The organism is Amycolatopsis sp. NPDC031561 (assembly GCF_055580625.1).
In genome coordinates this window covers 110,963-223,513 of record NZ_JBVILA010000008.1, presented here as the reverse complement: position 1 = coordinate 223,513, position 112,551 = coordinate 110,963, and the positions used below count along the sequence as shown (strand labels likewise).

Below are 112,551 nucleotides of genomic sequence, written 5' to 3'. Positions count from 1 at the left end.
CCCGCCCTCGACGAGTTGTGCAGCCTGCTGCGCGAGGCGCCGGAAGTCGCCGAGGTGGTCGCTGCCGGTGACGCACTCAACGCGCTCAAGATGTTGCAGGGCAGCCATTTCGACGCCGTCTTCCTCGACATCTCCATGCCCGGCCTCGACGGGCTCGAGCTCGCCTCGTTGCTGGCGCGGCTGAACGAGCCGCCGGTAATCGTGTTCGTCACCGCGCACGACGGCCACGCCGTCGCCGCGTACGGCATCGGCGCTGTCGATTACCTGCTCAAACCGGTCCGCGCGGAGCGGCTGTCCGCCGCACTGTCCAAAGTGGTCCGGATGGTGGGGAACCAGGCCGACGAACCGAAACCCGCGCCGGACGCGATGTCCGCGCTACCGGTGGAATCCGGCGGGCGCACGCGCTACGTCCGGCGCGACGACGTCCAGTTCGTCGAGGCACACGGCGACTACGTCCGGCTGCACACGAAGTCCGGTGTCCATGTCACGCGGATGCCCATCTCCCGGCTCGAAGAGTATTGGGAGGGAACGGGATTCACCCGCGTGCACCGGGGGTTCCTGCTCGCCGTGGACGCGGTGCTCGAACTGCGTAGCGACACCACCGGAGGGCTCCTGGCGCATACCGAAGCGGGCGACGTCCCGGTGAGCCGCCGCCACGCGCGCGACCTGCGCGACAGGCTGCTCGCCGCCGCGCAACGCGGTGAACTCGGCCGAGGGGGCCGTCCGTGAGCCGCGTCAAACGGGTCGCCGTCACCAGCCCGCAGACCCGGCTCGCGCATTCGCGGCGCCGGGCACGCGGGCGCTGGCGTGTCCCCCGGCTGGCGGCGGGCGACGCCGAACGCGCGAACCTGCTCTACCGGGCCCAGCGCCGTCGCGGGCTCCCCGCGCTGGCCGGGATGTTCGGCCTGGTGTTCGGGCTCCCGCTGGTGTTCGCGCTGTTCCCCGGCCTGGATTCGGTGCGGCTGCTGGGGATCCCGCTGTCCTGGCTGATGATCGCGGTCCTCCCGTACCCGGCCATGGCGCTGCTGTCGTGGTGGCAGTTGCGCCGGGCGGAAAAGATCGAGGACGACTAGTGGTCACGGCGCTCTCGGTGGCCCCCGTCGTGCTGATCACCCTGTTGATCGGGTTGCGCGGCGTCGCCGCCATGCGCACGACGTCGGACTTCCTCGTCGCGTCACGCCGGATCTCGCCGCTGGTCAACTCGGCCGCCGTCTCCGGCGAGTACCTGTCCGCGGCGTCGTTCCTCGGTGTCGCCGGGCTGGTGGTGAAGGACGGCATCGGCGCGCTCTGGTACCCGGTCGGGTTCACCGCCGGGTACATCGCGATGCTGGTGCTCGTCGCGGCGCCGATGCGACGTTCCGGCGCGCTCACCGTCCCGGACTTCGCCGAGGCCCGGCTGGCCTCCCCCGCGCTGCGCCGACTCGCCGCGTTCGTCGTCCTCGTGATCGGAACCCTTTACCTGGTACCGCAGTTCCGGACCGCCGGGCTCGTGCTGACCGCCGTCGGCGGGACGCCGTACTGGGTGGGCGTCGTCATCGCGGGCACCGCCGTCAGCGCGACACTGGCGCTCGGTGGGATGCGCGCGGCGACCTACGTCCAGGCGTTCCAGTTCGTGCTGAAACTGCTGCTGTTCATCGTCCCCGCGATCTGGCTGGTCTCCCAGGTCTCCCCGGAGGAACGGGCGGCTTCGGTGCACCCGGTGGAATTCACCCACTTCGCCCGTGACACCCAGCTGTCCTTCGAGATCGACGTGACGCTGACCCTGCGCGAACCGACCACCCTGCTCAGCCCGGAGAAGCACGTCGTGCCGCCGGGAGAACTGATCGCCAGGAGTGGCGAGAAGCTGGAATTCGCGGCGGGCACACCGGTTCCCGCCGTCCGGGGCGGCGCCCCGCTGGGCGGGCCGGACTGGCAGCGGCCGTTGCTCGACCTCGGCGATCACGGTTATCCACTGCTCGGCACCTGGGCGATCCTGATCGCGACCATGCTCGGCACGATGGGCCTGCCGCACGTCCTGATGCGCTTCCACACCAGCCCGGACGGCCGCGCCGCCCGCCGGACCGCGGCGATCACCGTCGCCCTGCTCGGCGTTTTCTACCTGTTCCCAGGGGTTTACGGCGTCCTCGGCCGGGTGCTGGTGCCCGAACTGTACGTCTCCGGCGCGACGGACACCGTCGTCGTCGCGCTGCCGGCGCAGGTCGACGACGGCTGGGCGGGGTCGCTGTTCACCGGGCTGCTGACGGCGGGCGCGTTCGCCGCGTTCCTGGCGACGTCACTCGGCCTGCTGCTGGTGATCTCCGGCGCGATCGCGCACGACCTGGCGCCCGGCGGCCTGCGGAGACTGCGGTGGTCGGTGCTCGGCGCCGCGGCGGTGATGGTCCTGCTCGCCCTGCCGTCGGCCAGACTGGACGCGGGCGTCCTCGTCACCTGGGGTTTCACCGTGGCCGCGTCGACCTTCTGCCCCTTGCTGGTCCTCGGCATCTGGTGGAACCGGCTCACCGCGGCGGGCGCGATCAGCGGTGTCCTCACCGGACTCGTCGCTTCTTCGGGCTCGATCCTCGTGGCCTTGTTCGCCCCGACGCTGAGCGGCCTGCCCGCCATCCTCGTGTCCCAGCCCGCGCCGTGGTCGGTTCCGCTGGCATTCGGAGTAATGATCGTGGTTTCCTTGCGGGGCAGGCCTCCCGCCTGGTCGACGGCCGCCATGCTGCGGCTGCATCTGGACGATCGCACAGCCGAGACCCCTTCGTCGTGGTCCGAGTACCGTTCGTCGACCGTTCGTCGTCTCGGCAGGCGTTTGAACCGCTGAAGGTTCCGGTCCTCATGACCCCTCCCTAACGTGTCGCGGAACACATTCGCGGCGCAAGGAGAGCACGATGAGCACCGAAACGGACGCTCCCAGTCCGCCTGAAACGGACTGGGACAAAGCCCACGACAGCCCCGAGTTCCAAGAGCTGCGTTCGCGGCTGCGCCGGTTCGTGTTCCCCGTTTCGGTGCTGTTCCTCGTCTGGTACCTGCTTTACGTGCTGCTCGCCGACTACGCGCACGGCTTCATGAGCACGAAGCTGTTCGGCAACATCACCGTCGGACTCGTCTTCGGCCTGCTGCAGTTCGTTTCGACCTTCGTGATCACCGGGCTCTACGTCCGCTACGCGAACAAGAAACTCGACCCCCTCGCGGAGAAGATCCGCACGGACATCGAGAGTGAGACCAAATGACCCTCGCCGCCGGAGTCGAGGGCAGCAGCCCCACACTCAACATCACCATCTTCGGTCTCTTCGTGCTGGTCACGCTGTTCGTCGTGTTCCGGGCCAGCCGCAACACGAAGACGGCTTCCGACTACTACGCCGCGGGCCGCGCGTTCACCGGTCCGCAGAACGGCGTCGCCATCGCGGGCGACTACCTCTCCGCCGCGTCGTTCCTCGGGATCGCGGGCGCGATCGCCGTCTACGGCTACGACGGTTTCCTTTACTCCATCGGTTTTCTGGTGGCGTGGCTGATCGCGCTCCTGCTGGTCGCGGAACTGCTGCGCAACACCGGCAAGTTCACCATGGGCGACGTGCTGGCCTTCCGGATGAAGCAGCGTCCGGTGCGGGCCGCGGCGGCGACGTCCACCCTGGCCGTGTCGTTCTTCTACCTGCTGGCGCAGATGGCGGGTGCCGGTGGCCTCGTGGCGCTGCTGCTCGGGATCGAGAGCAAGGCCGGGCAGGCCGCGATCATCGTGATCGTCGGCATCATCATGATCGCCTACGTGCTCATCGGCGGGATGAAGGGCACCACCTGGGTCCAGATCATCAAGGCGGCACTGCTGATCGCGGGCGCGCTCGCGATGACGTTGTGGGTGCTCGGCATGTACGGCTTCAACCTTTCCGCGCTGCTGCAGGGCGCCGTGGACAAGGCGGGCAAGGCCGGCGAAGCGCTGCTCGGACCGGGCAACCAGTACGGCAAGACCGGCACCACCAAGCTGGACTTCCTGTCGCTCGGCATCGCGCTGGTCCTCGGCACCGCGGGCCTGCCGCACGTCCTGATGCGCTTCTACACGGTGCCGACGGCCAAGGAAGCGCGCCGTTCGGTGGTGTGGGCGATCGCGCTGATCGGCATCTTCTACCTGTTCACGCTGGTGCTCGGCTACGGCGCGGGCGCGCTCGTCGGCCCGGACGCGATCAAGGCCGCGCCGGGTGGCGTGAACTCGGCGGCGCCACTGCTCGCGCTCGAACTCGGCGGGCCGGTCCTGCTGGGCCTGATCGCGGCGATCGCCTTCGCGACGATCCTCGCGGTGGTCGCGGGCCTGACGATCACGGCGTCGGCGTCCTTCGCGCACGACGTCTACGCCAACGTGATCAAGAAGGGCAAGGCGTCGCCGGCTTCCGAGGTGAAGGTCGCCCGGATCACCGCGCTGGTGATCGGCGCGGTCGCGATCCTCGGCGGCATCCTCGCCAACGGTCAGAACATCGCGTTCCTGGTGGCACTGGCGTTCGCGGTGGCGGCGTCGGCGAACCTGCCGACCATCCTGTACTCGCTGTTCTGGAAACGGTTCAACACGCAGGGCGCGTTGTGGAGCATCTACGGCGGTCTCGCGGTCTGTGTGCTGCTGATCGTGTTCTCGCCGGCGGTTTCGGGTAAGCCCGTCGACGCGAAGACCGGGAAGAGCGCCTCGATGATCCAGGGCGTCGACTTCCACTGGTTCCCGCTCGACAACCCCGGCATCGTCTCGATCCCCGTGGCGTTCTTCCTCGGCTGGCTCGGCACCGTGCTGTCCAAGGAACACAACCAGAAGAAGTACGCCGAGATGGAGGTCCGCTCCCTCACCGGCGCGGGCGCCGAGAAGGCGGTTTCCCACTAGTCGCCGGGACGGTGCGGCCGGGCATCCAACGCCCCCCGGCCGCACCGTCCCGGTTTTCACTCAGTACGGCAGCTTCCCCGCCGCGACCCCGGCCAGTTTCGCCTCGATGTCCGCGCGAACGGACTTCCACAGGCCGGTACCCAGCGAGATCCGCGCCACCCCCAGTTCGGCGAGCGCGGAGAGATCGTGGCCTCCGGGTAGCGGAGCGACGTTGACCGCGCCGGGAGCGACGGCCTTCACGAAGTCGCCCAGTCCGTCCTGCGACTTCAGCATGATCGGGTAGACGCAGTCCGCCCCGGCCTCCAGATACGCCCTGCCACGAGCGACGGCGTCTTCGAGCACGGCCCACTGATCGGTGGCGCCGAGGAAGACGTCGACCCGGGCGTTGATCACCAGCGCGTCACCGGTGGCCTTGCGTAGCCGAGCGATCCGTTCCGCCTGCTCGTCCAGCGGGCGGATCCCTCCGTTCGCGTGGTCGGTGTCCTCGTAGTTGCAGCCGACAGCGCCCGTCTCGGCCAGTCTCTCGGCGAGTACCCCCGCTTCGAGGCCGTAGCCGGATTCCACATCGACGGTCACCGGCACGGAGACCGCCCGCGCGATCCTCGCGGCCGCGGCGAACATCTCGGCGGCAGGCGCGGCCTCGCCGTCCTCATAACCGAGCACCTTGGCGATGGCGAAGGAACTCGTTGCCACCACAGGGAATCCGGCCGCCTCCACGAGACGTGCACTGTCGGCGTCCCACGCGTTCGGCAGGAGCAGCGGCGTGCCCGCGACGTGCAGTTCCCGCAGTAGAGCCGCGGTCATTCGGCGCGCTCGGGCAGCGGCGCGTGGCTGGTCACGCACATCCGGTTCCAGCTGTTGATCGCGATGATCTCCCACGCGACCGCGCGGTACTGCGCCTCGTCGAAGACACGGGTCGCCTCTTCGTAGACGTCGTCCGGGACTTCGTGGAGGGTGGCGACGTTGGTCATCGCCTCGGTGAGCGCCAGCGCGGCACGCTCCTGCTCGGTGAAGAGCTCGGTCTCGCGCCAGCCCTGGAGCACGTACAGCCGCCTCGGCGACTCACCCTGCTGCACCGCGTCGTGGGAGTGCATGTCGAGGCAGAAGGCGCAGTGGTTGATCTGCGACGCGCGCATCTTCACCAGTTCGAGGAGCTTCTGTTCGACGCCGGCGTTGGCGGCGGCCTTCTCGACTTCGGCCTGCAGCTTCGCCATGGCCTGGTAGATCTCCGGGACTCGTTTGCCCAGGTGGATTCGCTCTGTCATGACTACGAATCTAGCGGCAACTGGCCCACGAGTATGGTCCAGTCACATGGCAGAATCATGGTCCAGTTCGGGAATGGACGTCCACCTGGACTGGCGCCCCGAAAGCGGCCGGACCGGGCTCGCAGCCGCGATCCGCGCGGCCATCCGGGAGGGACGCTGGCAGGCGGGCGCCGCGGTGCCCTCGACCAGGGCTTTGGCCCAGGACCTCGGGGTGGCCAGGGGAACGGTCACCCGCGTGTACGCCGACCTCGCCGCCGAGGGGTACTTGCGGACCGCGCAGGGCGCCCCGACCCGCGTCGCGACGGCGGGCGCGCTGCCCGCGTCACCGCCGAGGCCCGTCCCCCGTGACCCGGCGCCGCGCTGGGACCTGCGTCCCGGCAGGCCGAACCTGTCCGCGTTCCCCCGGTCTGCCTGGCTCGCGGCGACCCGGCGGGCCCTGCAGCAGGCCCCGGCGTCCGCGTTCGACTACCCGGCCGAGTCCGGGGCGGCGGAACTGCGGGAGACGCTCGCCGCGTATCTGGCCAGGAGCCGCGGCGTGGTCGCCGACCCCGAACGCATCCTGGTGTGCGCCGGGTTCTCGCACGCGATGGCGATCCTGGCCAGGGTGCTGCACGCGCGCGGCGCGGACGAGATCGCGTTCGAGAACCCGTCGCTGCACCTCTACCGGGACATCGCCGCGGCCAACGGCCCGCGGGTGGTCGGCGTCCCCGTCGACGACCACGGGATCGAGGTGTCCGCTTTGGACAGTCCGGCGGTGGTGGTCACCCCGGCGCACCAATACCCGCTCGGCGTCACGCTCGCCCCTCGGCGACGGGCGGAACTCACCCGATGGGCGGAGGAGACCGGCGCCGTCGTCATCGAGGACGACTACGACGGCGAGTTCCGGTTCGACCATCAGCAGGTCGGCGCACTGCAGGCGCTGGCACCCGAACGGGTCGTGTACGTGGGGACGACGAGCAAGACCCTCGCGCCGGCCCTGCGCCTGGGCTGGATGGTGCTGCCGCGGTTCCTGGTCGAACCGGTGCGCGCGGAACTGGTCGCGAGCGGGGCCCGGCCCGCGCTGCTGGACCAGCTGGCGATGGCCGAACTGATCGAGTCGGGCGCCTACGACCAGCACATCCGCCGTTGCCGCGCCGAGTACCGCTCGCGGCGGGACCGGCTGCTCACGGCTCTGCCGGATTCCGTGCTGCCGCAGGGCATCTCGGCGGGGCTGCATCTGGTGCTCCAGTTTCCCGGCGAGCTCCCCCGGGAGATGGAGGTGATGGCCGCGTGCCGCCGCCGGGCGATCGGGCTCGAAGGGCTCAGCGGCTACTGGATCGGCGAGCCGCAGCGCGAAGGGCTCATCATCGGGTACGGCGCCGCCGCGAAGCACGCTTTCGGCGGCGCCACCCAGGCCCTGTGCGAAGCCATCTTCGAAGTCACCTAACACCTCCCGCGTTTCGTCCTCTGGTTGCGGTAGTTCGTTGTGCGAACCACCGCGACTAGAGGACGAAACGCGACGGGGGTCAGCGCGCGGCACCGCCATCAGAACAGGTCCCAGAAGTCGCCGAGAACACCGATCAGGTTCTGCTGGCGCCGCTCCAGAACGTCCGGCGTCCAGCTCTCGGTAGCCAGCACCTGCGTGGTGAGGGGAAAATTGGAAACGGACCTGGCAGTGAAGTACTTCGTCTTCTTGACGGCGAAGTCATAGTTCTTCGCCTGGGCATTTTTGTTGCGGCTCAGCAGGACCAGGTTCGCCAGCCGATGGGTCCAGAACAAGCGCTGTTCCGGGGTGAACAGCCGTGTCCAGTCACTGCCGCGCTGAGGATTCTGCGGGAGAACATGCTCGACGGTGATCATCTTGGGCTCGTATCGAAGGGCCTCCGGGTCCGACAACAGTTCGTCAAGCCGGATCAGTACGTACTTCCGGACGATCCACTGGTTGTAGATCTCGCCACCCAACCTGGTGATCACCTCAGCGCATTCGCCCGGCGTCAGGTCGAGCGCCGGAGCGTCCAGTCCCAGACCATCGTCAAGTTCACGAAGGAGTTGCCCGATGCGCTGACCACGCTCGTGGGTGTTGAAGCGGCGGAGGAGCATGGACGCACCTAGGCGGTCGAGTTTGCGAAGGAACTCCTCTAGCCACTTGGAGTCGAAACGATGGTGGGTGAAAGCCCACAGCGCGGGTGGCTGCCAGTCGAAGTCATCGAGCCGATGCAGACGGCGCAGCCAGCGGTTGATTTCTTCCGGATCGTCCACTGACTGATAATCACCGGCAAGGAGGTCTCCGTAGGCCTGCCCGTACGGTTCGAGTACCTCGTCAACGAACGCGGCCGGCCTGTCGGGCAAGAAGCCGCTGAGCACGCTGACCTCGAACTCCTGAAGCAACTCCCTCCGTGCCCGCACCTTCATGTAGACCATCCGGATGTGGGAGAAGAGGTCCGCGAAGGCATCGCGGCCGAGGTCGACCTCCAGGTCCTCCCACTTGCCGGCGTACTTCTCTTTCAGAGCATCGGGCAATGCGCCGACGACCCTGGACTTGAAGATGTCGGCCGGCGACAGCTCCACACCTCGCGAGTTCATCACCGAAAAGATGCGGTAAGCGCTGGCCAGGTCCGGCGTGCTGACGATCACCAAGAACGTCCGCTGAACGATGGTTTTCGCCAGCGCGAAACGCTCCTTCGGACTCCTCTGCTCCAAGAGCCTGCGCAGCGCGTTGATGCTGTCCGCGATACGTTCCTGCGCGTCGTTTGCGGGTGCTGCACCGTTCTCCAGCACGGCCAGGCCGCCGCGATCCTGGACGTGCTTGCGGAAGAAGTCTTCATCCCGGCGCCGCAGCTTGAGCCGCGGCCGTGAAGCCAGGTCTTGGATGGGGTCGCCAGGCTCCCAGATCAGCTTGTCCAGGTAGTCCTTCGCGTCGTCGCTCAGCTCTCGGAGCACCGACAAGAGGATGGTCAGGGTGGTCAACCGCTGCTGACCGTCGATCACCTCGGCTCGCGGAACGCTCGCGTCTTTGACCAAGACGACCGAACCGAGAAAGTACGGCTCGTCGGGGTTGCGGTCGACAGCGTCGTACAGATCGTAGAACAACTGGGTCGCCTGCTCAGTACCCCAGGTGTAAGGCCGCTGGTAATCGGGGATGGTGAACTCGTAGTCGCTCGAGAACACTTTCGACAACGGCACTTCGTGGGCCTCAAGCTTCTTCATACGACCAATCCACTTCGGGACGTGCGGGCCCCCTACGAGTCGTATGAATGCTGGATCGTGTTACTCCGCGTGGCCAGATCACCCGCGTTTCGTCCTCTAGTTGCGGTAGTACGCACAACGAACCACCGCGACTAGAGGACGAAACGCGACGGGGGTCAGCAGAACCAGGGGCGCGCCCGCAGGATGTCGGTCTTCAGGACGGGGGCGCCGTCGACCGGGGCGGGGTCCTCCGGGGTCGGCTTGATGCCACCGGCGGCGACGTCGTCGAGGGTTTCGAGACCTTCGTGGCCGACGGTGCCGAAGATCGTGTAGTTCGGGCGCAGCGCGGAGTCGCCGTAAACGACGAAGAACTGGCTTCCGTTCGTCGCCGGGCCCGCGTTGGCCATCGCGAGGACACCGCGCGAATACACCTTGCGCTCGCCGGTCGGGTCGGTGGGCGCGGGCGGCAGGCCGACGGGCAGTTCGTCCTTGTACTTGTAGCCGGGGCCCTTCTCGCCGGTGCCGCTCGGGTCACCGCACTGCAGCACCTTCAAGGTCGGGTACGCGGTCAGCCGGTGGCAGGTCGTGCGGTCGTAGAACCGGTGCGTCGCCAGATGCAGGAAGCTCTGCACCGTGCACGGCGCCTTCGCCCGATCGAGGGTCAGATCGATCTTGCCCTGGTTGGTCTTCAGCTGCACCGGCACCTTGCCCCGGCTCGGCGTGTGACGGGGGTCCGGCGGCAGCGGGACCGGCCGCGCGGCCGGGTCCTCCGGTGTCTGCGTGTACTGGCAAGGCCCCTTCGTGACCTTCGGGGGAACGGCCTCCGCGGACGCCGTTCCGGTACCGGCCGCGAGCATCAGCCCGGCGCCCAGCACAGCCACAAAGACTTTCGCGATCCTCTGCACGGTTCCTGCCTCCCAGCCGTGGACGAAGAAGAGAGCATAGGGTGAATCCCCGCCGCTTACACAGGTCCGGAAGTAGGTCCGCGGTTAGGGTCGAGCCGTGGAGATCGCCGAACGACACCAGTGGCAGCTGAACGCGCTGACCTTCCTCTACGCGTACACGCAGTACGTCCTGGTGCACGAGAGGGTCATGGCCGGGCAGCCGCCGGACAAGCCCGCCGAACTCGACAAGCCGCGCGTCCTCAGGCTCGCCAAGATCGTCGACGACATGATCCTCGACTTCCGCAAGGAGGACGGGCTGACCGACCTCGAACGGCGCCGGGTCATCCGCCTCGCCAGAGAGATCAAGTCGCACGTCCGCGAGAAGTGGCCGCCCGGCGAACCGTCGCTGACCGAGTGGATCGCCTCCGCCGCGGCGCACTTCTACTGCGAGGAGCACATCAACAACGGCTACGTCCGGATGGGCCGTGTCTTCGATCCGGACATGGCGGACAGGTTCCTGGAACGCGTCGAGTTCTGCCGGGGGCAGACAGTCACCATCACGAACTACGCCAACAAGGCCGCCGACGGCGAACAGCTCACGTACGGCGAGACGAACCAGCTCGAGGTCTGGAAAGAGGACGCGATCGCCCATTTGGACAATCTCGACAGCGACTTCGGCGACATCAAAATGTACGTGGAATTCTGACCGCTGCACGGACGACCAGACTTGGTTGTCTCAACGCACCCGGGAAATTGACACCGGCCCCTCTTGATCGAGATGCTCGTTCTCGCACGAAGCACACTCCTTTTCCCTTCACTAAAGGAGAATTCTGTGATCTCGAGCAAGAAGAAGGCCCGGCGCATCCTGGCCGTGGCGGCCGCCGCTGCCGCCACGTTCAGCATGCTCGTGCCGACCGGGACGTCGTTCGCCATCGACCACATCCCCTGCAGGGACGGGGAGAACTTCCTGAAGATCTGGTCGCACCTCGGCGGGAGCAGCAGTGTCGACTGCTACGCCAACCGAGGGAGGATCAGTTTCGGGGGTTGGTGGATCGACCGGATCTACACCGGGAACAACGACCTGATCTATTACGACAGCAATGGCGCTGACGTGAGAATCAATCGGTGGACCGATATCAGTTTCCCGAACCGTCCGCCGAAGGTCCGCGTCATCGAAATCCTCTGAACAAAGCCTCGTGAGTGGTAAGGACGGTTAGAACCGTCCTTACCACTCACGAGTCCCTAAGGTCCGCGATCAGTTCCGCGGCCGCCGCGAACGGGTCGAGCTTGCGCGCGACCACTCGTTCGGCCAGTTCGGCGAGCCGGTCGCCGGAGCGCAGGTCGACGATCTCCGCGCGCAGCCGCTGGACGGCGATCGCCTCGACCTCGTCCCGCGCCCGCGCCGCGCGGCGCCGGGGCAGTTCGGCCCGCTGGACCAGCCAGTCGTGATGTTCGCCCAGCGCGCGGACGACGTCGTCGACACCCTCGCCGCGCGAGGCGACCGTTCGCACGATCGGCTGACGCCAGCTCGGCCCGCGGATCTCCCGGCGCACCAAGGAGATCATCTGTTTGAGGTCGTGGACGGTCGCGTCCGCGCCCTCGCGGTCGGCCTTGTTGACCACGAACACGTCCGCGATCTCCAGCACCCCCGCCTTGGCCGCCTGGATGCCGTCGCCCATCCCGGGCGCGAGCAGGACCACCGTGGTGTCGGCCAGCTTCACGACGTCCACTTCGGACTGCCCGACCCCGACGGTCTCGATCAGCACGACGTCGAACCCGGCCGCGTCGAGTACGCGGACCGCCTGCGGGGTCGCCCACGACAGGCCGCCGAGATGTCCGCGGGTGGCCATCGAACGGATGAAGACGCCGGGATCGGTGGCGTGCTCGGTCATCCGGATCCGGTCGCCGAGCAGGGCACCACCGGAAAACGGCGACGACGGGTCGATCGCCAGCACCCCGACCCGCCGCCCCTGCGCCCGCAGAGCCGTGAGCAGCGCGGACGTCGATGTCGACTTGCCGACACCGGGCGGTCCGGTCAGCCCGATGACGCGCGCGTTGCCGGTGTGCGGCGTCAGCTTCGCCGCGACTTCGGGCAACTGCGGATGCGCGTCCTCGACCAGCGACAGCAACCGGGCGATCGCGCGGGGGACGCCGTCCCGCGCGCGACCGACCAGTTCGTCGATGTCCAGTTGTACCGGCAAGGGCTTTACGGAACGCGGAGCAGCAGCGCGTCGCCCTGGCCGCCGCCGCCACAAAGGGCGGCCGCGCCGAGGCCGCCACCGCGACGACGGAGTTCGTGGATCAGGTGCACGGCGAGGCGCGCGCCGGAAGCGCCGATCGGGTGACCGAGCGCGATGGCGCCACCGTCGACGTTCACCTTGTCGACATCGACACCGAGCTTCTCGCTGGAAACCAGGCCGACGGCCGCGAAGGCCTCGTTGATCTCGATCAGGTCGAGCGCGTCCGCGGTCAGCTTCTCCTTGGCCAGCGCGGCCAGGATCGCGTTCGACGGCTGCTCGTGCAGGCTGGCGTCCGGACCGGAGACCACGCCGTGCGCGCCGATCTCGGCGAGCGGCGTCAAGCCCAGTTCCTCGGCCTTGGCCCGGCTGGCGACGATGACGGCGGCCGCGCCGTCGGAGATCTGCGAGGCCGAACCGGCGGTGATCGTGCCGTCGGAGGCGAACGCCGGGCGCAGCTTCGCGAGGCTTTCCGCGGTGGTGTCGGCGCGGACGCCCTCGTCCTTCGAGAAGACGACCGGGTCGCCCTTGCGCTGCGGGATCGTCACCGGCGCGATCTCGGCGTCGAAGCGGCCCTCCGCGATGGCGGCGGCGGCACGCTGGTGCGAGCGCGCGGAGAACTCGTCCTGCTGCTCGCGGGTGAGGCCGTAGCGGGTGTTGTACTTCTCCGTCGACGCGCCCATCGCGACCTGGTCGAAGGCGCAGAACAGGCCGTCGTAAGCCATGTGGTCGACGAGCGTCGTGTCGCCGTACTTGAAGCCGGCGCGGGATTTCGGCAGCAGATGCGGCGCCTGGGTCATCGACTCCTGGCCGCCCGCCACGATCAGGTCGAACTCGCCCGCGCGGATGAGCTGGTCGGCGAGCGCGATGGCGTCGAGACCGGAAAGGCAGACCTTGTTGATGGTCAGCGCCGGGACGGTCATCGGGATGCCACCGGCGACCGCGGCCTGGCGTGCCGGGATCTGCCCGGCGCCGGCGGTGAGGACCTGGCCCATGATCGTGTACTGGACGGCGTCCGGGGAGACCCCGGCCTGTTCGAGTGCCGCCTTGATCGCGAATCCGCCCAGTTGCGCACCCGAGAAGTCCTTCAGGGAACCGAGCAATCGCCCGATCGGTGTACGGGCGGCACCCAGGATCACGGAACCGGACACGGCGTCCTCCAAGCATCGGCGCAAGGGCAATAGGCGGTCTTCGCGACCATACCCGGGGCGAGGGCCTCTTGATGGAGCCAGTGTGAGGCGGCGCACGCCGGTTCGCCCGCCCGCGGACCTATCCTGCTTTGCATGAACCAGGCGCTGAAACCCTTCGTGACCGCCATCGACCACGTCGGCATCGCGGTACCCGACCTCGACGCCGCGATCGCCTTCCACACCGAGCATTTCGGCCTGGAGGTGGCGCACCAAGAAGTCAACGAAGAGCAGGGCGTCCGCGAAGCGATGCTCCGCGCGCCGGGCACCGCGGGGACCGAGACGGCGATCCAGCTCCTCGCACCGCTTCGCGAGGACTCGGCGATCGGCAAGTTCCTCGCGAAGAGCGGCCCCGGTCTACAGCAGCTGGCGTACCGAGTGTCCGATGTGGACGCGGCCGCCGCGGCGCTGCGTGCGCAGGGACTCCGGTTGCTCTACGACGAGGCGAAGCGCGGCACTTCGAACAGCCGGGTGAACTTCGTGCATCCCAAGGACGCCGGTGGCGTGCTGGTGGAACTGGTCGAGCCCGCGAAAGACGGTCACTGACCGCGTGTCAACGCCTGGGCGATGAAGGCGACCTCGCGATCGATCTCGGCGGGGTCCCCGTCTTCGCTGTGCCGCGCGGTCGCGTGGCGATGGCTGACCGCCCGCGCGAGCAGGCCGGACGCCGAATCGACGTCCGCGACCGCGAGTTCGCCGCCGGTCGCGGCGACGATCACCGCCTTCACCTGACGGACGAGTTGCTGGAACCGTTCACCCAGCGCGTCGCGGACCGCGCGGTGCGTATCGGCCTCGCGCCACAACAGGTGTGACAGCGCCAGGGACCGGTTGAACCGCCTGTCGAGTTCCATGACCAGGCCGCGCAGGCTGCCCGCGAGATCGCCGGGGACCACCACGACGGCCGGTTCGATCCGGGCGTCCGGCAGCTCGGCGACCAGCGCGGCCAGCAGATCCGACTTGCGCCGGAAGTAGTAGTGCACCAGCCCTTTGGGCACCCCGGCCCGCTCGGCGATCCGGGAGGTCGGGGTGGCGTCGAAACCGGATTCGGCGAAAAGCGCCTCCGCGGCCCGCAGAATGCGCTGTTTCGCCGAATCCTCTTTCACGTGGTCTCCTTGCGCGTCAGTGCTGTCCCGCCGTCCTGTGCGTCGCCTGGGCGATCGGCATCGCGGCCGCCCCGGCCACCACGGTCAGGACGCCACCGATCCAGGCGGTCCAGGACGCGCCCATGAAGTCGGCGTATCCCATCACCCAAGGCGAAATGAACAGCAGCGCGCCCAGGATGATCTGGATGCCCTCGCCGTAAACCATGCCAGGCATCGCGAGCGACGCGAGACCGTCGAGGGCGATCAGCGCGCCGAGGACGACGAGCGTCCACATCGCGGTGTTGTCCGTGGTCATCCAGAGGGGTGAAAGCGCGACCACGGCACCGACGGCCACCTCCGCCCAGTCATGGGGACGTGTCCAGGGGCGCGTCGTGGGTTCGTTCATGCGTGCTCACCTCCGAAAATCGGCTGAACCTGCAGGTCGGAGAGATCTCCACCTCCGATGGTCCGCTTGGTTGGCCAGCCGGTCAAGACCGGTCGATAACACTTCGGGATGTGTACGTGCTCCACGTCTCGTACGGTTGTGGACCTGGTTACCCGTGAGTAATTTGAGGCGCCAACGCCGTCCCCCCATTCGCGGAGGTTCCGATGACGCAGCTCGGCGAGATCCAGCAGGCCATTCTGAACGATGATCTCGGCGCCGTGGCGTCGCTCGACGTGCCGGAGGCCTATCGCGGGGTGACCGTGCACAAGGACGAGGCCGACATGTTCCAGGGCCTCGAAAGCCGGGACAAGGACCCGCGCAAGTCGCTGCACGTGGACGAGGTCCCGACCCCGGAACTCGGCCCGGGCGAGGCCTTGGTCGCGGTCATGGCGAGCGCGATCAACTACAACACCGTCTGGACCTCGATCTTCGAGCCGGTCTCGACCTTCAAGTTCCTGGAGCGCTACGGGCGGCTCTCGCCGCTGTCGAAGCGCCACGACCTGCCGTACCACGTCGTCGGCTCGGACCTGTCCGGCGTCGTGCTGCGCACCGGCGTCGGCGTGCACAACTGGAAGCCGGGCGACGAGGTCGTCGCGCACTGCCTCAACGTGGAACTCGAAGGCCCGGACGGGCACAACGACACGATGCTCGACACCGAGCAGCGGATCTGGGGCTTCGAAACGAACTTCGGCGGACTCGCCGAGATCGCGCTGGTCAAGGCGAACCAGCTGATGCCGAAGCCGGATCACCTCACCTGGGAAGAGGCCGCGTCCCCCGGTCTGGTGAATTCCACGGCCTACCGACAGCTCGTTTCGCGCAACGGCGCGGACATGAAGCAGGGCGACGTCGTGCTGATCTGGGGCGCTTCGGGCGGCCTCGGCTCCTACGCGACGCAGTACGCGCTCAACGGCGGCGCGATCCCGGTGTGCGTGGTCTCCAGCCCCGAGAAGGCGGAGATCTGCCGCAAGCTCGGCGCGGAGCTGATCATCGACCGCAACGCCGAGGACTACAAGTTCTGGAAGGACGAGAACAACCAGGACCCGAAGGAGTGGCAGCGGTTCGGCAAGAAGATCCGCGAGCTGACCGGTGGCGAGGACCCGGACATCGTCTTCGAGCACCCGGGCCGTGAGACCTTCGGCGCTTCGGTCTACGCCGCGCGCAAGGGCGGCACGATCGTCACGTGCGCGTCGACGTCCGGGTTCATGCACCAGTACGACAACCGCTATCTGTGGATGAACCTGAAGCGGATCATCGGCAGCCACTTCGCGAACTACCGCGAATCGTGGGAGGCGAACCGGCTGATCGCGAAAGGTCTGATCCACCCGACGCTGTCGAAGACCTACTCGCTGGAAGACACCGGCCAGGCCGCGCTGGACGTGCACCGCAACGCCCACCAGGGCAAGGTCGGCGTGCTCGCCCTTGCGCCGGAAGAAGGTCTGGGCGTCCGCAACCACGAGCTGCGCGAAAAGCACATCGACGGGATCAACGCCTTCCGGAACGTTTAGCGCGCCAGAACGCGCTTTCGCCGCGCGTTGCGTGGGTGCTCACCCTTCCGTGACTCCAGCTCGACTACGGTAGAAGGATGAGCCTTGGCGAGGAACGGGAGCTAGTGCCGCTGGGAGCCGGCTTCGACGTGGCGAAGCGCGGTTACAGCCGTGCGCAGGTCGACGAACATCTCGAACGGCTTGACGCCGATCTGAAGATGCTCACCGCCGATCGCGATGCCGCCATCGGGCAGGCGGGCGACCTGGCACGGCAGCTGGAGACCGCGCGCGGCGAGATCGCGGACCTGCGCGGGCAGGTCGACAGGCTCGCCCAGCCGCCGACGAGCGTCGAAGGCCTTTCCGAGCGCCTGCAGCGCATGTTGCGGCTCGCGCAGGACGAGTCCGCCGACACGAAGGCGCGCGCGGAAGCCGAAGCCGGGCACATTCGCGCCAAGGCGGAGACCGACGCGAGCGCCATGCGGGCCCGCTACGAGCAGCTGCTCAACGAGCTCGACCTCCGCCGCAAGGAGATGGAGGCCGAGCACCGCGGTGTGCTGGAGACCGCGCGCGCCGAGGCGAAGGACATCACCGACAAGGCGAAGGCCGAGCGCGACAAGCTCGACGCCGAGTCGCAGCAGCGCCGCACGCAGGTCGAAGAGGACTTCGAGATCGCGATGGCGTCGCGGCGCACCGAAGCCATGCACGCGCTGGCCGAGCAGGAGGCCTCGAGCAAGGCCGAGGCCGCCCGTCGCGTCCGCGAGGCCACCGAGGACGCCGCCACCATCCGCGCGAAGGTGCTCGAAGAGGAGACAGCGGCCAAGGCCGACATCGAGCGCCGTCAGCGCGAGTCCGTCGCCGACGCCAACAAGCGCAAGCAGGACTCGATCACCGAGGCCAACGCCCGGCTCGCCGAGGCGGCCGACGAGGCACGCCGCCGCGTCCGGCAGGCCACCGAAGAGTCCAACCGGCGGATCACCCAGGCCACCGAACGGGTCGAATCCCTCCGCAAGGTGCGCTCCAGCCTGGCCGAGCAGGTCCGCACCGCGCGGACCGCGCTCGCCGAGGCGACGCACGTCCTCGGCGACGAACCGCACGTCCCGGCGGATCTGAAGGCGAAGCCGTCGCCCGACTCGGAAGCCACCGTGCAGATCCGGACGGCCGATGTGCCGAAGGCCACATCCGGCGCGAAGCCTTCACCTCGACCTGCGGCAGCGCAGAAACCGACTGGCGAGTAACCTTCTCACCCGACCGCCTTCACGACGGCCTGCGGGCCGATCGTCCAGCGGTTATCGTCGCTGCTCGCGCGCATGTGCGAGCCAGAGGAGATCGGTGGAGGTTGCGGATGGCTGCATATCGGACCGTGGTCGTGGGCACGGACGGATCGGATTCCTCGTTCGCCGCGGTCGACCGGGCGGCGGGGGTCGCGGGCGACTCCGGAGCCACCCTGGTCATCGTGTGCGCCTACTACCCCGCCAACAAGGGCGACGTGGAGAAGGCGCAGGACGCCCTCGGTGACGAGGCGTACCAGGTCGTCGGTTCGGCCCCGGCCGAGGACACCCTGCTGTCGGCCCGGGACAGGGCCAGCAAGGCGGGCGCGAAGGCCATCGAGACCACGGCCGTCGTCGGCGACCCCGTCGACGCGCTGCGCAAGGTCGTCTCCGAACGCTCCGCGGACCTGCTGGTGGTCGGCAACCGCGGGCTGAACACGCTCGCCGGCCGCATCCTGGGCTCCGTGCCGTCCGAAGTGGCCCGGAAGTCGGGTGTGGACGTGCTCATCGTTCACACCACGTAATGGCCGATTCCGGCGAGCCCGCGCCCGACGCGCTTCAGCAGCGTCTCGAACGGATCCTGCTCGGCGGCAGACGCAAGTACACCCGGCTCGAAGTCGCCGAGAAGGCGGGCGTTCCCGAAGAGCGTTCTCGGCGGCTTTGGCGTGCGCTGGGCTTCGCCACCGTCGATGACGACGAGGTCGTCTTCACCGACGCCGACATCGAAGCGATCCGCACCGCCGACCAGCTGATGAACTCGGGCCTGATCGACCCGAGCATCGAGCTGGCGGTGACGCGCGCGCTGGGCCAGCACCTTTCGCGGCTCGCGGAATGGCAGGTCCACATGCTGTGGACGATGATCACCGAGAACAAGGACATCGGCACCAGCGAACGCCAGATCGCGCGACTCGTCGACCGGCTGCTGCCCGAACTGGAGCAGGTGCAGAACTTCGTCTGGCGGCGGCACCTCGCGGCCTACGCCGGGCGGGCGTTCGCGTCCCCGGACGAAGACCTCCAGGCAAGGACCGAGGTCGTCGGCTTCGTCGACATGGTCGGCTACACCCGGCTGACCAGGCAGATCGGCGAAGACGAGCTGAGCGCCGTCCTCGACCGGTTCGAATCCGTCGCCACCGAAGTGGTCGCCGAGCACCACGGCCGGATCGTGAAAATGATCGGTGACGAGGTGCTGTTCGTCGCCGATTCCGCCGTCGACGGCGCCGAGATCGCCCTCGCGCTGTCCGAACGCGCCGACGCCGACGAAACCCTGCCCGCCGTCCGCGCAGGGCTGGCGTCGGGCCGGATCCTCTTGCGGTTCGGCGACGTCTACGGCTCGGTCGTGAACCTCGCCGCCCGCCTCACCTCGACCGCGCGGCCGGGCACCATCCTGGTGGACAAGGAACTCGCGACCGAACTCCTGGGGTTCCCGGAGTACGAGGTCCGCACGCGGCGGCCGGTTTCGGTGCGGGGATACAACCGGCTGCGGCCTTCGTCCTTGCGGCGGGCGCAGGAGCAGCCTTCGGGCATGTTCGCGTCTTCGCAGCAGCTGGCCGCGGAGATGCTGGGGCTGACGCCTGGGACCGCCGCTTCGGAGTCTCCTGACGTCGAGAAGCTCGCCGAGGAGATCGAGGACGCCACCGCGGACTCGCTACCGCCTCGGCCTCGCTCGAAGCGACGTCGGCGACGCTGATCGCTTCGCTCGTCGCGGGAGCAGGGGACCTTTGCTATCGCCGCTGCTGTCGCGAGACCTCCAGTGTCATGAAAGGGGCTTTCAGGACACTTTTCGTCCTGAAAGCCCCTTTCATGACATCCGTGAAGATCAGGCGGGCAGCACGGCGTATTGCCTCACGTAGAGGTCGGTGTAGGTGACCGGGCCGCGCGGGCCCGGGACCTTGTCCAGGTTGATGCCGGTCTCGGGGACGGCCAGGAGCTTGAAGCCGTCGAGCAGCCGGGTGGGAGCGTTCCAGAAGACGCCGGTGCCGGTGTACGCGTCGAAGAACGCGTCGGCGGCTTCGCTGCTTTCGGTGGCGATGCCGGCGGCGAGGCCGGAGGTCTGCTCGTTGGCGATCTCGGCCGCTTCGGGCAGGCTCGCGACCTTCGCGACGGTGACGGTCGCTTCGCGGTCGGAGTCGAGCGCCCATTCGTAGCCGATGGCGTGCTCGTGCGGGGCGAGCGACGGCGTGACGCCGCGTTCGGCCAGCGCGCCGGAGATGCCGGGCCAGACGCGGTCGTGGGCGGCCTCGTGGATCAGCAGCAGGTTCAGCCGGTTGCAGACGCCGAGCCTGTCGAGGCTGTTGAAGACCAGCTCGCGCACCTTGTCGGTGTCGGCCGCTTCGTCGATGTACAGCACGCCGCCACCGTCGGCGTGGGCCAGCGTGCGGACGCCGTGGACGGCCGCCTCGGTGGCCAGCGCCCGGGTGCTGTCGCCGCTGCCGCGCAGGATGACCAGCGGCACGAGCGCGGGGAAACGCACCAGCGCGGAAGCCGCTTCGCGCTCGGCGCGCGGCACCAGCTGGATGACGTCCGGGTCGATGCCCGCCTCGGCGAGCGCCGGGGCGATGACGGTCTCGCGCAGGCGCTGGGCCGAGCCGAGCGCGGCGGAGCCCGTGCGGAGCACGCCACCGTTGCGCGACTTCACCAACTGCGAGGCGACGTCGACCGTGACGTTCGGGCGCGCCTCGTAGTTCGCGCCGATCACGCCGACCGGGCGGCGGCGTTCCACCAGCCGCAGCCCTCCGTCCAAAGTGGACACCTCGACGGACCGCTCCTGGTGCGGCGCACCGGCCAGGAGGCGGAGCTGCTCGGCCATGCCGGTCAGCCGCTCGGGCGTGATGGTGAGCCTGTCGAGCAGGCCCGCGCTCATACCGTCCTCGCGCGCCTTGGCGATGTCGGCTTGGTTCGCCTCGAGCACCACATCGGCGTGCTCGACCAGCTTGCCCGCCATGGCGTTCAGCGCGGCGTCGATCGCCTCCGCGGAGGCGGCGGCCAGCGACGGCGCGGCCCGTTTCGCCGATCGAGCGCATTCCTCGACGGCCTTGGCGACCTCGTCCATCTGGTGACTCCCTCCGCGCGGAACGAGCCATCAGTCTGCCGCACCGCCCCGGTCAGGCGACGGTCGGCTCCAGCAGCCACAACCCGCCCGCGAAGAGACAGCTCACCGTCAGCACGGCCATCACCAGCACCCACAGCACCGCGGGCACCCCGGTGAGCCTGCCGAGCTGATCGGCGTCGGAATCCCGCGCCGATCCGCGGCGCCGCTTGATCTGCAGCTCGATCACCGGCCGAACGCCGCCGAACAGCAGGAACCAGGTCAGCAGGTAGACGAAGATCGCCTGGAACCACGACGGCGCCACCAGCGCGACCAAGCCGAGCACCACCGAACTGGTGACCACGGCGAACACGCCGTAGGTGTTGCGCACCATCACCAGGACGCCCAGCAGCATCAGGGCCATCACGATCAGCACGACGGTGATCAGGTCCGACGAGAGCAGCCCGGCGAACACCAGTCCGAGCACCGCGGCCGCCGGGTACCCGGCCAGCGCGGTGAACGCCATCCCTGGCCCCTCCGGTTTGCCACGGGAGACCGTGACCCCGGAGGTGTCCGAGTGCAGTTTGATGCCCTGCAGCCGACGGCCGACCAGGATCGCCGCCAGCGCGTGACCTGCCTCGTGGACGAGCGTGACCAGGTTGCGGGCGATCCGCCAAGGCCTGCCCGAAAGCACCACGAGCAGTGCGAGACCACCGGTGACCAGGGTGATCGTGCCGGGCGGGGTGGACTGGGCGATGTCGGAAACCGTTTCGGCGGGAGACGAGCTCACCGCACCAGCTCACCACAAGCGGGATACGTCCCGTGTCAGGCGGTCATGGAACCTCCGATCTCACGCGTGCGAAACTCCCGGTCGTTGCGCAGGGCGAAGGCCACCCAGCTGCGGAACGGCCGCCACACCGTGGACAGCTCCTCCAGTTCCTCGGGCGGCGCCAGCGGCAGGTCGTACGCGGCCCGCATGGCCTCCTGCAAACGCGGCTCGCCCCCGGGGAAGACGTCCGGATGCCCGGCACCCCGGATCAGGATCAGCTGCGCCGAGAACGGGCCGATCCCCGGCAACCGCTGCAGCCAGCGCAACGCGTCCGGGACCGGCATCGCGCGCAGGTACGCGGCGTCGAGCAGACCGTCCTTGGCGGCGTTGGCCACCGCGCGCAGCCTCTCGGCCTTCATCTCCGGCAGCTCGCGCCCGGCCTCCTGCCCGGCCATGACGTCCGGCGCCGGGAACGACCTGAGGATCTTCCCGCCGACGTCCACCGGCCTGCCGAACTCCTCGGCGAGCCGTCGTTTCGCCACGGCGGCCTGCGCCATGCTCGTCCGGTGGCTCAGGATCGCCCAGCAGGCCGCTTCGTAGGGCGAGTGGAACAGAACGGGCCGCAGCCCGGGGAACGTCTGCTGGAGGCGGCGCACCACCGGATCCGCGGTGCCGATCTTGGCGAAGCCGGTGCCGTCGACGTCCACCGAAAGGATCCGCCGCACCTGGGCGCCGACCTCGACGGCGAGCCCTTCTTCGGCGAAGACCTCCACCTCGATCGAGCCGGGCGATCTCTGTCTGACGGCCGCACCGACGTGCTCCCACCCCGCTTCGGCGGGGAAGGCGAAGCGCAGGGTGCCGGGTTCGGCGGCGGCGTCCGTGCGGCACGCGGGCGGGAAATCGGTCAGGAACCGGATGGACTTGTCGAGGTCGAACGGGCCGCGCACCGGGATGCGCAGCGTGGTCGTGGCGGTGTGCTGGAGGATCGAGCCGGTCATTTCGGGCTCCTTCGGCTGGGGAACGGCGACTCCCTCCGACGTTAGAGACGGCCACCGACAGTTTCGGTTCACGGCGGCGGGAATGTCGCGAACGGGCCGGTCATGGCAGATTCTCGGGTGACCACCGTGAAGGGAGCAGCCATGCCGGACCATCGCGAACGTCTCGAGAGCCTGCTGCGGCCGGGAACCACACCCGCCGGGACCAGGGAAGGTTTTCTCGATCTGCTGGGCGAAATCCCGCAGGCGGGGCCACCGACCGGACTCGCGCAGCGACTGATGCGCACCTCCGCCGTGCCGATGATCTACGAGCGGTACTGGCGCCCGACACTGGGCAGGGTCGCGAAAGGACTGAACGGCCCGAGCATGGCGGACGAGGTCCGCATCGCGGTCGAAGCGCTCGGCCTGCGCCCCGGCCAGGTCGCGCTGGACGTCGCGTGCGGCACCGGCAGGTTCACCCGCGCGTTCGGCGAAGCCGTCGGCCCTGAAGGACTTTCGATCGGGCTCGACGGTTCTGTCACCATGCTGGACAAGGCACTCTCCGCGCCCAACCCGGCTTCGGTGACCTACCTGCGCGCCGACGCCGTCGACCTGCCGCTCGGCGATTCCACTGTGGACGCCGTCTGCTGCTTCGCCGCGCTGCACATGTTCGCCGATCCGGACGCGGCACTGGACTCGTTCGCCCGGGTACTGAAACCCGGCGGCTCGCTGGTGATGCTGACCAGCGCGCGGCACAGCGATCAGCCGATGCGGCTGGCGGACACCTTCCTCGGCAGGCTGAGCGGACAGCGGATGTTCGACCGCGGCGAGATCACACTGAAACTGTTCAGGCGCGGTTTCGACCGGGTGGAGGAGCGGTATTCGGGCGTCACGCAGATCGTCACGGGAGAGCTACCGGTTAACATCCGGAAATGATCCGCTCTGAGCACGCTTCGCCGATTCCTCCCGACGACAGCTACCTCCGTTCGCTGGTCGAGGCGACCGCGGACGCCGTCGCCGCGGCCGAACCCCTCGGCTCGCCGCACGAGGGTGCGGATCCCGCCACCCGGGACGCCGTCGAGGCCGGGGTCCGCGCGCTGACCGCGGAACTGGTGGACCTGAGCCAAGACCTGCACGCTCATCCCGAAGAGGGGTTCGCCGAGCACCGCTCGGTCCTCGCGCTCGGAGATCTACTCAAGCGGCACGGCCACGAGGTGACCATCGGCGCGGGCGGGCTGGACACCGCCTTGGTCGCGAGCACTCCCGGAAGCGGTCCGCACATCGCGGTCCTCTCCGAGTACGACGCCCTCCCCGGGCTGGGCCACGGCTGCGGGCACAACGTCATCTGCACCGCGGGCGCGGGCGGCTTCCTCGGCGCGGCGGCGGTCGCCGAACGGCTGGGCGGCCGGGTCTCGCTGATCGGCACGCCGGCGGAAGAAGGCGGTGGCGGCAAGGAAACTCTGGCCCGCGCTGGTGTTTTCGACGACGTCGACGCCGTGGTCATGCTGCACCCGTTCAGTCACGACATCGCCATGCACCCGTTCCTCGGCAGGCGCCAGCTCGAAATGGTGTTCACCGGCGTCGGCGCGCACGCGTCGGCTCAGCCGTTCATGGGACGCAACGCGCTCGACGCCGCCGTCGCCGCGTACCAGGGTGTCGCGGCGCTTCGGCAGCATCTGCCTTCCAGCGACCGCGTCCACGGCGTCTTCACCGACGGTGGCGCGCGGCCGAACGTCGTTCCCGAGCGCGCGGCGCTGCTGTTCTATCTCCGCTCCGCGCAGCCGGACACGCTGCGCGACCTCGCCGAGCGCGTTTCGGCGATCGCACGCGGCGCGGCGGAGATGACCGGCTGCGGAATCGAACTGCAGTGGGACTCCCAGCCCGCCTACCTGCCGATCCGGTTCAACACCACGCTCGCCGGACGCTGGTCCGTGCATCAGGTCGACGCAGGCCGCAAACCGCTGCCGCCGGGGATCGTGCCCGAGTTCCTCACCGGTTCGACCGATCTCGGCAACCTCTCCTACCGGATGCCCGCGATCCACCCGATGATCGCCATCGCCGGGCCGACGACCGCCTTGCACACCAAGGAGTTCGCGGCCGCCGCCGGTTCGCCGGACGGTGATCGCGCGGTCGTCGACGGCGCGCTGGGGCTGGCGCTGACGGCCGTCGACTATCTGGCCGACGCGGAACTCCGCGCCGCGGTGCACGAGGAGTTCGAAGCTTCGGGCGGCGCACTGGACGTGCCGACGTTCTTCGACTGAGGATTCTCAGCTAATTCTTCTCAGCAAAGCCGAGGGGTTTTCCACAGGCAGTTCACAAGTACGGGCGCGAATCTTGTTCCATGACCGAGAACGAGAGTCGGCCCGGCCCCGCCTCCACCGGTGGGCACCAGCCGCCGCATCAGCAGCAGTACCCCGGTTACACCCCTTGGCAGGCCGCGCCGAATCCGCTCTTCACGCCGCAGCAGGCCCAGGCGCCGACGCCGGTCCCGCCGCCGCGCAAGAAGGGCGGCCGGGTCGCCGTCCTCGTCAGCGCGACGGCACTCGCCGCCGCCCTGATCGGCGGAGTCGGCGGCGCGGCGCTCGTCGGCATCGACTCGGCGTCGTCGGCGTCCGGCACGGGTTCGTCCGCGGTCGCCAACGGGCAACTGGTCGGGAACAACACCTCGGGTGACGTCAGCGGGGTCGCCGCGAAGGTGACGCCGAGCGTCGTCCAGGTGAACGTGACCACCGCGCAGGGTGAGGCCGTCGGCTCCGGCGTCATCCTGACGGCGGACGGGCGCATCCTCACCAACGCGCACGTGGTCGCCGACGCCCAGGGCGACGTGACCGTCACGCTTTCGGACGGCAAGCAGTACAAGGCGAGCGTGGTCGGCGCCGACACGAAGGCCGACATCGCCGTCCTCCAGGCGAAGGACGCGAGTGGGCTGACACCGGCTTCGCTCGGCGACTCGAGCAAGCTCGTCGCCGGCCAGCAGGTCGTGGCGATCGGCTCGCCCGGCGGACTGCAGAACACCGTGACCACCGGGATTGTGAGCGCGCTGAACCGCAAGCTCGACGACCTGAACAGCGGCCAGGACCGGCGATCGCCCTACAGCAGGACCACGAACGAAAGCGGGCCCAGCTACACCGCGATCCAGACCGACGCCCCGATCAACCAGGGCAACTCGGGCGGGGCGCTGGTGGACGCGCAGGGGAACGTCATCGGCATCAACTCGGCGCTGTACAACCCGTCTTCGACCGGCAGCATCGGCATCGGCTTCGCGATCCCCATCAACGACGCGAAGAAGATCGTCGAGCAGATCGTCGGCTGACCCGGCCGTCTGGACCGCTGTCAGGGGGCGGCCCAGCAGGCGATGTCCGTGAAGGCCTCCTTCGGCGAAGGAGGCCTTCACGGATTTTCAGAGTTCGTAGGTGAGAGTAAAGGTGTGGTTGCCTTCGTCGTCCTGGACGATCTCCGCCGTTCCGGTGATGCCCGCCAGGTCACCGTGACCGGAGCCCGGCAAGACGATCAGGTGATGCCCGTTCTCCCCCGCCGAGTGATGCAGAACGAAGCCGCCCTTACGCCCGTCGACGGACACGGAGAGCCGCTCGAAGGCGACGTACGCCGACGACGTCTCGTTCACCGCCGTGAGCATCTCGACGGTGCTGGTGCCTTCGACGCCTCCGACGAAGGTCTTGCCGAGAACCACTCGGGAGAACTCGGTGCCTTCGGCCTTCTCGGTGGCTTGCGGATCCCAGCCGTCCACGGTGAACGACGCTGTCGCGGTGTTGGTCATGAAGCCGAGTCTGCCAGGCATACCTGACAGATTGCGTCAGGTATTTTCACCGCCGCCGGTTCCCGAACAGACCGCGCGTGATCTCCCGTCCCAGCGCGCTCGCCGCCGAGCGGAGGAACGACTTGACCGCCGGGTTCTTCATCGCCTGCTCGACCATCCCGGGCTCCTGTTTTTCCGGTTTCGGAGCCGGAGGCGCTTCAGTTGGAGCCTCACAGGCAGGTGGCGCTGCCACTTTCGCGGCGAGCTTCTCGTAAGCCGACTCACGATCGATCGTCTCGGCGTACTTCGCGTGCAGATCCGAGGACGCCGTTGCCGCAGAGATGGCTTCGGCGCCGATGGACCCCATCTTCGACCGCGGCGCGCGCAGACGGGTCCACGCGACCGGCGTCGGCGCGCCCCGTTCGGAAAGCACGGTGACGATCGCTTCGCCGATGCCGAGCGACGTCAGCGCCGAGTCCAGTTCGTAGTGCTTCGTCTTCGGGTACGTCTTCACCGTTTTCGTCAGCGCCGCCTGGTCTTCGGGGGTGAACGCGCGCAACGCGTGCTGGACCCGCGCGCCCAGTTGCGACAGGACGTTGTTCGGGATGTCCGTCGGGAGCTGGGTGCAGAAGAACACGCCGACACCCTTCGACCGGATCAGCTTCACGGTCTGCTCGATGCGCTCCAGGAACGCCTTCGACGCGTCGTTGAACAGCAGGTGCGCCTCGTCGAAGAAGAACACCAGCTTCGGCTTGTCGAGATCGCCCTCCTCGGGCAGCTCCTCGAACAACTCGGCCAGCAGCCACATGAGGAACGTCGAGAACAGCGCGGGTTTCGACTGGAGGTTGTCCAGCTCCAGCAAGGTCACCATCGCCTTGCCGTCGACCTGGCGCATCAGGTCGTGGACGTCCAGCTCGGGCTCGCCGAAGAAGTCCTCGCCGCCCTGAGCCTCCAGATTGGACAGCGCCCGGAGGATCACCCCGGCCGTCGCGGCCGAGACGCCACCAATGCCTTTGAGGTCCTCCTTGCCCTCGTCACTGGTCAGGTGCGTGATGACCGAGCGGAGGTCCTTCGTGTCCAGCAACGCCAAGCCGCGCTGATCGGCCCAGTGGAAGATCAGGCCGAGCGTCGACTCCTGGGTTTCGTTGAGCCCCAGCACCTTCGACAGCAGGATCGGGCCGAAACTCGTGATCGTCGCCCGGATCGGCGACCCCTTGCCGCCGGTGCCCAGCGACAGGAACTGCACCGGGAACGCCGCGGGCGCCCACTGATCAGCCAGCTCTTCCGCGCGTTTGGCGATCTTGTCGTTGCTCTCGCCCTGCGCGGCGAGCCCGGAGAGGTCGCCCTTCACGTCCGCCAGCACCACCGGCACCCCCGCGGCCGAGAGCTGCTCGGCGATCAGCTGCAAGGTCTTCGTCTTGCCGGTACCGGTCGCGCCCGCGACCAGCCCGTGCCGGTTCAGCGTCGCCAGGGGCAGGCGGACCGCCGCACCGGCGTCGGCCTTGCCGTCGATCACGACGGCGCCGAGCTCGACGGCCGCTCCCTCGCTCATGTAACCCTGCGCGATCTCCTGGGCTGGACCTTGTTCGGCCACTGTCACTCCCTGGTCTGTGATATGGCTCACCTGAGGATGCACACGCTGCCAGCAACGCGCCGAACCCGCACGTCGCACGTCATGAATCCCCGGGTCGGGTTAGGGTTTCGGGGTGAACGACCGCCTAGTCTGGATCGACTGCGAGATGACGGGGCTCGACCTCGGCAAGGACGCGTTGATCGAAATAGCCGCGCTGGTGACCGATGCCGAGCTCAACGTCCTCGGCGAAGGCGTCGACATCGTCATCCACACCGACGACGAGACCCTCGACGGCATGCCCGAGGTGGTCCGTGACATGCACGCCCGCTCCGGCCTCACCGAAGAGGTCCGGCGCTCCACGGTGACTTTGGAGGAGGCAGAGCAGCGCGTCCTCGAGTACATCCGCTCGCACGTGCCCGAGGTCAACGTCGCCCCGCTCGCCGGCAACTCCATCGCCACCGACCGAGGCTTCATCACCCGCGACATGCCCGCCCTCGACGGGCACCTGCACTACCGCATGGTCGACGTGTCTTCGGTGAAGGAACTCGTCCGGCGCTGGTACCCGCGGATCTACTACGCCAAGCCCGAGAAGGGCCTCGCCCACCGCGCGCTCGCCGACATCAAGGAATCCATCGGGGAGCTCGACTACTACCGCCGCGTCGCCTTCGTCCCGCAGCCCGGCCCGACCACCGAACAGGCCAAGGCCGCAGCCGCTGAAGTGCAGGAACGCCACGAACCGTAACCCGTTGCGAGCCCCGGAAACGGGCACGCTAATATAGTGCGGCCGAGGTGATGGGGAAGCTTCCCGAGCCCGGCGATGGTGGGCGTAGCTCAGTTGGTAGAGCACCTGGTTGTGGTCCAGGAGGTCGCGGGTTCGAAACCCGTCGCTCACCCCATTACCCCAGTCTGTTCGGGGCTCTTGCGAGCTCCTCCCGACAGGCTGGGGTTTCGCCTTTTCTTGGGGGCCGAGCCCCCAAACCCCCGCCGGAGGGCTGCGCCCCCGGACCCCCATCGCGTCGGTGCCGTGAGTCTTCCGGTGCGGGGAGTGTGTCGCGTGTAGCCCTGAGCCCTGGAATGCAGAAGGGGTCCCGATAGGACGGGTTCGTCCTATGGGGACCCCTCCGGGTCTGGCGTCAGTTCCGGTCGCCGCCGGTCTTCCAGTCGTCCCACGACATCTGCCACACCGACCAGCCGTCGGTCGGCTCCAGCACCTGCGGGCCCGAGTTGGCGACAGTGATGATGTCGCCCTTCTTCGAAGTGTCCATGAGCCACTTCGCGTTCTCGGTCGACAGATTGATGCAGCCGTGGCTCACGTTCCGCTTGCCCTGCGAACCGACCGACCAGGGCGCCGAGTGGTAGAAGATGCCACTGTTCGACATCCGCACCGCGTACTTCACGAACGTCCGGTAGCCGGCCTTGCTGTCCGACGGGACGCCGTAGGTGCTCGAGTCCATCGTGTACCCGGTGTGCTCGCTCATCACCGTGTAGGTCCCGGCCGGGGTACTGCTCGACGGCTTGCCCATCGAGATCGGCATCTGCTTGACCTCTTGATCGTTCACCACGACCTTCATCTGGTGCGTGCCGCCGTCCGCGGTCGCGACCAGCTTGTCGCCGACGACCACTTTGGCGGGCTTGTCCTCGCGACCGAAGGTGTTGTTGCCGAGGTTCTTGCCGTAGATCGCCGCGTTGACCGAGATCTTGGTGCCCGGCTTGAAGTACTCCTTGGGCCGCCACATCACTGTCTTCTCACCGAACCAGTGGAACGCGCCCTCGGCCTGCGGCTCGGTGACGATCTTCAGCGCCTTCTCGGTCGCCGCCTTGTCCGGCACGTTGCCGGTGAAGCTGAAGATCAGCGGCAGCCCGACGCCGACAGTCTCGCCTTCGACCAGGTTGATCGAGACACCGATCTGCTTGCCCGGCTTGGACGTGGAGAACGTCGAGGTCGCGGTGACCGGCTTGCCGTCGGTCCCGGTCGCGGCCGCGGTGACGGTGTAGGTCTTGCCGTAGCCGAGCGGCTCCGCCGACTCCCAGCCCGAACCGTCTTCCTTCGGCTTGCCCGCGACAACCTTGCCGTCGGCTCCGGCCAGCTTGACCTCGCCCACCTTGCCATCGGCGACGGCGACCGTCACCGGCTCGCCGGGCGCCACGTCCGCCGCACCCTGCGCCGGGGTCAGCGTCATCGCGGCGGGCTTCGGAGCGGGAGCCGCGCTGCTCTGCTGCGAACCATCGGGAGTGCCGCCCGGAGACGGCGATTCACTCGACGGTGTACTGCTGCACGAGGCGAGTGTGAACCCGGCCACCACAGCCACCAACGCCACCCGCGACCGCCCCGTCGCTCCCCAGACCCTCATGCACACCGCCCGTTTCGCGTGGTACCAACCCCAACGTCTGGCTATAGTCTGCCTGACCGGCCGCAACGCCTGCGGCCGGATGGCCGAATACGTCCCCGCGACGCCCACGGCGGCCTAAGGGGACCCCCCCTGAAACGGGCCCCAGCAACCCTGTGTTAATGTTTTCCACGTCGCCAAGGGGAGCACCAAAGCGGCGGAACAAGCAGGCGCCATTAGCTCAATTGGCAGAGCAGCTGGCTCTTAACCAGCGGGTTCGGGGTTCGAGTCCCTGATGGCGCACAGCAAGAATTCAAAGTCCACCGACGACATCCCGTAAATTCAGGGATGTCGTCGGTGGACTTTGTTGATGTGTGAGCCCGAGGTGGGGCCACCGTGAGCCCGTTCGAGTGCTCCTCCGCGATGAATGAGGTGCGGACCTCGGCCGCTGCCCTGACTTCGATGGTGTAGACCGCGAGCGGCCCGTGACCTGCAAATCTTCTAGCCCCGTTCGTAGCCGGCGCGACGAACCAGGCTCGCGGTCGCTTCGGCGCTCGCACGCGCGAGAGACGAAAGCACGCTGGTGTACGTGTCGGCCGTCAGGATGATGCTCGCGTGACCCAGCAGTGCCTGGACCTTCTTGAGGTCATTTCCCGCAGCCAGCGACAGTGTTGCCGCGCCGTGCCGGAGGTCGTGGAACCGTACCGGCGGTAACCCAGACTTGGTGACCAACTGTCTGAACGCTAGATCTTCACGCATGAGAATGGGCAGCACTGGAGCCCGAGTTACGTATCGACCGGCTTCGCGAACTCGGGGACCCAGCGAAGACGTCCAAACCATCCCCGGTGTCGGCCGCATCGCGAACTGTCACGACGACCAGAGCATCCCGTTCAGCCGGTATGAACCGGCGGCCCAGGGCTGAGGATGACCGTGTAACGCACTCTCACGAAGCTGCGACTTCTGCTGTGATCAGGAACAGCGGAGGGTAGTGGTATGGGGTACAGATTCAATCCGCCACCGAACTGGCCGGCTGTCCCCTCCGGATGGACGCCTCCGCCTGGCTGGCAGCCACCAGCCGACTGGCCCGCGCCACCGCAGTTCTGGCAACTGTGGACACTTGATCCCGAGCCGCAGCAGCAAATGGCACCCTTCCAAGCAGCGCCCGGTCCCGCAGCACCGGGCAAGGCTGGGCTGTTCGGCGCCCGGAAACGGGTTCGAGAACTCGAAGCCGAGCTCGGCACGGAAACAACCAAGTTCCTACAGACAGCATCTCAGCTTCGGGAAGTCACCGCACGCAACGCTGCGTTGAGTGCGCAAATAGTAGATCTCGAGGCCAAGTGCACCGAACTCAGAGGCAAGGACGTGCTGGAAGCTGAGCGAGAAATCCGGCAGATGCGCCAGACTATCGCCGAACTCGGGCAAGAGGCGCGGCAACAACAACACGCACAGGCACAGAGTCGTAAGGACGGCGAGGCACAACTGGCCACGGTTCGACGGCAGATCGACGAAGCAGCCGTGAAGCTCAAGTCACTGCACGACCAAGTGGTCGAGACCGAAGAGATCACGCTGCTCCAGGAGGCCGGAATCTACGAGTTCCGGCACCGGCTGGCCGACGCCGTCGCCTACAAGGCCGCCCTGCAGCGTCTCAAGGATTCCATCAAGATCTCCGCAAAGAACAACCATGCGATCACCGCGACCACAGACTGGACCGTGAACGGTTCCAAAGTCGAAGGCCAGCGCATGGTGAGAGACTTTTCCAAGCTCATGCTGCGCGCCTACAACGCCGAGGCAGACAACTGCGTGAGATCCATGCGCCCCTACCGTCTTGACTCGGCCAAAGACCGTCTGACCAAGACCCGTGAGGTCATCTCGCGCCTCGGCAAAACCATGAACATCAACATCTCCCCCAGCTATCACAGGCTGCGCCGCGAAGAACTCGAACTCACCGCCGACCACCTCGCAAAGGTCGAAGAGGACAAGGAACGCATCCGAGCCGAACGGGAGCGGCAACGGGACGAGCAGCAGGCTCAACGAGAGTTCGAACGTGAAAAAGCCAAGCTGACCAAAGAAGAGGCGCACTGGCGGGGCGTTTTGCAGAAGTGGGTCTCGTCCGGTGACGAGCAGCAGGCCGAGGCGGCACGGGCGAAGCTGGACGAGATCGGTGACGCAATCAGAGGGGTCGAGGAGCGCGAAGCGAACATTCGCACTGGATGGGTCTACGTGATCTCCAATGTCGGATCTTTCGGTGACAGTGTCGTCAAGGTCGGATTGACCCGGCGGCTCGATCCACTCGAACGCGTTCGTGAACTCGGCGACGCCTCGGTCCCGTTCAGGTTCGACGTCCACGCCAAGATTTTCGACGCCGATGCCGTGAGCCTGGAAACGCGCCTACATCAGCACCTCGCCGATCGGCGCGTCAACCGGGTCAATCTCAGGCGCGAGTTCTTCTACGCCACTCCAGCCGAGATCCTCACTATCCTCGAAGACATGGGCCTGAAGGACAATCTCCTCGACTACGTCGAAGAGCCGGAAGCACAGGAATGGCGCTCCAGCCAGCAGTTGGCCCACGGCACATAAGCCCGGGCACTCTCGGCAGAAACGGATTTGAGGTGGACCAGTGGACCTCATGGACTACGATGAGGCCATCTCCTGGCTGAGTGAATCGACGAAATCCAAGGGCAGAGCGTCGCCTACCCGGCTGATACTGGGAAACGGGTTCAGCATCGCGTTCGACCCCGCCAGGTTCTCATACTCGGCTTTGCGATCCCATGCCGAGGCGCAAGGCATGCTCAGCCCTACTGCCCAGCACCTCTTCCAGAAGCTGGATACTCAGGACTTCGAGATTGTCATCAAGACGCTCGAGGACGCCGCTATCGGGCTTTACGCGCTCGATGCAACGAAGTACTCGGCGGAAGCCGCGACACTTGACGAGGAAGCCTCGAAGCTCAAGGATGCCCTGGCTCACATCCTCGCGGCGCTTCACCCAGGGCGGCCGTACGAGATCGACGCCGAAGTCTACTTACGAGTCCGCAGGTTCCTGGAAAAGTTTGACCGTATCTACACCGCGAACTACGACCTCTTGCTCTACTGGACTCTCATGCAAGACTTTCCCGAGGAAAACCTGCAGGCAAGGCGGGCGGACGACGGCTTTCGAGATCCCGGGGAGGCTACCGACTACGTCTTGTGGAACCACCTGGATCCCCACTCACAGAACGTATTTTACCTCCACGGAGCTCTCCATCTGTACCGCAGCGAGGATGGCTTGAAGAAGCTGACCTGGCGCCGGACCAACGAACCGCTGATCGACCAGATCCGCGCCCAACTGGAGGCCGACTCGTTCCCCCTGTACGTGGCAGAAGGGACGAGCCGCGAGAAGCTGACCCGCATCGGCACAAGTGACTATCTCGGTCACGCGCTTCGGTCACTCGCGGCGATCGGCGGTGGTTTGCTGTCGTATGGAATGTCATTCAGCAAAAACGACACGCACATCATGGACGCCATCGTTCACTCGAAGATCACCCGAATAGCCGTATCCCTCTTCGGTAACGTCGACTCGCCGTCAAACGAAGCGACGATCAAAGCGGTGCAGGAAATGCGATCGCGCCGAGCGACGTCGTATGCGAAAACAGGCTTGGAGATCGCCTTCTTCGACGCGCAAGCCGTCCGTCTGTGGAACTGATCGGCCTTCGCGAGACACCAATCGCCGTCAGACGTCGATGTTGATGTAGAGGTCAAGGCGCCTACAGGGAGTCAGACGCGACACTGAAGTCTGGGCGCAGGCTGCTCAACTTGCCGTGGTTGATCACGGTCAGTGGTCGATGACCGTACATCATGAACAAGTTTAGTGGGCTGCGCACCGATGCCACACCCTTAGAGGGAGGCACTGTGGCCCGACCGTATCTCCCGTCGTCGTTACGGTGTCGATCCCGCTGGATCAGGCGACACAACCTGGCACAGGCGAGCCCGAGACGCGCCCGAGAGGTCTGAAACAGTCCGACACCAGGCGACATATCCCGACATCGCGGATGCACCACGACCAGACGAAAAGGTCTTGTCCGGCATCACTCGACACCGTCCGACACGCCCAGGTGCCGACTCTTAACCAGCGGGTTCGGGGTTCGAGTCCCTGATGGCGCACAGTAAGAATCAAAGCCCACCGACGATTTTCCTGTAGTTTCAGGAGTGTCGTCGGTGGGCTTTGTCGTCGTATGGGTCCGCTCGATGATGGCTTCAGGTCACCCTGCCTACTTCAGGTCGCCGATCGTCGCCGTGGTTCGGCAGGACGACTCACTCGAGTGGCCCAGTACGGCAGCGCCTCAACGGGCACTCACAGCGACCGTTGAAAGGACAGCCCCATGAAGGTCCTGGTAGTAGGCGGAACCGGCTTCATCGGACATCACATCGTGCGTGAACTCCTGGCACGCGGGCACGACGTCACGGTCTTGGTACGCACGCCGCCCGCGGACCTCCCCGCCGCGGTGACAGTCCAGCTCGGCGACCTCGCCGATCTGTCCGACGAGCGACTCGACACTGCCGTTGCCGGACACAAGGGCATCGTCGTCGCTTCGGCCGCCGCCGTCGCCGCACCGCGCGGCGCCGACATCGCCGCGTTCTTCCATGACACCAACGTCGCACCCGTCGCCAGGTTGCTCGCCGCCGGATGCCGGGCGCAGTGCGACCGCGCTGTCATCCTCGGCAGTTTCTACGCCACCCTGCAGCGCGAACAGCCGGCACTCCGCCTGGCCGAATTCAGCCCGTACATCGCCAGCAGAATCGAGCAGGCCGAGCGCGCACGCGCCGCGGTCGACGCCGAAACCTCCGTGGCCGTTCTCGAACTCCCCTACGTCGCAGGCACGACTCCAGGTCGGCAATCGCCTCTCGAACCCATGCTGCACAGCATGTCCGTCGGTAACGCGGACATTCTCGCCTACCCCGGCACCACCGCCGTCGTCACTGTCGCCCAGGTCGCGCGAGCAGCCGTCGCGGCGCTGGACCGTCGAGCCGACGGCAACTATCCGGTCGTCACCACGAACCTCCCGTGGGCAGACCTCTTCACCCGCCTCGCGACCGCGGCCGGCCGCCCTCCGAAACGCATCTGGAAACTCCACCCACGCGTCATCGAACTTCTGCTCCGCCGGGAAGGAATCCGCCAGCGCCGCCACGGATTCACCCTCGGTTTCGACCCGGCACAATGGAGTGCCCTGCACTCGACCGCCATGGTCCTCGACCCGGACATCGCCCGCACCGAACTCGGCGTCGAGCCCGACGACCTCGGTAAGGCCCTCCAAGACGTCGCACCGCCATCATGAGCCGCCTTACCGGCGGCCCCGCCGAGGTGGTCCTGATGGTTCCGGCTTCGGAGTCGGGTTGGGGTCGTAGTCGCGGACGCGGTCCGGATAAGCCGTGATGACGCTGTTGTCGTCCTTGACGACGATCTTCAGGTGATCCAGGTCCTTCTGTTCCCGGACCCAGTTGTCGCCGTCCTTCTTGTAGACCACGTCGCCGTACCACTGGTTCGTGTCCTTGTCCCAGGTGTCCCGCTTCACCGAACCGTCGGGATGCCGTTCGGGGACGCGTTCGTCGATGTAGCCGATCTTCTTGTTCATCGGAACGGTGTAGGCGGTGGTCCCGCCGTCCTGATGCTCGACGCTGCTGCCCTTGTCGTTCCGCTTGGCCCATCCCTGGTCGATGGTCTTCGAGATCTTCTTGTCGTCCCAGGGGTTCCCGCCCTTCGTCCCGAAGACGCCGTGGTCGGCTTTGGTGCCGGGGTAGTTGTCCGCGTGGAGCTTGACGTGCTCGAAGCGGTTGCGCTCGCCGCGTTTCCCGTTCTTGGCCATCTGGTCGTACCGCAGGCCGCCCACGGAGTTCTTGGCCTTGTCCTTGCCGCCCCGGCCACCCTTGTCCGGACGCAGACCGCCGGTGCGGCAGGGCCCGACGAGCCCGAACGGGTCGCTCCAGAGCAGCGGATTGGGCACGTAGGCGTGGATGTTCAGGCCACCGGTCAGCCCCAGCGGGTCGGCGCTGAGGTACCGGGCGGTCACCGGGTCGTAGTACCGGTGGCGGTTGTAGTGCAGCCCGGTCTCGGCGTCGAGGTACTGCCCGGGGAAGCGCAGGGGCGTCGAGGGCCCGGACGTCGTCGTGCGCGGCGCTCCCCACAGGGTTTCGTCGCGGTGCCAGGCGATCCGCCCGGCCTCGTCGACGAGTTCGGACGGCGTCCCGATGAAGTCCGTGACGATCGAGTAGAAGCGTTCGTCCAGGCACCGGCCGTCGGCGTACACGCGGTCGGTCTGCGCGACCGGGGTGTCCTGGCGGGAGTCCCATTCCCAGGTCGTGCCCCGCGTCTCGCCGGTGGCCGTGGTCTCGTACTGTTCCGCGAGTACTTCACCGTCCCAGACGAAGACGGTCTCGGCGACGACCACGTCACCTTCCACCCGCTGCTTCGCCACCCGGCGTCCCAGCGCGTCGTAGCGGTAGTGCCATCGCTGCCCGTCCGGCGTGGTGACACCGACGAGCCGGTCCTCCCCGTTCCAGGAGTAGGTCCAGCCCGCCCTGCTCACCAACCGGCCCTGCACGTCGTACCGCTCGGGCGACGACGCGAGGATGGCCACCGCGTCGGACCGGTCGTAGGCGTAGTGCTCGACACCGCCGGATCGCTGCACGCCCACGACCCGGCCGCCCCGGTCGAGCGTGAACTCCTGACGGCCGAGGAGCTGGTCCTGCACCGCGGAGTACACGTCGTCCGGGCGCCAGTCGTAGACGCGCCGCTGCGCCACCGCGCCCGACGCGGTGGTCACGCTCTGGCTGCGCAGCCGGTGCCGCGGGTCCCATTCCTGGGTCAGTTCGGCGGTGCCGAGGCCACGCCAGACCTCCCGGCCCGCCGCGTCGTGCCGGAAGGTGATCGAGTGCCGTCCGGCCACCAGCTTGGCCGGAGCGTCACAGCCGTCGTAGTCCCAGCGGCTTTCCGCGCCCGAGGGGACGCGGCGGAAGATCCGGCGGTCGGCGAGGTCGTAGCCGGAGGTGACCGTCCGGCCGTCGCAGGTCTCGGCGACGACGCGGCCGAGCTCGTCGTAGGCGATGGTGACCTCGGCGTCCCGGTTGACGGCGTGGACGAGACGACCGGCGCCGTCGTAGGCGTAACGGCAGACGTCGTCCGCCGTCCGCTTCTCGACGACCTCGCCGCGCAGGTCGTAGGCGTACGTGGTGACCTCGCCCGCCGCGTTGGTGCGGGCGATGAGCTGGCCCGCCATGTCGTAGGCGTAGGTGAGGACGCGGCCGTCGAAATCCTGTTCGCGAACCTTGCGTCCCTCCCCGTCGTACTCGAACCGCCAGGTGCGGCCGTCGCCGTTGGTGGCGACGGTCGTCCGCAGCTCGGTGTCGTGCTCGACGCGCAACCGGGAGCCGTCCGGGGCGATCCGGGTGACCGGCTGGTCGAAGGCACCGAAGTCGGTGCGCGTGACCTCGCCGCGTTCGTCGTACTCCTCCCGGACGTTGCCCTCGGCGTCGTAGACCCGGCGCTGCGTGGTTCCGTCGGGCGCGGTGCGTCGCCAGCCGGCGCCCTCGACCGTCCACTCGTAGCGCGTCGTGCCGCCGATCGGGTCGGTCTCGTCGGCGACTCGGCCCAGCGCGTCGAAGGTCCGCCGCCAGGTCACGCCGCGGGGATCGGTGACCTCGTCCGGCCGGCCGAACCGGTCGGACGCGACCGTCGTCCGGTTGCCGACCTCGTCGACGAACTCGCGCAGGCTCCCGTCTTCGCCGTAGGTGTAGCGGGTGGTCGAGCCGAGCGGGCCCACACTCGCCGCGAGGTGGCCTGCCTCGTCGTACTCCCGGCGCCAGACCGCCCCGTCCGGCTCCACGAGGGACACGACCCGGCGGTCTTCGTACTCGAACAGGCGCTGCGCGCCGTCCGGGAAGGTGTAGGCGACCAGGTCGCCGTGCTCGTCGTACTCCCAACGGGTCGTGCGGCCGAGCTCGTCGGTATGCGCGGTCACGCGGTCGTGGCGGTCCCAGGTGAAGTGGTTGACGCCGCCGAGGGGGCCGACCTCCTTGACGAGCTGGAAGTCCGCGTTGAGGTGATATTCGGTCGTGTTGCCCAGCGAGTCGGTCGCGGTGTTCACCCGCGCCTCGCGGTCGTAGGTGAAGGTGTAGGCGAGGTGCCCGTCGGCGCCCGCGCCCCTGACGCATCGGCTGAGCTCGTCGTAGGCGAATTCGTAGGATCGGCCGTTGCGGTCGGTCCACCGGACGACCCGGCCGAGTCCGTCGTAGTCGTAGCGCAGCGTCCGGCCGGAGGAGTTGACCACCTCGGTGAGCCGCTTTTCGCCGTCGTAGCGGTAGCGGACCAGCTCCGTGCGGTCGGTCTCGTCGGCCCCGAGCAGGGTGAACGCGGTGACCAGGCCACCGGTCGTCTCGACCTCGACCCGGGTGCCGCCGGAGTGCCGGATCTCCCGCAGCACGCCCCGGAGGTCGTGGACGAAGTGGATCCGGTGGCCGTCGTTGTCGAAGATCGCGGTCAACGGGAGCCTGCCGACCCCGTCCGGGGCGAAATACAGCATCCGCTGCAGGTCCGGCTGCTCGATGACGTAGCCGCCTTCGGGCGACCGCTTCAGCGGCCAGTACGGCCCTTCGACCGGCAGAACGGTGCCCTCGGCGACCGGGTACGCGAGCAGCGTGCCGTCCTCGGCCGCGAAACCGACCTCGCCGTCCTCGACCTCCAGCCGCTGGTCCACAGTGGACGCCCAGCTCGGGCCCAACCCGATGCCCGCGCGATAGGTCGAGAAGTGGCTGCGCCGCAAGGACAACGGGAGCGCGGCGTCGATCTCGACGTCGGTCTCGAGGATCATCATCCGGCCGGTCGTCATGTCGATCGGATCGCCGCTGCCCGGACGGCAGTAGGGCGGGCTGGAGTTCTCTTTCGGATTGGTGTTGTTGTCCTTGATGGAACGCGAACCGTCGCCGCCCTGATTCTTGGCGCCGTTCTTGTCACCGGACGTCGTCGTGTTCTGGTCTCCCCCGGGCCGGGTTTCCGGCTTGTCCGCCGGCGGATCGTTCTTGGGCTCCCCGGACGGCTTCGGGGAGCCATCGCCGTTTTTCGTCGTCGAGTGATCGCCCGACGGGTTGGTGGAGTCGCCGCCCTTCGGGTGGTCCCCCGACGGATTCGTGGAATCCCCGCCTTTGTCCCTCGGGGGTTTCTCCGACTTGACGTCGATGCCCTTGGGTTTGCCCGACGATTTGACCTTGCCGCCCTTGAGGCCCTTCAACGCCTTGCCCGCGTCGTCGAACAGCGTCCCGGCCTTCTTCAGCAGCGGGGCCAGTGCTTTGAGTGCTTTGACCAGCTTGGTGGTGACCTGCGCGATCTTCGACGCGGTCTTGGCCACGGCGGCGACGACCTGCGGCACCACCCAGGTCATCCCGATCCCGAGCGTGAACACCACCTGCAGCGCCCACGAGATCAGATGCCCGACCAGCTCGGCGATGATGTCGCGGACCAGCGTGCGCACCGCGGCCACCACCTCGCCCGCGGTCTTCACCCCGCTGGCCGCGCCTTCGCAACCCTTCTGCGCGCCGGCCATCAGTGTCGCGGTGTTCTCGGCCTGCTTGCGGTACGCGTCCGCCGAGTCACCGTGCCAGCTCGACAGATCCTTTTCGACCAGATCCACCAGCTCCGCCGAGACGCTCTCCAGCTCCTTGGCGATGTTCGTCCAGGTCTCCGACTGCGCCGCGATCTCGTCCGCGTTCCCCGTCAGCGCGTTCAGCGCCTCCTTCAACGGGCCGACATGCTCGATCAACCAGCCGACCCCGGCCGCGAAGACCGCGCCGACCGGGTCCATCGCCATCGTCAGGGCATCCAGCGCGGTCCCCACCGCGCCCATCGCGACCCCGGCCCAGTCCTTGCTCTCGATCGCCGACTTCAGCCCTGTCGCGCTCTCCAGCAACGGGACACCGGACACCGCCGTCGTCGAGTCTTTCACCTGCGCGACCAGCGGATTACTCACCCTGCCCCTTTCCGAAACGACGATCCGGGGCCGATGACCCTCCCAGCCGGGACCCTAATCTTTCGGGTCGGCCGGCAGAGCCGAACGGAGTGGATCTTGCCCTTTCCTCCAATCCGGATTGCCCGGCAGTGCATCCCGCGGCTCAACCGGACTCGGCGGGCCAGGTCCAGGCCATCCCGAGGATCCCGGGCGTCACCGCCGCGGCGTAGGCGACCGCCGGGGAGAGCGCCGAGAGCGGGACGTCGGTGACGTCCCGTTCCGGGCCGGAGGCGTGATCCAGCCGATAGGAATGACAACTCTCCGGCGTCGCCTCGGGGGCGAAGTGGACCTCCAGGAGGTACTCGGGTACGGAGTGCCGGAAACGCCGGTCGTGGCGATCGTCGGGCACGCCGTCGGTGTACTCGAATTCGTATTCGAGGATCGCGGTTTCCCCGGGGGCGAGCATCCGGTCCGACACCAGTTCGCCGACGATGAGCGCCTGCTCCGGGAACACCTCGGTGCGGCCTGGCACGCAATAGCGGGTCGCCACCAGTCTCGGCGGGCTTCCCGGCGCGCAACCACGCAGAACCACGACCCTGGCCTGGGCGGGCTCATCGGTGGCACGGACAACTTCCCGCACGCGCAACCGGTTCAGCGTCCGGTCGGCCCCGATGTGCAGCGACTCGTGCAGGCTCAGCAGGACAAGGGACGGTTCGTCCGCCGCCTCGAACGAATGCAGCACGGAGAGCACCGGCTCTCGCGGGTCCCACAGCCGGTCCCAGCCGACCACGCGGCGGATCGCGGGGCGGTCGCCCTCCGGCCGGTGAAGCAGATCGAGCAACGATCTCGTGGGGAGCCCGAGAAGGTCCTCCAGCAAGGCGACGGCGCGCAGCGACTCGGGGCGCTCGGGCCGGGTCCGCCCCGTTCGCCAATAGCTCAGCGTCGTCGTGCTGACCGACACACCCGCTTTGGCGAGCCGCTCCTTCACCCTGCCCAGCCCCAGGCCTCTACGGTCGATGGCCCGTGACAACGCCTTGCTGAAAGGCCCTGTCGCGAGTGAGTGCGCCAGTTCCTCCTCGGCCGAGGCCCCGGGGGTGACGACGAACAGCGACATCAAATTTCTCTCCCCGAAAGGACGATCGCGTCGAAACCGGAGCCGCGGACGGCGGGTCGTCGCCGGTCGTGCCCTTGGTACGGCAAGCCGCGGCGGGGGTCGTGGCCCGCCGGACTTCAGCGGTGATCTTGGACGGCTTTCCGGGGTGCGCGCAATCCGCAGAAAGTAGTGTCCTGTTCCGTTGACGCGGATTCCCTTATACCGCTTCACATAATCCTCGAGTGCGAACCGCGTTGCGATGACCGATTCCGCGGCGATTTCGGACAATCGGGAGAAACCATTCCTACGGTGCGAATCCCGGCCGCCCGCGGCCCCGCGCCGGAACCGTGAACGTTCCGGGATTTCGGCCGCGACGATCTCTCCCGGCGGAAAAGCCTGAGGCAGCCGGTGTTCCGCGTACCGGCTCTACGCGGAACGATCCGCGACTTTCGTCTCCCTACCTAGGAAGGTATTCCGTTTATCCCGTTGTCGGACATCTTGGATCGACCGGCATCGAGCACCTCTGCCGGATTCCGCATCACCCTCGCTCATCCACGACCACCAGGCGGCTCGGCCGCCCGATTGTGAGCAACCATGCGAAAACTGGCTTCAGTCGCTCTCGGGATCCTGGCGGCGGCACTCGCGGTGTCCACGCCCGGAATCGCCAACGCCCAAACGGACTCGGGTGTTCAACCTTCGATCATCGGAGGTGGCACCGCCACGGAGACCTACAGCTTCATGGTCTCGCTCAACAACGGCTGCGGCGGCAGCCTCGTCGCGCCCCAGTGGATCGTGACGGCCACCCACTGCGGCAGCGCGTCGCAGGGCAGGATCGGTTCGACGAACAAGAACTCCGGCGGCGAGGTCGGCAGGATCGACCGCCGGGTCAACAAGGCGGGCACGGACCTCACCCTCATGCACCTGTCCACGGCCGTCCGCGCCACCCCGGTCGCGATGGCGTCGAGCAATCCGGCGCCGAACACCACCGCGCGGCTCCTCGGCTGGGGTTGCACCAGCTGGCCGAGCTGCAGCACGCCGACCACGCTGCGCCAGATCGACCTCCGGGTGCTGCCCAGCAGCTCGTGTTACGCCGGCGGTGGCGGCTCCGGTGACGTCTGCATCTCCGGCGATCGCACGCATTCCGCCTGCCACGGCGATTCCGGCGGACCGGCGGTCGTCGGCACCACCGGACGCTGGACCCTGGTCGGGGAGACGCACGGCCCCGGGGACAACGGCGGCGAATGCGCCACCAGCACCCTCTACACCGGCATCGCCCAGCACCTGAGCTGGATCAGGCAGCAGACCGGCGTCTGAGCCTCGGAACACGGAGAACCGGTACGCCTCGTCCGTCGAGGCGTACCGGTTCTTTGTCCATTTCGGACGGATTTCGCGGCGCAATCCGCCGAAAGAACTGTTCTTTCCCGTTGACCGGTTCGGATCTTCTCGCGGATATCCCGGGGCAGCTCACCTGAATACGTTCGAAGTGTCCCCCTCCCCCCTTTCCCCGAGGAGTCCCCATGCGTGAAACCACCGGCCGGGTCGCCCGCGCCGTCGCCCTTCTCGCCGGTACCTGCGCCGCTTTCGCGACCCTTGCCGCGGCGCCCGCGGCGGCGAGCGCTCCGACCGCCCCGGTCTCGCCGGGTGCCGAGCCGTCGATCATCGGCGGCAGCACGGCCCAGAACCCCGGCTACATCGCCCGGTTCAACGGCCACGCCAACGGTTACACCTTCTTCTGCACCAGCACGCTGATCAGCACGCGCTGGGTGCTCACCGCCAAGCACTGCCTGTACGACAACAACGGGCAGCGCCTGAAGGACATTGACCTCTACATCGGTTCCAACAGCGCTTCCGGCGGTGTGCACGCCAAGGCTTCGTCGACCTACCTGTACTCGGGCGGCGACCTCGCCCTGATCAAACTGAACGCCGACGGTGGCAGCACTTTCGCCCGCCTCGCGAGCAGCACTTCCGACGCCCAGGAAGGAGATTCCGCCCGCGTGTACGGCTGGGGCGCGACCCAGGCCGACCACGAAGGCGACCACCAGTCGAAGGTGCTCAAGCAGGCGTCGGTCCGGATCTCCGACACGAACGCCCAGGACACCTACGGTGGCCCGGCGATCGCGGCCGACACCCCGAACGGCGCGGTCGCCGGTGGGGACTCCGGCGGCCCGATGATCGACGACGGCGTCCAGGTCGGCGTGTGCTCGACCAGCGACCGGTCCAGCACCACCAGCTATGGCAGCGTCGCCGCGGGCCGCGACTGGATCCGCCAGACCAGCGGGGTCTGACCGACGAAAGCGGGCCGCCCGCCGATCCACGCCGGCGGGCGGCCCGCTTTCTCGATTGCTCGGCTAGCGCCGGGCGAGGACGCGCTTCGCCAGCCATCCGGCGTAGACGGCCAGCCCGGCGACTCCGGCCTTCCGGGTGGGCCGGGCCGCGATGGCCAGCCCGATGGCGAGTTCGGTGGCGCCGTTGCGGTAGGTCCAGTTGCGGACGTCGTCGGCGAAGGCCATCTTCGTCACGGGTTCGAAGGCGGCGGGGGCGGCGAAGTGGGCGAGACCGGTCGCGGCGATGCCGAGGCCGAGGACCTTGCCGGTGCGTGCGGACATGAAGTCACCTTTCTTGTGCTGTGTCAGTCGAGGACGCCGGCCCGGCGCCACAGCCGGCGGCTCGGGCCGCCGATGAGGCCGATCTCGGTGAAGTACTCGACGGCCTTGGCCGCCCAGGCCGCCTTGGTCCGGCGCCAGTGCGGGTTCGCGTCGGCGACCTGGCGGGCCTCACGGGGGTCGAGTCCGACGGAGGTGTACGCCTTGGGGTGCAACAACTCCGACGTCGCGACGTAGGCCATCGCGGCGATCGCCCAGCGGATCAGCTCACGGCCGACGCGCCCGTGACGGGCCCAGGCCCGGCCGAGTTCGTCCTTGGCGAAGCTGATGTGGCGCGCCTCTTCGATGACGTGGATGCGGGAGATCATCCGGATCATCGGCTGCAGGCTGGAGTCACGCATCATCTCGCGTTGCATGCCGTCGGCGAGTTCTTCGACGTAGATGGCCCCGGCGAACAGCAGCGCCGGGCCGCAGACGGCGCCGAACACCTTGCCAGCCCGGTGCGCCGACCGGCTCGGGCGGCGGACGACACCGCCGGTCTTCGCGATCGAGCGGGCGAACATGGTGCTGTGACGGCATTCGTCGGCGATCTCGGTGAGCGCGTACTGGGCGTTGTGCGTCGTCGGGTCGCTGTTGTACACGTGGCGCACCAGGCCCTGCATCAGGATCAGCTCGAACCAGATGCCCGACGCCGCCGCGGCCGCGGCCTCCTGACGGCTCAGTTCGCCGCGCTGGCTCTCGTCGAGGCGTTCCCACAAAGCCGTGCCGTACAAGGAACAGCGTTCCGGTGCCTTGCCGTAGGCGCCTTCGACCAGCGGCGCCAGCCAGTCGACGTCGACGTCCGGGTCGTAGGAAAGCCGCGCGGAGGACCGCTGCAGGCGCTCGGCGACACGTTCGCTTTCGGTGTTCGCGGTCATGACGACCTCCTCGAATCCGTGCTCTCCGGCAGCGGTCCGCCGCCGTCCGGGATGACCTGTCCGGAATCGCGATAGGCCACCGCCTCGTGGAAACCGTCGCGTTCGGCGAACTCGCGGAACCATCGGCCTTCCGGGGTGTGCCGGGTGATGCCGTCGAAAAGGGTCGCGAGGGTCTGGGTGCCGGAAAGGCCCATGTTGTCGTAGGCCTGGTTGATCATCAGTTTCTGCATCACCAGCTGGTTCGTCGGCACCCCGGTCATGCGGTCGGCCAGTTCCTCGACGGCGGCTTCGAGCCGCTCGGGTTCCACGGCTTCGAGCGCGAGCCCCCATTCCGCGGCGGTGGTGCCGTCGATGGTGTCGCCGGTGAGCAGCATCCGCTTCGCGCGCTGGGCGCCGGCGCGGTAGACCCACATCGCGGTCGTCGGGCAGCCCCACACCCGCGCGGGCGGGTAGCCGATGCGCGCGTCGGTCGCCATGATCAGCACGTCGCACGAGAGCGCGATGTCGCTGCCGCCCGCGACAGCGTGCCCTTGGACCTGGCAGAGGGTGGGTTTCAGGGATCGCCACAGGCTGAAGAAGTCGTCGGTGTTGCGCTTCATCACGCGGTAGTCCTTGACCGGGTCCCAGACCGGCCCCTGGTTCCAGCGGCCCTCGGTGTCTTCCTCCGCGAACTGCTTGAGGTCGTATCCGGCGCAGAACGACCGGCCCTCGCCGCGCACCACGATCACACGGACCGCGTCGTCCTCGTTGGCCCGCTCCACGGCCTGCCGGATCTCGCCGGGCATGACGTCGTTGATCGCGTTGAGCCGCTCGGGGCGGTTCAACGTCAGGTAGGCCTTCCGGTCTTCGACCCGGTAGGTGAGCGTCTCAAACGCCAACGGAACCTCCCAGCGCGCGGAGGGTGAAGGTGACCAGATGCGGGATCGTGTCCGGGCCGCCGTCCCCGGCCAGGGGCCCGACCAGCATTTCCGCGCCCGCGCCGACCAGCGCCGCGGCGGTCGCTTCCGCGTCCTGAGACGGGAGCAGTCCCCTCGTCACCCCGTCGGCGATGTTCCTGGCGATGACCTCGCGGAACGCGCGGCGGAACACCAGCCGCTCGGCCTCCACCACGGCGTCGACCGGCTCGGCCAGCAACGCGTACGCGAGCCGCGGCGCCTTCAGCGCCCGTCCGGCGAAGGTCTCGATTACCGCGACCACCCGTTCCCGGACGTCACCGTGGGACGCGGCGGCCTCGACGGCGGCGACCTCGCGGGAGACCACCTCACGGAAGACCTCGACGACCAGGTCGGCCTTCGACGGGAACTGGCGGTACACGCTTCCGGTGCCCACGCCCGCGTGCGCCGCGACCGCGGCCATGGAGCAGCCCGCGTAGCCGGTCTCGGCCAGCAGCGCGATGGCCGCGGCCAGGATCTCGCCCCGCTGGGAGTCCAGCCTGGCCTGCGTCTTCTCGGTACGTCGGTACGGCACGGAAGGAGTGAAGCACGGATTCCGCACTTCAGCAACGGCCCGCGTTTAGTCCTCTAGTTGCGGTAGTTGCGCGTGCAAGTACCGCAACTAGAGGACTAAACGCGGGTGAGCGCGCCGGGCGCTCAGTTGCGGGTGATCGTGAAGGTGCTTGTCGTGTTCCGGATGCGGCCCATGGGGCGCCGCAAGTCAACGCCCGGCCCTAAATCGCGTGACCGGCCGGAAACACGCTGCTAACGTCCGGCCCGACCAGGTGTTTCCCCGGAAGAAGGAGAACGGCGTGCGGTGCGCTGTCGAGTCCCCGAGTCGTACGGACCTTTCGACAGCTCTGGAGCCGTTCATCCATGGAGTACCTGAACATCGGCATTCTCGCCCATGTCGACGCCGGTAAGACGAGTCTGACGGAGCGCCTGCTCCATCACACCGGTGCCATCGGCACCCTCGGCCGCGTCGACGCCGGGGACACACGCACCGACACGATGGAGCTGGAACGCCGTCGCGGCATCACCATCCGCTCGGCCGTCGTCTCGTTCCGCATCGGCGACCTGCGCGTCAACCTGATCGACACTCCGGGCCATCCGGACTTCATCGCCGAGGTCGAGCGCGCGCTGCGGGTGCTAGACGGCGTCGTCCTCGTCGTTTCCGCCGTCGAGGGAGTGCAGGCGCAGACCAGGGTGCTGATGCGCGCGCTCGCCCGGCTGCGGATCCCCGTGGTGATCTTCGCCAACAAGGTCGACAGGGCGGGTGCCCGCTACGAGGACCTCCTCGACGACCTCACCGAACGCCTCGGAGTCACGTGTGTGGCGATGTCCGAGGTCGACGACCTCGGCACAACGCACGCGAAAGTCCGGCCGCGGCCGGTCTCACCGGCGCCCGGTCAGGCCGAACAGCTGGCCGAGCACAGCGACGCCTTCCTGACCGCGTATCTCGAAGACACCTTGACGGCCGGGGACCACCGGGCCGAGGTCGTCCGCCAGACGCGGCTCGGCGTCGTCTCCCCGGTCTTCTTCGGTTCCGCGCGCAGCGGCGAAGGGATCGCCGAGCTGACCTCCGGCATCCGCGAATTCCTCGCGGGAGCGGGAAAACCCGTACCGGACGACCGGTTGCGCGCCGCGGTGTTCAAGATCGAACGCGGCCGCGCCAACGAGAAGATCGCCTACCTCCGCGTGTTCTCCGGCGAGATCGGCGCGCGGGACCACGTCCGGTTCCATCGGCGGGGTCCCGGCGGGACGGTCACGACCGAGGCGAAGGTGAGCGCGGTGCGCGTTTTCGAACTCGGCGACGCCACCGTCGAGGCCCGCGCGGGGGCCGGGCAGATCGCCAAGGTCACCGGGCTCAAGGAGATCCGGATCGGCGACCGCGTCGGCGTTCCCGGCACCGAGGGCGCCGCCGCGCAGTTTCCGCCGCCCGCCTTGGAAACCGTGGTCGGTCCCGCGCGGCCCGAGGAGACGCCGTCGGTGTTCGCCGCCCTGCTGGAGCTGGCGGAACAGGACCCGCTGATCACCGTCCGTCAAGACGACGAGACGCGTCAGATCTCGGTGCGGCTCTACGGGGAGGTGCAGAAGGAGATCATCGCGGAGACACTCGCCACCCAGCACGGCCTCGATGTCGAGTTCAGTCTCACCATGCCGATCTGCGTCGAACGGCCGATCGGCGTCGGGTCCGCCGTGTGGTTCATCACCGAGAAGCGGAATCCGTACTTCGCGACGCTCGGGCTGCGGGTCGGCCCCGGCGCACCGGGCTCAGGGCTGTCCTTCGACCTCGACGTCGAGCTCGGCTCTCTCCCGCTCGCCTTCCACAAGGCCATCGAGGAGACCGTCGAGGCGACGTTGCGGCGGGGTCCGTCCGGCCGGGAGGTGCTCGACTGCGTGGTGACCGTCACCCATACCGGCTACTTCAGCCCGGTCAGCGCGGCGGGTGATTTCCGCAAGGTCACCCCGTTCGTGCTGGCGGAGGCGCTCCGGGAGGCGGGGACCGAGGTGCTCGAACCGGTCAGCCGCGTCGAGGTGGAACTGCCCGCCGACACGGTCAACGGCACGCTCTCCCTGCTGGTCGAGCTCGGCGGGACCGTGACCGGGTCGGTCACGCGCGGTGACCGGGCGGAACTGACGGGCACTCTGCCCACCGGACAGGTCGCCCGGTTCGAGCGTTACCTGCCGGGGCTCACCCGCGGCGAGGGCCTGACGACCGCCGAACCCGCGGGCCATCGCCCGAGGGTTACCCCGAATCGGCCAATGCCCGGCTAGCCGGAACGAGTACGTTTTGGGGAGGCCGGTGCGACCGGACCGGCCGCGGGAAAGGGACACGATGGATCAGTTTCGCGACACCGCGTCGGCGTTGCGGGAGCTCACGGAGTCGATGCGGCTCGACGAGCCCCGCGACGCGTTGCTGGAACGGGTGGCCAAGAAGGTGGTCGGTCTGCTGCCCGGCGCGGACGCGGCGACGGTCACGCTGTACTCCGACGACGAGCCGAGCACCGTCGCCACCACCGACGAGTCCCTGCTTCCCCTGGACAAGGCGCAGTACAGCGCGGACGAGGGGCCCTGCCTGACGGCCGCCCAGAGCGGGACGATCGTCCGGACGCGGCTGGAGACCGCGGCCGAACGCTGGCCGGACTTCGCGGCCGCCGCCGAACAGCTCGGCGTGCGGACCGCGCTGGCCTGCCCGCTGTTCCTCCCCGACGAAGCCCATTTCAGGCGGCGGGAAACCGAACCGCTGTCGGGCGCTCTCAACGTCTGGAGCTTCGAGGAGAACGCTTTCGACCCCGTCGAAGCGGCGCTGGTCGCGATGTTCACCTCGGCGATCTCGGCGATCATCCTGACCGCGTCCCGCTGGGCCGCCGCCGAAAAACAGGCGGAGACCCTGGTCGCCGCGCTGGAGACCAGGGACGCCATCGCCACCGCGAAGGGCATCGTGATGGCACGTCTGGAACTGAACGCCGAAGAAGCCTTCCGCTGGCTCACCGAGGCGTCACAGCACACGAACCGCAAGATCCGGGAGATCTCGGTGCTGATCGCCGAGGACCCGGGAACGGTCTTCGGCAGCTAGGCGCTGCCGGAGTAAGTCGTGCTCGCGGTCTTCGCACCCAGGTGGTCCCTGACGGCACGGGCGGTCCAGCCGAGTACAACCCGGTACGAGGCAGAACCGCCCGCACCGCCAGGAACCACCTGGATCACGAAGCCCATCGAGCAGACTTACTCCGGCAGCGCCTAGCCGAGCGAGATCCGGCGGTTCTCCCGTGACGACTCGAGGCCGGCTTCCGCGAGCCGGATGCCGCGCACCCCTGCCATGAAGTCGTAGGGGTGCGGCGCGTCGTCGGCGACGTGGCGGACGAACTGCTCCCACTGGGCCCGGAAACCGTTGCCGAAGTCCTCGTTGTCCGGCACTTCCTGCCACTGCGCGCGATACGACCGCGTCTCGGCGAGATCCGGGTTCCACACCGGCTTCGGCGTGGCTTCCCGCGGCTGGACGACGCATTTGTGCAGACCGGCGACCGCGCTGCCGCGGGTGCCGTCGACCTGGAACTCCACCAGTTCGTCGCGGTGCACCCGCACGCACCAGGACGAGTTGAGCTGGGCGATGACACCGCCTTCGAGCTCGAAGATCGCGTACGCGGCGTCGTCGGCCGTGGCGGCGTACCGCTCGCCCTTCTCGTCGACGCGCTCCGGGATGTGGGTGACGGCCTTCGCGGTCACCGCGGTGACGGCGCCGAAGAGGTTCTCCAGCACGTAGTTCCAGTGGCAGAACATGTCGACGACGATGCCGCCGCCGTCTTCGGCGCGGTAGTTCCAGCTCGGGCGCTGCGCGGCCTGCCAGTCGCCTTCGAAGACCCAGTAGCCGAACTCGCCGCGCACGGAGAGCACCTGGCCGAAGAACCCGCTGTCGATCAGCCGCTTCAGCTTGAGCAGGCCGGGGAGGTACAGCTTGTCGTGGACGACGCCGTTCTTGACCCCGGCCGCCTCCGCGTGCCGTGCCAGGGCGAGCGCGCCTTCGACCGACTCCGCCACCGGCTTCTCGGTGTAGATGTGCTTGCCCGCGTCGATGGCCTGGATGATCGACTTTTCGCGGACGGCGGTCAGCTGCGCGTCGAAGTACAGCGGGAGGTCGTCGTCGCCGAGCGCGGCGTCGAGGTCGGTGGTCCAGCGGGTCAGGCCGTGCCGCTTGGCGATCTCCTCGAGCTTGTCCGCGTTGCGCCCCACCAGTACCGGCTCCAGCTGGACCCGCGACCCGTCGGCCAGCTCGACCCCGCCCGCCTCCCTGATCGCCAGGACCGAGCGCACCAGGTGCTGCCGATAGCCCATCCGCCCGGTGACACCGTTCATCACGACGCCGAGTTTCCGCGTGGTCATCCGTTCTCCTTCTGAAAGCGCTTTCTCGCACCCATCCTGAAAGCGCTTTCACGCGGTGTCAAGAGCGTCCCGGCCGAAGGTGCCCTTCAGCTCAGGAGGCGGCGGGGTCGTAGGCGCGGACGGCGACGAGGTACTCCGTGATCGCGTCCCGGTTGCGGAGCAGGCATTCGGCGCGCCGGGTCATCCGGTCGCGTTCGGCCTCCAGGGTCTCGAGCATCTCCCGGGTCGCGTCCGGGAAGTAGATCTGCCGGGGTTTGTCCAGGCACGGCAGGATCTGCTTGATGATCCGGGTCGGCAGCCCGGCGTCGAGCAGGCCGCGGACCTGGATGACCCTGTCGACCGAAGGCTCGCCGTAGTCGCGGTAGCCGTTGGCCTGCCGCTCCGAGATGATGAGACCCTGCTCCTCGTAGTACCGCAGCAGACGGCGCGACGTCCCCGTCCGCTCCGACAGCTCTCCGATCCGCATGTGCGCCACCTCACCCCGGCCGACTTGACCTTCACATCTATGTGATGGTTCGAGCATACGGACCATGACTCCGAAACTCCCACTCGGCGCGTTGCTCGCGCTGACGACGGCGGCGTTCGTCACCGTCCTCACCGAAGCCCTTCCCGCGGGGGTGCTGCCCGCGATGAGCGCCGGTCTCGGCGTCGGCGAGGCGGCGACCGGCCAGCTGGTGACGGTGTACGCGATCGGCACCGCCCTCACCGCGATCCCCCTGTCCGCCGCGACGGCGGGCTGGCGGCGCAAACGCCTGCTCCTGACCGGCGTGGCCGGTTTCGCCGTCGCCAACACGGTCACGGCACTGTCCACGAGCTACCCGCTGACCCTCGGCGCGCGGTTCGTCGCCGGGATCGCGGCGGGCGTGGTCTGGGCGCTGCTGACCGGTTACGCGCGGCGGCTGGCCCCGGAACCGGTGCGGGGCAAGGCGATCGCCATCGTGATGACCGGCATCCCGCTCGCGCTTTCGCTCGGCATCCCCGCCGGCACGTTCCTGGGCAACCTCTTCGGCTGGCAGGTGACGTTCTCGCTCATGTCGGCGATCGCGCTCGGCCTCCTCGGCTGGATCGCGCTGGCCGTCCCCGATTTCCCGGGGCAGGACAAGGGCGGCAGGCTCCCGGTGCGCAGGACCCTCGCCGTGCCCGGCGTGGCCGCGGTCCTGTTCGTGACGCTGACCTTCGTGCTGGCGCACAACATCCTCTACACCTACATCGCCACCTTCCTCGACCACGTGTCGATGGGCGGCGCCGTCGATCGGATCCTGCTGGTGTTCGGGCTGGCGTCGATGGTCAGCATCTGGCTGGTCGGCCTCCGCATCGACCGGCGGCTGCGCGCGCTGACCGTCGCCGGCACCGTCCTCGTCGCCCTCGGCGCGACGATTCTGGCTGTACTGGGCGACAATCCGGCGCTGGTCTACGTCGCGGCGGCACTGTGGGGGCTCGGCTGGGGCGGCATCCCGACGCTGCTGCAGACCGCCGCCGCGCAGGCGGGCGACAAGGGCGGCGCGGCGGACATCGCGCAGGCCATGCTGGTCACCCTGTGGAACGCCGCGATGGCGGGCGGCGGGATCGCGGGCGGCGTCCTCCTCGCCGGGTTCGGCGCCGGGTCGTTCCCGTGGAGTGTCCTGGCGCTGCTCGTGCCGACGCTCGCCGTGGTGCTGGTGGCGCGGCGGCACGGGTTCACAGCGGCAGTTCCGGATGCCTCCGGATCGCCTCGAGAACCAGGTCGACAGCCGCGCGAGGAGCGGAGCCGCGCCTGATCGCCGCGGTGATGGCGCGGGTGACGGGCGTCGCGAGCTCGCGGGTGGCGACGCGATAACGCTTGTCGACGGCGAGGCCGGGCAGGAGCGCGATCGCGAGTCCGGCCTCGACGTGCTGCAAGGTCATCATGTAGTTGCTGAACCGCCCGATCACGCGCGGCTCGAACCCGGCTTCGCGGCAGAGCCGGGTGGCGAGGTTCGCCATGTACGACTTCGGGATGTCGAACGCCCAGGGCTCGCTCGCGTAGGCCGAGAGGTCGGCGGGGCCCCGGCCCGCAGCCGGATGGCCGGGCGGGACGACGAGCACGACCGGGTCGGCCGCGAGCGGCACGAGCTCGACGTCCGGCCCCAGCGGCTGTTCGACGAAGTCCGTGGTGGTGATGATGAGGTCGGCGTCACCGACGCGGAGCGCGGACATGCTCACGTGCGGTTCGAGTTCGAGCAGTTCGATGTCCAGCTGCGGATGCGAGCGGGCCAGCCGGAGCACCGCGGGCACGGCGATGGTGTGGATCGCGCTCTGGAAGGCACCGAGGCGCACGAGCCCCGTCTGCGCCTCCCCGAGGCTGCGCAGCTCCGCCTCGACGGTGTCCATGTGGTCGAGGATCGCCCTGGCGCGGCGGGCCAGCATCAGCCCGGCCGGAGTCAGCCGGACCCGGCGGCCGGTGCGTTCCAGCAGTTGCGTGCGTGTTTCGGCTTCGAGGACCGCGAGCTGCTGGGACACGCTCGACGCGCTCAGGTTGGCCGCTTTCGCGACCGCGCGGACGGTGCCGAGGGTGTCCAGCCTGCTCAGCAGGCTGAGCCTCCATGGGTTGAGCATGGGGCCATTGTTGTACGGATCAAGCGAACAGCACAGCCGGAATTGTGAGATGGACGTGTCGCTCGGATCCGTCTTACCGTCGAGGCATGGCTGCTCCGATCACCGACCTGACCACCGCCGACGGCTTCTGGGCCGACGCCGACAGGCACCTCGTGCGCTACGCCGGGGCCGGCGACTTCACCCGCGAGATCATCGACCACGCCGCCGGGAGCTACCTGTTCACCGAGTCCGGGCGGCGGATCCTCGACTTCACGTCCGGGCAGATGAGCGCGATCCTCGGGCATTCGCATCCCGAGATCGTCGGCACCGTACGGCGGCAGATCGGCTCGCTCGACCACCTGTTCAGCGGGATGCTGAGCCGTCCCGTCGTCGACCTCGCGCGACGGCTGGCCGAGACTTTGCCGTCACCGCTGGAAAAGGCGTTGCTGCTGACCACCGGGGCGGAGTCGAACGAGGCCGCGATCCGGATGGCGAAACTGGTGACCGGGAAGCACGAGATCGTGTCGTTCGCCAGGTCGTGGCACGGGATGACGCAGGCCGCGGCGAACGCGACCTACAGCGCGGGCCGCAAGGGCTACGGCCCGTCCACGCCGGGCAACTTCGCCATTCCCGCGCCGAATCCGTATCGTCCGGATTTCCTCACCGCCGAAGGGGAACTGGACTGGCGGCGTCAGCTGGACTTCGGATTCGAGATGATCGACGCCCAGTCCGTCGGCAGCCTCGCGGCGTGCGTCGTCGAACCGATCCTCAGCTCGGGCGGGATCATCGAACCGCCGCCCGGCTACTTCGCCGCACTGCTCGGGAAATGCCGCGAACGCGGGATGCTGATGATCCTCGACGAGGCGCAGACCGGCTTGTGCCGCACGGGAAACTGGTACGCCTTCGAACGCGACGGCGTCGTCCCCGACATCCTGACCCTGTCCAAGACGCTGGGCGCCGGGCTTCCGCTGGCCGCGGTGATCACCAGCGCGGAAATCGAACAGGAGGCGCACGACCGCGGCTACCTGTTCTTCACCACGCATGTCGCGGACCCGCTGGTGGCCGCCGTCGGGAACACCGTGCTCGACGTCCTCACCCGGGACAGGCTCGACGAACGCGCCACCGAACTGGGCGCCTTTCTCCGCCGCGGCCTCGAAGACCTCGCCGATCGTCACGACGTCATCGGTGACATCCGCGGGCGGGGCCTGCTCGTCGGTGTGGAGCTCGTCGTGGACCGGTCCACGAAGCGGAGCTCCGACGAACTGGGTGCACGGGTCACCCGGCATTGTCTCGAACTGGGACTGCACATGAACATCGTGCAGTTGCCGGGGATGGGCGGTGTATTCCGGATCGCGCCCCCGCTGACCGCGACGGAAGACGAACTGGCCGAGGGCCTGGGAATTCTGGACCAGGCGATCGGGAATGCCACCGAATGATTCTTCGTCATTTTCGTAACGTCTTCATATCCGTGTGAGACCGTGACCTGATCTTAGGCCAAATCGGTCAACCCGGACCACCAGTGCCTTTGTCACCGCATGGAATCCCCTCGGCTGTCTATAGTCGACGCTCAAAGTGGGCGCGGTCGAATCGGGGAGCCGCGCGGGGAGGGGGGCCGATGCCTGCCGGCATACCCCGAATATCCGGTCTCGGTGCGATCACCGGCGGCCTGGTCGAGGAACTGCTCACCCGCCCGAAAGGGCAGAGCCGGGCCCTGCCCGTCGTGGTCGCGCTCGGCGCGCGGGGAACCGGGAAGTCCGCGTTGCTCGACGCGATAGCCGAGCGCTGCGAAGAAATACCGCACGCCTATCTCGATTTCGAACGGCACGAACGGGAGAACATCCAGCCGAGGGAACTGCTCGCCCACCTCGCGTTCGACCTCGGCAGGCACCGGAAACAGTTCGGCAGGCTGGCCTTTCCCCGACTGTGGCTGTGCATGCTCGTGCTGAGCGCGCCGGTGGAATTACGCGACCGCCGGGCCGCGCTGCGCAAGATCCGTGAACTGCTGGCGGAGAACCAGCCGCTCGAACAGAACCGGGAAACGATCGTCGACGTGGTGCGCCTCGTCGGCGGCGTCGCTCCGGCGGGCGGGTTGAAGGGCTGGCCCGAGGCCACCGATCTGCTGCTGCGCGGACTCGGCTGGTACGGCAGGCGACGGCTGGCGGGCAAGATGAAAGCGCTGCCCGCCAGCACCGGCAACCACGAGGACTTCCTCATCGAGATCGCCAAGCACGCGCGAGGCGACGACGAGGATCGCGCGGCCGTCGACGGCATCTTCTGCGATGCCTTCCTCACCGATCTGCGCCAGGGCTACCAGGGCGTCAACCGGTCCCGCCGCACGCTCAACAGCGTCGTCCTGCTGGACAACGCGCACACCCCGGGCGGCCAGGTCTTCCTGCGGACCCTGACGGAGGCACGGCATCGCTCCGGCGGGGCGCCCGACCCGCTGGTGGTGATCGCCACCAGCCGGAGATGGAATCCGGACTGGAACGAAAGCTGGTCGCTGCTGACCCCGCAACGAGGCGCGCCGTCGCGAAGACGGCCGACGACCCACCGGACCGACGGGTTGCGGACGCCGTCGCCGCGACAACCGTCCGATGTGGACTCGGATTGGACGGCGGGTCAGGACCCGCGCTGGTATCCGTGGTATCTCCTCGAACTGGGCGCGCTTTCCGAAGACGACGTGGTGGACATCGTCGCCCGCGGCGACATCCACCCGACCTCGCGGCTGCCACGATTCCTGCACCGGCTCACCGACGGGCATCCCGGTGCGGTCACCACGGTGTTCGGCGCTTCGGCTCAGCTCTACGATTCCCGCGCCCCCAACGCGCTCCGCACCTCCTTGCGGACCGGCGTCGAGGCCGAGGACGGTACCGAGACGACCCTGCTCTCCGCGGCGCAGGCCTATCTGCTGCAGGACCTGCCGGTGCCGGGCAGGCAGGATCTCGTCACGGCGAGCGCCGCGCGCGACGTGGAAACGCTGTTCCACAAGAACATCGTCGACCTGCGCAACGCCACGGAAGAAGGCGCGCTGTTCAAGGAACTCGGCGATCTCCTGTGGTTGCGGGCGGAGCCCGGGGAGGATCTCCACTACGTCCTGCACCCGTGGCTGCGACGAATTCTGCTGCAGGAGCTCGCGGCCCGTCCCGAGGATCACCCGCTGAACTGGGAGCGGGTACACACCCGGTGCCGGGACTTCTACGAGAAACACGGCCAGCGGGTGGCCGCGCGCTATCACGACCTGGCACTGGAGAACGTCTCCGCGGTCGTCGCGCACCTGGGCGAGCCGTTCGCCGACGACCACCAGCCGGAGTTCGACGTGGCGGCCGCCGAAGCCTGGCTCGCCGAACTCGACGTCATCACCGCGGCGCCCAACCGGCTGGACGCGGGCGCGGAAGCGTACGAACAGCTGGAGGCGCACGCCGGGCACGCCGACGGCGAACTGGAGACCACCCTCTCCTGGCTGGTGGTCGCGTTGTGGATCGCGGCGGATCCGCTCGGCGATCCGGGCGGGACGTTGAACTCGACCATCGAAGGCGGTTTCCACCAGCTGGCGCACGGCCGGGGACGGGGATCCATCCTGTTGCACGAAAGGGCGGAGAGATACCGATGACCGCACGGAGCGAGCGGATCAGACCACCACGGCCGACGTGGTCGAAGTGGCTGACGGCGGGCGGCGGGGTGCTCCTGCTCGTCGCCGCACTCGTGGTCGTGTTCGTCGTCGTCCCGGCGATCGACGAAGCCGGACGTAGTTGCGGCGATGGCGTGGAGAAACGCGGCGAGTACGCCGAATGCGTCGGCGTCACGGACGGCGGCTACGTCTTCTCTTCTGATCTGTCCGATGTGGAGACACACATCCACGAAGAGAACGCTTCCGTCACCGGCTCGGGCAAGCCCTACGTGACTATCGCACTCATGCTGCCGATGACCCTGGTGGAGAACGACATCCTGTCCGCCGAGTGGGTCCGGCACCAGATCCAGGGCGCCTACATCGCGCAACACCGGGCGAACACCACCGGGTCCTGGGGCAGTCTGCCGCTGATCCGGTTGCTGCTGGCCAACCCCGGCAGCAGACTGACCCACTGGGAACCCGTGGTGGACGACCTCGTCGGGCGAGTCGAACGCGAACGCCTCGTCGCCGTCACCGGGATCGGCCTGAGCCTCGGCTCGGCACGCAGCGCCATCGAACGGTTGTCAGAGCACAAGATCCCGGTCGTCGCCTCGCCCGTGGCCGCCGACGAGTTCTCCGAAATCCCCGGTTTCATGCGGGTGTCCCCGACGAGCACCACCTACGGCATGGCCGCCGCGGGCTACGTCCGCCCCACCGCGCGCACCGCGACAGTGGTGCGGGACGTCAACCCGGGTGACCTCTACCCGAAGACGCTCGCGGTGGCCTTCACCGACAAGTTCGCGGACGACACCCACCGGATCGTCGGCCGCACGGAGGTCTACGACTCCAGCCTGCCGGGGATCGAGAACACGTTCCTGCAGATGATGCCGAACATCTGTGGCAACGAAGCGGAAGTGGTGTACTTCGCGGGCCGCGAAAACCATCTCGCCTCGTTCGTGGCGGAACTGGCGCAACGCCCGTGCCTCGACCGGCCCATCACGGTGCTGACCGGCGACCTGGCGCTGGTCGGCCCGCCGAGCCAGGAAATGCGCAGGGGGCTGGAATCCAAGGTGACCGTGCTGGGTCCCGGGCTCGCCCACCCCCGCGCGTGGACGACCGAGCCGTCGGTGTTCAACCCCGCCGCCGTCGCGAGTTTCCAGGAAGAGGGGTGCACCGGATGTTTTCGCGCGGTGTTCCCGAAGGAACGGCTGGACGACGGAATCGCCATCCTCTCCCACGACGCGGTCCTCACCGTGGTGTGGGCGATCCGCGGCATCCCGAGGACCGCGCCCGCCCAGGTGACGGCGCAGGATGTGCTCCAGTCCAAGAACCGCCTGCACGGCAAGCTGGCCGTCCCCGGCGCGAGCGGCATGATCTCCTTCGACGACCGGGGTGACCCGGTGAACAAGACGGTGCCGATCCTGCGGGTGCGGGTGGACGACACACCCGAGTACGTCCAGCTCTCCGCTCCGGCGGGGTGAGCCACTCACGACCACCCCGGCCACCTCACACTCGCGCGCTCTCCCGGCTCCGCGACAACAGCACGGCCGCGATCCCGGCGGGGAAGAACATGAGCACGCCGTAGATCCCGGCGGGCACGGCCATCGCCTTGTCCCCGAGCACCGAGATCGCCACGGCGATCGCGAGGGTGGCGTTGTGCACGCCGATCTCCATCGCGGACGCGATCGACTGCCCGCGGTCCACCCGGAACAGTCGCGGCACGTAGTACCCGATCGCGAGACTGAGCACGGAAAGCGCCAGCGCCACCGGCCCGAGCGTCCCGATGTTGTCGATCAGGGTCCGGAACTCCTGCGCGATGGCGGCCCCGATCACCAGCACGAGCACCACGGCGGAGCCGATCTTGACCGGTTTGCGCATCCGCTCGGCCCAGTCGGTGAACCGGTTCCGTACCGCCATCCCGATCACGACCGGGATCAGCACGATCGCGAACACCTGCACGAACTTCGCGGGCTGGAGCCCGACCGTGGCACCGCCGTCGAGGAACGCGGCCATCGACAGGCCGACCACCAGCGGCAGGGTGAACACGGCCAGCACGGAGTTGATCGCCGTGAGCGTGACGTTGAGGGCGACGTCGCCGCCGGCGAGGTGACTGAACAGGTTCGCCGAAGTCCCGCCGGGTGAGGCGACCAGCAGCATCATCCCGACGGCGAGCACGCCCCCGAGGCCGAACAGCAGGATCAGGCCGACGCAGATGGCGGGCAGCACGATCATCTGGCACACCAGCGCGATGACGGCGGCCTTCGGGTACTTCAGCACCCGCGTGAAGTCGCCGACGGTCAGGGTCAGCCCCAGCCCGAACATGACCAGTGCCAGCGCTATCGGCAGGAGAACCGAGAACATCGCCGAACCCATCGAAGGGCCTCCGTCCGATATGCCGTTTTCAGATCGGCAATCGTGTCAACTGGCGAGAACCCGGTCAAGGCACCGAAACCCAGACGTGACCCCGCTTGACATTTTCGAGAGCAGTGCTCACTATGGTTACAAGCTCTAACGGACACGACAGGCAATCAGGGAGATCGAGATGAACACGCTGACCGAGGTGGTACTGCCGGGCAAGGTCGAGCCGGAAGGCCTGGAGCTGCGGGAACGCCCGCTCCCCGCACCCGGCCCCGGCCAGGTCGTGGTCGCGATGGAGGCGACCGGGGTCTCGTTCGCCGAACAGCAGATGCGCCGCGGCAAGTACTACGACCAGCCGCCGTTCCCCTTCGTCCCCGGCTACGACCTGGTCGGCACGGTGCTGACCACCGGCGCAGGGGTCGACGGCGTGCTCACCGGCCGCCGGATCGCCGCGCTGACGAAGGTCGGGAGCTGGGCCAGCCACGTGGTCCTCGACGCCGCCGACGTCGTGCCCGTCCCGGACGGCCTCGGCGCGGAAGAGGCCGAGACCGCCGTGGTCAACGGCATCACCGCCTGGCAGATGCTGCACCGCAAGGCCAAGGTGCGTGCCGGGCAGACGATCCTCGTCCACGGCGCGAACGGCGGCGTCGGCTCGCTGCTGGTCCAGCTCGCCGCGAAGGCGGGGGTGCGGGTGATCGGCACGGCGTCGAAGCGGCACCACGAAGCGTTGCGGCGCCTGGGAGTCATGCCGATCGACTACCGGACCGAGGACATCTCCGCCCGCGTCCGCGAGCTCGCGCCCGAGGGTGTCGACGCCGTTTTCGACCACGTCGGCGGCGCCAGCGTGCCCGCGTCGTGGAAGCTGCTCGCCCGCGGCGGCACGCTCGTCTCCTACGGCAGCGCCGCGACCCGCGACGACGAGGGCTCCAAGCAGTTGCCCGTGCTCAAGATCCTTGCCCGCGTGATGCTGTGGAACAGCTTGCCCAACGGCCGGAGCGCGTATTTCTTCAACGTCTGGGCGGGACGGTCCTTCGCCAAGAACCGGTTCCGTGCGCGCCTTCGCGCCGACCTCACCCAGGTCTTCGCCGCGCTGAAGGACGGCGCGATCACGGCACAGGTCGCGGCGCGGCTGCCGCTGAGCAGGGTCGCGGAAGCGATGCGGCTGGCCGAATCCGGGACGGTCGCGGGCAAGGTGGTGCTCACGCCGTAAGAGTTCGGTAACCGCGCCAACCCGGCATTCCGGACTCCGCACACGGTTGAATGGCGACATGAAACGCAAGCGGGTGCTCACCGTCCTGGCGGCCGGACTGGTGGTGGCGGTGGCCGCGGGGCTCTACTGGTTCCAGCCGTGGAAGCTCTGGGTGAACGAAACCGTGCAGGAAGCCCTGCCCGTCGCCCAGACCTCGGCTCCCCTGTCCGCGAGTGCCGCCCCCGCACCGAAAGAGCCCGCGATCGTGGCGACCGGCGAACTGATCAGCCACGAACACGCGACCAGCGGCGGCGTCCGGATCCTGCGCGCCCCCGACGGATCATTGGTGCTGCGCCTGGAGAATCTCGACACGAGCAACGGCCCGGATCTGCGGGTCCTGCTCACCGACGCGCCGGTCCTGCCGGGCAAGGACGGCTGGTTCGTGTTCGACGACGGCGCGCACGTGAGTGCCGGGAAACTCAAGGGCAACAAGGGAAACCAGAACTACACCCTGCCCGAGGGCACCGATCTGACACGCTATTCGAGCGTGACGATCTGGTGCGACCGGTTCAACGTCTCGTTCGGGGCGGCCGAGCTGACCAAAACCGTTTAGGCGAGCCTGCCCATGGCGTATTCCATCTCCGCTCGGACGGCTCGCAGATCGATTCCGCCAGGATCGATGATGGCCGCCACCGCGATCCCCCGCAGTTGCCCGACCAGCGCCGCCGCATACGCGTCGGGGTCACGGACACCCGAAATGGAGCCGCCCGCGATCCCGGCGGCGATGGTCTGGGCGATGGCGAACCGGTACCGGCGATCGGCCTCGGTCATCGCCGACCGCACCGCCGGATCGCCGACGGTCGCGTCCGTCCACAGCACCACGAACGCCCGGTTCAGCGGCGGCATGTCGGTGAGCAGTTCGAAGAAGATGTCCAGCAGCGCGCGCAGCATGTCCATCGGGCTGGGCGTCAGCCCGCCGGTCCGGGTGGCGACGGCGGCGCTGAAGACGTCGGCGAACTTCTCCGCCGCGAACTCGACGAGCCGCTGCACCAGCGTCTCCTTCGAGCCGAACAGCTGGTAGACGACGGCGCTGTGATAGCCGGTCCTGGCGCAGATCATCCCGATCTTGAGCCGGGCGAATCCGGTCTCGCCGATGATGCGGGCGGCGGCTTCGAGAATCCGTGTCCTTGCGATCTCCTGGTCGCGCACGAGCTGATGACGCTCCTCCGCAGACGAGTCCACGACGGGATCCTCCCACGACTTCCGGTTCGCCACCTGTCGACGCGGCGTTACGATCGGGAGATGAAGATCGCCTTCGCGGCCGATGACCGGAACGCCACCACGGACGCCGTCCAGGCCTTCCTCGCCGAGGCCGGTCACGAGGTGATCCGCCCCGCGACGTCGGAGCTCTGGCCGGAACTCGGCGCGGCGGTCGGCAAGGCCGTCGCCGACGGCGAGGCCGACTTCGGCGTCGTCATGTGCTGGACCGGGACCGGCACGGCCATCGCGGCCAACAAGGTCCCCGGGGTGCGCGCGGCGCTGGCCTGGGACACCTGGATCGCCGCGGGCGCGCGCAGGTGGAACGACGCCAACGTCCTGGCACTGAGCCTCAAACGGCTCTCCCCCGACGTCGCCGTCGAAATCGCCGAGGTGTTCCTTTCCGGCATAGCGCCGGACGAGGACGAATCGGCGAATATCGCCCGGCTGGGCGAAATGGACGAACCTCGCCGGTAAGGGCACCGAACCAGTGAACGAATAACGCTGTCGAACGTATTAGGCCGTTCGCAGGAAAATCACCACTCTACGTAGTGACGCTTCCCATATTGGTCCAGACCACGTACCGTCTCCCGCAACAAAGCGTTCCGCATGGAGGTGGTCGATGAAGACGCATCCCCGCCTGCCCGGCTTCGGCCGCGGCAACGCGATGTCGCAGATTTCCCATTGACGAAATCTTCTCCAAGATCATTTCCTGCACCGGGTTTGTAAGGAGTGAAATGTCGAGAAAAAGATGGCATCTGATCGGCCTGTTCACGGCCGTCGCGGCGTTGGCGGTCGGTCTGGTGACCGTTCCGGCGAACGCGGCGGGCGGGGTCGGAGCCACCCTCACCAAGGGGTCTGACTGGGGCGCCGGCTGGGAAGGCAAGTACACGATCACCAACAAGTCCGGCTCCAGCCTGACCTCGTGGACCCTCGAGTTCGACCTCGCGGCCGGACACTCGATCGCTTCGCTGTGGGACGGCAGTTACACGGCCTCCGGCCAGCACGTGACGGTCAAGAACACCTGGAACGGCAACGTTCCCAACGGTGGTTCCGTCAGCTTCGGCTTCAACGTCAAGTACTCCGGCACTTACACCGCGCCCGCCAACTGCAAGATCAACGGCGGTTCCTGTGACCCGGGCGGCGGCACCCCGACGTCCAGCAACCCGCCGACGAGCACGACGACCACCGGGACGAGCACGTCGAATCCCCCGACGACCACCACCACCAGCAACCCGCCGACCACCACGACCACGAACCCGAACCCGGGTGCCAAGAAGAACCTCGGCTACTTCGTGCAGTGGGGCGTCTACGGACGTAACTACCACGTGAAGAACATTCACACTTCCGGGTCCGCGGCGAAGCTGACGCACATCAACTACGCGTTCGGCAACGTCACCAACGGTTCCTGCACGGCGAACGACGACACCTACGCCGACTACGACAAGTTCTACGACGCCGGGTCCAGTGTGGACGGTGTCGCGGACTCGTGGGACGCGGGCGCCATTCGCGGTAACTTCAACCAGCTGCGCAAGCTGAAGAAGATGTACCCGGGCCTGAAGGTGCTGTGGTCGTTCGGTGGCTGGACCTGGTCCGGCGGCTTCGGCCAGGCTTCGAAGAACCCGGCCGCGTTCGCCGAGTCCTGCTACAAGCTGATCAAGGACCCGCGGTGGGCCGACGTCTTCGACGGCATCGACATCGACTGGGAGTACCCGAACGCCTGCGGTCTCACCTGTGACACCAGCGGCCCCGCCGCGATCAAGAACGTGGCACAGGCGCTGCGCACCAAGTTCGGTTCCTCGTTCCTGGTCACCGCCGCGATCACCGCGGACGCCAGCAGCGGCGGCAAGCTCGACGTCGCCGACTACGGTCCCGCGTCGGCGTACTTCGACTGGTACAACGTCATGACGTACGACTTCTTCGGCGCCTGGGCGGCGCAGGGTCCGACGGCCCCGCACTCGCCTCTGACGGCGTACCCGGGTATCCCACAGCAGGGCTTCAACTCCGACGAAGCCATCCAGAAGCTCAAGGCCAAGGGCGTCCCGGCGAACAAACTGCTGCTGGGTATCGGTTTCTACGGCCGAGGCTGGACCGGCGTCACACAGGACACCCCGGGCGGCACCGCGACCGGCGCGGCACCGGGCACCTACGAGGCGGGCATCGAGGACTACAAGATCCTCAAGAACAGCTGCCCGTCGACCGGCACGATCGCGGGCACCGCGTACGCGAAGTGCGGCAACAACTGGTGGAGCTACGACACTCCCGCGACCATCAACGGAAAGATGGGCTGGACCAAGAACCAGGGTCTCGGCGGCGCGTTCTTCTGGGAGCTCAGTGGTGACACCGGAAACGGTGAACTCGTCACGGCCATGCGCAACGGCCTGAACTGAGAGGTTTGACAGTGGCTAAGCGGAATTGGATCCAGGCCGTCGGCCTGGCCGCCGCTGCCGCAACGGCCGGCGCGGTCCTCGTGATCGCGCCGGCCTCCGCGGCCGGCGGCGTCGGCGCCGCCTTCAGCAAGGGCTCCGATTGGGGCTCCGGCTGGGAGGGCAAGTACACGATCAGCAACAAGTCGGGATCGAGCCTTCCCACGTGGACGGTCGAATTCGACCTCCCCGCGGGACATTCGATCGCTTCGCTGTGGGACGGCAGCTACACGGCGTCCGGCCAGCACGTGACGGTGAAGAACACCTGGAACGGCAACCTCGGCAACGGGGGCAGCACCAGTTTCGGGTTCAACGTCAAGTACTCCGGCGGCTACGTCGCCCCGGCGAACTGCAAGATCAACGGTGGCTCGTGTGATCCGGGCGGCGGTACTCCGACCACGACGCCGACCACCCCCACCACACCGACCACCACCTCACCGACGACGACGACCTCGACCCCGCCCACGACCACCACGAGCAACCCGCCGCTGCCCGGCGGCCGTGGCGCGCCGTATCTGTACATGGGCTGGGGTGACCCGCCGAACCCGCAGACGGTCATGAACGCGACCGGGATCAAGTGGTTCACGATGGCGTTCATCCTGTCTTCCGGCGGCTGCAACCCCGCGTGGGACGGCAGCCGTCCACTGCAGGGCGGTGTCGACGCGAACGCGATCGCGCAGATCAAGGCCGCGGGCGGGCAGATCGTGCCGTCCTTCGGCGGGTGGAGCGGCAACAAGCTCGGCCCGAACTGCTCGACTCCGGAATTGCTCGCCGGGGCCTACCAGAAGGTGATCGACGCCTACGGTCTCAAGGCGATCGACATCGACATCGAGAACACCGACGAGTTCGAGAACGCGACGGTGCAGGACCGTGTCCTGAACGCGCTGAAGATCGTGAAGGCGAACAACCCCGGAATCCAGACCATTCTCACCTTCGGCACGACGACCACCGGCCCGAACTCCTGGGGCCAGCGGCTCATCGACCAGTCGAAGGCGCTGAACGCCGGGATCGACGTCTACACGATCATGCCGTTCGACTTCGGCGGCGGCGCGGACATGTACGGGAACACCATCAACGCCGCGAACGGCCTGCGGGACAAGCTGAAGTCGACGTTCGGGTGGAACGACGCCACGGCGTACGGCCACCTCGGCATCAGCGGGATGAACGGTCTTTCGGACCAGCGGGAACTGACGAGTCTCGACACCTGGACCCGTATCACCAACTGGTCCAAGACCAACAAGATCGCCAGGCTCGCGTTCTGGTCGACCAACCGTGACCGGGGCTGCCCCAACGGCGGGGTCGCCGAGAACTGCAGTGGCATCGCGCAGAACGACTGGGACTTCACGCGGATCACCGCGGGCTTCTGACGTCCCTTTCCCCTGAAACTGCGGGCCCGCACCGAAGCTGCACGGTGCGGGCCCGCTCCATGGCCGCTCCCCCTGCCCGCCTCCCCTTGCGCGCCTCCCCTTGCGCGCCTCCCCTTGCGCGCCTCCCCTTGCGCGCCTCCCCCTTGCGCAAGTAGTCCTCTAGTTGCGGTTCTTGCGTGCGCAACTACCGCAACTAGAGGACTACTTGCGTTGGGGCACCGCACCGCGTGGCGCGTCTCCCAGCGCAAGTAGTCCTCTAGTTGCGCCGATCATTCGGGCTGCGTGCCCACCCCCGGTTGCTATGAAAGGCCCGTTACTTGCAAAATTTGCAAGTAACGGGCCTTTCATAGCAACCGGCGAGGCACGAGCGGGCCGGTCGCACTCCCACCTACCTCAAGCGCGTGAAGGCCCCCTTCCCTCGGCTGAGCCGAGGGAAGGGGGCCTTCACGCGGGTCCTGTCAGCGGCAAGTGAGCCCGCACCACGAGGCGCATCTCCCAAAGCAAGTAGTCCTCTAGTTGCGGTCCTTGCACACGCAACTACCGCAACTAGAGGACGAAACGCGGATCAGGGAAGGGCGTTCAGGAAGGGTTCGTGGGCGTTCTGGAATTCCCAGCCGTAGTACCGGTCCCAGTTGATCGACCACGTCATCAGCCCGCGCAGCGCGGGCGAAGCACCGCCGCGCAACGTGTACGACCCGCAGCCGGAGTTCTTCACCAGGCAGTTCAGCGCCGAATGCACCGCCGCCGGCGCGGTGTGCCCGTTGCCCGCGCTCACCGCGGCCGGGAGGCCGAACGCGATCTGGTCCTCACGCAGCCCCGGGAACCGGAACCCGGTCGAGGACACCGTGAAGCCCGCCTTGATCATGTCGGTCATCGCGATGTGGAAGTCCGCGCCGCCCATGAAGTGGTACTGGTTGTCCAGCCCCATCACCGGTCCGGAGTTGTAGTCCTGGACGTGCAGCACGGTCAGCGCGTCCCGCATCGCGTGGATCACCGGCAGGTACGACCCCGTCCGGTTGTCCGCGCCGCCGAGCCCGCCGTAGTACTGGTAGCCGGTCTGCACGAAGAACGTCTCCGGCGCCATCGTGAGCACGAATCCCGTGCCGTACTTGGCTTTCAGCGTCTTCAGCGCCGAGATGAGGTTGACGATCACCGGCGTGGTCGGGTTGCGGAAGTCGTTGTCACCGGAGTTGAGGTACAGCGAGTGTCCCTCGAAGTCGATGTCGAGCCCGTTCAACCCGTAGCGGTCGATGATCGCGGAAACCGAACTGACGAAGGCGTCGCGCGCCGCGGTGGTGGTCAGCTGGACCTGGCCGTTCTGACCGCCGATGGAGATCAGGACCTTCTTGCCCTGCGCCTGCTTCGCCTTGATCGCGGCGATGAAGTCCGCGTCGCTTTCCACGGTCGGGCATTCCGCCACCGGGCACCGCGTGAAGCGAATGTCGCCCGACGTCACCGAAGTCGGCTCACCGAAGGCGAGGTTGACGATGTCCCAGGCCGCCGGGACGTCGGCCATCCGCGTGTAGCCGGAACCGTTGGCGAAACTCGCGTGCAGGTAGCCGATCAGCGCGTGCTTCGGCAGGCCGGTGTCGACGCAACCGCCGGTCGTGGCGCCCGCCTCCGCGCTCTTGGGCGATTCACCCGCGCTGTTGTACGCGGCCACCGAGTAGCTGTGCGAAGAACAGGCCGTCAGCCCCGAAACGGTGGCGGAGGTCCCGGTCACCGTCGCGACCACGTTCCCGCCTTCGTACACGCGGTACCCCGTCACCGTGCCGGCCGAGGCTCCCCACGAGAGCGTGATCGACGAGTTAGTCACCGTGCCCACGGTCGGATTCCCCGCTGCCGGAGGCGCTCCCGGGGTGCCGCCGCCCGGCCCGTCGAGGCTGATGTCGTCCGCGTAGAAGGTGCCCGACCCGTACCAGCCGTGGACGTACACCTCCGCCGTCGTCTGTGTCGCCGACGTCGTGAACGAAAGCGAAAGCTGCGTGTAGCCGGTCGCGGCGGTCCAGGTCGACGGCCCGCCCGTGACCCCGAGGTACACCGGGTTCCCGTTCACCCAGGCGGAAACCGCGTAGGTCGTGCTCGGCTTGACGGATACCGTCTGTGCGCATTTCCCGGTCGTCGAGCCCGGCGTGACCGAAACGGCGTAACCGCCCGAACGGACCGGCGTGCTCACGGCCGCGCCCGCCGCGCAGGACCAGCCGGACGTCGAGCCCGCCTCGAAGCCGGGATTGAGGAGCAGGTTGGCCGCGCTCGCGGTGCCGCCGCCGGTGATCAAACCGGCGAAGGTGAGCACCATAACGGCCAGAAAAGCCAGGGATCTGGAACGCCTCATCGCGATTCCTCTCCGATCATGGGCGGCCTGCCGCCGCGCTGGGCTAATTGTCTAGACCAATCTGGCGAAAGTCCATAGCCGGCGCACACCAGGGTCTAAAGACCCCACTACTCCGGGCTGCAGTACCGGTGCGACTCGCGAACGCGCTCCGTAACGTCGGAAGAGTCAACCAGAGCTGGGGGCTTTCGGGAGGTGGGGACGATGGGAACGCACAGGTACACACCGAGAACGGCCCACCCGGCGTGATGACCGTGTCCGAAGCCGTGCGCCCGGCGTACGTGCCCCGGCCGGGCGAGCCGGACGGCGAAATGATCCGCGCGGCGATCAGTGGTGACCGGCAGGCCATCGGGAGCTTGCTGACGCTGCTCCGGCCGATCGTGTTCCGGTACTGCCTCGGCAGGCTGGGCGGTCCGACGCGCGGCATCTCCAACGCCGAGGATTGCGCACAGGAGGTCCTGATGGCCGTCCTTGTCGCGTTGCCGCGCTACAGCTACCAGAACAACAGTTTCCTGCCGTACGTCTTCGGGATCGCCTCGCACAAGGTCGCCGACGTCCGCCGGAACCTCGCCCGCGATCCGTCCGCACCGGTGGCGGATCCGGAACCCGAACAGGACGGGCCATGGAACCCGACGTTCGAAGAGGTCGAGAAGGCCGAGCGCGGACGCCAGCTGTCACTGTTGTTCAAGGTGCTTTCGTCGAAGCAGCGGGATGTGCTGGTGCTCCGGGTGATCCTCGGATTCAGTGCCGAAGAGACCGCGAGCACGCTGGGCATGGCGAGCGCGGGCGCGGTGCGCGTCACGCAGCACCGGGCGCTCAACGAACTGCGGCGGGTGCTGCGCGAGGATCCCGGTTTCGCCGACGGGATCACGCTCTTCTAAGAGGACGGCTTGCGGCGTTGGGTGGCGTAGACGGCGGCGGCGGTGCGGCGTTCGAAGCCGAGCTTGTGCAGCAACGAGGACACGTAGTTCTTGACCGTCTTCTCCGCCAGGAACAGCTTTTCGGCGATCTGGCGGTTGGTCAGCCCGTCGGCGATGTGGTCGAGCACGCGCCGTTCCTGCGGGCTCAGCTGTTCGTACCGCGGGTCCGGATGATCGTCGGTCTCGCCGCGCAAGCGGTTCATCACCGACGCCGTCAGCGTGCTGTCGAGGAGCGATCCGCCCGCCGCGACCGTGCGGACGGCCTTGACGAGCGCACCGCCGGACACCTGCTTGAGCATGTACCCGGCCGCGCCCGCCATGATCGCGCCGAACAACGCGTCGTCGTCCGAGTACGACGTCAGCATCAGGCAGGCGGGCGGCGGTTCGACGGATGCCCGGATCTCGCGGCAGACACTGATCCCGCCGCCGTCCGGCAGCCGGACGTCGAGCACCGCGACCTGCGGTTTGACGACGGGGATCCGCACGAGTGCTTCGGCGGCCGTGGACGCCTCGCCGACCACCGTGAGATCGTCTTCGGCCTCGAAAACGGTCTTCAACCCGGTGCGGACGAGTTCGTGATCGTCCAGCAGGAACACCGAAATCGTCATCCCACACTCCCCTGTCGGGCCGGCAGCCGCACCGACCAGTCGAGCCTCGTCCCGCCTTCCGGCCTCGCTTCGACGCTGAACGACCCGTTCCAGCGGGCCGCGCGTTCGGCGAGGTTCGCCACGCCACTGCGATGTCCGGGTTCGGCGGGCATGCCGACACCATCGTCCACCACCGAAAGCTTCAACCATCGCCCGTCACGGTCGACCGAGACGTCGACCGACACCGCCGTCGCCTCCGCGTGTCTGACCACATTGGACAGTGCCTCGCGCAGGGTCGCGATGAGATCCGAGCGAACCGTGTCCGGCACGGTCGAATCGAGTGGCCCGTCGAACCCGACCCGGGGTTCGGACGCGCAGCCCGCGTCGAGCGCGACGCGCAGCAGTTCCGACCGAAGGCTGCCCTGCGCCTCCGCCGGTTCCTGCAACGAAAAGATGCTGTTGCGAATCTCGCGGATCGTGCGGTCGATCTCGTGCGCGAAAGTGCTCACGCGTTCGGCGACGGAGGGTTCGGCCGCGAGCCTGCCGAGCCCCTCCAGGCCGAGCCCGATCGCGAACAGCCGCTGGATCACCAGATCGTGCAGGTCGCGGGCGATCCGGTCGCGGTCCTCGAAGACGGCGAGCCGCTGCCTGTCCTGTTGCGCACGGGCGAATTCGACCGCGAGCGCGGCGTGCGCGGCGAAGGTCTCGGCGAGCTGGACGTCGTAGGCGGAGAACGGTGTCTTGTCACGGAACTTCGCCACCAGCAGGACGCCGAGCTTCTCCTCGCCGACGATCAACGGGACGGCGACCGTGGAATCGAGATCCTTGATCACCGCGGGCATCACGGCACCGCGATCACCCTGGTACTCGACCACCTTTTCGCCGTAGTCCCGGACCACGACGGGTTTGCCGGTGGTGAACGCCATCCCGGTCGCGGTGCCCTCCGTCGGCACGACGATCCCGGCGAGCCGGTCCGCGTCCGGCCCCGGCGGCTCGACGATCTCGAAGACCAGCTGCCCGTCGCCTCGCGGACGGGCCACCGCGCCCGCCGTGCCACCGGCGACGACGCGGGCGCGATCGGCGATCAGGTGCAGGGTCGCTGTCAGGTCCTGGTCGGTCAGGAGCGCGCCGGTGACGTGATAGGAGGCTTCGAGCCAGCGTTCGCGCCGCTGCACCTGATCGAACAGCGCGGCGTTCTCGATCACCACACCGGCCGCCGCGGTGAGCGCGACGAGCAGGTCCTCCTCGGATTCGGTGAACTCCTCACCGCCCGACTTGCGGGCGAGGTACAGCATCCCGAAGATGCGGCCGCGCAGGCCGATGGGCATCACTCGGGACTCGTCTTCGGACGGCGGGGACTCCCACGCGTCGCCGAAGCGGATGAATTCGTCCGAATCGAGCACGCTCAGCGCGCCGAACGGCGCACCGGTCAGCTCGCAGGCGGATTCGACCATGCGCCGCAGGACGTCGGGCAGGCTGAGATCTTGGGCGATCCCGGCCACCGCGTCCAGAATTCTCGGCGCCTTGGCGTCACCCGCCGCACTCACCCGCCGCACTGGCGTCACCGTCCCGGACTAACTCCCCGGGCAGTGGGGTCAGGAATGACAAACGCGCCCGGATCGCTCACCTGGTGCGTCGATCACGGACAGTGCTTCGTTACTGCACACGCCGAGGATCCTTCGTCCGGTTACGGACTCGACCGGGATCCGGAGGTACCGGGAGTCCGTTCGCCCAGTCCAGCAGCCCAGCGGCAAGGTCGCGAGCTCGGCGGTCACGATCGGGTCACGCACCTCGGAGGCACGGCCGAGGACGGTGACGTACCAACCGGTCCCCAGGTCCGCGGCGAACCCGTCGACGGCGAACGCCACCACACTGTCGAGCACTCCGGCGAACAACGCGCTCTGTGACGGCGTCCGGATCACGATCGCGCCGTGGTGGAGCGCGAACCGCGCGGGCTGGATCGCCGGCAGTGCCCGGGAGGTGAACACCACCCGGCCGAGCCCGGAACCCGCGAGCAGTGACAGGCACTGCTCGCGGTCGAGCATCTCGAGACCCAAGGAGTCGTACATCGGCATCCTCGCGTTCTCATCGTGTACTTCGTCGAGAACAACGGTCCCTCGCTTACCGACTCGCCGGTAGGGCCGATGGACCCGGCCCCTCGCGGGGGATGCCGGGCGTTACGCCTTGGGTGCCAGCAAGACCACGGGGATCTCGCGCTCGGTCTTGGTCTGGTACTGCGCGTAGTTCTTGTAGTCCGCGGTGATCTTCGGCCACAGACGGGCTCGCAGCTCGGTGTCGGCGACGCTCGCGACCATCGGCTGCGCGGTCTCACCCTTCAAGGTGACCTGGACGTCGGGGTTGTCGCGGAGGTTGAGGAACCACGCCGGGTGCTGGTCGTCGCCACCGCGGGAGGCGACGATGACGTACGCGTCGCCCTCGCGCAGCGGCGAGGTCAGCAGGACGGTGCGCGGCTGACCGGACTTGCGGCCGATGGTGGTCAGTTCCAGCACGGTCATCCCGGCGACCTGCCAGCCGGCGCGGCCGCCGCTGACCTTCTGGATGACGCGATGGACGGCGTTCATGGTCTTCAAGGCGAAATCACTGGGCATGCGGAGAAGGCTACTCCGCTTTCATCGCGACTTCGATCCCGTCCAGGAGAACGGTCAGCGACAGCTCGAAGGCCTCCCTCGCCTCTTGCTCCAGGTAGGACACCGTCTCGTCCTCCATCCGGAACGCCTGTTCGCGCTCCAGCCAGGTCAGCGTCGGAAAACGCTCGGCGAAGTCCGGCGAGACCTCCTTCAGGTGCGCGGACCGCTCGTACCACCATTCGTCGTCGGACTGGCCCGTCGCCTTCTCGGCCAGCCGCGACTCCGAAGCCGTCCTCGCCGGCTCGCGCACGCATGAGTACAGCGCGCTGATCAGCCGCCGCAGCACCACCGGGGACAGCCCGGTGCGGCGCAGGATCTTCACGAGCGCCTCCAGTACGACGTACTCGTTCGGCCCCAGCACCGGCCGCGCCTGCGAGACCTGCAGGACCCAGGGATGCCGCAGGTAGAAGCCCCAGAGGTCTTCGGCCCATCGCGTGGCGTCGGCTCGCCAGCCTTCGCCGTCATAGGAGACCGAAAGCTCGGCGAGCGCCTTGTCGTACATGAGATCGAGCAGTTCGCTCTTGCTCGGGACATAGGTGTAGAGCGCCATGGCCGTACGGCCGAGCTTGTCCCCGACGGCACGCATCGAAAGGCCGGTCATGCCCTCGGCATCCGCGATCGCGACGGCGGTCTCGACGATCAGCTCCACCGAAAGTCCCGGTTTGGGGCCGGGACGCTCGACGTCCGGCGACTCCGTCCGCCACAGCAGGGCCATCGACCGTCGAGGATCCCCCTGAGCCGCGTAGACGACCACTTGCCCACTCCTTACAGCATAAAGTAACCTCTGCTACCCTCACTTTACAGGCTAAAGAGTTCTAACCAGGGGAGAGCCATGCCTTCGGCCGCCGACAGCCACGACATGATCCAGGTGCGCGGAGCCAGAGAGAACAACCTCGCCGACGTCTCGGTCGACATCCCCAAACGCCGCCTCACCGTCTTCACCGGTGTTTCCGGCTCGGGGAAGTCGTCCTTGGTGTTCGGCACCATCGCCGCGGAATCGCAACGGCTGATCAACGAGACCTACACCGCGTTCATCCAGTCCTTCATGGCCCCGGTCGGACGGCCGGACGTGGACACGCTGCGGAACCTGAGCGCCGCGATCGTCGTCGACCAGGAGCGGATGGGGGCCAACTCCCGCTCCACGGTCGGCACCGCGACCGACGCGCACACGATGCTGCGGATCGTCTTCAGCAGGCTGGGCCGGCCGCACGTCGGGACGTCGGGCGCGTTCAGCTTCAACCTTCCCGAGGGGATGTGCCCCGACTGCGAGGGGCTGGGGAAGGTCTCCACCATCGACGTCGACCAGCTCGTCGACAAGGAGCTTTCCCTCGACGAAGGGGCGATCACCGTCCCGAACTTCGCGCCGGGGTCCTGGTACTGGAAGGGACTGGCGGAGGCGGGCTTCGTCGATCCGGCGGTCAAGCTGAAGGACTACACGCCCCAGCAGTGGGAAGACTTCATGCACAAACCCGCCACCAAGATGAAGCTCGGCGGGATGAACACCACCTACGAGGGCCTGCTGGTGAAGGTCCAGCGGCTGTTCCTGGCAAAGGACAAGGAGGCGACGCAGCCGCACATCCGGGCTTTCGTGGATCGCGCGATCACCTTCCAGCGGTGCCCGGCGTGCGAAGGCGCCCGGCTCAACCAGGCGGCGCTGTCGTCGAAGATCGACGGCCTGAACATCGCCGACTGCTCGTCGATGCAGATCAACGACCTGGCCGATTTCGTCCGCAAACTCGACGATCCGTCGGTCGGCCCGTTGATGGAGACCCTGCGCGGCACCCTCGACTCGCTCGTGGAGATCGGCCTCGGCTATCTCAGCCTCGACCGCGAATCCGGGACGCTGTCGGGCGGCGAGGCGCAGCGCGTGAAAATGGTGCGGCACCTGGGCTCCAGCCTCACCGACGTCACCTACGTCTTCGACGAGCCGACCGTCGGGCTGCACCCGCACGACATCCAGCGCATGAACGGCCTGCTGCTCCTGTTGAAGGACAAGGGGAACACGGTGCTCGTCGTCGAGCACAAACCGGAGACGATCGAGATCGCCGACCACGTCGTCGACCTCGGCCCCGGCGCCGGGCCGAACGGCGGGCAGATCTGTTTCACCGGCGACGTCGCCGGACTGCGCGCGTCCGGCACGCTCACCGGACGGCACCTCGACCACCGGGCGCGGCTGCGGGACGAGGTCCGCGTGCCCACCGGGCAGCTCGAGATCCGGAACGCGACGCGGCACAACCTGCGCGGTGTCGACGTCGACATCCCGCTGGGGGTGCTGACCGTGGTCACCGGGGTCGCCGGTTCGGGCAAGAGCTCGCTCATCCACGGCTCACTGTCCACAAGGGACGACGTGGTGGTGCTCGACCAGTCGGCCATCCGCGGCTCGCGGCGGAGCAACCCGGCGACCTACACCGGTCTGCTCGACCCGATCCGCACCGCGTTCGCCAAGGCCAACGGCGTCAAGGCGGCCCTGTTCAGCGCGAACTCCGAAGGCGCCTGCCCGAAGTGCAAGGGCATCGGGCTGATCTACACCGATCTGGCGATGATGGCCGGGGTCGCGACGGTCTGCGAAGAGTGCGAGGGCAAGCGGTTCACCGCCGAGGTGCTGACCTACAAGCTGCGGGGCAAGGACATCAGCGAGGTCCTCGCGATGCCGGTCGCCGAGGCGCGCGAGTTCTTCACCTCGGGGCAGGCGCGGACGATCCTGGACCGGCTCTCCGACGTCGGCCTGGGTTACCTCGGCCTCGGGCAGCCGCTCACCACGCTCTCCGGCGGGGAGCGTCAGCGGATCAAACTGGCCATCCGGATGGCGGAGAAGTCGGCGACGTACGTCCTCGACGAGCCGACCACCGGGCTGCACCTCGCCGACGTCGACCAGTTGCTGGGGCTGCTCGACCGGCTCGTCGACGACGGGAACACGGTGGTGGTCATCGAGCATCACCAGGCCGTGATGGCGCACGCCGACTGGATCGTCGACCTCGGTCCGGGCGCGGGGGTGGACGGGGGCGAGGTGGTCTTCACCGGGACTCCTTCGGAGCTGGTCACCTCCGGTGACACGCTCACGGCACAGCACTTGCGCGCTTACGTGGGGCGCTAGCGCGCGCTATGAAAGTCCCCTTCATTGCAAAATTTGCAATGAAGGGGACTTTCATAGCACCCGGGACCGAGCACGAACCGCTTCACGAAGGGCGACCGCACCGCTAAGTCCCAGCACCCCCAGCGCGAGGCCCGAAGTCACCGTCTCGACCGGCGAAGCCGCGAGCGGCGAGACCCCGGCGACGGACTCGGCCCCCACCACCGCGGTCAGCACGGCGTAAGCACCGATCGCCACCCACACCAGCCGCACGCGCCGCCGTTCCGTCCAGTCCGCGAACCGCAGCAGCCAGGCGAGCCCCGGCAGGATGAGGATCGCGTGCATCGCCACCGCGTGCAGCGGCTTCAGCGCGCCGGCGGTGGTGTACGCGGCCTGCGGGTTCCCGCCCCGCGCCTCGACGACACCGCTCGCGATCATCGCGGCGCCAGCGCCGAGCGCTACCAGCAGCGCGACGAGTCCGGATCGCACCGCGAGCCGCATGCTCGGCGTGGTCTCCCCTTCGCCGCGCATCGCGGCCGCGGTGAACGAGACCGCCGTCAGGATGATGACGCCACCGCCCGCCGCGAGCGTCGTCGACACCGCGTTGTCGAAACCGGTCTCGAAGTTGAAGTGCGACGGAACCCCGCGCCAGGCCTGCATGCTCACCAGCGCCGTCTCGACGACGCTCGCGCCGGTGAAGACGCCGAGCAGCACGTTCCGCACGCGCGGCCGCACCGCGACGTACGACGTCGCCCACGCGACGGTGGCCAGCGTCAGCCCGAACGACAGGCCGAACGTGACCGCTTTCCGCATCGACAGCGGCCCGGTCCACGAATCACCGGACGCGATCAGTACGACCGCGTGCACGACACCGCTGAGGAACAGGAGCACCCCGGTCACGTAGGCGACGCGCTCGATCCGCCGTAATTCCTTCATACGAAAGAGTGTCTTGCGATCCGGCTCACGAAGCGTCGCCCGTGAAGCGACACCTCGCGTACGTCCGCCGACGTAGCTGAGAGGCCCTCAGCGAGGACCGCGGTAGAGACCAATGGTCTGTTAGTCTGGCCGCATCATGCCCCGCATCCTTGTCCGCGTCGCCGCGCTGATCGCCGTTCTCGCCCTCCTGTTCGGAGTGCCGTGGTGGACGATCGTCGGATCCCCCGAACTGCCGGCCGCGCTCGAAGTCCTCGGAACGATCGTGTTCGCCGTCGCCGCGCTGGCCGTGCCCGCGTGCATGATCCTCGGCCACGGCCCGTGGCAACGCGACGTCGCGGCGAAGATCGGCGACCTCTCTCTCGGGCTGATCTGGTTGCTGTTCTCCTTGTCGGTACTCGGAAACGTGCTGCGGCTCGTGCTCTCCGTGTCCGGAGTGGACAGTGCGGCGGGGATCGTGTCCGGTGTCGTCCTGGTGGCCTTCGTGGCACTGGCGGCGTACGGGATGATCGAAGCCCGGCGCGTGCCGCGGCTCAAGGAGCTCGACGTCGTCCTCCCCCGGCTCGGCGCCGGGCTCGACGGTCTTCGTTTCGCGATCATCACCGACACCCACTTCGGCCCGCTGAACCGGACGAAGTGGTCGGAGAAGGTCGTCGAGGTGGTGAACGAACTCGACGCCGACGTCGTGGCCCACGCGGGCGACCTCGCCGACGGTTCCGTCGCCAAACGCGCACAGCAGGTCGCGCCGCTCGGCAAGGTGCGCGCGAAGCTCGGCAAGTTCTACATCACCGGCAACCACGAGTACTTCGGCGAGGCACAGGCCTGGCTCGACCACATGCGCGACCTCGGCTGGGAACCGCTGCACAACCGGCACCTGCCCGTCTCCCAGGGCGGGGACACGCTCGTCTTCGCCGGGATCGACGACCCGACCGGCGCCGCCTCGGGCCTCCCGGGCCACGGCCCCGACCTCCCCGCCGCGCTCGACGGCGTCGCCGCGAGCACCCCGGTCGTCCTGCTCGCGCACCAGCCGAAGCAGGTCAAACAGGCCGCCGAGGCGGGGATCGACCTCCAGATCTCCGGGCACACCCACGGCGGCCAGATCTGGCCGTTCCACCTCCTGGTCCGGCTCGACCAGCCCGTTCTGGCCGGGCTTTCGCGCCACGGCGAGCGCACGCAGCTCTACACGAGCCGCGGCACCGGCTTCTGGGGACCGCCGCTGCGCGTCTTCGCGCCGAGCGAGATCACCGTCCTGACCTTGCGAAACAGCAAGTAGTCCTCTGGTTGCGACGCCTTCGGGCGCCGCACCGGGCATCACCGACAACTTTTTTTGTCTTGACAACTTGAGAGTTCGGAGCGAGAGTGGTGCGCAACGCACCCCGCTCCGAAAGGCCGAGACGATGACCATCGCCGCCGCCCGCACCCACCTCGCCGTTCCGGCCCGCGCCCTGCTCGCCTGCGGCGCCGTCTCGGGCCCGCTGTACTTCCTGACCTCGCTCACCCAGGCCGCGGTCCGCGAAGGCTTCGACCTGACGAAGCACCCGGCGAGCATGCTGAGCAACGGCGACGCCGGCTGGATCCAGGTGACGAACTTCCTGGTCACCGGCGTCCTGATGATCGCCGGAGCGATCGGGCTCAGCCGGACGCTGAAACCCGGCAGAGGCAGCGTCTGGGGTCCACGACTGCTGGGCGTCTTCGGCGTCAGCCTGCTGTTCGCCGCGGTCTTCAAGGCCGACGCGGGCAACGGCTTCCCTGTCGGCGCCGGCCCGGCCACCCTCAGCACCGCGGGGGTCCTGCACATGGCCGCGGGCTCGGTCGGCTTCCTCTCACTGATCGTCGCGACCTTCGTGTTCGCGAGCCGTTTCTCCCGTGAGGGCCACCGCGGCTGGGCCGTTTACTCCCGCGCCACCGGCGTCGCGTTCTTCGCCTCGTTCGCCGGGATCAGCTCCGGCAACGCGAACGCCGTCGTGATGCTCGCCTTCTGGGCCACCGTGATGCTGGCCTGGGGCTGGGTCACCGCCGTCACCATCCGCACAGCCCGCTAGACAACCGAGGAGAATCCCCCGTCATGAGCACCGTGACCTCGCAAGACGGCACCACCATCGCCTACACCTGCACCGGCTCCGGCCCCGCCGTCATCCTGGTCGACGGCGCGATGTGCCACCGCGAATTCGGTCCAGCCAAACCGCTGGCCGCCGAACTGGCCCCGCACTTCACCGTCTACACCTACGACCGCCGAGGCCGCGGCGAGAGCGGCGACACCGAGCCGTTCTCCGTCGCCCGCGAAGTCGAGGACATCGCGGCGCTGATCAAGGAAGCGGGCGGGAGCGCCCACGTCTACGGGATCTCGTCCGGTGCCGCGCTCGCCCTCGAAGCCGCGAAGGCCGGGCTCCCGATCACGAAACTGGCGGTCTACGAATTCCCGCTGGTCGTCGACGACACGCGCCCGCCGGTCCCGGCCGACTACACCGAACGGCTGGAGACGGCCATCGCCACCGGACGGCCCGGCACCGCGATCAAGACCTTTATGCGCGAAGGCGTCCGTGTCCCGGCTCCGGTCGTGTTCATGATGCAGTTCATGCCCGCCTGGCCGAAGCTGAAGAAGGTCGCGCCGACCCTGCGCTACGACGCCGCGTTGTTCGACGGCCTGCACGACGGCACCCCGCTGCCCGAGGGCCGCTGGGCTAGCGTCTCCGTGCCGACACTGGTCATGGACGGCGGCAAGAGCCCCGCGTGGATCCGCAACGGCGTCGCCGCGCTGGCGAAGGCGGTCCCCGGCGCCGAACACCGCACGATCGAGGGCCAGACGCATATGCTCAAGCCGAAGGCGGTGGCCCCGGTACTCGTCGAGTACTTCAACGGCTGACGGAGCGATCATGAGGATCGAACTGGTCGAAGGCGACATCACCGAACAGCGGGTCGACGTCGTGGTGAACGCCGCGAACTCGTCCCTGCTCGGCGGAGGCGGGGTGGACGGCGCGATCCACCGCCGCGGCGGACCGGAGATCCTCGCCGAATGCCGGGCCCTGCGCGCGGGGCACTACGGCAAGGGACTGAAGACCGGAGAGGCGGTCGCCACCACGGCGGGCCGCCTTCCGGCGCGCTGGGTGGTGCACACCGTCGGACCGGTGTGGTCCGATTCCGAAGACCGCTCACCGCTGCTGGCGGCCTGCCACCGCAACTCGCTGCACGTGGCCGCGGACCTCGGCGCGCACACCGTCGCGTTCCCCGCGATCTCGACCGGGATCTACCGGTGGCCGGTGGAGTCCGCCGCGGAGATCGCCCTGGAGACCGTGCTGAGCACGCTCGCGGCCGGGACCGGTTCCGTCGAGGTGGTGCGGTTCGTGCTGTTCGGGAAGGCGAGCTACGACGTGTTCCGGGAACAGGCAGACGCGCTGGGCGTGTAGGTCGCCGCGTGTGTCATGAAAGGGTCGTTCAGGACACTTTTTGTCCTGAACGACCCTTTCATGACACCCATGACAGCCTCCACGAAGTAAGCCTTCGTCGGCGCGGACCTGGACTGCCGACGAGACCCAGCCACGTCCCGACTATCCACACAGGACACTTTGAAAAAAGTCCTATTGGTGCTCATATGCACGGTTCGAAAGGTGGGTCGTGAGTGGCAAAGCGCGTTCTAACCCCCTTATCACTTACGACCCCTCGAAAACCGCACATCTAGCCATCAACCGGACATCCAGCCGCCGGGGAGTGTCCCCGGTGGACACTCGGGGATCGACTAACGCCCGCTAGCCGGTCCGGAACCACGGCGCGGAGGCCACCTTCAGCCCTGAAGCCAGCGAACGGGCCTTTCATGGCACGCGCCACCTACACTCCCGCAGGCGAGGCACCCCGCGCGACCAGCTCCCGAGCCGCCCCGCTCCCATCCGCCGGTACCGCCCAGATCCCCGACTCCAGCCCGTAAGCCACGGTCCGGTCGTCGAGCCACGCGGCCTGGTCGTCCACGCTCCGCGTCTCGGCCAGCAAGGTCTCCTGACCGGAGGCCAGATCGAGCACGGCCAGCCGCCACGGTGCCGCGAGATCGGCGGAAACCCGCTTCTTGAAGGCGATCCGCTTCCCGTCCGGCGAAAGCGACGGGCATTCGACGTTCTCCCGGATCATGTTCGCGCTGAACCGCTCGTAGTCCGCCTCGACGAGGTAGGTCTTCCCCTTCGTCCCCACGGTCGCGTAGAACTTCTTGCCGTTGGCCGCGAAGGTGATCCCCCAGTAGTTCACGTCGGACGAGTAGTACTGCTTGCCATCGAGGAACAGCGCCATCTCCTCGACGCTCTTGAGCAGCTGCCCGCTCGTCAGGTCGAGGATCCCGGCCCTGGTCGAAAACCCCGTCTCCGCATAGGAATCCCCGTTGACGAACAGCGTCCAGTAGGCGAGTTTGCCGTCCGGGGAGACCCGGCCGCGGCTGGGCGTGCCGGGCAGTTCGACCCGTCGGATCTCGTTGAGGTCCTTGTCCAGCACGATGACGTCGGTCATCGGCGGCAGCACGCCGGGTTGCGCGGCGAGGCAGAGCGCCGTCCCCGCCGACGCGGCGAACCGGTCGCAGCTGAGTCCTGCCACCTTCCGCGGTTCGCCGGGCGAATCCGCCGGAACGGTGGCGAGGTGGCCGAAGTCGGGGCCTTCGGCGGTGTTGCGGAACAACAGCTGCCCCTTGACCTGCACCGAAACCGGCTGACCCGACACCACGGCCACGGCGTTGACGCCCGGGCCGCGGTCCCGCGAGTAGAGGCCGTAGCCGACGGCCGCCGTGATCAGGATGGCGACCGCCGCCATCACGCCCAGGATCCGCGTCTTCATGCGTATGTCCTCAGTGGACGGAGTACGGCGGCCGCGACGACCACGACCACCAGTGCGCCGGCGGCGACCAGGACCGCGACGTGCAGATCCCAAGCCGTCCACGCGAGTCCGAAAAGGACGGACGCGAACATCCTCGTCGTCGCCTGGCCGGTCTGCACCAGCGCCAATCCGCTCGCCCGCTGGTGCTCGGGAAGCAGCGGGCCGGCGGCGGCCATCAGGACACCGTCGGTGGCGGCGTAGAAGACACCGTGCAGCACGAGCGCCAGTACCGCCAGCACACCGCCGTCCACCGGCCCGAGCAGCGCCAGAAGCGCGACGACCAGCGCGACGTGCCCGCCGAGGAACACCTTCCAGCGGCCGATCTTGTCCGAAAGTCTGCCGAGGGAGACGGCGAGCAGGAGATACACACCGGCGGTTCCCAGCGGCAGCAAGGGAAAGAAGACCGCGCCGAGATCCCATCGGCGCTGCAGGACGAGGTAGAGGAACGAATCGCTGAGGGTGACCAGGCCCAGCAGCGCAGCCCAGACGCAGATCCGGCGGAACGACGCCTGCCGGATCAAGCCCGCGGTCTCCCGCAAGGAGACCTTGTGCCGTTCGGCCCTCGGCTTGGGCTGGTGGTCCTTGACCAGCACCACCAGGATGATCACGCCGATCGCGGCGATGCAGAAACTCGTGAAGAACACCGAGTCGTAGCTGCCGAGGCTGAGCCACAGCACGGCCATCGCGACCAGCGGGCCGAGGAACGCGCCGAAGGTGTCCATCGCACGGTGCACGCCGAACGCGCGGCCGAGGTGCTCGGGGTCGCTGCTCAACGTGATCAGCGCGTCCCGCGGCGCGGTCCGGACACCCTTGCCGGTGCGGTCGGCCGCGAGCACCGCCCCGATCGCGACGGTGGACGAACCCGCCAGCATCAGGCCGATCTTGCCCAGCGCGGAGAGCCCGTAACCGAAACAGGCCACCGCCTTGAGCCGTTGCCACCGGTCCGCGAGATGCCCGCCGACGAGCCGGACGAGCGCGGTGACACCGGAATAGAGACCGTCGAGCACGCCGAACTGCAGCGGGCTCAGGCCGAGACCGAGGACGAGATAGAGCGGGAGGACCGCGGTCACCATCTCCGACGAGATGTCGGTGACCAGGCTGACCAGGCCGAGCGCGACGACGTTCCCGGTGACGGCCCGCTTCATGCCGCTCTTCGGTACTTCCGCCGCGGTGTCCGCTCCCCTGGCGGTGGCGATGTACATGGGAGACCTCCTACGCCGGATCGGGTGCCGGGCCGCGACCCGGCACCCGATCGCGTGGATCAGTGGCAGGTGTAGGTGGGTGAGGAGTCGATGGTCTTGCCGTCGAGGCCGATCAACTGCGTCGAGAACGCGTTGTCCGACATGTTCAGCTTGAGCACGCCGTAGGTCGAAATCGCCTTCGCCGTCGCCGGGTGCTCCGTCTTGACGGGGTACAGGGACGCCCCGCCGCCACCGCCGATGATCTGCACCGGCCCGTTCGGATCCTTGGCCCCGCTGGCATTCTGCGGGAAGAACCGCTCGTAGTGGTGGTCGTGCCCGTTGAGCACGAGGTCGACCTTGCTCTTGACCATGGTCTCCCAGAGCGTGGCCATCTTCGGGTTGTCGCCGTGGTCACCCGAGGTGTAGCGCGGGTGGTGGTAGTACGCGGCGACGCAGGGCTTGGTGTTCTTCGCCAGGTCCTGCTTGATCCAGTTCAGCTGCTCGTCGCTGACTGCGTTCGCGGCCAGCCCGGGTGAGAACTCCGTGCTGTCGATGGCCACGAAGTGCCAGTTGCCCATTTCCCAGCTGTAGTAGGTCTTCCCGTTCGGCGTCGCGATCTTGCCGAAGTACTTCTTGTAGGCGCCCAGCGGGGTGTCGTCGTAGGTCTCGTGGTTGCCGGGGACCGGGTGCATGATGTTCTTGTACTTGCCCCAGGTCTTGTCGAAGTAGTTCGTGAAGTCCTCGATGTGGGCGTCGTCGTACTGGTTGTCGCCCATGGTGATCACCGCGGCCGGGTTCATCTGCCCGACCAGCGCGGCGGTCTTCGGGTGGACGCACGACGACGAGGACGCGGTGCACTGTTCGGCGATGTCGCCCGAGGCGGCCAGCACGAACGACGAACCGCCGCCCGCCTGCGTGGTCGCCTGGATCTGGCCGCTGGCGGCCGAAGTGTTGCCGGCGGCGTCCTTCGCGCGGACGGTGTACGTGTACGCGGTCGCCGCCGTCAGCCCGCTGTCGGTGTAGGACGCCGTCTCCGACGTTCCCACGACCTGGCCGTTGCGAAGCACTTCGTACGCGCTGACACCGACGTTGTCCGTCGACGCCGTCCACGTGAGGTCCACAGTGGACGAAGTGATCGCCCCGGCCTTGAGGTTCGTGGGCGCGGTGGGCGCCTGGGTGTCGCCGGTGGAGTCCGACGTCCCGTAAACCTGCATCTCCCACAGGGAGTAGCCGTAACTGGTGGCGCGCTTGGTCGCGACGAGGCGGAGGTACCGGCCGCGGGCGGCGAGACCGGTGAGGTCGTCGGTGCCGCCGTTGCCGTTGGTGACGGACTTGACGGAGGTCCACGCCGAGCCGTCGTTGGAGACTTCGAGCTTGTACGCGGTGGCGTACGCCGCTTCCCAGTTCAGCTTGACCCGGTTGACGGCGGAAGGACCACCGAGGTCGACGCGGATGAACTGCGGGTCCCCGCCTTCGGCGCTGGCCCAGCGGGTGTTGGTCTTCCCGTCGACGGCGAGCGGGCCGCCGTACTCAGCGGCCTCGACCGAGGAGACGATGACGGGTTTTCCTTGGGACAAAAGGACATCAGCGGCCTGTGCGTTTCCGCTGAGCAGCGTCGGCAACAGGATGGCGGCCGCGCCTAGTGGCAGTAGTCGGGTTCGGGCCTTCACATCGATCTCCCCGGGAATCCGTGGCGGCGGGTTGAGAGGGACGGGTGCGCGGCGTTGGTCTTTTGTTCACTGTTCGTTTGGTAAGTTTCCTAACGAATGCGTACGGTAATCCGTGCCACTCAGCGAGTCAAGACGTAGACTCGTCCCATGACCGGCGCCTTGATCTTCGACTTCGACGGAACGCTGGTCGACACCGAAGCGGCCGTCCTCGTGGCCTGGCAGGAGACCTTCCGCGAACGCGGAGGCGAGCTCCCCCTCGACGTCTGGCACACCGTGATCGGCACGCAGAACACCGCCGTCGCGATGTTCGAGCTGCTGGCGAAGGACGACGAGAACCTGGACAGGATCGCGGTCCGCACCGGTGTGCGCGCCCGGGTCACCGAGCTGCTGGAATCCGTGGGCCCGCGTCCCGGCGTCCAGGAGTACCTCGACGACGCGAAGGAACAGGGCCTTCGGCTCGCCATCGCGTCGAGTTCGACCGGAGACTGGGTCTCCACGCATCTGAAGCGGCTCGGTCTGACCGACGCTTTCGAGGCCGTCCTCACCGGCGACCTCCACGAGGCGAAGCCGAGCCCGGACCTCTACCTGGCCGCGCTCGCCGCGCTGGACCTGCCGCCGTCCGAGGCGATCGCGATCGAGGACTCGCCGCACGGCGTCACCGCGGCGAAGGCCGCCGGGCTGAGGTGCGTCGCGGTACCGAACCCGATCACCGCGGTGCTGAACTTCGACCACGCCGATCTCGTCCTGGGATCGCTGGCCGACAAACCGCTCAGCGAGTTACTCAGCCGTTGAGCAACTCACCCAGCCGGGTGAGGAATGGACGCTGGCCCTTGAGTAGCTTCTCCTCCGCTTCGGCGAGCCCGAACCAGGCGACCCTGTCGACCTCCGGGAACTCCTGCGTCTTGCCCGACCGCGGCGGCCACTCCATCTCGAAGGTGCCGGGAACGACCTGAGCCGGGTCGAGGTCACCCTCCACCGCCCAGACCGTCACGACCTTGCCGCCGGACTGCTTCACCTCACCAAGCGGGCGGTACTCCCCCTCGGGCGCCGGCAGCCCCAGTTCCTCCTGGAACTCGCGCCGCGCCGCGGCCTCCGGTGTCTCGTCCGCCTCGTACTCGCCCTTGGGCACCGACCAGCCGCCCGCGTCCTTCTTCGCCCAGAACGGCCCGCCCATATGCCCGAGCAGCACCTCGGTCACCTCGCCCGACCTGCGGAAGAGCAGGATCCCGGCACTCGTCTTACCCGCCATGGCTTCCAGTCTGGCCTTGCTCCGATCGGGTGATGCGACCGCCCCGTCAAAAAAGTTTCCGTCCAGATGTCGAATCGCGTCGAACCCGTCCGACGCATGGGCAGAAGCAACCCGACAGCCTCTCCCGGAAGGACCCGGAACCATGACGCAGACCATCACCCCCGCCAAGACCGCCTCCACCTCCACCGTCACCCCGCGCACCGCCAAGGCACAGGGCGCGATCCAGTCGGCCGTCCGGATCGTCGTCTCGTTCCTCTTCCTCTGCCACGGCCTGCAGGGATTCGGCTTCTTCGGTGGCGTCGACGGCGCGGGCGGCTCCGTGGAACTCGGCTCCTGGCCCGGCTGGTACGGCAGCGTGATCGAGGTCGTCGGCGCCGCACTGGTGCTGGTGGGCCTGTTCACCCGGCCGGTCGCGGTGCTCCTCTCCGGCGTCATGGCCTACGCCTACTTCACCGTCCACGCGCCGGAAGGCCTGCTGCCGCCGCAGAACATGGGCGAGCTGTCGACCCTCTACTGCTGGATCTTCCTGCTGATCGCAGTGGTCGGCCCTGGCACCTTCGCCCTCGACACGCTGCGCCGCCGTCGCTGATACCGGAATCGCGAGGCCCCTTTCCTGGAATCATTCCAGGAAAGGGGCCTTTATCGCGTACCTGTCGTTTTCCTGTCAATTCGGCCATACCATGGAATTACCCCCCGAAAGAAAGTTCCCTACAGATGGGGGTATCGGGCATCCTCTATCGCATCAATGGTTTAGACCACCTTGAGCCGGAAGGATGCGTCATGACCCAGACAGCCACCGCCACGACCACCGAGATCGGCCCGACCCCCGCCAAGTGGCAGGGCCTCGGCCTCTCCGTCGTCCGCGTAGTGGTCTCGTTCCTCTTCCTCTGCCACGGTCTGCAGAAGATGGGACTGTTCGACAAGCCCGCCGTCGCGTTCGGCACCTGGCCCGGCTGGTACGCCGGGGTGATCGAGCTGGTCGGCTCGCTGCTGATCCTGGTGGGCCTGTTCACCCGCCCGGTCGCGGTGCTGCTTTCGGGCACGATGGCCTACGCCTACTTCGTCGTCCACCAGCCCGACGCGCTGCTGCCGTTGCAGAACAAGGGTGAGATGGCCGCCCTGTACTCGTGGGTCTTCCTGCTGTTCGCAGTGGTCGGGCCGGGCACCTACGCGCTCGACACGTTGCGCCGCCGCCGCAAGTCCTGATCTCCCACTCTGTGCAATGAAAGGCCCGTTACTTGCGAATTTCGCAAGTAACGGGCCTTTCATTGCGTCTGTGGTGAGGCGTCAGCGACCCTGTGGCAGCCCGGCGGCCAGGTCGGACAGCGCGAGCACGTGCTCCATCAGCACGGTCAGCACCTGCTTCGTCGAGTCGCGTTCCCGCGCGTCGCACAGCAGCAGCGGGACGTCCATGCTGACGTCGAGCGCCTGCCGGACCTCCTCGGTGCCGTAGCGGTACGCGTTGTCGAAGCAGTTGACGGCGACGACGAACGGCAGTCCGCGGCGCTCGAAGAAGTCGACGGCCGCGAAGCAGCTGTCGAGACGCCGGGTGTCGGCCAGCACGACGGCGCCGAGCGCGCCTTCGGCCAGCTCGTCCCACATGAACCAGAACCGGTCCTGCCCCGGCGTGCCGAACAGGTACAGGATCAGCTCGGGGTTGATGGTGATCCGGCCGAAGTCGAGGGCGACCGTGGTGGTCGTCTTCTTTTCGACGCCGGTGAGGTCGTCGACGCCCTCGGACGCCGCGGTGATGACCTCCTCGGTGCGCAGCGGGGGAACCTCGCTGACCGAACCGACCATCGTGGTCTTACCGACCCCGAACCCGCCGGCGATGAGGACCTTGACCGCGTTCGCGGTCAGGGATCGCCGGGGCTCAGAGTTTCCGGATGCCATCAAGAACCGCCTGGAGTACGTGTTTGTTGGGAGTGTCGGTGACCGGTGTCGCGGTACGGAACAGCACGAGGTTCTGTTCGATGAGGTCGCTCAGCAGCACCTTCACCACCGGCAACGGCAGATCGATGCGCGCCGCGACCTCCGCGACGGAGGTCGGTCTCTGGCACAGGTTGAGGATCCGCCCGTACTCCGGCTCGAAGCCGGCGACCTCGTGCGCCGTGCGCATGGCGACCACGAGGGTGATCAGGTCGAGGCCGAGCGTGTCCGAGCGGGTGCGCCCGCCCGTGACGGCGTACGACCGGACCAGCGGACCGGCCTCGTCCTCGAACCACGACTCGTGCCGCCCGCTCATGGCGAACTGGGAGTCGCGGCACGGGGCGCCGAAGTGAGCACCGCGCCGACCCGTTTGACCATCATGTTCATCTCGTAGGCCACGAGGCCCATGTCCGCGTCTTCCTTGGCCAGCAGCGCGAGGCACGCGCCGCGGCCGGCCGCGGTGACGAACAGGAAGGCGTGGTCCATCTCCACCATGGTCTGGCGGACGTTGCCGCCGCCGAAGTGCCGTCCCGTGCCCCTGGCGAGGCTCTGGAACGCCGACGCCACCGCGGACAGGTGCTCGCCATCCTGCTCCGACAGGTTGCCGGACCGTCCGATGAGCAGGCCGTCCGCCGAAAGGACCACCGCCCTGTCCGCACCGCTGACCCGCTTGACCAGGTCATCCAGCAACCAGTCGAGTTCACTGACTCCCGCGTTGGCCATCTAGTCACGATCTCCGTACATGTCGTGGTCGGTGTAGTCGTCGGTGGGCTCGGTGTCCCGGCCGCGGCGCGTCCCCTGCTGGAACGCGGCGAGGCGGTTCCTGGCCAGCTCGGGGGTGTCCTCGCGGACCTCCTCGCGCTGGGCGGCAGGCCGGTCCTCCATCAGTTGGGGGACCAGGTTCGTCTGACGGCGGCGCTGCGGCAGCGGTGGCCTGCCCGGCGCCTCGGGACCGGGTCGCCGGGTCTGCGGCGGACGGCCGTCCTGCGGTCGGGTGTCGGCGGGCGGCCACGCCGGCGGCTGCACCGGCTGCGGCCGGGCCTCGGCACGCGCGGGCTCCGGGCGGATCGGCTCGGGCCGGGGCGTTTCGGGCCGGGGCACTCGCGGCTGGCGCGAGGGCAGCGGCGGCAACGAGGCACCGGGCGAATCGGGACCGGGCTGGTGCATGACCGGGGCCTGAGGGGCCACCGGCATCGGCACGGGGAGCTCGGGCCGTTCCGCGGGGAACTCGGTGCGGTGACGGGCACGACGGCCCGGGAGCAGCGGCGCGGCGTCCGGCACCTCGGTGCTCTCGGGGTCCACCTCGTCCTCCGGCTGATCAGACGGGACCGGCGCGAGCAGGTCGGTGCGGACGAGCACGATGGCCCTGGTGCCGCCGTACGCGGACTCGCGCAGGTGCACGGAGATCCCGTGCCGCGCGGCGAGCCGCGCGACCACGAACAGGCCCAGCCGTGGCTCGGCTGACAACGCCATGATGCCGAAGTCCGGCGGATCGGCCAACATCCCGTTCAGCTCGGCGGCCTGCTCGGGCTCGATGCCGAGGCCCTGGTCCTCGACCTCGATCACGACGCCCTTGCCGACCACGTTGCCCCGGAGCTCGACGCGCGACTGCGGCGGCGAGAACGAGGTCGCGTTGTCGATCAGCTCCGCGAGCAGGTGCACGAGGTCGCCGACGACCGGGCCCTGCACCGCGATCGCGGGCATCTTCGCCGTCTTCACCCTGGCGAAGTCCTCGGTCTCGGCCGAGGCACCACGGGTCAGCTCGGCCAGCGTGACCGGCTTGCGCCACTGACGGCCGGGCTGGCCGCCACCGAGGATGATCAGGTTCTCCGCGTTGCGGCGGGCGCGGGTGGAGAGGTGGTCCAGCTGGAAGAGCGTCTCCAGCTGCTCCGGGTCCTCCTGCTTGCGCTCGGCCTGGTCGAGCACCTTGAGCTGGCGGTGCACGATCACCTGGCTGCGGTGCGCGATGTTGAGGAACACCGTCTTGGTGCCTTCACGGGTCCTTGCCTCTTCGACGGCGGCCGCGATGGCGGTCTGCTGCGCCTTGTTGAAGGCCTCGGCGACCTGGCCGATCTCGTCGTCGCCGTGGTCGAGGAAGTGACCCTTGTCGTCGAGGTCGACGGGCTCGCCCGCCCGCACCCGGTCCACCAGTTCGGGCAGCCGGATCTCGGCGACGTCGAGGGTGTCCTCGCGCAGCCGGGCCAGCCTGCCGATGAGCCGGTTGGACAGCCGCAGGGCGATGAAGAACACCGCGATCGCCACCAGCAGCGCGATGGCCGCGGCGATGGCCGAGGTGATCAGCGTCCGGTCGGCGTCGTCGATGGCCTCGGTGGTGGCGGCGCCACTCTGCTCGACGAAGCCGCGCATCATCGCGTCACCGACGCCGCGAGCCGACTGCAGCCAGAGCTGCTCGGGCACCGGGAGGGTGGCCTTGCTGTTCTGCAGGAAGGTGTTCTCGACCGCGCTGACGGCCTTCCACGGGTCGCTCGCGACGAGCTGGTCGAACTTCGCCTTGACGCCCGGGGACATCCGCGTCACGGAAGACTCGAGCAGCGACCGGTACGAACCGACCTGGGTGACATACGCGCGGTAGGTCTCGTCGGTGAAGCCGCCGCCCGCCACGGCCGCGGCGGCGAGGGAGTTCGCGCGCTGGAACTGGTCGATCGCGGTGAACAGCGGCACCGCGGTGATCCGCTGGTAGGCGTTCTCCGCGTTCGGCGCGTCCTGGGCGAAACCGGTGAGACCTTCGACGAACTGGTCGACGATCTGGTTGTAGTAGGTGAAGGCGTCGAGCAGCGGCAACTGACCGGAGTCGGCCGACTGCCGGATCTGCGGCATCTTCTGGAAGAGCCCGCTCACCGTGGCGATGTTGCGCTGCACGCTGTCGGGCGAGTTGCCGACCAAGGTCTGGAGATAGCTGACGACGCCTTGGGTGGCGGCGTCGGTCTTGGCGCGCTGCTCCACGAGCGCGGCGTGCTGCGAACGGTCGCCCGCGAGCTCGCGCAGCGTCAGCCGGCGCTCCTCCTGGATCTGACCGAAGAAGGGGACGGTGGGCGCTTCCGAGCCCCGGATCCGTTGCGCGTAGTCGCGACCGTTGACCGCGTCGAAGATCAAGTACCCGCCGATCGCGAGACCGACCAGCATCAGCGCGATGCTCGGAATGAGCGCGATCGTCAGAACGCGCGAACGAATCGAAGAGCCGCGGCCTCGTCGAAGGGAAATCTGCTTCACCGTGGTCCGTTTTCCTTCCGGCAGTTATTGGTGTCGGGTCGCCGGGGATCTCATACCCGCGGGATCCGATAGCCGGATCAACACAGCGTGGTCCGCTCCGCCCGCGAAGACGCTAGGAGACCCAAACGGGTGAGTCAAGCCCGGACGCGAAGGGTAGTCGCGTATCGCCGTGACCAGCTGACAAGAGGCCGTCGGACCTCGAAAGTCCACCACGTGGACAGGGGTGCCCCGCTAAGTGACTCACCAGTAGATCACCTGGCGGTTTACCGCAGGCAGCGGCTTGATCGGCACTCATCGGACTCGATCAAGTACCAGCCCGCCGCACTCGCGTCCGCGCGAAAAAGTCCACGAAAACTACTCGCCGTGACCTCGCTCACGCTTTCGGACCAGGGCTCCACATACCGTTCGGTTTGCGAACGACTTCACCCCGAAGGAAGGCGGCCGTAAGACCGTTCGATCCGCGGAATCGAGAATTGACGGCGCTTTTTGCGGGCGAATCGGCGAAATGATCTTCGGCGGCGCGGCCGAGCTCCTCCTCGAGGAGTGTGCCGACCCTCCTGGACGCGTCGCGGAGCATCCGGACCCCCGCCCAGCACAAGGTGACCACCCCGGCGACCAGAATCACGACGAGCGCCGTCTCGACCGGGTAACGCGAGCCGAATTCGTTGAGCAGGAAACCGGAAGCAACGCCGAACACGGCGACGGCGGTATAGGTGATCGACACAATCCCCTCCTTCTCCAGGCGCCGTGGCCCACGCCTCGCCACCGAGACGAGCGACGCGGGTTTTCCTTACGCCACAGGGGAAGGATCTACGTCACACTCGCGGCGAGAGCGAATATCGAGACTAACAGCGGATTCACCAAAGATCGCCTCGTCTCCCCCGAGGGGGCGAGGTGATCACCTTTTTGCCACCGATTCCCGAATGAACTTCACCATTTGCGCGGCTGTCACGAAGCCTTCCTATAAGGCGAATTCGCACGTCGACGGCAGCAAGACAGAACGTTCTATATGCTGGAGGCATGGCAGCCACGACCACCCGCCGCTCCGCGGCCAGGGACCGCCTCCTGGAGACGGCGTCGAAGATCTTCTACACGCAGGGAATCCACTCCGTCCCCGTGGACGACGTCATCGTCGCGGCCGAGGTCAGCCGGGCGACCTTCTACCGGCACTTCCCCGGCAAGGAAGACCTGGTCCGCGCCTACCTCGAAGCCGAACACGACCGGATCCGCGGTCTCGTCGCCGTCGCGGCGGAACGGAAGCCGGAGACTTCGAAAATGCTCGAAATCCTCGTCCTCGGCATCGGCGAGGAGCTCTGCGCGCCGGGCTTCCGCGGCTGCCCGTTCATCAACGCGGCCGCCGAGTACCCGGATCCGGAGCACCCCGTGCGGCGGGTCGTGCGCGAACACCGGACGTGGTTCCGCGACTCGATCGCGGAGATCGTCGGCGCGGCGGGGCACCCCGACCCCGCGGCCGTCGCACGGGAGCTGACCCTCCTGCGCGACGGGGCCATGGTCGGCGGCTATCTCGAAGACGCGGACGAGGTGCGCGAAAGCCTCGCGCACGCCGCCCGCGCCGTGCTCAGCGCCGGAGTTCCCTGACTGGAGTCGTGAGTGGCAAAGAGGGCTAGAGCGGACCGGTAGTTGCTTACCTACGCGTGACCAGGGCGAAGGTGAGGTGCGGGAGTCGAGGGGTCGCTCCGGTCTCGGGGCTCGATTACACCGGAATCTCGCCGCTACAGGGTTCGAGTGTGGAGGATTCCGGACGTTCAACGTCCCAAATCTTCCACACTCGGTTTCACGCAGTCACCTGACCACTACGGGATGGCGGCTCACGCGTGTGCCAGGTGTTGACGATGAAGGAATTGGGACGTTGAGTGTCCCGATTCCTTCATCGTCGATGGGGTGTCGGTCCGGTCTCGGGTCTTGATCGACGGAGGATCGGGGACACTCAACGTCCCCGATCCTCCGTCGATCAAGACCATGCCACTCACCCACATCGGACATTTACCCGCCTGAAGGTGTCCCCTGTGGACAGTCAGGATGTGGTCGGCTCTCGTCGACCGGCCAGATCCGCGACGCTGAAGGCTCGGCGCGACTCGACCGCGAAACATGAAACGTTCGCCCTTCTCCTCAATAGTTCCCCCGGTGTAGTTCCCCCAGTGTCGTGACAGCGCGGAGCACCTCGCCGTAGGTGGTGTAGAGCGGCGCCAGGCCGAACCGCAGCACGTTGGGCGGGCGGAAGTCCCCGATCACCCCTCGCTCGATCAAGGCCGCCATCGTCTTGGCCGCGTCGTCGTCGACGACCGAGATCTGGTGCCCGCGGTCGTGTCCGCGCGGGGTCGGGATCGTCGCGCCGTCGAGGAGTTCGTCCGCGCACCGGAAGAAGAAGTCGCCGAGCGCGAGGCCTTTCCGGCGCAGCAGCCCGCGATCCACGCCGTCCCAGACGTCGAGGGCCGCGTCCAAGGCCAGCAGCGAAAGCATGTCGGGAGTACCCGCGCGGCCACGCGAGATCCCGGCGTGCGCCTCGTACGCGCCGCGCATCGCGAACGGATCGCGATCACCGGCCCAGCCGGCCAGCGGCTGCTCGAACCGGTCCAGCCATTTTGTTGCCACGTAAAGGAAAGCGGGTGAACCCGGACCGCCGTTGAGGAATTTGTAGGTGCAGCCGACGGCGAGGTCCACTCCCGAGGCGTCCAGTTCCACCGGGAGCGCGCCGACGCTGTGGCAGAGGTCCCAGAGCGCGAGCGCCCCCGCTCCGTGCAGCGCGCCGGTCAGCGCGGCCATGTCGTGGACGCGTCCGGTGACGTAGTCGACGTGGTTGATCAGCGCGACGGCCGTCCGTTCGCTCACCTCGTCCGGCAGGTCCTCGGCGACGACCCGGCGCACCGTGCGCCCGGTCAGCCGGGCGGCCTCGTCCGCGAGGTAGCCGTCGGTCGGGAACGTGTCCGCGTCGACGAGGATCTCGTCGCGGCCCGGCCTGAGCCGGGTCGCGGCGACCAGCGCCTTGAACAGGTTCACACTGGTCGAGTCCGCCACGACGACCTGCCCCGGCGCGGCCCCCACGAGCGGCGCGATCCGTTCGCCGACCCGTTCCGGCGCCTCCCACCAGCCTTCCGACCAGGATCGGATGAGCCGTCCGCCCCATTCCTCGCGGATGACCGCGGCGACACGTCCGGCGACGTGCTTCGGCGGCGCGCCCAGCGAGTTGCCGTCGAAATAGGCGACGCCCGCGTCGAGGTCGAATTCGTTTCGCTTGTGCGCCAAGGGATCAGCCGCGTCCAGAGCCGCGGCCTCGGCTACGAGGTCAGTCACGTGGTCATCGTCGGTGACGGTGTCGCGGAAGTCCACGACTGACGCGATGAAAACGGAAAAGGTGGACATTTCGCGTAGCGCAACCGTGGCCGCGATTCTCTATCCACCACTGACCGGAGCCCTTACAGTGTGCCTGATCAGGCAGCATCGAGGAGGCCAGCGTTGACCAACCAGCCGACCGTCGCCGAGCAGATCGAAGGCCAGACCATCCCCGCCCTGCTTCACCGCAACGCCCAGGAGTTCGGTGAGCTGCCGGCGGTCACGTCACTCGACATCGAGGGCAAGCCGACCCTGAACTGGCGTGAGTTCCGCACCGCCATCGCGGAGGTGTCGCGCGGGCTCGCCGGGCTCGGGCTCGGCTCCCGCGACCGGATGCTGATCATGGCGCCGAGCAGTCCCGAGCACCTGATCGCCGACCTCGCCGCGGCCCATCTCGGCGCGATCCCGTGCACCGCGTACGCGACGCTCAGCCCCGAGCAGATCGGGTACGTCGCCCGGCACAGCGCCGCCGGCGTCGTCGTGCTCGCCGGTGCCGACGAGCTCGGCCGCTGGTCCCAGATCCTCGACGACCTGCCCGCGCTGCGCCACATCGTCCTGCTCGACGCGTCCGTGGTCCCCGCGGACGACAAACGGTTCCTCTCGTTCGCGGAGCTGCGCGCGGCGGGCGCAGCGGCCCACGCGGCCGACCCGTCGGCGTTCGAGACCGCGTGGTCCGCGATCGGCCAGGACGACCCGCTGTCGATGATCTACACCTCCGGCACCACCGGCGACCCCAAGGGTGTCGTGCTGTCGCACCGGAACGCGATCTACGAGGCGATCGCGGTCCAGAAACTGCACGAGTCGCCGATGCACGCCACGAACATCGCGTACCTTCCGCTCGCGCACATCGCCGAACGCGAACTGTCGATCTACATGCCGATCGTGTGGGCCGGGCACGTGCACACCGTCGGCGACCCGACCACCGTCGTCGGCGCGCTGGGCCAGGTGCACCCGAAGAGCTTCTTCGGTGTCCCGCGGGTGTGGGAAAAGATGGTCGCGGGCCTGAAGAACCTGCTCGGTTCGCTGCCGGAGGACAAGCGGAACGGGCTGCTCGGTGCCAACGAACTGCTGCAACAGGGCTACAAACTGCGCAGTGACGGCAAAGAGGTCCCGCCGGAGCTTGCGGAGAAGATCGCGCAGACCGACGCGGCCGCGCTCGCGCCGGTGCGGGCGATGCTGGGCCTGGACCAGATCGAGGTCGCCACCAGCGGTGCCGCCGCGCTGCCGGTGGAGATCCTGTACTTCATCGCCGGGCTCGGCGTCGAGATCCAGGAGGTCTGGGGACTGTCCGAGACCACCGGCGCGGTCACGTCGAACACGCCGGGCGCGTTCAAGGCGGGCTCGGTCGGGAAGCCTCTGGAAGGCATCGAAGTGAAGGTCGCCGAGGACGGCGAACTGCTGGTCCGCGGCCCGATCGTGTTCCTCGGCTACCTGCAGGAGGACGGCTCGATCAAACCGGACATCGACGCCGACGGCTGGCTCGCCACCGGCGACATCGGGACCATCGACGAACGTGGCTTCGTCACGATCACCGACCGCAAGAAGGAACTGATCATCACCTCGAGCGGCAAGAACATCGCGCCGACGAAGGTCGAGGGCCTGCTCAAGGAGCACCCGCTGATCGGGCAGGCCGTCGCGATCGGCGAGAAGCGGCCGTACGTGACGGCGCTGATCGTCATCGACGACGAGATCGCGCCGGGCTGGGCGACCGCGAACGGCATCCAGCTCACCGAAGGCGAATCGCTGGCCGACAACGCGCAGGTGCGCGCGGAGATCGAAAAGGCCGTCGAAGCGGCGAACGCGCGGCTGGCGCGGATCGAGCAGATCAAGCGCTACCACGTGATCCCGAAGGCGTGGACGCCCGAAAGCGGCGAGGTGACCCCGACGCTGAAGCTGAAGCGACGGATCATCAACGACCGGTACGCGCCGGCGATCGCGGATCTCTACGAGGCCTCCGCTCCGGCGCCCGCCGCGGGTTCCTGACCCGAGTCCGCGCGCGTGCAATGAAAGGCCCGTTACTGGCAAATTTTGCCAGTAACGGGCCTTTCATTGCACGCGCACCACGCCCCCGGCACAAAGCGGTCGCCACCAGGGCGCCGTCGCTGCTAACTTGCCGCCGTGGATCTCTTCTCCCGCTCGTGGGCGGCGCTCCTCGCCGCCGTCGCCGAAACCCCCGACGAAGACTTCACCAAGCCGTCCGGCTGCGCGGGCTGGCTGGTCCAGGACCTGGTGTGTCACCTGGTGATCGACGCCCAGGACGTCCTGATCACCCTCGCCACCCCCGCCGAAACGGCACCGACGCGCGACGCGGTCACCTACTGGGAGGTCACCGGCCAGCCGCCCACCGGCGAAGACGACCTCGACGCGCTGATCGTGCGGCTCGCCGCCGCGTACCAGGAGCCCCGGCTCCTCAAGTTCCACCTGGACGACGTCGGTTCGGCCGCGGGCCGGGCGGCCGGCCTCGCCGACCCGGGGACGCGGGTCGCCACCCGCGACATCGTCCTGTCCGCAGGCGACTACCTGACCGCGTACGTCCTGGAGTGGACGTTGCATCACCTCGACCTCGTCGCGCACCTACCGCACCTCGCGGGCCCGGCCGACGACAGCCTCGCGAAGACGCGGCAGATCCTGGAGCAGCGCACCGGGGAGAAGTTCCCGGCGTCGTTCTCCGACACGGACGCGCTGCTGGTCGGCACCGGACGCCGCGAGCCGACCGGTGCGGAGAAGGCCGAACTAGGCGATCTCGCCGCGAAGCTGCCGTTCGTCGTCGGCTGAGTGGTCGGCTAAGCCGTCCGGGTCGACTCCGTCCACTTGCGCAGCCGGGGCGGGACACGCTTTTCGAGGCCGTAGTTCTCCAGGTGCGCGCTGAACACCTCGTCGAAGGCGCGCTGCACGGTCTCGGTGTCCCACACCGGCCGCTCGAGGATGGGCTGCTTCAGGTACGGCTGCCCCATGACGTGCAGTTGCGGCCCGTTGCAGCGGATCATCTGCCCGGTGATCCCGTGGGATCCGGCGCCGAGCAGGAACAGCACGACCGGCGCGATCCGCGACGGCGTCCGGTCCGGCGGGCAGGAGCGCAGTGACCGTTCGGACTTCCACACCATCCGGGTGTGCGCGAGCGGGCAGACCGCGTTCACCCGGATCCCGCTCTCCTCCAGGTCGAGCGCCCAGGAGTAGGTCAGCGAAGCGACGGCGCCCTTGCTGGCGGCGTACACGCCGAGCTTGCGCTGCCCGAGCGAGGCCCCGGACGAGATGTTGACGATCGAGCCCTGTTTTCCCCGCGCGACCATCGCCTTGATGGCGGCGAGGCCGGTGTACATGACGCCGAGGACGTTCACCTCGACCAGTTCGCGGGCCTGCTCGACGTCGTCCTCCCACGGCAACGCCTCGTAGTTCAGGCCCGCGTTGTTGACCAGCCCGTCGATCGCGCCGAACTCGGCCAGGCAGAGGTCGACGATCTCCTGCGCCTGCTTCGGATCCGCGACGCTGTGCCCGCTGGCGACCGCCTTGCCACCGAAGCGGCGGATGTTCTCCGCCGTCCGCTCGGCCAGCGCGACGTCGATGTCGTTGACCACGACGGCCCCACCCGCCCTGGCCACGTGCACCGCGAACGCCTCGCCGAGGCCCCGTCCCGCCCCGGTCACGACGACGGCTTTGTCGTCGAGCAAACCGTTCATCGCCTTCACCCCTTTGGCCCGGCCGGCCTCCACCTCCAGGCCGGTCTCTACTCAGTGTTGGCCCATTCGGCCCAACCGGAACTCAGGCGGCGCTGAACGGCGGGCAGGCTGCGCCGAGCGAGTGCGGGGCGACAGGCGCGCAGATACCCGCGGACGAGTCAGAGCGGCGTCACTCACCGGTCAGACGGCGTAGCTCGATCGGCCTAACGGGCGAAGGATTCGCTGGTCTTCTGTTCGTCTCCCTGTAGCCGGAGGCATACTGAACGTTGTTCGGCGGGACATTAACTGTGACTCCCTCGTCGGCCACGTAACAGGCAGGCAAGAATGCGAGGGAGCTGAGTTCACCCGATCGGGGGGAGGTGGTCACGGAGTGAAGACGAACGCGGCGCCGCGGATGACCGCCGCCCTGGCGAACCGCGAGTTCCGCGCACTCTGGCTCGCCGAGGTGCAGTCCCTGATCGGGGACCAGCTGACCATCGTCGCGCTGGCCATCCTCGTCTACGACCGCACCGGCTCCGCGCTGCTCTCGGCGGTGGTCTACTCCCTGACCTTCCTGCCCGCGCTGGCCGGTGGCCTCGGCCTCTCCCAGCTGGCCGACCGCTACCCGAGGCGCACCGTCCTCGTCTACTCGTCCCTGATCCAAGCGGTGCTGATCGGGATCATGGCGATCCCCGGCACGCCGCTCGCCCTGCTGTGCGGGCTGGTGGTGCTGGCCAGGCTCGCGAACGCGCCCGGCAACGCCGCGCAGAACGCGCTGACCCGCGAGGTGTTCACCGACGACGACCTCTACCTCAAGAGCCAGGACATCCGGGGCATCTCGACCAACACCGCCATGCTGCTCGGCCTGGCGGGCGGTGGTCTGCTGGTGTCACAGGTCGGGGCGAGCTGGGCGCTGGCGCTGGACGCCGCGACGTTCCTGCTGAGCGCGGCCGTGGTCCGCTTCTCCGTCTCGCGGCGGGCGGCGGCCTCCGACGGCACCGGCAGCTGGTTCGGCGCGGTGAAGCAGGTGTTCGGCAACCGCCACCTGCGGGTCCTGGTCTGGTTCTCGTGGCTGGTCGGCCTGGCCGTCATCCCCGAAGGGCTCGCCGCGCCGCTGGCCGCCGAGATGGGCGTGGGGAAACAAGCCGTCGGCTGGTTGCTGGCCGCCGATCCGCTGGGCTTCGTCATCGGGGCGTTCCTGCTGTCCAAATTCGTCTCCGCGGAACAACGGCGGAAGCTGCTGGGCGTGCTGGCGGCACTGCCGATGGTCGCCCTGATCGCCTTCGCGCTCAAGCCGGGACTGATTCCGGCCTTGCTCCTGCTCGCGGCGGCGGGCGCCGCGGGGGCGTACCTGATCACGGTGAGCGCCACGTTCATCACCTGGGTCCCGAACGAACTCAGGGGCGGCGCGGGCGGGGTGTACCGCACCGGGTTGCGGGTGGCTCAAGGAATAGGGGCGGGACTCGGCGGGCTCGCCGCCGATCGGCTCGGGGCGGCGACCTCGGCCATCGCGCTGGCAGGCGTCGTCGGCCTGCTGCTGGCCGTCATGGTCGCGCTCAGTTGGGGGCACATCAACGGATCCAGCCCGGAACCGTTGCTGTCATGAGGAATCCACACTGGACGACCCCTGGGGCGGCACGGCCGCCCGGCGGGTTCGTACTCGGAAATCTCGACGGGACACTGCTTCGGCACCTGGGCCTTCGACAGATGGGCGAAAAGAAACGGCTCTCGATCAGAAGTCACGGCTCGACACTGTCACACACCTCCCGGCCACCTCGTTGCTGCGAACTAATACTCTGTCCGGGCTCAGAAGTCACGACTGGACACTATCGGTCACCCCTTCCACGACGCGTCTCGAAAAACATTCAGCTGTCAAGATCAGAAATCACGGGACACGATTGCCACCTCCGGTCGGTGTTCGCGGGCACCCTCGCCGGTGTCGAACAACTGATGCGATGGGATGATACCGGCCGTGGAATACGAACGGTGTATCAGTCGGTACCGGTGAGATTACTCAGCCGTGCCATCCGCGCGGAAAAGAGGTAGCAATTGCCAGCCGAGACCGGCGACCGCCGCCAGCACGGCGACGGCACCGGCGACCTTGACGATCAAGCGGGGACGGCCGCCACGGCGAGCGGTGCACCGGTGACCGAACGCGGGCAGGCAAGCCCGGAAGGTGACCAGGCCGAACCGCCGCCACGCCATCCCTACGATCCCAGGGCGTGGGCGCTGTGGCAGCGGCCGAAGCGGTTCATCGCGTTCCTTTTCGCCATGGAGGCGATCGGAATGGCGATCATGGTCGTCGCCACGATGAATTCCACGAATCCCGGAAGAACAGACTGGGTTCGGTTCGCAATTCTCGCCGTCGGCGCTACGGCGCATATTCAGCTCACCCAGCGACAGGAAGAAAGACGTCGCGATCGAAGCCGCACCGTTCTCATCGATCTCACCGCCGTATGGACATTTCCGGCCGCGGTCATCCTGCCGCTTTCACTGACCCTTTCCATCATCGCGCTCGTCCGGATCCAGCATTGGTTCATCGCCCGGCGGCCCGCGCACAACTTCGTGTTCTCGTCGGTCACCCACGGCGTTTCGGTGACCCTGGCGTCGCTCACCTTCGCCGCGTTCGGGCCGCATGAATGGGGACGGATTTCCGGCTGGGACACCCTGGGCGAATTCGGCGTCCTGATCGTCACCGGGATGGTCTTCGAGGCGGTGCAGATCGCCTACATCGGCGGCATCCTCGCGATCGGCTCGTCGAAGCGGCCGTCGCTCTCGACCGTGCTCGGCAACGCGGCGGACAACCTGCTGGAGGCCATCACGATCGGCCTCGGCGCGGTCACCGCGGTGCTGCTGTTGATCATGCCACCGATGGTGATCGTGATGGCCGTGGTGACGGTGGTGTTCAATCGCCTCGCCGAGATCGACCAACTGCAAAACGACGCGCGGACGGACCCGAAAACCGGTGTTCTCAACATGCGCGGATGGTCGGAGTCGGCCGATCGGGCGCTCGCGAGGACCGCCCGATCGGACGACAACCTTGCGCTTCTGATGATTGATCTCGACCACTTCAAGTGGATTAACGACACATATGGACATCCCGCGGGCGACGACGTCCTCCGCGATGTGGCGCAGAAATTGGACGAGGTCACCCGGCCCGCCGACGTCATCGGCCGGTTCGGCGGCGAGGAATTCCTCGTGCTTCTTCCGGATATCGACGAAACGGCCGCGAAACTCGCCGCCGAGCGAGTGCGCAGCGCTATCGCCGAACTGCATATAGTGACTACCGACAAACGGGGCAGTCGCGTCACCATCGCGGGCCGTACCACCTCGATCGGGGCGGCGCTGTTCCCTCGTCACGGTGATTCGCTGGAGGAGCTCCTGCACGCCGCCGACGCCGCCGTCTACGTGGCCAAGGAGAACGGCCGGAACCAGGTGCGGTTCGCCCAGGATCTGGACCGGCCCGCTCCTCCGTCGCCCACCACCGGGACCTGACGCAAACGCAACTAGAGGACTAAACGCGGCAGGCCCATCAGGGCACCGGGTGGGTGATCCCGGGGGTTATCCGGATGTCGGCCCCGATCGGCGGATGGCACCCTTGACGCCATGCCAGCCACAGCCGACGCCGACCGGAAGCCCGCCAGGATCCGGCGGCCATGGTCGACTTCGGGCTGGTTGCTGCTGGTCACCGTGCTGGTCTTCGGTTTCGGCCTGATCTCGTCGCGGCCCGCCTCGCCGCCGGACCAGGGACCACCGACGGGTGACCTCCTCGCCGCCCAGAACGCGGTCGACGCGCTGGTGCGGCCCGGCCGGGTCGAGAACGTCATCGCCGAACTGCCCGCCGACTTCACCGCGGTCAGCGGGATCACCCCCGGCGTGATGACGGCACGCGACGGCACCGTGCGCGCCGTCCACACCGACGGCGGCTGCTCGGCGCCCTGGGGCGACGACAACACCAAGTGGGATTACGCCGTCCCCTGCAAGGCGCACGACCTGGGCTACGACATCCTCCGCTACGCCGAACGCAAGGGGCACCCGCTCGGCCAGGACGCCAGATCCATGCTCGACGACCGGCTCTCCGCCGACATGCACCACGCCTGCGTCCTCAACCCGATGGACTCGCGCGGCACCTGCGACGTCGTCGCCTCCCTCTACACCGCCGGTCTCGTGCTCAACTCCTGGCACCAGCGCTGGGGGCCGCCGGTCGGTGACCCGCTCGGCCCGATGATCGTCGGGGTGCTGGTGATCGGCACGCTGCTGGTGTTCCGCCTCCGCGGCTGGGTCCGCACCCGCCGGACCGCCGTCACCCTGCCCCGTGAGCCGCGTCCGGTGGTCCCGGTCGGCCGATGGGCCCTGCTCGGGGTCGCCGGGGTCGTGCTGATGCTGCTCGGCGAATCCGCCGTCGCGCTCGCGCACTGGGCAGGCGCGCCGGAGCGGTCGCTGTGGCCGTTCACCTGGCTCGCGCAGCTCTGCCCGCTGATCTTCTTCGCGGTGGGCCGGATCAACGAGGCGGGCTGGCGATCGATCCGCGCGACCGGCGGCCGCTATCCGCAGTACCTCGCCGATCGCGCCAGCCCGCTCCTGCGCCCCGCGCTGATCTTCGCCGTCGTCGCGCTGGTCGTGCCGCTCGCCCTGGAGGTGCTGGGGATCCCGACGGGCACGAACGCCACCGTCATGCGGATCGCGCTGCACCCGCTGTGGCTGCTCGGCGTCTTCCTGCTGACCGTCGTCCTCGCGCCGGCGCTGCTGGCGCTGTATCGCCGGACGCGCACCGTCTCCGTCGCCGGCCTGCTGGCCTTGACCTTGGCGAGCGAGGCCGCGGCGCAGTGGTCCGGCTCGGCGATCCCGCGCTACGCGGAGACGTTGTTCCTCGCCCTGTTCGTCCAGCAGCTGGCGTTCGCCCACGCCGACGGGGTCCGCCCGCCGCGTGTCGCGCTCCTGGCGACGGCGTTCACCGGCGCCGCCGGGCTGGGGCTCGCGGTCGCCGTGCGCGGCGAAGGGCCGATGCTGCTCGGCGGCCCCGGCGCCCCGGCCGCGTTGTCGGGCCCGCCGTGGGGTGTCCTCCTGCTCGGGCTGGTCCAGCTCGGGCTCCTCGGCCTGCTCGCGCGACCGCTGGGCCGGCTCGGCGAGAGTCCCGTGGTCGCCGCCACCGCCCGACTCGTTCTCCGCGCCCCGATGAGCCTTTACCTCGGCTTCCTGTCCGCGATGCTGCTGCTCGTGGCGGTCGTTTATCTGCCCGGCCCGGTCGTGGACGGCCTCAGCTGGCTCGCCAGGCCGAGGGTCCTGCTCGCGCTCGCCCTGCTGGCCGTCCCCGCCGCGCTCGTCTTCTGGTGGTTCGAACGTCATTCGGGACCGCAGCAGCGGGCGGTCGACGAACCAGGCCTGCGTGCCGCCGTGTTCTGCCGCGCCGCGGCGACGGTCGGGATGGCGTACGCGATGCTCGGCGTGTTCGGTTTCGCGCTGACCCGCTTCGGCGGCGCGTCGGCCGACGCCGACCTCCTCGGGCTGCGGCTCGGGCCGGTCCAGAGCCTGGTCAACCTGTTACTCGGGGTGTACCTGCTCCACACCGTCCGGAACGGCACCAGCCGGATGACCGGGACCTGGCTGGTCTGTGCGGTCGCGTGCGCGCCGCCGCTGATGGGCGCCCTCGACGGCAAGCAGGTGAGCGCCGCCTCCGTCGCGCTGCCGGTCGCGACGATCGTCGTCGCGATGTTCGCGGCGGCCGCCACCCTGGTCCCGGCGCGAGCCGCACAGCGCTGACCTGGCCTTCTCCGTACCATTGAGGGCAAACCGGTGGTGCGTGCCACATCTTCGGGGGGATGTGTAATCCTGCGACAACCCGCAACAGGCACCATGCGTCCCTTGAGAAGACCGTAGAACCGGTACCGGAGATAAGGAGCAGACCGCGTGGAGTACCCGCCTCGGAATGGGCATGGGGATCGACGTCCCGCCCGGCCTAGGCAGGACGCGCCCGGACGCGTTCCTTCCCGCCCGGCCCCGCCTCGTGGAACCCGCCCGGCACCCGCCCGCCAGGCCGCGGAGCCGCCGCCCCGGCGCCCGGAACCCCGGCGCGCCCCCCGGCGGCCGTTCCGCGGGCCCAAGATCGCGCTGGGCCTCGTGTCCCTCCTGGTGATGGGCCTGACCGGCTACGCGTGGGCCGCGATGGACGGCCTGACCTTCGCGAACGTCGGCATCGGCGCCGACCAGGGCGACAAGCCCGCCGACGGCGCCCGCGACATCCTGCTCGTCGGCCTCGACAGCCGCACGGACGCGCAGGGCAACCCGCTGTCCAAGGAGGTCCTCGCCCAGCTGCGCGCCGGGCAGGCCGACGGCGAACTGAACACCGACTCGCTGATCTTCGTGCACATCCCGAACGACGGCTCGAAGGCCGTCGCGATCTCGCTGCCGCGCGACTCCTACGTCGACATCCCCGGCGGTTTCGGCAAGCACAAGATCAACTCGGCGTATGCCCGCGCGATGCTCGACGAGCGCAAGAAGCAGCAGGAGAACGGCGTCTCCGACCCGAAGGAACTCGACCAGAAGGCCAACGAGGCCGGGGCGAAGACCCTGATCAAGACGGTCGAGCAGCTGACCGGCTCGACCATCGACAACTACGCCGCCATCAACCTGCTGGGCTTCAGCGAGATCACCCAGGCCATCGGCGGGGTGGACGTCTGCCTCAATGACGACGTCAACGACCAGTTCTCCGGCGCGAAGTTCACCAAGGGCCCGCACACCATCTCCGGTGTCGAGGCGCTCGGTTTCGTCCGGCAGCGCCACGGGCTGCCGCGCGGCGACCTCGACCGGGTCGTCCGGCAGCAGGTGTTCATGGCCGGGATGGCGCGCAAGGTGCTCTCGGCGGGCACGCTCGCGAACCCCGGCAAGCTGAACGACCTGATCACGGCCATCAAGAAGTCCGTCGTGCTCAACCAGAACTGGGACGTCTTCGGCTTCGCCCAGCAGATGAAGAGCCTCACCGGCGGCCAGCTCGAGTTCCGGACGATCCCGATCGTCAACATCGAGTACAAGACCCCGAACGACGGCGTCGCCATCCAGGTCGACCCGAAACAGGTGAAGGACTTCGTCCAGGGACTCGCGGGCCCGCAGCCCGGCGAGCAGGCGCCGTCGCCCACCGAGTCGGCCAACAAGGCGACCACGGTCGACGTCCGCAACTCCACGAACCGGGACGGCCTCGCCTCGACGGTGCTGAAGCAGCTCGTCGACAAGGGCTTCACCGCGGGCGACACGGCCACCGCCAGCGCGCGCAAGAAGACGGTGATCTGGGTCGCCAAAGGCGAGAAGGCGGCAGGCCAGGCCGTCGCCGCCGAACTCGGGGGCGACCCGACCGTCCAAGAGGACAAGAGCGTCGAAGCCGGGCACGTGATGGTCTTCCTCGGCTCGGACTTCAAACAGGCGAGCGGCGCACAGGGCTCCGGCTCCTCGCAGAACGCCGCCGGTTCCTCGGCCGCGGCCCCGCCGCCCGAGCAGTCCGACGAGAAGCCGATCACCGCCGAAGGCGTGCCCTGCGTCAACTGACGCCTTCGCCGCGCGGGCATTATTCACCCATTCGGCCCAGCAGGCCAAAATTGGCATGAAAAGCACCCTCGAAACCGCGTAAGAGCGGACCACCTGCCGACTTTCATTCACGTGAGTGCGCTCGTCCCGGGTTTTGTCACATGGGGTGAGCGATGGGAGCAGGGTTGGCAAGGCAGGGGTCGGGGAGTGCTGATCGACGCTGAGAGCTATCAGCGGATACTCGGAGACGAGCTCCGCAAGCTCCGCCGTAAACGTGGCTGGACACGCAAGGAACTGAACCAGCATCTGCAGAGCGAGATCTCGCTCCAGACGCTGGCCACCTACGAGCTGGGCACCCGGCACTGTTCCGTGGTGCGGCTGGTCGAACTGTGCGTCGCGATGGACGAGCTGCCACAGGATCTGCTGGCCAAGGTGCATCGCCGGGTGTTCGTGGACGAACCGGGCCGGGTCCGGATCGATCTGCGCCTGGTGATCAAGGACGACCAGGAAGAACTGCTCCCCCTGCGACGGTGGGCGGACGATCGGCTCAAGCGGTCGGGCGACAGCGGATCCGCCGAAGTCCATCTCAACTTCGCGGCGCTGGAACGGATGGCCGAACTCTGCCGTATCACCACCGTCGATCTCATCGGAAGGCTTCGCCGGCTCAACCCCTCATGAGCGCGGCGTTCTCCGGTCCGTGAAGGCCTTGCCCCCCATCTGGGCTTTCACGGACCCTCCCTCTTTCCTTCCTCAGCCGAGGAGGTCGTAGTCCTCGCGGCGCACCTTGCGGGTGTCCAGCCAGTACCGCCAGGTGAAACCGGGCCAAATCGTCCGGTTGACGCCCTTCGCATCCAGGTACCAGCTCTTGCAGCCACCCTGTGTCCAGATCCCCTTGGCGAGTTTGCGCTGGATCTCGCCGTTGAAGCGCTCCTGCGCCTCCGGCCGCGGGTCGAGCGCCTTGCCCCGCCCGAGCCGCAGCGCCTGCGCGACGTAGGAGATCTGCGCTTCGATCATGAACACCACGGAGTTGTGCCCCAGCCCGGTGTTCGGGCCGAGCAGGAAGAACAGGTTCGGGAAGCCGGACACGGTGATGCCCTGATACGTCCGCATCCCCTCGGCCGACCACTCCTTGCCCAGGTTGCGCCCGTCGCGGCCGATGATCTCCAGATCGTCGAAGGCGTCCGTGACGTGGAAGCCGGTGCCGTAGATGATCGCGTCGACCTCGTGCTCGACGCCGGCGCCGTCGACGACGCTGTGCTCGCGGACCTCCTTCACGCCTTCGGTGACGACGCAGACGTTCTCCCGCGCGAGCGCCGGGTAGTAGTCGTTGGAGACCAGGACCCGCTTGCAGCCCATGGTGTAGTCCGGTGTCAGCTTCCGGCGCAGTTCCGGATCCTTGACGCCTTTGAAGATGTTGCGCTTCGCGATGCGCTGGCCGATCTTCATCACCCACGGCTGCCCGTTGAAGCCGATCGCACGGGCTTCGAGGCCCCAGTAGAGGATGTTGCGGAAGGCCCGCTGCAGCAACGGCACCGAGGCGAACGCCTTCCGCAGCGCTTCCGGCATCTCGCGATCGGGTTTCGGCATGATCCACGGCGGGGTGCGCTGGAAGAGCGTCAGCTCGGCGACGTCCTTCGCGATTTGCGGCACGAACTGGATCGCGCTCGCGCCGGTGCCGACGACGGCGACCCGCTTGCCCTCGAGGTCGTAGTCGTGTTCCCACTGCGCGGAGTGGAACGCGCGGCCCTTGAAGCGCTCGATGCCGGGCAACTCCGGGATTTGCGGCAGGTGCAGCGCGCCGACCCCGGCGACCAGCGCGGGTGCGACGAACTCCTCGCCGGACTTCGACGCGACGTGCCAGCGGTTCTCGTCGGCGTCCCAGCGGGCGCCGGTCATCTCCTGGCCGAAGCGGATGAAGCGGTGAAGGTCGTACTTCGCGGCGACGTCGCGCATGTAACGCCAGATCTCCGGCTGCGGCGAGTACGCCCGGGACCAACCGGGGTTCTGCTCGAACGAGAACGAGTACATGTGCGAAGGGATGTCGCAGGCACAGCCGGGGTAGGTGTTGTCCCGCCACGTGCCGCCGACGTCGTCGGCCTTCTCCAGGATGACGAAGTCCTCGCGGCCCTCTTTCCGCAGCTGGATGGCCATGCCGAGACCGGAGAAGCCGGTCCCGACGATGACGACACCGGTCTCGGTGCGGTTGCCCATGACCCGACCTCTCGCTCACATTACCTGTTACCGGGAGTTCACCTTACTTGAAGTAGGTTACCTTCGGTAGAGTGTTGTGATGACGACGGCGAAGCGCAAACGCATGCCACGAGCAGAGCGGATGCGGCAGATGATCGAGATCGCCGAGGAAGTCTTCGCCGAACGCGGCTACAGCGCGGCGTCGATGGACGACATCGCGGAGCGCGTCGGGGTCTCCAAGCCGATGCTCTACGAGTACTTCAACTCGAAAGAGGGACTGCTGCTGGCCTGCATCCAGCAGTCGCGGGCGGCACTGCGCGAGGTCACCGAACGGTCGATCGTCGGCGCGACGTCCGCCGAGGACGCGCTGAGGCGCGGGCTGCTCGCCTTCTTCGTCTTCATCCGGGATCGACGGCAGGCCTGGTCGCTGCTCCGCCACGAAATGGCGCTGATCGGCACCGGCGCCGCCGATGAGATCGAGCAGACCCGGCGCCAGCAGACCGACCTGATCGCCGCGCTGATGAGCGGCTACTTCGACTCGGGTGACGACCTACGCGCCGAGGCGTCCGCGGAGTTCGTCGTCGGCGCGTGCGAACGGCTCGCGATCTGGTGCGAGCGGCACGAGGACGTCAGCCCCGAAATGGCCACCGGATACGCGATGGACGTGCTCTGGTCGGGCCTGTCCACGAGGGCCCGCTGAAGCGACCGTGAAGATGCGCGTGCATTAGGCCATTCGGTCGTCACTCAGAGCACATTGCCGCCAGTGTCTTGTGACACAGAGTTGTCCTACTGTATCGATGACACTGTAGAAACTCTGATGGACCTTCGCGACCTCCGTCAGGAGGGGGCGCCACCACCCGAAAGTGGCGTCATGACGGCGGCGTGGCGAGGTCCACAGAGTGACGCATGCTCGCGAGGAGAGGGGTGAGGCGGATGACCGAACCGATCACCGCGTCGTACGTCCAAGAGGACGACGACTGGAAGGTCACGGTCAGCGGCTCCGGCAAGGAACTGACCGGTCGCGCGCCGGGCATCATCGCGGCACGGGACCGGGCGGACCAGCTGGTCGAGAAACTGTCCCCGCCGGAGCGGTCGACCGTGGTGCACCTGCTCAACGGCAGTGCACTCGAGTTCACCGCCGCCTACATGACGGCGAGGCTGACGCTCCCGGAGATCGAACCTCTCGAGGTTCCTCCCCCGGCGAACGGCAAGGCCAAGGAGAAGATCGAGGCCAAGCCCCCGGTGCCTCAGGGCAAGGAACTCCCGAAGGCCGTCGACGAGGCGAAGCCCGCGGAGAAGTCCTCCGAGCCCGCCAAGACACCCGCCAAGGCGGCCCAGACCTCCTGAGAGCCGCTACTTCAGGAGCTTGCGGATCAGCAGGACGCCGATCAGCACCGCCCCGCCGATGAGCGGGTACTTCACCTTGGGCTCGTCCAGCTTCGCGCGCAGACCGGTCTTCGCGGAATCCACGAGCTTCGCGGGGTTCGCCTTCGTGCCCAGCTGGTCGAGCGTGGCGACCAGCGCGTTCCTGGCCTGCTCGATCTCACGCTCGATGGTCTCGGGATCGCGAGCCACGTGTCCTCCTCGCCGCGACGTACTTGCTGGAAGCCCACGTTAGAGGACGCCGCCCCGCGACGTGGCATCGGCCACGCCGAGAAACGCCGAACGTGTCGCACGCTACGATTTCAGGGCGGTACTGGGGCCCGTAGCCCAATTGGCAGAGGCACACGGTTTAGGTCCGTGCCAGTGAGAGTTCGAGTCTCTCCGGGCCCACCCCAGGTCTTCGGCCTGCGGCCGCGCGCTCCATCTGGAGCCGCCCCGCACGGCGCGTGCCACCGGAATTGCCCACGTCCGGCACTTTGATCTCGTGTACGCGAAGGGTCGAGGCCCCGGGCCCAGACCCGAACGTCGCCTTGCACGACGAGCGCGCTCGAAATGCCGAATCGTCGTGGCGATCGGTGCCGCCGCTTCGGCCACGCCCGGAGACAAGGCTCCGAGCGTGGCCGCGCTCACTCCGCTTCAGGATTCCGCCGTCAGTTCAGCCACGCGACGTAGTTGTCGAATACTTCCTGATTGATCCGGGTCCCGGTGTTGTCGTCGAATTGCGTGTCATACGAGCTGTGCACCGCGAAGGCCATGAATACCCTGTTGTCGACGCGGTAAACCGGACCCCCGCTCTGCCCACCCGCAGTGTCGAATCGATAACCGAGCTGACGATCACCCGACCTTCGAATGGTGTCCGCGGTGAACCACTGGGAACCGGCGGGCTGTTTGTCGGTCGGATACCCACGATGAGTGACTTCGACACCGTTCAGATTTCCCGAGTTCGGTTTCATGGCCAGCCAGCCGACCGTGTCACCGATCTTGCAATTCAGCTTGAGTACCGCGTAGTCGTAATCGTAATTTTTCGTCCGGTACCAGCCGAGCACGGTGTGCGATTTGGACACGGCACAGAACTTGTACGGGGCGTCGACGCCGTTCCGGCCCGGCGCGACGCCCAGGTTCTGGTACCAGAATCCGCCGGGACCTCCCGAATGTACGCAGTGCCCGGCGGTCGCGACCTCGGACGGCCCGATCATCCAGCCGCTGCACCTCAACTCCTCGCCGTTCGGCCCGTCGCCCCTGATCTCCACCACGGTTCTCGACGGGAAGCTGGTGGTCAGGTTCTGCCTGGTTCTCGGGAACTTGCCGAAGATCTTCTCCGCGACGACATCGCCCGATTTCTCGTTCGCCGAAAGGCCTACCGTTCCTTTGCTCTGTGATATTTCAGAGATGGTCGCGGGTGGCGCGTTTTCCCCGATGACATCGTCACTGGAAATGGGAGTGCTCGGCAGTTGCGCCGGAGCTGCCGCGGCATTCGACGGAATCGTCATGATCATGGCTGTTCCGACCATGAACGCGGCGAGCAGAGCCGTACGTCGTCCAGTCATTATCCCCCCTCAAGGATGTTCGACTGACCGATACATTACCGTGCGGGGAAATAACGGGCAGCGGCCTATTGGGTGATCGACCTGTGCGCGGCCTTGCTTGCCATAGGCGTTTCGGCCCATCCGGTCAGCGCACACGGTCGTAGACCACCGCCATCTCCCCCAGCTCCCCGACCTCCTGATAGGCCAGCGCCCACTTCGAGGCCGGCAGCCCGTCGACGAAAAGCCGCTGTCCGCCGCCGGTGATCTCGGGGCAGATCATCAGGTACAGCCGGTCGATCAGGTCGTCCGCGAGCAGGGCCTTGATGACGCTCGCGCTGCTGTTGACCAGGATGTCGCCCTCGCCGTTCGCCTTGAGGCCGGCGATGACGTCGGCGACGGGGGCGTTCACGACGCGGGTGCGGTCCCAGGGCGCCTCGGTCAGCGTGGTGGAGAAGACCACCTTTTCCGCGTCGGTGAGCCATTTCGCGTAGGCGCGGTCACGGGGGTCGGCGTTCTTGTCGGAGGCGATGGTCGGCCAGAAGCCCAGGAATCCCTCCGCGTTCAGTCTGCCGAGTACCGCGGTCGTCGCCTTCTCGTGAATGCGGGCGAGGTGACCGCGGGCGACGTCGGTGGTGGCGTACGAGACGATCGCGCCCATGTCGCCGGGGCCGCCGGGGCCGCTGTAGTGACCGTCGAGGGTGAGGGCGATGTTCGCGGTGACGCGGCGGCCGGTCGTGTTCGTCATGGTGTTCGGTCCTTTTCCCGGGTGAGGTGCTTGGCGAGGTTGTCGAGCACCTGGCCCCAGCCGGTTTCGATCCCGGCGATGAACGGGACGGCCTCGACGGTGGTTTCGGTGACGCGCAGGTCGAGCCGGAGCCGGGTCCCGCCCGGCGCGTCGGTGAACTTCAGGTCGTAGTGACCGGTGAAGAAGGTCTCCCCCTTGGCGTCCAGCACCGAGAGATCGAACTCGAGGTGTTCGAGTCCGGTCGCGGCGTGGACCTTGCCCGCGGAGCGATACCGCCCCTCCGCGTCGCGGTAGTCGAGGACGGCACGTCCGCCCGCCCAGGGCTCGATGACGCAGTCGGTGACGGTCATCGACGGCGGCACCCACCAGGCCGCGAGCAGCGCGGGCTCGGTCCACCGCCGCCAGACGGCGTCCCGCGGCGCGGCCAGCAGGCGGTCGAACGAGAACACCCGTCCGTCCGCCCACCGGTCGCGATCCGCGGCCACGGAGTCCGCGCCGATCGCGGCCTGATAGCGCGTGAGGACATCTCGCTCGCCCTCGTTCGCCTCGATGTTCGCGATCAGCTCCCGCAACCGTCCGCCGAAGTCCTTCAGCGGAGCCGACTCCACCGCGTAGACGCGACGCTGCCCGAGCGGGAAGACCGTCACGAGACCGGCGCGGGCGAGGGTCTGCAGGTGCTTGGTGGTCTGCGGTTGCCGCAGGCCGGTCAGCTCGGCGAGCTCACCGACGGACCGGGGCCGCTCGGCGAGAAGCTCGACGATGCGCCACCTCGCTCCGTCTCCCAGTGCTGCTGCGATCTGCTCCATGCCGAGAAGTATTCACTCAGCAGAATATTCTTGTCAAGGAATATCTTGGATCCGGAACTCCAGCAAGCTGCGCTGCCCGGTCAGCGTGGTCACGGAGTCGAAGACCAGGCCATGGGCGACGGCGAGCTCACGAAGCTCATCGAGGCGTCGCTCGCGGCCGCCGTAGAGCACGAGCATGACCAGGTCCCACTCGGTTTGGGCTCCGAGTCCACCGACGGCCTCGATCACGAGGACGCGGCCTCCCGGACGGACAGCCTCGGCGCAGCGGGCCAGGATGCGGTGGGCGTGCTCGTCGTCCCAGTCATGAAGGATGTCGGACAGCAGGTAGGCGTCCGCGCCCGGCGGGAGCGGGTCGAAGAAACTGCCCGCGGTCACCTCGATCCGGTCTCCGAACCCTCGCAGTTCCTTTTCGGCGGCGGCCGCCGTGGGCGCGAGATCGACGAGATGGCCGCGCACCGAGGGGTTGGCCGTCAGGATCGCGGCGAGCAGGCTGCCGTGGCCGCCGCCGACATCGACGATCGTGCCGAAGCGAGACCACTCGAACCCGGCGACGAGCCCCGAGATCTGCGCGCTGAACCGCTGCGTCATCTGCCGGTCGAACGACTCCCGCAGGCGGGGATGTTCGGCGAGATCGGACCAGAAGTCCTTGCCGTAGCGGCGAATGTAGCCCGCCTGGCCGGTGGCGACGCTGTGCGCGAGCTCGATGAACGCCAGTTCGCCTCGCCCGCCGGCGGCCTCCATGTCCAAGAGTCCAGCGAGGCCATTCCCTGCATCGGCGCGGAGGTTCGCGCCGTAGTCGGTGGTGCGGTACCCGTTCGATGTCCGTTCCAGGACACCGAGAGTGGTGAGGTGACCCAGCAGCAGTTCGAGCGCGAGCGGGGATTGGCCGAGTTCGGCCGTCAGATCGCCGGCTTCCGCACCGTCGCCGGACAGCCTGTCCGGCAGACCGAGGGTGACCGCGACCCGCAACGCCATCGGCGTCGCCAGCCCGGCCAGTCGGAGGAGTTCGTTCCTGTCGTTGTCATGGTTCGCCACGAAGATTCACTGTGGCAGTGCGGTCAAGCGAGAATCTCCCGAACCGCGACGAGCAGGCAATCGATTTCGTCCTCGGTGTTGTAACCGTGCGGCGAAATCCGGAGGCCGCCGGATCTCGCCGAGCACGCGATCCCGCGCGCCTTGAGCCGTTCCGCCAGCAACGGGACCGGCAGTCCGTCCACCCGCACGGACACGATTCCCGAGCGATGCCCGGTGCCGCGTTCGGAAAGCACCGTCGCGCCGATCTCGGCGAACCCCTCGCGAACCCGTTCGCAAAGACCGTCCACATGCGACCAGATCGCCTCGATTCCCGCGG

General features: G+C 68.0%; 103 protein-coding genes and 3 tRNA genes (2 of these 106 only partly in view). 55 read left to right on the top strand and 51 right to left on the bottom strand.

All coding sequences use genetic code 11. From position 1 onward, the window contains the following. The 5 genes from ACZ5IK_RS19455 to ACZ5IK_RS19435 all read left to right on the top strand — a co-directional run. Positions 1–729 carry the 3' portion of a LytR/AlgR family response regulator transcription factor gene (locus ACZ5IK_RS19455; protein WP_465488915.1) on the top strand. Its footprint begins 42 nt before the window's first position, so 729 of the gene's 771 nt are visible here — the last part of the coding sequence; its start codon lies off the left edge, out of view; the stop codon is at positions 727–729. Further along, the gene (locus ACZ5IK_RS19450; RefSeq protein ID WP_465488914.1) at positions 726–1,073 is read left to right on the top strand and encodes a hypothetical protein; all 348 of its coding nucleotides are present in this window, start codon (positions 726–728) and stop codon (positions 1,071–1,073) included. Before ACZ5IK_RS19455 ends, ACZ5IK_RS19450 begins: the two co-directional genes overlap by 4 nt. After that, positions 1,073–2,806, top strand: a complete 1,734-nt coding sequence (locus tag ACZ5IK_RS19445) for a sodium/solute symporter (protein ID WP_465488913.1) — start codon at positions 1,073–1,075, stop codon at positions 2,804–2,806. Before ACZ5IK_RS19450 ends, ACZ5IK_RS19445 begins: the two co-directional genes overlap by 1 nt. 67 nt (positions 2,807–2,873) lie before the next feature. Beyond that, positions 2,874–3,215, top strand: a complete 342-nt coding sequence (locus ACZ5IK_RS19440) for a DUF485 domain-containing protein (protein ID WP_465488912.1) — start codon at positions 2,874–2,876, stop codon at positions 3,213–3,215. Continuing rightward, positions 3,212–4,840, top strand: a complete 1,629-nt coding sequence (locus tag ACZ5IK_RS19435; RefSeq protein ID WP_101610064.1) for a solute symporter family protein — start codon at positions 3,212–3,214, stop codon at positions 4,838–4,840. The genes ACZ5IK_RS19440 and ACZ5IK_RS19435 overlap by 4 nt, the downstream gene beginning before the upstream one ends. 60 nt (positions 4,841–4,900) lie before the next feature. On the opposite strand, the gene ACZ5IK_RS19430 is transcribed toward ACZ5IK_RS19435, so the two are convergent. Together ACZ5IK_RS19430 and ACZ5IK_RS19425 are read right to left on the bottom strand one after the other, a co-directional pair. After that, complete coding sequence (locus ACZ5IK_RS19430; protein ID WP_465488911.1) at positions 4,901–5,644, bottom strand: isocitrate lyase/PEP mutase family protein; 744 nt, start codon at positions 5,642–5,644, stop codon at positions 4,901–4,903. Next, positions 5,641–6,105, bottom strand: a complete 465-nt coding sequence (locus tag ACZ5IK_RS19425) for a carboxymuconolactone decarboxylase family protein (RefSeq protein WP_465488910.1) — start codon at positions 6,103–6,105, stop codon at positions 5,641–5,643. The genes ACZ5IK_RS19430 and ACZ5IK_RS19425 overlap by 4 nt, the downstream gene beginning before the upstream one ends. 46 nt (positions 6,106–6,151) lie before the next feature. Between ACZ5IK_RS19425 and pdxR the strand changes: the two genes are divergently transcribed. Then, positions 6,152–7,531, top strand: a complete 1,380-nt coding sequence (gene pdxR, locus ACZ5IK_RS19420) for a MocR-like pyridoxine biosynthesis transcription factor PdxR (RefSeq protein ID WP_465488909.1) — start codon at positions 6,152–6,154, stop codon at positions 7,529–7,531. A 98-nt stretch (positions 7,532–7,629) separates the two neighbouring features. Here pdxR and ACZ5IK_RS19415 read toward each other — a convergent pair whose 3' ends face one another. Both ACZ5IK_RS19415 and ACZ5IK_RS19410 read right to left on the bottom strand, forming a co-directional pair. Further along, complete coding sequence (locus ACZ5IK_RS19415) at positions 7,630–9,291, bottom strand: DUF262 domain-containing protein (RefSeq protein ID WP_465488908.1); 1,662 nt, start codon at positions 9,289–9,291, stop codon at positions 7,630–7,632. Positions 9,292–9,446: 155 nt separating this feature from the next. Continuing rightward, positions 9,447–10,127, bottom strand: coding sequence for a peptidylprolyl isomerase (locus tag ACZ5IK_RS19410; RefSeq protein ID WP_465488988.1), 681 nt, complete (start codon positions 10,125–10,127; stop codon positions 9,447–9,449). 145 nt (positions 10,128–10,272) lie between these two features. Here ACZ5IK_RS19410 and ACZ5IK_RS19405 point away from each other — a divergent pair, with 145 nt between their 5' ends. Both ACZ5IK_RS19405 and ACZ5IK_RS19400 read left to right on the top strand, forming a co-directional pair. Next, positions 10,273–10,860 carry a hypothetical protein gene (locus ACZ5IK_RS19405; RefSeq protein ID WP_465488907.1) on the top strand — a complete coding sequence of 196 codons (588 nt, stop codon included), beginning with the start codon at positions 10,273–10,275 and terminating at the stop codon, positions 10,858–10,860. 126 nt (positions 10,861–10,986) lie between these two features. Beyond that, positions 10,987–11,340, top strand: coding sequence for a beta/gamma crystallin domain-containing protein (locus ACZ5IK_RS19400; protein ID WP_465488906.1), 354 nt, complete (start codon positions 10,987–10,989; stop codon positions 11,338–11,340). A 46-nt stretch (positions 11,341–11,386) separates the two neighbouring features. Here ACZ5IK_RS19400 and meaB read toward each other — a convergent pair whose 3' ends face one another. Together meaB and ACZ5IK_RS19390 are read right to left on the bottom strand one after the other, a co-directional pair. Continuing rightward, on the bottom strand, positions 11,387–12,355 hold the full coding sequence (gene meaB / locus ACZ5IK_RS19395; protein WP_465488905.1) for a methylmalonyl Co-A mutase-associated GTPase MeaB: 969 nt from the start codon (positions 12,353–12,355) through the stop codon (positions 11,387–11,389). A gap of 5 nt (positions 12,356–12,360) precedes the next feature. Then, the gene (locus ACZ5IK_RS19390; RefSeq protein ID WP_465488904.1) at positions 12,361–13,542 is read right to left on the bottom strand and encodes an acetyl-CoA C-acetyltransferase; all 1,182 of its coding nucleotides are present in this window, start codon (positions 13,540–13,542) and stop codon (positions 12,361–12,363) included. Between the two features lie 132 nt (positions 13,543–13,674). On the opposite strand from ACZ5IK_RS19390, the gene mce reads away from it, so the two are divergent. After that, on the top strand, positions 13,675–14,124 hold the full coding sequence (gene mce, locus ACZ5IK_RS19385) for a methylmalonyl-CoA epimerase (RefSeq protein ID WP_101610072.1): 450 nt from the start codon (positions 13,675–13,677) through the stop codon (positions 14,122–14,124). On the opposite strand, the gene ACZ5IK_RS19380 is transcribed toward mce, so the two are convergent. Together ACZ5IK_RS19380 and ACZ5IK_RS19375 are read right to left on the bottom strand one after the other, a co-directional pair. Then, the gene (locus ACZ5IK_RS19380; protein WP_465488903.1) at positions 14,118–14,681 is read right to left on the bottom strand and encodes a TetR/AcrR family transcriptional regulator; all 564 of its coding nucleotides are present in this window, start codon (positions 14,679–14,681) and stop codon (positions 14,118–14,120) included. The genes mce and ACZ5IK_RS19380 overlap by 7 nt on opposite strands. A gap of 16 nt (positions 14,682–14,697) precedes the next feature. Next, positions 14,698–15,066, bottom strand: coding sequence for an SPW repeat protein (locus tag ACZ5IK_RS19375; RefSeq protein WP_465488902.1), 369 nt, complete (start codon positions 15,064–15,066; stop codon positions 14,698–14,700). 203 nt (positions 15,067–15,269) lie between these two features. On the opposite strand from ACZ5IK_RS19375, the gene ccrA reads away from it, so the two are divergent. From ccrA to ACZ5IK_RS19355, 4 genes are all read left to right on the top strand, one after another. Continuing rightward, a complete protein-coding gene (ccrA, locus tag ACZ5IK_RS19370; protein ID WP_465488901.1) occupies positions 15,270–16,610 on the top strand; it encodes a crotonyl-CoA carboxylase/reductase in 1,341 nt (446 codons plus the stop codon). A gap of 104 nt (positions 16,611–16,714) precedes the next feature. Beyond that, a complete protein-coding gene (locus tag ACZ5IK_RS19365; RefSeq protein WP_465488987.1) occupies positions 16,715–17,824 on the top strand; it encodes a chromosome segregation protein in 1,110 nt (369 codons plus the stop codon). 107 nt (positions 17,825–17,931) lie between these two features. Then, positions 17,932–18,381 (top strand): universal stress protein, encoded by a 450-nt coding sequence (locus ACZ5IK_RS19360; RefSeq protein WP_465488900.1) that lies wholly within the window; start codon positions 17,932–17,934, stop codon positions 18,379–18,381. Continuing rightward, entirely contained in the window at positions 18,381–19,544 is a 1,164-nt protein-coding gene (locus ACZ5IK_RS19355) for an adenylate/guanylate cyclase domain-containing protein (protein ID WP_465488899.1), read from the top strand. Before ACZ5IK_RS19360 ends, ACZ5IK_RS19355 begins: the two co-directional genes overlap by 1 nt. Positions 19,545–19,673: 129 nt before the next feature. Here ACZ5IK_RS19355 and ACZ5IK_RS19350 read toward each other — a convergent pair whose 3' ends face one another. From ACZ5IK_RS19350 to ACZ5IK_RS19340, 3 genes are read right to left on the bottom strand one after another with little or no spacing between them, the layout of a single operon-like run. Next, positions 19,674–20,906 (bottom strand): aldehyde dehydrogenase family protein, encoded by a 1,233-nt coding sequence (locus tag ACZ5IK_RS19350; protein WP_465488898.1) that lies wholly within the window; start codon positions 20,904–20,906, stop codon positions 19,674–19,676. 52 nt (positions 20,907–20,958) lie between these two features. Further along, positions 20,959–21,672, bottom strand: a complete 714-nt coding sequence (locus ACZ5IK_RS19345; protein ID WP_101610080.1) for a M50 family metallopeptidase — start codon at positions 21,670–21,672, stop codon at positions 20,959–20,961. A 35-nt stretch (positions 21,673–21,707) separates the two neighbouring features. After that, positions 21,708–22,649, bottom strand: coding sequence for a DNA-3-methyladenine glycosylase family protein (locus tag ACZ5IK_RS19340; protein WP_465488897.1), 942 nt, complete (start codon positions 22,647–22,649; stop codon positions 21,708–21,710). A 141-nt stretch (positions 22,650–22,790) separates the two neighbouring features. On the opposite strand from ACZ5IK_RS19340, the gene ACZ5IK_RS19335 reads away from it, so the two are divergent. The 3 genes from ACZ5IK_RS19335 to ACZ5IK_RS19325 all read left to right on the top strand — a co-directional run bounded on the left by ACZ5IK_RS19335 (position 22,791) and on the right by ACZ5IK_RS19325 (position 25,938). Further along, complete coding sequence (locus ACZ5IK_RS19335; RefSeq protein WP_465488896.1) at positions 22,791–23,561, top strand: class I SAM-dependent methyltransferase; 771 nt, start codon at positions 22,791–22,793, stop codon at positions 23,559–23,561. Then, entirely contained in the window at positions 23,558–24,886 is a 1,329-nt protein-coding gene (locus ACZ5IK_RS19330) for a M20 family metallopeptidase (RefSeq protein ID WP_465488895.1), read from the top strand. The genes ACZ5IK_RS19335 and ACZ5IK_RS19330 overlap by 4 nt, the downstream gene beginning before the upstream one ends. Positions 24,887–24,966: 80 nt before the next feature. After that, positions 24,967–25,938, top strand: coding sequence for a trypsin-like peptidase domain-containing protein (locus ACZ5IK_RS19325; RefSeq protein WP_465488894.1), 972 nt, complete (start codon positions 24,967–24,969; stop codon positions 25,936–25,938). An 87-nt stretch (positions 25,939–26,025) separates the two neighbouring features. Here ACZ5IK_RS19325 and ACZ5IK_RS19320 read toward each other — a convergent pair whose 3' ends face one another. After that, positions 26,026–26,403: a DUF3224 domain-containing protein gene (locus ACZ5IK_RS19320; protein ID WP_465488893.1), complete on the bottom strand. Its 378-nt coding sequence runs from the start codon at positions 26,401–26,403 to the stop codon at positions 26,026–26,028. Positions 26,404–26,449: 46 nt separating this feature from the next. Further along, positions 26,450–27,976: a helicase HerA-like domain-containing protein gene (locus ACZ5IK_RS19315; RefSeq protein WP_465488892.1), complete on the bottom strand. Its 1,527-nt coding sequence runs from the start codon at positions 27,974–27,976 to the stop codon at positions 26,450–26,452. Between the two features lie 112 nt (positions 27,977–28,088). Between ACZ5IK_RS19315 and orn the strand changes: the two genes are divergently transcribed. Further along, positions 28,089–28,697, top strand: a complete 609-nt coding sequence (gene orn, locus ACZ5IK_RS19310) for an oligoribonuclease (RefSeq protein ID WP_465488891.1) — start codon at positions 28,089–28,091, stop codon at positions 28,695–28,697. A 78-nt stretch (positions 28,698–28,775) separates the two neighbouring features. Further along, a tRNA-His gene (locus ACZ5IK_RS19305) sits at positions 28,776–28,851 on the top strand. Positions 28,852–29,088: 237 nt separating this feature from the next. On the opposite strand, the gene ACZ5IK_RS19300 is transcribed toward ACZ5IK_RS19305, so the two are convergent. Continuing rightward, positions 29,089–30,306 carry a L,D-transpeptidase gene (locus tag ACZ5IK_RS19300; RefSeq protein ID WP_465488890.1) on the bottom strand — a complete coding sequence of 406 codons (1,218 nt, stop codon included), beginning with the start codon at positions 30,304–30,306 and terminating at the stop codon, positions 29,089–29,091. Positions 30,307–30,512: 206 nt separating this feature from the next. On the opposite strand from ACZ5IK_RS19300, the gene ACZ5IK_RS19295 reads away from it, so the two are divergent. Continuing rightward, positions 30,513–30,585, top strand: a tRNA-Lys gene (locus ACZ5IK_RS19295). Between the two features lie 198 nt (positions 30,586–30,783). Here ACZ5IK_RS19295 and ACZ5IK_RS19290 read toward each other — a convergent pair. Further along, positions 30,784–31,014: a tyrosine-type recombinase/integrase gene (locus tag ACZ5IK_RS19290; RefSeq protein WP_465488889.1), complete on the bottom strand. Its 231-nt coding sequence runs from the start codon at positions 31,012–31,014 to the stop codon at positions 30,784–30,786. Between the two features lie 261 nt (positions 31,015–31,275). On the opposite strand from ACZ5IK_RS19290, the gene ACZ5IK_RS19285 reads away from it, so the two are divergent. The 3 genes from ACZ5IK_RS19285 to ACZ5IK_RS19275 all read left to right on the top strand — a co-directional run bounded on the left by ACZ5IK_RS19285 (position 31,276) and on the right by ACZ5IK_RS19275 (position 35,591). Beyond that, positions 31,276–32,859, top strand: a complete 1,584-nt coding sequence (locus ACZ5IK_RS19285) for an SNIPE associated domain-containing protein (protein ID WP_465488888.1) — start codon at positions 31,276–31,278, stop codon at positions 32,857–32,859. A gap of 49 nt (positions 32,860–32,908) precedes the next feature. Further along, the gene (locus tag ACZ5IK_RS19280) at positions 32,909–33,961 is read left to right on the top strand and encodes a DUF4917 family protein (RefSeq protein ID WP_465488986.1); all 1,053 of its coding nucleotides are present in this window, start codon (positions 32,909–32,911) and stop codon (positions 33,959–33,961) included. Between the two features lie 676 nt (positions 33,962–34,637). Next, positions 34,638–35,591, top strand: coding sequence for an NAD-dependent epimerase/dehydratase family protein (locus ACZ5IK_RS19275; protein ID WP_465488887.1), 954 nt, complete (start codon positions 34,638–34,640; stop codon positions 35,589–35,591). Between the two features lie 6 nt (positions 35,592–35,597). Here the strand turns inward: ACZ5IK_RS19275 and ACZ5IK_RS19270 are convergent, their stop codons facing one another. Both ACZ5IK_RS19270 and ACZ5IK_RS19265 read right to left on the bottom strand, forming a co-directional pair. Next, on the bottom strand, positions 35,598–40,271 hold the full coding sequence (locus ACZ5IK_RS19270) for an RHS repeat-associated core domain-containing protein (protein WP_465488886.1): 4,674 nt from the start codon (positions 40,269–40,271) through the stop codon (positions 35,598–35,600). A 142-nt stretch (positions 40,272–40,413) separates the two neighbouring features. Further along, positions 40,414–41,364 carry a hypothetical protein gene (locus tag ACZ5IK_RS19265; protein ID WP_465488885.1) on the bottom strand — a complete coding sequence of 317 codons (951 nt, stop codon included), beginning with the start codon at positions 41,362–41,364 and terminating at the stop codon, positions 40,414–40,416. 573 nt (positions 41,365–41,937) lie between these two features. Between ACZ5IK_RS19265 and ACZ5IK_RS19260 the strand changes: the two genes are divergently transcribed. Together ACZ5IK_RS19260 and ACZ5IK_RS19255 are read left to right on the top strand one after the other, a co-directional pair. After that, complete coding sequence (locus tag ACZ5IK_RS19260; RefSeq protein ID WP_101610100.1) at positions 41,938–42,657, top strand: S1 family peptidase; 720 nt, start codon at positions 41,938–41,940, stop codon at positions 42,655–42,657. A 203-nt stretch (positions 42,658–42,860) separates the two neighbouring features. After that, positions 42,861–43,628 (top strand): S1 family peptidase, encoded by a 768-nt coding sequence (locus tag ACZ5IK_RS19255; RefSeq protein ID WP_465488884.1) that lies wholly within the window; start codon positions 42,861–42,863, stop codon positions 43,626–43,628. A 63-nt stretch (positions 43,629–43,691) separates the two neighbouring features. Here the strand turns inward: ACZ5IK_RS19255 and ACZ5IK_RS19250 are convergent, their stop codons facing one another. Genes ACZ5IK_RS19250 through ACZ5IK_RS19235 form a run of 4 tightly spaced genes read right to left on the bottom strand, consistent with a single transcriptional unit; the run spans position 43,692 to position 46,330 of the window. Then, positions 43,692–43,949, bottom strand: coding sequence for a hypothetical protein (locus ACZ5IK_RS19250; protein ID WP_020631028.1), 258 nt, complete (start codon positions 43,947–43,949; stop codon positions 43,692–43,694). Positions 43,950–43,972: 23 nt separating this feature from the next. Further along, positions 43,973–44,863 (bottom strand): AurF N-oxygenase family protein, encoded by an 891-nt coding sequence (locus ACZ5IK_RS19245; protein ID WP_465488883.1) that lies wholly within the window; start codon positions 44,861–44,863, stop codon positions 43,973–43,975. Continuing rightward, entirely contained in the window at positions 44,860–45,741 is an 882-nt protein-coding gene (locus ACZ5IK_RS19240; RefSeq protein ID WP_465488882.1) for a crotonase/enoyl-CoA hydratase family protein, read from the bottom strand. The genes ACZ5IK_RS19245 and ACZ5IK_RS19240 overlap by 4 nt, the downstream gene beginning before the upstream one ends. Next, entirely contained in the window at positions 45,731–46,330 is a 600-nt protein-coding gene (locus ACZ5IK_RS19235) for a TetR/AcrR family transcriptional regulator (protein WP_465488881.1), read from the bottom strand. The genes ACZ5IK_RS19240 and ACZ5IK_RS19235 overlap by 11 nt, the downstream gene beginning before the upstream one ends. A gap of 341 nt (positions 46,331–46,671) precedes the next feature. Here ACZ5IK_RS19235 and ACZ5IK_RS19230 point away from each other — a divergent pair, with 341 nt between their 5' ends. Both ACZ5IK_RS19230 and ACZ5IK_RS19225 read left to right on the top strand, forming a co-directional pair. Beyond that, positions 46,672–48,573: a GTP-binding protein gene (locus ACZ5IK_RS19230; RefSeq protein ID WP_465488880.1), complete on the top strand. Its 1,902-nt coding sequence runs from the start codon at positions 46,672–46,674 to the stop codon at positions 48,571–48,573. 61 nt (positions 48,574–48,634) lie between these two features. Beyond that, complete coding sequence (locus tag ACZ5IK_RS19225) at positions 48,635–49,375, top strand: GAF and ANTAR domain-containing protein (protein ID WP_465488879.1); 741 nt, start codon at positions 48,635–48,637, stop codon at positions 49,373–49,375. A 161-nt stretch (positions 49,376–49,536) separates the two neighbouring features. On the opposite strand, the gene ACZ5IK_RS19220 is transcribed toward ACZ5IK_RS19225, so the two are convergent. Beyond that, a complete protein-coding gene (locus ACZ5IK_RS19220) occupies positions 49,537–50,676 on the bottom strand; it encodes a Gfo/Idh/MocA family protein (RefSeq protein WP_465488878.1) in 1,140 nt (379 codons plus the stop codon). A gap of 91 nt (positions 50,677–50,767) precedes the next feature. Then, positions 50,768–51,142, bottom strand: coding sequence for a MerR family transcriptional regulator (locus tag ACZ5IK_RS19215; protein WP_465488877.1), 375 nt, complete (start codon positions 51,140–51,142; stop codon positions 50,768–50,770). 64 nt (positions 51,143–51,206) lie between these two features. Here ACZ5IK_RS19215 and ACZ5IK_RS19210 point away from each other — a divergent pair, with 64 nt between their 5' ends. Beyond that, the gene (locus ACZ5IK_RS19210; RefSeq protein ID WP_465488876.1) at positions 51,207–52,433 is read left to right on the top strand and encodes an MFS transporter; all 1,227 of its coding nucleotides are present in this window, start codon (positions 51,207–51,209) and stop codon (positions 52,431–52,433) included. Here ACZ5IK_RS19210 and ACZ5IK_RS19205 read toward each other — a convergent pair. Next, positions 52,354–53,250 (bottom strand): LysR family transcriptional regulator, encoded by an 897-nt coding sequence (locus ACZ5IK_RS19205; protein ID WP_465488875.1) that lies wholly within the window; start codon positions 53,248–53,250, stop codon positions 52,354–52,356. The two genes, ACZ5IK_RS19210 and ACZ5IK_RS19205, sit on opposite strands and share 80 nt — an antisense overlap. Before the next feature lie 86 nt (positions 53,251–53,336). Here ACZ5IK_RS19205 and ACZ5IK_RS19200 point away from each other — a divergent pair, with 86 nt between their 5' ends. The 3 genes from ACZ5IK_RS19200 to ACZ5IK_RS19190 all read left to right on the top strand — a co-directional run bounded on the left by ACZ5IK_RS19200 (position 53,337) and on the right by ACZ5IK_RS19190 (position 58,317). Further along, positions 53,337–54,665: an aspartate aminotransferase family protein gene (locus tag ACZ5IK_RS19200; protein WP_465488874.1), complete on the top strand. Its 1,329-nt coding sequence runs from the start codon at positions 53,337–53,339 to the stop codon at positions 54,663–54,665. Positions 54,666–54,844: 179 nt separating this feature from the next. After that, complete coding sequence (locus tag ACZ5IK_RS19195) at positions 54,845–56,839, top strand: hypothetical protein (protein ID WP_465488873.1); 1,995 nt, start codon at positions 54,845–54,847, stop codon at positions 56,837–56,839. Continuing rightward, positions 56,836–58,317, top strand: coding sequence for a type 1 periplasmic-binding domain-containing protein (locus tag ACZ5IK_RS19190; protein WP_465488872.1), 1,482 nt, complete (start codon positions 56,836–56,838; stop codon positions 58,315–58,317). Before ACZ5IK_RS19195 ends, ACZ5IK_RS19190 begins: the two co-directional genes overlap by 4 nt. 25 nt (positions 58,318–58,342) lie before the next feature. On the opposite strand, the gene ACZ5IK_RS19185 is transcribed toward ACZ5IK_RS19190, so the two are convergent. Next, entirely contained in the window at positions 58,343–59,209 is an 867-nt protein-coding gene (locus ACZ5IK_RS19185) for a bile acid:sodium symporter family protein (protein ID WP_465488871.1), read from the bottom strand. Between the two features lie 169 nt (positions 59,210–59,378). Between ACZ5IK_RS19185 and ACZ5IK_RS19180 the strand changes: the two genes are divergently transcribed. Further along, positions 59,379–60,404 (top strand): medium chain dehydrogenase/reductase family protein, encoded by a 1,026-nt coding sequence (locus tag ACZ5IK_RS19180; RefSeq protein ID WP_465488870.1) that lies wholly within the window; start codon positions 59,379–59,381, stop codon positions 60,402–60,404. 58 nt (positions 60,405–60,462) lie between these two features. Next, positions 60,463–60,996: a DM13 domain-containing protein gene (locus tag ACZ5IK_RS19175; RefSeq protein WP_465488869.1), complete on the top strand. Its 534-nt coding sequence runs from the start codon at positions 60,463–60,465 to the stop codon at positions 60,994–60,996. Here ACZ5IK_RS19175 and ACZ5IK_RS19170 read toward each other — a convergent pair. Then, positions 60,993–61,625: a TetR/AcrR family transcriptional regulator gene (locus ACZ5IK_RS19170; RefSeq protein WP_465488868.1), complete on the bottom strand. Its 633-nt coding sequence runs from the start codon at positions 61,623–61,625 to the stop codon at positions 60,993–60,995. The two genes, ACZ5IK_RS19175 and ACZ5IK_RS19170, sit on opposite strands and share 4 nt — an antisense overlap. Positions 61,626–61,685: 60 nt before the next feature. On the opposite strand from ACZ5IK_RS19170, the gene ACZ5IK_RS19165 reads away from it, so the two are divergent. The 3 genes from ACZ5IK_RS19165 (at position 61,686) to ACZ5IK_RS19155 (ending at position 65,433) form a co-directional block, all read left to right on the top strand. Next, positions 61,686–62,117, top strand: coding sequence for an RpiB/LacA/LacB family sugar-phosphate isomerase (locus tag ACZ5IK_RS19165; protein ID WP_101610116.1), 432 nt, complete (start codon positions 61,686–61,688; stop codon positions 62,115–62,117). A gap of 260 nt (positions 62,118–62,377) precedes the next feature. After that, on the top strand, positions 62,378–64,030 hold the full coding sequence (locus ACZ5IK_RS19160; RefSeq protein WP_465488867.1) for a glycosyl hydrolase family 18 protein: 1,653 nt from the start codon (positions 62,378–62,380) through the stop codon (positions 64,028–64,030). Positions 64,031–64,041: 11 nt separating this feature from the next. Next, the gene (locus ACZ5IK_RS19155) at positions 64,042–65,433 is read left to right on the top strand and encodes a cellulose binding domain-containing protein (protein ID WP_465488866.1); all 1,392 of its coding nucleotides are present in this window, start codon (positions 64,042–64,044) and stop codon (positions 65,431–65,433) included. A 565-nt stretch (positions 65,434–65,998) separates the two neighbouring features. Here ACZ5IK_RS19155 and ACZ5IK_RS19150 read toward each other — a convergent pair. After that, positions 65,999–67,768 (bottom strand): chitinase, encoded by a 1,770-nt coding sequence (locus tag ACZ5IK_RS19150; protein WP_465488865.1) that lies wholly within the window; start codon positions 67,766–67,768, stop codon positions 65,999–66,001. A 245-nt stretch (positions 67,769–68,013) separates the two neighbouring features. Between ACZ5IK_RS19150 and ACZ5IK_RS19145 the strand changes: the two genes are divergently transcribed. Next, entirely contained in the window at positions 68,014–68,646 is a 633-nt protein-coding gene (locus tag ACZ5IK_RS19145) for a sigma-70 family RNA polymerase sigma factor (RefSeq protein ID WP_465488864.1), read from the top strand. On the opposite strand, the gene ACZ5IK_RS19140 is transcribed toward ACZ5IK_RS19145, so the two are convergent. The 5 genes from ACZ5IK_RS19140 to ACZ5IK_RS19120 all read right to left on the bottom strand — a co-directional run bounded on the left by ACZ5IK_RS19140 (position 68,643) and on the right by ACZ5IK_RS19120 (position 72,674). After that, entirely contained in the window at positions 68,643–69,293 is a 651-nt protein-coding gene (locus ACZ5IK_RS19140) for a response regulator (RefSeq protein ID WP_101610122.1), read from the bottom strand. The genes ACZ5IK_RS19145 and ACZ5IK_RS19140 overlap by 4 nt on opposite strands. After that, positions 69,290–70,837, bottom strand: coding sequence for a sensor histidine kinase (locus ACZ5IK_RS19135; RefSeq protein ID WP_465488863.1), 1,548 nt, complete (start codon positions 70,835–70,837; stop codon positions 69,290–69,292). The genes ACZ5IK_RS19140 and ACZ5IK_RS19135 overlap by 4 nt, the downstream gene beginning before the upstream one ends. A 30-nt stretch (positions 70,838–70,867) precedes the next feature. Continuing rightward, positions 70,868–71,347: a pyridoxamine 5'-phosphate oxidase family protein gene (locus ACZ5IK_RS19130; RefSeq protein ID WP_465488862.1), complete on the bottom strand. Its 480-nt coding sequence runs from the start codon at positions 71,345–71,347 to the stop codon at positions 70,868–70,870. A gap of 102 nt (positions 71,348–71,449) precedes the next feature. Next, positions 71,450–71,881 carry a nitroreductase family deazaflavin-dependent oxidoreductase gene (locus tag ACZ5IK_RS19125; RefSeq protein WP_410603257.1) on the bottom strand — a complete coding sequence of 144 codons (432 nt, stop codon included), beginning with the start codon at positions 71,879–71,881 and terminating at the stop codon, positions 71,450–71,452. A gap of 10 nt (positions 71,882–71,891) precedes the next feature. Then, on the bottom strand, positions 71,892–72,674 hold the full coding sequence (locus ACZ5IK_RS19120) for a TetR/AcrR family transcriptional regulator C-terminal domain-containing protein (RefSeq protein ID WP_465488861.1): 783 nt from the start codon (positions 72,672–72,674) through the stop codon (positions 71,892–71,894). Between the two features lie 78 nt (positions 72,675–72,752). Between ACZ5IK_RS19120 and ACZ5IK_RS19115 the strand changes: the two genes are divergently transcribed. Next, positions 72,753–75,014: an ATP-binding cassette domain-containing protein gene (locus tag ACZ5IK_RS19115; RefSeq protein ID WP_410665912.1), complete on the top strand. Its 2,262-nt coding sequence runs from the start codon at positions 72,753–72,755 to the stop codon at positions 75,012–75,014. Between the two features lie 51 nt (positions 75,015–75,065). Here the strand turns inward: ACZ5IK_RS19115 and ACZ5IK_RS19110 are convergent, their stop codons facing one another. Continuing rightward, positions 75,066–75,926 (bottom strand): hypothetical protein, encoded by an 861-nt coding sequence (locus tag ACZ5IK_RS19110; protein ID WP_465488860.1) that lies wholly within the window; start codon positions 75,924–75,926, stop codon positions 75,066–75,068. A 136-nt stretch (positions 75,927–76,062) separates the two neighbouring features. On the opposite strand from ACZ5IK_RS19110, the gene ACZ5IK_RS19105 reads away from it, so the two are divergent. From ACZ5IK_RS19105 to ACZ5IK_RS19090, 4 genes are all read left to right on the top strand, one after another. Then, positions 76,063–77,196, top strand: coding sequence for a metallophosphoesterase (locus ACZ5IK_RS19105; RefSeq protein WP_465488859.1), 1,134 nt, complete (start codon positions 76,063–76,065; stop codon positions 77,194–77,196). 124 nt (positions 77,197–77,320) lie between these two features. Then, positions 77,321–77,965 carry a DUF998 domain-containing protein gene (locus ACZ5IK_RS19100; protein ID WP_465488858.1) on the top strand — a complete coding sequence of 215 codons (645 nt, stop codon included), beginning with the start codon at positions 77,321–77,323 and terminating at the stop codon, positions 77,963–77,965. A gap of 23 nt (positions 77,966–77,988) precedes the next feature. Beyond that, positions 77,989–78,786 carry an alpha/beta fold hydrolase gene (locus ACZ5IK_RS19095; protein ID WP_465488857.1) on the top strand — a complete coding sequence of 266 codons (798 nt, stop codon included), beginning with the start codon at positions 77,989–77,991 and terminating at the stop codon, positions 78,784–78,786. 10 nt (positions 78,787–78,796) lie between these two features. Then, positions 78,797–79,327, top strand: a complete 531-nt coding sequence (locus ACZ5IK_RS19090) for an O-acetyl-ADP-ribose deacetylase (protein ID WP_465488856.1) — start codon at positions 78,797–78,799, stop codon at positions 79,325–79,327. 418 nt (positions 79,328–79,745) lie between these two features. Here the strand turns inward: ACZ5IK_RS19090 and ACZ5IK_RS19085 are convergent, their stop codons facing one another. The 3 genes from ACZ5IK_RS19085 to ACZ5IK_RS19075 are packed head-to-tail and all read right to left on the bottom strand — an operon-like array spanning position 79,746 to position 83,619. After that, positions 79,746–80,729, bottom strand: a complete 984-nt coding sequence (locus ACZ5IK_RS19085; RefSeq protein WP_465488855.1) for a hypothetical protein — start codon at positions 80,727–80,729, stop codon at positions 79,746–79,748. Then, complete coding sequence (locus tag ACZ5IK_RS19080; protein ID WP_465488854.1) at positions 80,726–81,970, bottom strand: MFS transporter; 1,245 nt, start codon at positions 81,968–81,970, stop codon at positions 80,726–80,728. Before ACZ5IK_RS19080 ends, ACZ5IK_RS19085 begins: the two co-directional genes overlap by 4 nt. Positions 81,971–82,029: 59 nt before the next feature. Continuing rightward, positions 82,030–83,619, bottom strand: coding sequence for a discoidin domain-containing protein (locus tag ACZ5IK_RS19075; protein ID WP_465488853.1), 1,590 nt, complete (start codon positions 83,617–83,619; stop codon positions 82,030–82,032). A gap of 147 nt (positions 83,620–83,766) precedes the next feature. On the opposite strand from ACZ5IK_RS19075, the gene ACZ5IK_RS19070 reads away from it, so the two are divergent. Next, on the top strand, positions 83,767–84,411 hold the full coding sequence (locus tag ACZ5IK_RS19070) for an HAD-IA family hydrolase (protein WP_465488852.1): 645 nt from the start codon (positions 83,767–83,769) through the stop codon (positions 84,409–84,411). Here ACZ5IK_RS19070 and ACZ5IK_RS19065 read toward each other — a convergent pair. Continuing rightward, the gene (locus tag ACZ5IK_RS19065) at positions 84,401–84,868 is read right to left on the bottom strand and encodes an NUDIX hydrolase (RefSeq protein ID WP_410603279.1); all 468 of its coding nucleotides are present in this window, start codon (positions 84,866–84,868) and stop codon (positions 84,401–84,403) included. The two genes, ACZ5IK_RS19070 and ACZ5IK_RS19065, sit on opposite strands and share 11 nt — an antisense overlap. A 142-nt stretch (positions 84,869–85,010) precedes the next feature. On the opposite strand from ACZ5IK_RS19065, the gene ACZ5IK_RS19060 reads away from it, so the two are divergent. Both ACZ5IK_RS19060 and ACZ5IK_RS19055 read left to right on the top strand, forming a co-directional pair. Beyond that, entirely contained in the window at positions 85,011–85,457 is a 447-nt protein-coding gene (locus tag ACZ5IK_RS19060; protein WP_465488851.1) for a DoxX family protein, read from the top strand. A gap of 191 nt (positions 85,458–85,648) precedes the next feature. Then, positions 85,649–86,074, top strand: coding sequence for a DoxX family protein (locus tag ACZ5IK_RS19055; RefSeq protein WP_465488850.1), 426 nt, complete (start codon positions 85,649–85,651; stop codon positions 86,072–86,074). 81 nt (positions 86,075–86,155) lie between these two features. On the opposite strand, the gene ACZ5IK_RS19050 is transcribed toward ACZ5IK_RS19055, so the two are convergent. From ACZ5IK_RS19050 to ACZ5IK_RS19030, 5 genes are all read right to left on the bottom strand, one after another. After that, positions 86,156–86,761 (bottom strand): GTP-binding protein, encoded by a 606-nt coding sequence (locus tag ACZ5IK_RS19050; RefSeq protein WP_101610140.1) that lies wholly within the window; start codon positions 86,759–86,761, stop codon positions 86,156–86,158. Further along, positions 86,742–87,113, bottom strand: a complete 372-nt coding sequence (locus ACZ5IK_RS19045) for a DUF742 domain-containing protein (RefSeq protein WP_101610141.1) — start codon at positions 87,111–87,113, stop codon at positions 86,742–86,744. Before ACZ5IK_RS19045 ends, ACZ5IK_RS19050 begins: the two co-directional genes overlap by 20 nt. Beyond that, entirely contained in the window at positions 87,110–87,520 is a 411-nt protein-coding gene (locus tag ACZ5IK_RS19040) for a roadblock/LC7 domain-containing protein (protein ID WP_101610142.1), read from the bottom strand. Before ACZ5IK_RS19040 ends, ACZ5IK_RS19045 begins: the two co-directional genes overlap by 4 nt. Then, complete coding sequence (locus ACZ5IK_RS19035) at positions 87,521–90,028, bottom strand: nitrate- and nitrite sensing domain-containing protein (RefSeq protein WP_465488849.1); 2,508 nt, start codon at positions 90,026–90,028, stop codon at positions 87,521–87,523. Between the two features lie 373 nt (positions 90,029–90,401). Next, positions 90,402–90,752, bottom strand: a complete 351-nt coding sequence (locus ACZ5IK_RS19030) for a hypothetical protein (protein ID WP_465488848.1) — start codon at positions 90,750–90,752, stop codon at positions 90,402–90,404. A 296-nt stretch (positions 90,753–91,048) separates the two neighbouring features. Between ACZ5IK_RS19030 and ACZ5IK_RS19025 the strand changes: the two genes are divergently transcribed. After that, positions 91,049–91,627: a TetR/AcrR family transcriptional regulator gene (locus ACZ5IK_RS19025; RefSeq protein ID WP_465488847.1), complete on the top strand. Its 579-nt coding sequence runs from the start codon at positions 91,049–91,051 to the stop codon at positions 91,625–91,627. A 531-nt stretch (positions 91,628–92,158) separates the two neighbouring features. Here the strand turns inward: ACZ5IK_RS19025 and ACZ5IK_RS19020 are convergent. Continuing rightward, on the bottom strand, positions 92,159–93,340 hold the full coding sequence (locus tag ACZ5IK_RS19020; RefSeq protein WP_465488846.1) for a kynureninase: 1,182 nt from the start codon (positions 93,338–93,340) through the stop codon (positions 92,159–92,161). 162 nt (positions 93,341–93,502) lie between these two features. On the opposite strand from ACZ5IK_RS19020, the gene ACZ5IK_RS19015 reads away from it, so the two are divergent. Then, complete coding sequence (locus ACZ5IK_RS19015) at positions 93,503–95,362, top strand: AMP-dependent synthetase/ligase (RefSeq protein ID WP_465488845.1); 1,860 nt, start codon at positions 93,503–93,505, stop codon at positions 95,360–95,362. 135 nt (positions 95,363–95,497) lie between these two features. Next, on the top strand, positions 95,498–96,154 hold the full coding sequence (locus ACZ5IK_RS19010) for a maleylpyruvate isomerase N-terminal domain-containing protein (protein WP_465488844.1): 657 nt from the start codon (positions 95,498–95,500) through the stop codon (positions 96,152–96,154). Between the two features lie 8 nt (positions 96,155–96,162). Here the strand turns inward: ACZ5IK_RS19010 and ACZ5IK_RS19005 are convergent, their stop codons facing one another. Further along, entirely contained in the window at positions 96,163–97,056 is an 894-nt protein-coding gene (locus tag ACZ5IK_RS19005) for an SDR family NAD(P)-dependent oxidoreductase (RefSeq protein ID WP_101613463.1), read from the bottom strand. A 370-nt stretch (positions 97,057–97,426) separates the two neighbouring features. Between ACZ5IK_RS19005 and ACZ5IK_RS19000 the strand changes: the two genes are divergently transcribed. The 5 genes from ACZ5IK_RS19000 (at position 97,427) to ACZ5IK_RS18980 (ending at position 105,228) form a co-directional block, all read left to right on the top strand. Beyond that, positions 97,427–98,641 (top strand): MFS transporter, encoded by a 1,215-nt coding sequence (locus ACZ5IK_RS19000; RefSeq protein ID WP_465488843.1) that lies wholly within the window; start codon positions 97,427–97,429, stop codon positions 98,639–98,641. Positions 98,642–99,084: 443 nt separating this feature from the next. Next, positions 99,085–100,530 (top strand): GGDEF domain-containing protein, encoded by a 1,446-nt coding sequence (locus ACZ5IK_RS18995; protein WP_465488842.1) that lies wholly within the window; start codon positions 99,085–99,087, stop codon positions 100,528–100,530. A gap of 111 nt (positions 100,531–100,641) precedes the next feature. Then, positions 100,642–102,795, top strand: a complete 2,154-nt coding sequence (locus tag ACZ5IK_RS18990) for a phospholipase A2 (protein WP_465488841.1) — start codon at positions 100,642–100,644, stop codon at positions 102,793–102,795. Between the two features lie 147 nt (positions 102,796–102,942). After that, positions 102,943–104,571, top strand: a complete 1,629-nt coding sequence (locus ACZ5IK_RS18985; protein ID WP_465488840.1) for an LCP family protein — start codon at positions 102,943–102,945, stop codon at positions 104,569–104,571. Positions 104,572–104,757: 186 nt separating this feature from the next. Further along, positions 104,758–105,228: a helix-turn-helix domain-containing protein gene (locus ACZ5IK_RS18980; protein WP_465488839.1), complete on the top strand. Its 471-nt coding sequence runs from the start codon at positions 104,758–104,760 to the stop codon at positions 105,226–105,228. A gap of 72 nt (positions 105,229–105,300) precedes the next feature. Here the strand turns inward: ACZ5IK_RS18980 and ACZ5IK_RS18975 are convergent, their stop codons facing one another. Next, on the bottom strand, positions 105,301–106,761 hold the full coding sequence (locus ACZ5IK_RS18975) for a flavin-containing monooxygenase (protein ID WP_465488838.1): 1,461 nt from the start codon (positions 106,759–106,761) through the stop codon (positions 105,301–105,303). 79 nt (positions 106,762–106,840) lie between these two features. On the opposite strand from ACZ5IK_RS18975, the gene ACZ5IK_RS18970 reads away from it, so the two are divergent. Beyond that, entirely contained in the window at positions 106,841–107,440 is a 600-nt protein-coding gene (locus tag ACZ5IK_RS18970; protein ID WP_465488837.1) for a TetR/AcrR family transcriptional regulator, read from the top strand. A 233-nt stretch (positions 107,441–107,673) separates the two neighbouring features. Beyond that, positions 107,674–108,087 carry a hypothetical protein gene (locus ACZ5IK_RS18965; protein WP_465488836.1) on the top strand — a complete coding sequence of 138 codons (414 nt, stop codon included), beginning with the start codon at positions 107,674–107,676 and terminating at the stop codon, positions 108,085–108,087. Positions 108,088–108,093: 6 nt separating this feature from the next. Here the strand turns inward: ACZ5IK_RS18965 and ACZ5IK_RS18960 are convergent, their stop codons facing one another. Beyond that, positions 108,094–108,315, bottom strand: a complete 222-nt coding sequence (locus ACZ5IK_RS18960) for a DUF3618 domain-containing protein (RefSeq protein ID WP_005165704.1) — start codon at positions 108,313–108,315, stop codon at positions 108,094–108,096. A 124-nt stretch (positions 108,316–108,439) separates the two neighbouring features. On the opposite strand from ACZ5IK_RS18960, the gene ACZ5IK_RS18955 reads away from it, so the two are divergent. Further along, a tRNA-Leu gene (locus ACZ5IK_RS18955) sits at positions 108,440–108,513 on the top strand. Positions 108,514–108,773: 260 nt separating this feature from the next. Here ACZ5IK_RS18955 and ACZ5IK_RS18950 read toward each other — a convergent pair. From ACZ5IK_RS18950 to ACZ5IK_RS18930, 5 genes are all read right to left on the bottom strand, one after another. Next, complete coding sequence (locus ACZ5IK_RS18950) at positions 108,774–109,619, bottom strand: trypsin-like serine peptidase (RefSeq protein WP_465488835.1); 846 nt, start codon at positions 109,617–109,619, stop codon at positions 108,774–108,776. Positions 109,620–109,794: 175 nt separating this feature from the next. After that, positions 109,795–110,394: a dihydrofolate reductase family protein gene (locus ACZ5IK_RS18945; RefSeq protein WP_465488834.1), complete on the bottom strand. Its 600-nt coding sequence runs from the start codon at positions 110,392–110,394 to the stop codon at positions 109,795–109,797. Next, positions 110,391–111,200 (bottom strand): metalloregulator ArsR/SmtB family transcription factor, encoded by an 810-nt coding sequence (locus ACZ5IK_RS18940; protein WP_465488833.1) that lies wholly within the window; start codon positions 111,198–111,200, stop codon positions 110,391–110,393. The genes ACZ5IK_RS18945 and ACZ5IK_RS18940 overlap by 4 nt, the downstream gene beginning before the upstream one ends. Before the next feature lie 33 nt (positions 111,201–111,233). Next, positions 111,234–112,235: a methyltransferase gene (locus ACZ5IK_RS18935; RefSeq protein ID WP_465488832.1), complete on the bottom strand. Its 1,002-nt coding sequence runs from the start codon at positions 112,233–112,235 to the stop codon at positions 111,234–111,236. Positions 112,236–112,258: 23 nt separating this feature from the next. Continuing rightward, positions 112,259–112,551: the 3' portion of an aminotransferase class V-fold PLP-dependent enzyme gene (locus ACZ5IK_RS18930; protein ID WP_465488831.1), read on the bottom strand. It continues 835 nt past the right edge of the window; 293 of the gene's 1,128 nt are visible here — the last part of the coding sequence; the start codon falls outside the window, past its right edge; it ends in the stop codon at positions 112,259–112,261.

Bases quoted from the DNA above. Each gene is read 5' to 3' on its own strand.
- ACZ5IK_RS19440 (WP_465488912.1), top strand. From the start codon at position 2,874: ATGAGCACCGAAACGGACGCTCCCAGTCCGCCTGAAACGGACTGGGAC.
- ACZ5IK_RS19435 (WP_101610064.1), top strand. From the start codon at position 3,212: ATGACCCTCGCCGCCGGAGTCGAGGGCAGCAGCCCCACACTCAACATC.
- ACZ5IK_RS19430 (WP_465488911.1), bottom strand. From the start codon at position 5,644: ATGACCGCGGCTCTACTGCGGGAACTGCACGTCGCGGGCACGCCGCTG.
- ACZ5IK_RS19425 (WP_465488910.1), bottom strand. From the start codon at position 6,105: ATGACAGAGCGAATCCACCTGGGCAAACGAGTCCCGGAGATCTACCAG.
- pdxR (WP_465488909.1), top strand. From the start codon at position 6,152: ATGGCAGAATCATGGTCCAGTTCGGGAATGGACGTCCACCTGGACTGG.
- ACZ5IK_RS19415 (WP_465488908.1), bottom strand. From the start codon at position 9,291: ATGAAGAAGCTTGAGGCCCACGAAGTGCCGTTGTCGAAAGTGTTCTCG.
- ACZ5IK_RS19410 (WP_465488988.1), bottom strand. From the start codon at position 10,127: ATGCTCGCGGCCGGTACCGGAACGGCGTCCGCGGAGGCCGTTCCCCCG.
- mce (WP_101610072.1), top strand. From the start codon at position 13,675: ATGAACCAGGCGCTGAAACCCTTCGTGACCGCCATCGACCACGTCGGC.
- ACZ5IK_RS19375 (WP_465488902.1), bottom strand. From the start codon at position 15,066: ATGAACGAACCCACGACGCGCCCCTGGACACGTCCCCATGACTGGGCG.
- ccrA (WP_465488901.1), top strand. From the start codon at position 15,270: ATGACGCAGCTCGGCGAGATCCAGCAGGCCATTCTGAACGATGATCTC.
- ACZ5IK_RS19360 (WP_465488900.1), top strand. From the start codon at position 17,932: ATGGCTGCATATCGGACCGTGGTCGTGGGCACGGACGGATCGGATTCC.
- ACZ5IK_RS19355 (WP_465488899.1), top strand. From the start codon at position 18,381: ATGGCCGATTCCGGCGAGCCCGCGCCCGACGCGCTTCAGCAGCGTCTC.
- ACZ5IK_RS19350 (WP_465488898.1), bottom strand. From the start codon at position 20,906: ATGGACGAGGTCGCCAAGGCCGTCGAGGAATGCGCTCGATCGGCGAAA.
- ACZ5IK_RS19340 (WP_465488897.1), bottom strand. From the start codon at position 22,649: ATGACCGGCTCGATCCTCCAGCACACCGCCACGACCACGCTGCGCATC.
- ACZ5IK_RS19335 (WP_465488896.1), top strand. From the start codon at position 22,791: ATGCCGGACCATCGCGAACGTCTCGAGAGCCTGCTGCGGCCGGGAACC.
- ACZ5IK_RS19330 (WP_465488895.1), top strand. From the start codon at position 23,558: ATGATCCGCTCTGAGCACGCTTCGCCGATTCCTCCCGACGACAGCTAC.
- ACZ5IK_RS19325 (WP_465488894.1), top strand. From the start codon at position 24,967: ATGACCGAGAACGAGAGTCGGCCCGGCCCCGCCTCCACCGGTGGGCAC.
- ACZ5IK_RS19320 (WP_465488893.1), bottom strand. From the start codon at position 26,403: ATGACCAACACCGCGACAGCGTCGTTCACCGTGGACGGCTGGGATCCG.
- ACZ5IK_RS19300 (WP_465488890.1), bottom strand. From the start codon at position 30,306: ATGAGGGTCTGGGGAGCGACGGGGCGGTCGCGGGTGGCGTTGGTGGCT.
- ACZ5IK_RS19285 (WP_465488888.1), top strand. From the start codon at position 31,276: ATGGGGTACAGATTCAATCCGCCACCGAACTGGCCGGCTGTCCCCTCC.
- ACZ5IK_RS19280 (WP_465488986.1), top strand. From the start codon at position 32,909: ATGGACTACGATGAGGCCATCTCCTGGCTGAGTGAATCGACGAAATCC.
- ACZ5IK_RS19275 (WP_465488887.1), top strand. From the start codon at position 34,638: ATGAAGGTCCTGGTAGTAGGCGGAACCGGCTTCATCGGACATCACATC.
- ACZ5IK_RS19265 (WP_465488885.1), bottom strand. From the start codon at position 41,364: ATGTCGCTGTTCGTCGTCACCCCCGGGGCCTCGGCCGAGGAGGAACTG.
- ACZ5IK_RS19260 (WP_101610100.1), top strand. From the start codon at position 41,938: ATGCGAAAACTGGCTTCAGTCGCTCTCGGGATCCTGGCGGCGGCACTC.
- ACZ5IK_RS19255 (WP_465488884.1), top strand. From the start codon at position 42,861: ATGCGTGAAACCACCGGCCGGGTCGCCCGCGCCGTCGCCCTTCTCGCC.
- ACZ5IK_RS19250 (WP_020631028.1), bottom strand. From the start codon at position 43,949: ATGTCCGCACGCACCGGCAAGGTCCTCGGCCTCGGCATCGCCGCGACC.
- ACZ5IK_RS19245 (WP_465488883.1), bottom strand. From the start codon at position 44,863: ATGACCGCGAACACCGAAAGCGAACGTGTCGCCGAGCGCCTGCAGCGG.
- ACZ5IK_RS19230 (WP_465488880.1), top strand. From the start codon at position 46,672: ATGGAGTACCTGAACATCGGCATTCTCGCCCATGTCGACGCCGGTAAG.
- ACZ5IK_RS19225 (WP_465488879.1), top strand. From the start codon at position 48,635: ATGGATCAGTTTCGCGACACCGCGTCGGCGTTGCGGGAGCTCACGGAG.
- ACZ5IK_RS19220 (WP_465488878.1), bottom strand. From the start codon at position 50,676: ATGACCACGCGGAAACTCGGCGTCGTGATGAACGGTGTCACCGGGCGG.
- ACZ5IK_RS19215 (WP_465488877.1), bottom strand. From the start codon at position 51,142: ATGCGGATCGGAGAGCTGTCGGAGCGGACGGGGACGTCGCGCCGTCTG.
- ACZ5IK_RS19210 (WP_465488876.1), top strand. From the start codon at position 51,207: ATGACTCCGAAACTCCCACTCGGCGCGTTGCTCGCGCTGACGACGGCG.
- ACZ5IK_RS19205 (WP_465488875.1), bottom strand. From the start codon at position 53,250: ATGCTCAACCCATGGAGGCTCAGCCTGCTGAGCAGGCTGGACACCCTC.
- ACZ5IK_RS19200 (WP_465488874.1), top strand. From the start codon at position 53,337: ATGGCTGCTCCGATCACCGACCTGACCACCGCCGACGGCTTCTGGGCC.
- ACZ5IK_RS19195 (WP_465488873.1), top strand. From the start codon at position 54,845: ATGCCTGCCGGCATACCCCGAATATCCGGTCTCGGTGCGATCACCGGC.
- ACZ5IK_RS19190 (WP_465488872.1), top strand. From the start codon at position 56,836: ATGACCGCACGGAGCGAGCGGATCAGACCACCACGGCCGACGTGGTCG.
- ACZ5IK_RS19185 (WP_465488871.1), bottom strand. From the start codon at position 59,209: ATGGGTTCGGCGATGTTCTCGGTTCTCCTGCCGATAGCGCTGGCACTG.
- ACZ5IK_RS19180 (WP_465488870.1), top strand. From the start codon at position 59,379: ATGAACACGCTGACCGAGGTGGTACTGCCGGGCAAGGTCGAGCCGGAA.
- ACZ5IK_RS19175 (WP_465488869.1), top strand. From the start codon at position 60,463: ATGAAACGCAAGCGGGTGCTCACCGTCCTGGCGGCCGGACTGGTGGTG.
- ACZ5IK_RS19165 (WP_101610116.1), top strand. From the start codon at position 61,686: ATGAAGATCGCCTTCGCGGCCGATGACCGGAACGCCACCACGGACGCC.
- ACZ5IK_RS19160 (WP_465488867.1), top strand. From the start codon at position 62,378: ATGTCGAGAAAAAGATGGCATCTGATCGGCCTGTTCACGGCCGTCGCG.
- ACZ5IK_RS19150 (WP_465488865.1), bottom strand. From the start codon at position 67,768: ATGAGGCGTTCCAGATCCCTGGCTTTTCTGGCCGTTATGGTGCTCACC.
- ACZ5IK_RS19145 (WP_465488864.1), top strand. From the start codon at position 68,014: ATGACCGTGTCCGAAGCCGTGCGCCCGGCGTACGTGCCCCGGCCGGGC.
- ACZ5IK_RS19140 (WP_101610122.1), bottom strand. From the start codon at position 69,293: ATGACGATTTCGGTGTTCCTGCTGGACGATCACGAACTCGTCCGCACC.
- ACZ5IK_RS19130 (WP_465488862.1), bottom strand. From the start codon at position 71,347: ATGCCGATGTACGACTCCTTGGGTCTCGAGATGCTCGACCGCGAGCAG.
- ACZ5IK_RS19125 (WP_410603257.1), bottom strand. From the start codon at position 71,881: ATGCCCAGTGATTTCGCCTTGAAGACCATGAACGCCGTCCATCGCGTC.
- ACZ5IK_RS19115 (WP_410665912.1), top strand. From the start codon at position 72,753: ATGCCTTCGGCCGCCGACAGCCACGACATGATCCAGGTGCGCGGAGCC.
- ACZ5IK_RS19110 (WP_465488860.1), bottom strand. From the start codon at position 75,926: ATGAAGGAATTACGGCGGATCGAGCGCGTCGCCTACGTGACCGGGGTG.
- ACZ5IK_RS19105 (WP_465488859.1), top strand. From the start codon at position 76,063: ATGCCCCGCATCCTTGTCCGCGTCGCCGCGCTGATCGCCGTTCTCGCC.
- ACZ5IK_RS19100 (WP_465488858.1), top strand. From the start codon at position 77,321: ATGACCATCGCCGCCGCCCGCACCCACCTCGCCGTTCCGGCCCGCGCC.
- ACZ5IK_RS19095 (WP_465488857.1), top strand. From the start codon at position 77,989: ATGAGCACCGTGACCTCGCAAGACGGCACCACCATCGCCTACACCTGC.
- ACZ5IK_RS19090 (WP_465488856.1), top strand. From the start codon at position 78,797: ATGAGGATCGAACTGGTCGAAGGCGACATCACCGAACAGCGGGTCGAC.
- ACZ5IK_RS19085 (WP_465488855.1), bottom strand. From the start codon at position 80,729: ATGAAGACGCGGATCCTGGGCGTGATGGCGGCGGTCGCCATCCTGATC.
- ACZ5IK_RS19080 (WP_465488854.1), bottom strand. From the start codon at position 81,970: ATGTACATCGCCACCGCCAGGGGAGCGGACACCGCGGCGGAAGTACCG.
- ACZ5IK_RS19070 (WP_465488852.1), top strand. From the start codon at position 83,767: ATGACCGGCGCCTTGATCTTCGACTTCGACGGAACGCTGGTCGACACC.
- ACZ5IK_RS19065 (WP_410603279.1), bottom strand. From the start codon at position 84,868: ATGGCGGGTAAGACGAGTGCCGGGATCCTGCTCTTCCGCAGGTCGGGC.
- ACZ5IK_RS19060 (WP_465488851.1), top strand. From the start codon at position 85,011: ATGACGCAGACCATCACCCCCGCCAAGACCGCCTCCACCTCCACCGTC.
- ACZ5IK_RS19055 (WP_465488850.1), top strand. From the start codon at position 85,649: ATGACCCAGACAGCCACCGCCACGACCACCGAGATCGGCCCGACCCCC.
- ACZ5IK_RS19050 (WP_101610140.1), bottom strand. From the start codon at position 86,761: ATGGCATCCGGAAACTCTGAGCCCCGGCGATCCCTGACCGCGAACGCG.
- ACZ5IK_RS19045 (WP_101610141.1), bottom strand. From the start codon at position 87,113: ATGAGCGGGCGGCACGAGTCGTGGTTCGAGGACGAGGCCGGTCCGCTG.
- ACZ5IK_RS19040 (WP_101610142.1), bottom strand. From the start codon at position 87,520: ATGGCCAACGCGGGAGTCAGTGAACTCGACTGGTTGCTGGATGACCTG.
- ACZ5IK_RS19025 (WP_465488847.1), top strand. From the start codon at position 91,049: ATGGCAGCCACGACCACCCGCCGCTCCGCGGCCAGGGACCGCCTCCTG.
- ACZ5IK_RS19005 (WP_101613463.1), bottom strand. From the start codon at position 97,056: ATGAACGGTTTGCTCGACGACAAAGCCGTCGTCGTGACCGGGGCGGGA.
- ACZ5IK_RS18990 (WP_465488841.1), top strand. From the start codon at position 100,642: ATGCCAGCCACAGCCGACGCCGACCGGAAGCCCGCCAGGATCCGGCGG.
- ACZ5IK_RS18975 (WP_465488838.1), bottom strand. From the start codon at position 106,761: ATGGGCAACCGCACCGAGACCGGTGTCGTCATCGTCGGGACCGGCTTC.
- ACZ5IK_RS18970 (WP_465488837.1), top strand. From the start codon at position 106,841: ATGACGACGGCGAAGCGCAAACGCATGCCACGAGCAGAGCGGATGCGG.
- ACZ5IK_RS18965 (WP_465488836.1), top strand. From the start codon at position 107,674: ATGACCGAACCGATCACCGCGTCGTACGTCCAAGAGGACGACGACTGG.
- ACZ5IK_RS18950 (WP_465488835.1), bottom strand. From the start codon at position 109,619: ATGATCATGACGATTCCGTCGAATGCCGCGGCAGCTCCGGCGCAACTG.
- ACZ5IK_RS18945 (WP_465488834.1), bottom strand. From the start codon at position 110,394: ATGACGAACACGACCGGCCGCCGCGTCACCGCGAACATCGCCCTCACC.
- ACZ5IK_RS18940 (WP_465488833.1), bottom strand. From the start codon at position 111,200: ATGGAGCAGATCGCAGCAGCACTGGGAGACGGAGCGAGGTGGCGCATC.